Here is a 109064-nt window from a genome sequence, read left to right as displayed (position 1 = left end):
GCTTAACCGGCAAGGATTCAATTCGCCGGTACCGCCTCGGCCTGCTGGTCCGCGTCAGTCAGCGTTTGCAGAAACGCGACAATGGCGTCGATCTCGGGGTCGGTCAGCGCCGGTCTGTCGCCGGGCTTCCTGCCGAAGGGCGGATCCTGGTTGAGATTGGGCCAGTAAGCCTTTGGCAGATCGTCATATTCGCGCACCGTGCCATCGGCGTACTTGGGGTACCAGCGGCCGGGATCGCTGTCGCGGCTGGCATAGAAGGCGACCGCATCGCGCAGCGTGTGGAAGTATCCATTGTGGAAGAAGCTTTTTCTCAGCGCGACGTTGCGCAGCGTCGGCGTCTTGAACAGGCCGCAATAGTCCGCCCGGCCGTGGAAATCGGTGCGCAGCGGTCCGCACAGGCCAAGATCGAAATAAGCGGGGTCGGCATTGGCCGATATGGCCGGGTTGCGCGGCACGGCGACGGCGATCAGGCCATAGTCGGTGAACTGCGGCGGCTCGCCGTCATTGGCGGGTTGGCTCAGATGGCAGCTGGCGCAATTGCCCTTGGTCTCGTCCTCGAACAGGGCGCGGCCGCGCAGTTCCTGCGCCGTGAGCCGCGCCTTGCCGGCGAGAAAGACATCGTAGCGGCTGGAGTAGGGATAGAAGTCGGCGGCACTCTGCTCGAAGGTGCCGAGCGCCTCGGCGGCGGCGTCGAAGGCGTCGTCCGGGTGGTCGAAAACCTGGTCGCCGAAAGCGGCCTTGAATGCACCGGCATAGGCGGCCTTGCGCAGGGCAGCCGTGACGGCGGCGGCGTCCTTGTTGGCCATCTCGAACGGTGACAGCAGCGGGATCTTGGCCTGATCCTTGCCGCGATCGACGCGGCCGTCCCAGGTCAGGCCTCCGGTCGGGCCGTTGTCGACGCTCTCGTCGCCTTCGTCCTCGGAATCATGAAAATGCTCGGTGAAGGCGGGCGCCGCCTGCAGGTAGCGAAGCGAAGGTACGGCGCGCAGCCCCGGCTGGTCCAGCTTCGGTCCACCCATCTCGACCGGTGCCGCCGAGGCAGGGCCGAAGGCATGATGCGGGTCATGACAGGACGAGCAGGCCTGTTTGCCCGAGGCAGACAACGACGGGTCGAAGAACATCTTACGGCCGAGCGCTGTCAGGGCCTGCGCCCTGGCGAAGGCATCGGCTCGCGACATCGGCCCGGGATGGACGCTGCCGGTCCCGGCGCGGCCAATGCTTGCCGAGGAAATCGCGGCGATGCCGAGCATCGATGCGGCGATAATGATCCTCTTCCATTGTCCTGCCGCCATGTCGTCCGGTCCGCCTTTTCGCCCGGGACTTAAGGCCGCACTGCTACGGATTCATGACCGGTCTGCCCGCTCACGCAACCGTGTTCGCAGGCGAGGCAAATGTCACAAAGGTGACAAGGCACCGATCTAACGTTTTCATCCATGGCTCGTCGAGCGACCATGCATTGCCCCTCCAGCCATCCCCCAAGCCACGAGGCAACCCAATGACGACGTTGAAGTTCCTTACCTCGCTATGCCTCGCCGGTACGGCGCTGGCCTCCGTTCCGGTCGTCGCTTCCGCGGCACCCCCCAACTACGACAAGATCGACACCGTCGTCGTCATTTATGCCGAGAATCGCAGCTTCGATAATCTCTATGGCGGCTTTCCCGGCGCCAACGGCCTGGCCAATCTCTCGGCCGACCAGGTGCGCCAGCTCGACCGCGACGGCAAGCCGCTCGCCGAACTGCCGCCGGCCTGGGGCGGCCTGACCGCCAAGGGGGTGACGCCGCCGGTGACCGAGGAGCAGTCGGCGCACCTGGCCAATGCCAGCTTCGCCATCGACGATCCCAAGGGCTTCAACGAACAGACCTCGGTGATCACGCGCGATCTCTGGCACCGTTTCTACCAGGAGCAGATGCAGATCGATGGCGGCCGCAACGACAAGTTCGTCGCCTGGGCCGATTCAGGCAGCCTGGTGATGGGCCATTATGACGGCTCCGGTTTGCCGATGTGGGCGGTGGCGAAGAAATACGTGCTGGCCGACAATTTCTTCCAGGGCGCCTTCGGCGGCTCCTTCCTCAATCATTTCATGCTCGCTTGCGCCTGTGTGCCGGTCTATCCCAATGCAGACACCAGTCCGGTGAAGGGGCAGATCGCCGTCGTCGAGGCCGATGGCACGACGCTGAAGGTCGCCGACAACTCGCCGGCCTCGGCGCTTGGCGGCGCGCCGAAGTTCGTCAATGACGGCGCCATCACGCCCGACTTCCATGCCGTCAACACCATGCAGCCGCCCTATCAGCCGAGCAGCAACAAGCCGGCCGCGGGCGGCGATCCGGCCTTGGCCGATCCGTCCGCGGCGAGCACGCTGCCGCCACAGCACGACATCACCATCGGCGACCTGCTGTCGCTGAAGGGCGTCGGCTGGGCCTGGTATGCCGGCGCCTGGCAGGCAACGCTCGACGGCAAGAACGCGACGCCGGTGCCGAACTTCCAGTTCCACCACCAGCCGTTCAACTACTTCGCGGCCTATGCGCCTGGCACCGCCGCACGGGCCGAGCATCTGCGGGATGGCGGCATGGACGGCGCTGCCTTCATCAGGGACATAGACGACGGCAAGCTGCCGGCCGTCACCTTCTACAAGCCGCAGGGCAACCTCAACGAACATGGCGGCTACGCCGATGTGGCGAGCGGCGACCAGCATCTGGCCGATGTCGTCTCGCATCTCGAGAAAAGCCCGCAATGGAGCCACATGCTGGTGGTCGTCACCTACGACGAGAATGGCGGCTTCTGGGACCATGTCGCGCCGCCGAAGGCCGACCGCTGGGGGCCGGGCAACCGCATCCCCGCCTTCATCATCTCGCCCTATGCGAAGATGGGTACCGTCGACCACACGCAATACGACACGACATCGATTCTGCGCTTCATCACGGCGCGCTACGACCTGCCGGTGCTTTCCGGCATCGTCGCCCGAGACAAGGCGCTGCGCAACAACGACCAGCCGCCGATGGGGGATCTCTCCGCCGCGCTCGACCTTAGCCGGTAGGGGCGGGCGGGTCTTTGGCACGATGTGTTTCTAGCCGCCATTCACCAGGGCGAGAATGAGCTTCTGGAGATTGCCGCCCTGGCCGAATTCGACGCGATCGAAATCGCGGCTGGCCTGCCGCTGCGCCTGCGACAGTTCGGACAGCCGCTTGGTCATCTCGACCCGGATCTTGCTGCATTTGGGATCGTCGGCAACGCTGAGGCCGACGGTCGCCGCCTCGATCTTGCGCACCATGTCGACGATGGTCTCGCCATGCACCTTCTCGTGGGCGCTGACGCCGGCGATGAAAACCTCCCAGTTCTTCTGGATGGCTGGCGGCAGCGGCGCGGATGGGCTGGGCAAGGTGTAGGTGATGATGAGCTTCGGCCTCGCCGACACCAGCACGCAGGCTTCGGCTCGTGCCTGATAATCCCTGGTCCAGGTCAGCTTGAAATTGGTGTGGGCGATGGCACGGACAACGCCGAGCTTGGGGCCGTTCTCGCCGATCGATTGATAGAGTTCCGGCCCGGACTGGCCTGATATGGCGTAGGTCTCGACCTTTTCGGCCGGCTTCCACTCGGCACGGGCGACGAGCGGCAAGGCCAGCACGGCGGCCAGCGACAGGCATAGACGAACACAGGCGCTCAACACTGCTCTCCGCGAAATCAGGACCGGACGGCATTGCCGCAACAGGCAATGCCACCGAATGGCTTTTCCTATAGGATGTCGACAGGTGCGGCCGCAATTGTGGAGGGGGAAGTCATGAGAGCGAAATATCTTGTCGTCGCCGGTGCGGCGGCGGCGCTGCAGGCCGCGCAGCCGGCGTTCGCCGCGTCGTGCAGCAGCTGGAGCGCCAAGATGGAGGAAGACGAGGGCGGCAAGGTGCTGACCGCTTCGGTCTGCGGCGGGCCGAAAGGCGATGCGCATCTGATGCTGACCTGTTTCGACACGCCGGTGCTGAGCTACGACCTCGGTGCCAGCGGCCAGCAACTGGAGCCCGGCATCAGCGGCTCGTTCGACTTCAAGGCCGACGGCAAGACGGTGACGAAAACGCTGCAGCTGGAGGCCATGTACAACTATTTCACGGTGGACCTGGCCCGGGCCGATCCGCTGCTCGACCTGCTGCGTTCGAAGGGCGCGGTGAGCGTCAGCGCCGCCAAATACGGCCAGGGCAGCTTTCCGCTGAAGGGCTCGAGCGCGGCAATCGGCAAGGTGCTGGCGCAGTGCGGCAAGGCCAAGCCTGCCGGTGACGGGGATTGATTGGCGGGCCTTTGCAGCGCCGCCAACGCCTCGTGTGACGCGGCATCTACCGCCTCGTCTCGCCATGCGCCGCGACATGGTGGATATCGGACCGGCTGATGCCGATATCCTTGAGCATGAAGTCCGGCATCGCCTCCAGGAGACGCCGGTCGCGACGGTGGCGCCAGCGGCGCAGCAGGCGCGCCAGCAAGATTGAGGCAAAACGCCATTGGCGGGCGCGCCTCGGGACGCTCTCGGTTTGGGTCATGGCTTCCTCGAAAATCCAACGCGAAGGGCTTGCCGGCGCGGCGCCGGCAAGCCCTGACGACCTCAGTCGCCCATCTTCATCGCGTCGCACGACACGTTCGGGTTCATGTCGGCGAAGGTGCCGGTCGGGTTCTTCTTCCAGGCCCAGACATGCAGTTCATAGAACGGGCCGAGACCATAGCGGTTGGGGGCGCTGTTGAAGTTGAACAGCTGCCCTTCCAGCGAGGCCGGGCCTTTCGACGTGATGTATTCGACCGCCACCAGCTTGAGCTTTCCGTCGGCCATCGGCTCGTACATGACGGCCTCGGGCTTGGCGAGGTCGACCGCATCGTCCTTGAGATAGCCGGCGTTGACATAGTGGATGCCCATCGCGCCGCCGGTGATGCCGCTGGCGCAAGGGATCGGTGCATAGCCCTCGGCCGTGGCCATCGCCACGTTCTCGAAGCGGCCATTGCTGGCGCGCACCTTTCGCGCCAGGATATTGGTGTCGCCGGCGTCATTGGTGTTGGCGTCATGGGCATGAACCACCGTCGCCGCGATTGCGAGGGCGGACAGGAGGAACGGGGCGGCAAGGCGCCTGCTCCAAGGCAAGAATGTCATGGTAACTCCCTAAGTCTGTCATCGCGCACCGGCTGTTCGGCCCGTGCGCTTCGATTGTGGGACAGGCGCGTGGTCCGCCCGGATGGCTGGTCAGGCTTCGGCGGTCCGCGGACCGATGAAGGCGGCGATCTCGGTCACCTTGTTGGCGGGAAAGCCGCCCTCGCGGGCATGCCGCTCGATCACGTCGGCGCTTTCGGCCTCATGAATGCAGTAGATCTTGTCGCCGGCGACATAGGAGGTGAGCCATTTGTAGGGCACGCCGAGCCCGGCCACGACCTCGTTGGACTTGGCCGAGATCTCCTTGAGCTCCTTGGCGCTCAATCTGTCGGCGCCAGCGATTTCGCGTTCGATGATGAAAGTTGGCATTGTCGGTCTCCGTTGTGATTGACGGCCCGATAAAACCGATCGACGTTGGACCCGGTGTGCCGCTCGCCAAGGAAACAGCGCGGGACTGGTCACACGCTTCGTCCCACGGCGGTGGCGCATGTCCCGTACGAGGATGGGCAAGCGCACATGGTGGGACAATTGGGTGGTACGATCAGGCTTCTTGGCGAACCCGCCATTCTCGATGCGGATGGGCGGAGCCAGCCGGTGCGTGGTCATCAGGCCTGGGCGCTGCTCGCCCGCGTGCTTCTGGCGCGCACGCCGCTCGACCGGCGCGCACTCGCGGTCGAGCTGTTTCCCGAAACCGTCGATCCGCTGGGTTCGTTGCGCTGGTGCCTGGCCTCGCTGCGCAAGGCGCTCAACACATCCGACTGTCTGAACGGTGACCCGATCGAGGGTGGCTTCGCCGATGATATCGACATCGACGTGCTGCGGCTCGACCGCGACGATTTCGATATCGAGGCCGCCGGCCCGCTGCTCGGCGCGTTGGAGCCGCGCTGCAGTCCGGAATTCGCAACCTGGCTGCTGGTGGAGCGCGCGCGCATCGCGGGCATCGTCGAAGCCCGCATCCGGCAGGAAAGCATCCGCGCCATGTCGGTCGAGGATCATGGCCGTGCCACGCGGTTGGCCGAACTTGGCGTGCGGCGCAACCCCTATGATGAAAGCGCGCATATATTGCTGGTGAAGAGCCTGGCGCTGGCCGGCCGCTACCAGGCGGCGCTCGATCATGTCGAGGCGACCGAAGCGGTGTTCATGGCCGAGCTCGGTGAAAAGCCGTCCGCCGCGTTGCGCAGTGCCGCACGCCGCACCATCTCGTCGCCGCCCAGCGGCATCTCGCGCCAGGCCTTCGTCACCTCGCTCATGCAGTCGGGCCTGGCCGCGCTTTCGGCGGGTGCCGTGGATGCCGGCATCGATTGTCTGCGCCGCGCTGTTCGCGACGCGGAGAAACACAAGGACGCGCAACTGACGGCGCGCGCCATGTTCGAACTTGGCACGGCGCTTGTGCATTCGGTCAAGGGCTATGATGACGAAGGCTCGGTGCTGCTGCGCCAGAGTACGGAACTGGCGCGCCAGGCGGGCAACGCGGCGATCGCCTCGGCGGGGTTTCGCGAACTCGGCTATGTCGAGGCGCTGGCGGGGCGGCGCCCGTCGGCCGCGACCTATCTGGCGCAGGCGCTGGAACTGGCCCTTGGGGGCGAGAATCTTGCCGGCATCCATGGCGTCATCGGTTTCAACCTGGTCGACTGGGGTCGGCTCGGCGAGGGGCTCGACCACTACGCACTGTCGCTGGAGCATGCGCGCTCGGCCGGCAACCGCCGCCGCGAGATCTGGTCGCTGGGGCTTGGCGGCTGGGGTCTGCTCGCCGCTGACCGGCTGGAGGAGGCCGATCGCTGGCTGGAAGACTGTCTGGCGCTGGTCGAGGAACAACGCTGGATGTCGTTTCGGCCCTGGCCGGTGGCGGTGCTCAGCGAAGCCCGCACGCGCCGGCAGGCGCGCCCCGATGATCTGCGCCCCAGGCTGGAGGAAGCCTTCGCGCTGAGCTGCCAGATGAACGATCCCTGCTGGGAAGGGGCCGTCGCCCGCGCGCTCGCGCTGACCTACGCGGCGGAAGGGGCGTTCGTGCCGGCCGTGGAGTGGTTGGGCGAGGCGCGCCGGCGCTGCATGCGCGACAGCGACAGCTATGCCGGGCTGCAGGTGGAGATCCTGGCGAGCCAGGTGGACGTCAATCTGAAGCTGGACCGGCCCGAGATGGCCGACGCCATCGCGCGCGAATGGCTGGCGCTGGCGGCGCGCACGCATCGCGACGCGCATGTCGCCCGCGCCGCCGCGTTTATCGCGCGGCGCGGCTGAACCTGCAGCCATCTCGGCTGCAAGATGACTTTATAGGCGCTCGCGACCTTCCGCCGGTTCCGGGCCGGCAGCGACTGGCGTATACCGGAAGTCGCTCAGGCTCTATTCAAATTGCCGGGGAGGGCTGATATAGGTCAGTCAGGTTGACCTATATCCATTTGTCGCGGGAGGCGCGCTTTGACCTTGATGAATCTGTTGGCTTCGCGCTCGTCGCGCATGAAGGCGTCCGAAATCCGCGAGCTGCTGAAGCTGCTCGACCAGCCCGACATCATTTCGTTCGCCGGCGGCATTCCCGATCCGGCGCTGTTTCCGACCGAGGAGATCCGCGATGCCTATGCTTCGGTGCTGGGCGGCGGCGAGGCGGGGGCGGCGCTGCAGTACCAGGTCTCGGAAGGCTATCTGCCGTTGCGGCGCTGGTTGGCCGGGCAGATGGGCAAGCTCGGCATCGCCTGCGACGAGGCCAACATCTTCATCACCTCCGGGTCGCAGCAGGCGCTGGATTATCTTGGCAAGCTGTTCCTGTCGCCGGGCGATACCGCATTGGTGACATGGCCGACCTATCTCGGCGCCCTGCAGGCCTTCAACGCCTACGAGCCGCGCTACGACCGGCTGCGGCCCGAAGGCGGCAACATGACGCCCGATGCCTATCGCGCGGCGGCCGCCGCGAATGGCGGCAAGGTCAAGTTCGCCTATCTGGTGCCGGATTTCGCCAACCCGACCGGCGAGACCCTGAACCGCCAGCAGCGCGAGGCGGTGCTCGACCTCGCCGGCGAACTCGACATCGCCGTCATCGAGGATGCCGCCTATCGCGCCCTGCGCTATGACGGCGAGGGCGTGCCACCGATCCTGGCGCTCGATTGCGCCCGCTCCGGTGGCATCGACAAGGCGCGCACGCTCTATTGCGGCTCGTTCTCGAAAATCCTGTCGCCTGGCATGCGCGTCGGCTGGGTGTGCGCGCCGCGCCACGTGGTCGAGAAGCTGGTGCTGATGAAGCAGGCCTCCGACCTGCACAGCCCGTCGATCAACCAGGTGGTAATGCACCGCGTGGCCGAGGCCGTGTTCGACCGCCAGGTGGAAAAACTCATCGGCGCCTATCGCGAGCGCCGCGACGGCCTGCTGGCGGCACTCGAGGCCAACATGCCGAAAGGCGTGAACTGGAGCCGCCCGGAAGGCGGCATGTTCGTCTGGGTGACGCTGCCCGAGGGGTCCGATGCCACGGCGCTTCTGGCACGGTCGGTGAAGGAGGCGCGCGTCGCCTTCGTGCCCGGCAACGCCTTCTATGCCGACGGCAGCGGGCGCAACACGCTGCGGCTGTCGTTCACGCTGGCCGACCGCCGCGCGGTGAGCGAGGGCATCCCCCGGCTGGCGGCCATCCTGAAGAGCTAAAACCCGGCCACCTTCCTTCGCCGATGCGGTCGTGAGAATGTGCTGTCACGATCCGTTGCGGGCTCCGAGGCTTGGGCCAGGATAGCCCCGAATGGTCCCGCTGGGAGGTAGACCATGACAAAAGTGCGTGCCGTTTCGCTTGCGGTCCTTGCCGCACTTTCCGCAATGTTGGGGTTAGCCGGCAATCTGGATGCCGAGGATGCACCTCCGACAATCGTCACCCTCGGCGACAGCTACATCAACAGCTATGGAGTAGCAGCCACTGAGACCTTTGCGGCCAGGCTGAAGTCTGAGCTGAACGCTGCCGGGCACCCAGTGACAATTGTAGAGGTGGGGTACATGGCGACCAGCAAACGCGGTCTCGCTTGGCTGGCGGAATCCAAGGACGGCCTTGACCTGCAGGCGAGCCCTGCAAACCACGTTGTCATCGTTGAATTGGGTCAGAACGATTGCGCGCGTATCGACCTGGATCACACGCGAGCGAACCTCGACCAGATTCTGGGTCTTCTCGCCCAGAAGCGCGTTCCAGTGCTTGTGGTTGGAACCGCGGCCTATGGCTATTGCTCGTCCAACCTTTCTGCCGGGCATGGGGCTGACTATGCAGAATCGTTTTCAAAGATGTTCTCCGAGCTAGCGACCAAGCATGGAGACCTGCTGTACGCCGACTTCAAGGAGGGCGTGACCGGGCATCCGGAGTTGTTGCAAGCGGACAACGATCACCCAAATGCAGCGGGTGATGCGATCATCGTTAGAAAGATGCTCCCCATGGTTGAGGCGCTGCTCGCGCGGGTGCAGCTGCGTTGAACACCCGTCTGATGAGCGAACGGCGTCCATGCCCGGAAGTCGGCATCCTATGCCGTCACGTTCACCATGTGGCGGAGCTTCGACAGCCTGGCGCGAGCCAGCTTTCGCAGTGATTTCTGGAACCCTTCCCCGGCGGTTTCAACGATGAAGACCAATGTCTTGAAGTCCAGCATGAACTCGTCGATCGCCGCCGTGACCTCTTGCGACCTGCCATGGAACCGGCGCAGCAGAGCGTTTGCTTCGTCGATGCTGTCGACACCGGCGCTGTCGACCAGCGCTTCGAGCCTTTGAAAACAGTCCATCGAAGTCCTCCCAGCCGCGCACAAAACCCGGTTGGCGGCGGAAGGTTCCGGCTTCGAGGGATCCCGCGAAAGAAATCGCCTCCACCGCTTGCATTCCGTGGCCGCGACGGCCCGTTGGCAATCTTTTTGTTCGGGTGGAACCTCTGCGGTCAATAAAAGGTTCTCACCATGTCTGATCCCCCGTCAGACATCTGAAAGCTCACTTTCAGCTTTCCAAAGGCCCGCTGGATCCCCCCTCCTGGCGGGCTTTTTGTTTGAAAGATGGTGCGAGGCCATGGATTAGACTTGCGGTAGCGGCTTGGCGGTTAGCAAGTTCCCGCATTGACGGCGTCCTGTCCGAACCTAAATTCGGAGCCTTGCGAGGAGGAATTTGCATGGAAACCCAGGAACTGCATCGCGGCCGTCTCATCGATCATATCCATCTGGTGGTCAGGGATCTTCCTGCCAGCCGGCGTTTCTACGAGGCGGTCTTGCGGGCGCTCGATGTTCCGATCGGTGGTGTCGGCGAGGACTATTTCTGGGCCGATGAACTGTTCGTCTCCAGTGCCGACAGCCCCGCGGCCCTGGGAAAACTCACCGGCCGCCACCATCTGGCGTTCCAGGCCAAGGACCGCGCCATGGTCGATGCCTTCTACAAGGCCGGGCTCGCCGGCGGCGGCAAGGACAATGGCGCGCCGGGCGAGCGCCCCTATCATCCCGGCTACTATGCCGCCTTCCTGCTCGACCCGGACGGCAACAACATCGAGGCCGTCCATCACGGGCCAGCCACGCGTAGCGCGGCCTCGGTGAAGATCACGTTCTGAAGCAGCCACCCGCCACGCGGCCGGTTGCGGCGTCATATCCATTTGGTAGCCTTTGGCTTAAGCCGCACTACCACATTTGAGCATGGTGCAACGCGTCGGTTGATGCATTAAAACTTTATCTGTCTTGGATTCTGCCGGTGCCTCATCCTGTTCGCGCCGGTGGCGACGCAATGCTTGCGCCGTGATACCCACCCGATGGCAGTGCCATTCGCCTGGTGCGGAATCCGTCAACAATCCCATTCGACTAACGCCAAGCTGGCAGGAGATACGGATTCATGAAGCATTTTCAAACGTCGATCCCACAGGCGCGAAGAAAGAGCAAAGCGGAACTTCAGGCCGCGGTCGAACGCCTCGCACCGTTTCATCACGCCATCGACTTGCCTTATGGCCTGAGCACCTACGTACAGACCGCGTCTCGTCAAGACCGCGAGCGCACGAGGATGCAAACACTCCTCGATCATGCATGGCCAAGCATTCTCACGGCCTGCGGAGGTTCATTGGCAGGCAAAAGAGTTCTCGACGTAGCATGCAACTGCGGTGGTTTTTCCGTGCACGCCGCAAGGGGCGGTGCCGATTACGTGCTTGGGATCGACATTGAGCCTCACTACATCGAGCAGGCAAATCTGGTAAAAGAGGCCGTGGATCTAGATAATTTGGATTTTCAGCGGCTTGACCTGATGGATCTTGATCGGTCGAAGCACGGTATGTTCGATCTGGTCCTGTTCTTCGGGATTTTATACCACCTGGAAAACCCTGTTTTGAGCCTGAAGCGCATATCAGCAGTGGCTGACCACGTTTTGGCGGTCGATACAACGCTCATGAAGGTGCCGATCATAAATCGAATACTGGACCGTTGGCCGATGTGGCATATGCGCGTGGTGGCGGGGGTCGATTCCAATGCAAGCAACATCACGACTTCCCGCTGGCGTCCGGCGGAATTTTGTCAGTTTTCCCCCAATTCCCGAGCCGTCATCAACCTCCTGGAATATTCTGGATTTGCCAATGTCGAACGTCTCAAACCAAAAGTGAGCGGGCTGGAAAAGCGCTATTATAACGGGCGACGGGCGACATTCATTGCCGTGAAGAAGCAGCGATACGCCGGGAATGCCAATCCGAGACTTGTAAGAGATCCATAGGCGAAACTGCGTGACATGGCCGATTTCTGCCGAGATCTGACAGCCTGAAGAGCCGCAAATGTTCCTGCCGCGCGCCGCGCCGCAGCAAGACTTCCGGAACCATTTCAGCGCAAACTAATTGAATCGCGGTTTTGCGAGTCAGTTCATGCGTTTGAAGTTCATCCCACCGTTGACGCCGATCCTTGTCGAGCAGCCTCGCGAAGGCGACGACTGGATTCATGAAGTCAAGTTCGACGGCTACCGCTCGCAGCTGACCATCGACGAAGACGGTATCAGGATCTGCGGTTGCAAGGGCCACGACTGGACGTCGAAATATCGCGACCCGGTGAAAGAGGCCGCCAATCTCGGCGCCGAAAACGCCATCGTCGACGGCGAGATCATCGTGCTCAACGAAGCCGGCCTGTCTGACTTCGGAGAACCGCGCATGGCGATCACTTCAGGACTTGCGGGTGGAAAGAGCCATGAACCCCATTGATCCTCCAATAGAGCGACGCTCACACCCACGTGGAATTGTCCTGAAGGATGCGACCATCATTACCGATGACGCGAGGATCAGCTGCTCCGTCAGAAATCAGCACCTTCACGGTGCGGAACTGAAGGTGGATCCCAGCGTGACAATTCCCGATCGCTTCGTCCTTCACGTGCCCGCGGATGAGGCCAGCTATCGTGCCGTGGTGCGGTGGAGAAAGAACGGACGGCTTGGCGTGCAATTCTATGGTGCCGACAATGGCCGCGCCTGAGAAGGACCAGCAGCGCATCACATAGGCCTGGATGTATGGTGCGCAGGCGCGCGCGTATGGCGAGGGCTTATCTGCCGGCCACAAATGCCATCCGGCGTGCAGATGGCGCAGGTGGTCGCGCTCTGAGGTAGGAGCGTGACAACACGACGGACGTCATGCCCGCTGCTGGCTTTTCACCAATTTCGTATGCTCGTATACGAGATTGGATTGAGCCCCCGAGGAGTCGCATGAAGCCCCTGACTGAAACCGTGCCGTTTTTCAGCCAGTGGGAAACTTCAGACATGACGCTGGACGTGCTCGCCGAAGGCGCCGGAATCGCTCTCAGGCGCGATCCGCTGTGGCGGGGTTCAGGCGCCGAAACGCTCGACGAATACGCGGTCTGGGCCGCCAACATCTGCGGCATGGCGTGCCTGAAGATGATCCTGGCGACGCGCGGCGAGACCGTTCCGACCATCGAACTCGCCAGGCAATGCACCAGATATGGCGGCTACGTCGTCAATGAAGGATCGATCAAGGGGCTGATCTACGCGCCCTTCGTCCGCTTCGTGAAGGAGGCCTTTGGCCTTCAGGCCGAGGTGATGACCAATGTCGCGGCATCGGACATACCGGCGATCCTTTCGCGGTCGCGCTTCTTCATCGCTTCGGTCAGCAGCTGGATCCGCTGGCCCGAGCGCGAGCCGCCGTCGAAGGGCGGACATCTGGTGCTGGTCACTTCCGCCTCGGACGAGGCTTTTCGCTTCCACAATCCATCCGGCCATATCCGCGCCACACAGGCAAACGCAGTGTTGGCGCCAGCCGATTTCGACCGTTTCTTTGCCAATCGCGGCATTGCGGTCGCCATTTGATTTTTTGAGGGATTTTCGATGAAGGACAAGACAAGGGTAGCCATCCTCTATGGCGGGCGCTCGGCCGAACACGACGTGTCGTGCCTTTCGGCCGCCAATGTGCTGAAGGCGATCGACCGGACGCGCTACGAGATCGTGCCGATCGCCATTTCCCGAAGCGGCAGATGGCTGCTGCAACAGTCGTCGGTGGCAGCCGGCGACGGGGCAGGGGCTCCGGTGTCCGAGGATGGTGTAGAGGTCGCCCTGCTGCCCGGCGGCAAGGGCAGGCTGGTGGCCGCGCCGCATGGTGGCAAACAGCCTGATCTGCCGCCGGTCGATGTCGTCTTTCCCGTGCTGCACGGGCCGTTCGGCGAGGACGGCTCGGTGCAGGGCTATGCGGAAGTCGCCGATGTCGCCTATGTCGGCTGCGGCATCCTGGCTTCGGCCGCCGCCATGGACAAGGATGTCGCCAAGCGGCTGCTGCGCGAGGCCGGGCTTGCCGTCGCCCGCTCCGTCACCTTGCACCGAAACGACACGCATTCCTTCCAGGAGATTGCAGGCGTGCTTGGCCTGCCGTTCTTCGCCAAGCCGGCGCGCCAGGGTTCGTCCTTCGGGGTGAGCAAGGTGAACGACCGGGACGGTTTCGAGGACGCTGTCGCAACGGCTTTCCGCTATGACGGCAAGGCGCTGATCGAGGAGTTCGTCGACGGCCGCGAGATCGAGTGCTCGGTGCTGCAGCGGGCCGACGGCTCGCTGACGGTGTCGCTGCCCGGCGAGATCATTCCAGCCGGCAAGCATGGCTTCTACACCTACGAGGCCAAGTATCTCGATGCCGATGGCGCGGTGGTGAAGGTGCCGGCCGATGTCCCGGCCGCGGTTGCCGACAAGGCGATGGCGATGGCGCGGCAAGCTTTCCTGGCGCTCGGCTGCGAAGCCATGGCGCGCGTCGACTTCTTCCTGCGCGCCGATGGCAGCCTGCTGGTCAACGAGGTCAACACGCTGCCCGGCTTCACCGACATCTCGATGTACGCCAAGGCGCTGGCGGCTATCGGCATCGGCTACAGCGAGGTCATCGACGTGCTGATCGAGCACGCGCTGGCAAGACACGCAGCGCGCTGAGCCGCCTTATCCAACGTCACGCCGAGGTTGCCGTCAGCCCCGGAACGTCAATCCCGATGAGCCGCAAACTCATTTTTCTCCATTACCCTCGGACGGCGGGAACATACCGACCTGCCCGGCATTGAAGGTAACCAGCGGTCCCTCGGCAAAGGTTGCAAGCCGGCTCGATATGCCCGACCATGGCCGCCGGCAGGGGGAGACATCAAGTGGCGGTCAATCGTCGAAACGGGACGGCGTCTCCGGCGCATGGGCTGGAGGAGATTCTTTCGGCCGCCGCGCCCCACCCGCGAACGTCATTGCCCACTGTGGCGACCATCGTCACGACGGTGGCGGCGCTGTATTTTGGGCGCGAGGTCTTCCTGCCGATCGCGATCGCGCTGCTGCTGACCTTCGCGCTCGCGCCCCTTGTGTCGGCGCTCAAACGGATCGGCATTCCCCGGATCGCCGCTGTCATCGCCAGCGTGCTGGGCGCTTTCGCGGCACTCGCCCTGTTCAGCTTCATTGTCGCCACGCAAGTCAGCGAACTGGCGCAGAACATCCCGGTCTACCAGACCAACATCCTGGCCAAGATCCGTTCGCTGAAGGAAACCGGGGTCGGGGGAGGGATCATCGCCAGATTGAGCCGCGTGGTCGAGCGTGTCGGCCAGGAGATCGACCGGCAGGAGGCTTCGCAGCCGGCCGCGACCCCGGACAAGCCGTCGCGCGAGCCGGTGCCCGTCGAGATCATCGCGCGCGAAAGGCCGCTCGAGGTCCTGCAGAACATAGTCGGTCCGCTGATCAGCCCGCTCGGATCGGCCGGGCTGATCATCGTCGTCGTCATATTCATGCTGCTCGAGCGGGAGGATTTGCGCGACCGTTTCATCCGGCTTGTCGGCTACGGCGACCTCCACCGCACCACCGAGGCGCTTCAGGATGCCGGCAAGCGGGTGGGCCGCTACCTGCTCATGCAATTGGTCGTCAACATCGTCTACGCCATCCCGATCGCGATCGGGCTATGGGTCCTCGGCATTCCAAATGCGCTGCTGTGGGGGCTGCTGGCACTGGCGCTGCGTTTCGTTCCCTATATCGGCCCGGCCATAGGCATGCTTTTGCCGCTGCTCCTGGCGCTGGCCGTGGCACCCGGCTGGTCGCTCGTGCTGTGGACGGCCGCCCTGTTCGTGGTGATGGAGCTGGTCACCGGCAACGTCGTCGAACCCTGGCTTTACGGTTCGCGAACCGGGCTGTCACCGCTGGCGATCATCGTTGCGGCCATCTTCTGGACATGGCTCTGGGGGCCGCTCGGACTGGTCCTGTCGACACCGCTCACCGTCTGCCTGGTGGTGCTGGGCAGGCACGTGCCGCAGTTTGAATTCCTCGACGTGCTGTTCGGCAACGAGCCCGTGCTCGAACCCCATGCGCGCCTCTACCAGCGACTGCTGGCCGGTGATCCGGAGGAAGCCACCGACCATGCCGAGGAGATGCTGGAGGAGAAGTATCTGGTCGAATTCTACGACAAGGTCGCCATTCCGGCGCTTCTGCTGGGCGAGCGGGACCGTGTGCGCGGCGTCATGGGCGATCTGCAAAGACGGCAGGTAGCGGCCAGTGCCATGACGCTGGTGGCCAACCTCGACGACAACGCGCAGGAGGAAGCGGACGAGGAGGAGAGTCCGCTCGTGGCCGGGGAGGTGGGCGACGACGGCAAGGCCGTCGGCGAGGACGAGGCCGACCTGCCCGATGGCACTGGTATGTCGGTGCTCTGCGCCGGCGGGCGTGGCGAGCTCGACGATGCCGCCGCCGCTATGCTGGCGCAGGTGCTGGAAGTCCAGGGCGCGACTGTGTCGAGGGCCGGTTTTGCCGACATGGAACCCGCGAGCATTCGCCGCCTCGAGCTCGAAACCATCGACACCGTCGTGGTCGGCTTCCTGAACCGGGATTCCGTCAAGCATGCCCGTTTTCTGGTCCGCCGGCTGAAGCGTGCGAAGGCGGGGCTGCGGGTGGGGATCGTGTTCTGGTCGGAGACAGGTAACGGGGACAAGGAAACAGCCGCTAGGCTGGCCCATGACATCAACGCGGATTTTGTAGCGAATGGCATGGTGGACGCCGTAGTAGGCGCGCTATCGAACGAGCCACCCGTTGCGCTCAAGCTCATCGCCAAGCGCCGCATGCGACGGCAGCGGGCCGCCCCCAAAAAAGCGCCTGCCGCTGCCGCGCGCTAGCGCGCGCCTGCCGATCGATCGTCGCGATGGTTGACCCGACTACACGCAATAGGGCGGCGGATTTTCCGCCGCCCTATTTTACCGATCACGAATGATGGACATGCCCTTCGGCATCGACTTCTCCAACCGTGAGGCTCTGGAAGCCCGGCATGAGCTGCCATATGGCTGCGAGCCCGATGATCAGATAGGCCATGCGGGCCAGGGTGGCGCCGCCGAGGGCCGTGCCGATTATGTCATAGCCCGTTACACCCATGGACAGCCAGTTGAGACCGCCAAGGATGATGAGGGCGAGGGTGACGAGGTTCATGATGCGCATAAACGCCTCCTGAATGTTGCCTGACAAAACGCCTGCCAAAAACGCCTGTCGTAAAAAAACGCCTGTCGTTTCAGGCGGTTCCGTCGATCACGACATTGTGAACGGCGCAGACATGCCGTGAACGCAGGCTCACTTGATCAAGCCTATTCGACCAGGATATGCGCCTCGCGCGCGGCCTCGACAAATGCCTCCCTGGCGGTATCGGGGGCGACGTCGCCGCTTGTCGCACGGCGGCAGGCGCGCAGCGCGGACTGATGTTTCTGGCTGCCGGTGTCGCGCCAATGTGTCGTGAGCAATTCAATGGCCTGCTGTGTATTGGACAGATGGCGGATGGAACCGGTGACGCCGACCGAAACCACCACGGGTTTGGAGAACCATGCGGTTTGCATTGGAACCTCGACTGCGTTGCAGTCCTAGAATGCGCCTCGCAGCAGAAGGTTTCATGCCTGCCGATCACTGTGGCGTGAGGACGCCGACGTCCGTCAGAAGCGAAGGCGATCGTTCGAAGCCGACTGGGAAGACGGCATATCAGGCCGCTTCGACCTCCTTGCGCACTCACTCACATATTGGAGGCGACATCGCGGGCGGATTTCGGTTTGGGCTTGTGGACTGGACGCTGCCTTGTCGTCCGTTCGGCGAGGCGGGGAGCGGCTTTGACCGTCTTCACGTCGACCGTCTTCACGTCGACGGGCGCTTGTGCCTTGCGGCGCTTTAGCCAGTTCGAAGACATTTCGACAAGGAGACTGCGCAGGCCTTTCACGACGTCCTCCGCTTTCAAGACGACATGGTAATTTCCGAAGACCAGGCTTGTTCCACGCCGGCAGACACCAAGCGTTCGCCCGGGCGTGCCGGCTTCGTCGCTTGACTATTGAATCGAGGTTGGTTGAGGGAAATCGAGCGGGCCGGTTGCATGCTCGTCACCATCCTCGACGAGGCCATCTCCGAGCGGAGGAAAGTCGCTGCCCAGGCCGTCGAATTCGATTGCCGCGCCAATGAGTTGTGCCGCCTGCAGGACCAGGTGTTCGATGTCCTCGAGGGCGACATTCTCGGCCAGATTCCTGACCCTGACCTGCTCCGCCACCGTGGTGATGTTGACGATGCCCGCTGTCTTGAACGCCCTGTGGACCGTCGAAGTCACGTCATCGCGCAGGAGCGCCGAGTAATCATATCGCATCGAAACCTCCCAGGGGGAATGGTTTTCTTTTCAGATTCCACCTTGCGTCCGGCACTGCGTGGTGGCAAGTAACAATATAAATATTGTTCAAATAAATCAACTAGTTAGCATAGTTATCAAAATGCGAGGGCGACGCTTGATGCCTATCCTGTGCGTGATGCGTTCTTCACGCGTCGCAGGGTCTTGACGCATTATGAGGAATTCCCTAATTTTGAGCTGAATGAGTTAGATACTAACTCAACGTATTCTTGGTCTTGAGCGAGGAAGCGCGCATGGCTGAATTGGAACGCCCGGAACGACTGCAGATCATGCTGACTTCGGATGAACTGGCGGCTCTGGAAAACTGGCGCTTCGACAGGCGCATGCCGAGCCGCTCGGCCGCGGTCAGGGAGTTGTTGCGGCGCGGCCTTGCCTCGGACGGCTTCCTGACGGCGGAGCAGGGGCTCAAGTCGCAGGACTATGGAATCCTGCCCACCGACGGCGCGGAATAGTTGCAATTTCGCTGTCGGCGGAGCTCTGCGACTTAGTGGCGCTTCATTTCGTAGAGCAGTAGTTGCTCCATTGTTCGCTGTACCGGAGCGACAGGCTCGCTGGGGAGGGTTGGGGTTGCCCCGGCGAGCTACACCCTCGTCGATTATGGTGTTGGCCTCGATTGCCAGCCTGCTTTATTTCGCCTCGCGCGGCCTGACGTGCAGGGGGCGGCTTTCAATTTTCCATGAAGGCGTCGGGAAGCACGTCGGCTTCTATCGCCGCGCTGATGAAGGCAATACGTACCTGTTTTGGACTGCATCGGCCGACGCGTTGCTCGATGAGGGCCGACAGCGCGGCGAGAAATTTGGGGCCGTTGGAGGGCCAGTTGCCGTCGGTCAGAATGTCATTCATTTCGAAGAGATTTCGAACGACGCGAACGCCGTGAATGCCTTTGATTGGCACTCCGCCGAATTGTTGGGTCATGCTTGACAACGGATCGCAGGAAGATGCGTTCCTTCGATCGACGGCAGGTAGCATTCGCCAACAATTCGGCCCGAGCGCCCAGGCCAAGTGATCTTTTGCCGTGCCCTCAAGGCCAATCAGTTCGATGGTTCGAATGTTGTCAGAGGGGCGGTTAACCCGCTGGATTCATCCCTTGCGATGACGATGAGTCAGTTCTTGACAGCCATAATCCCGCTTATCATATTTTTTTGCGCCCACGGCTGCGTCAAGCCGGGGCAGTTCGTCTCAAAAACTCGTTCAACGGATGGAGGAGTCTATGAACGGCAGGATTTTCGAGCGGCCCGTTCTGGTCAAGAACGGGCAGTTTGTCGTCGAGGAAATTGGAAGTCTGGCCGACGCATTCGAGTTCCTGGAACGGTGGCCCGAGAGCCGGCGGGGACCGATCTATCAGACCGCGCTTCGGGCCTGTCAGCGCGCCCATGACGGTCACGTGTCGCTTTCCGTGGCCCGCGACGCGTTCGCCGGGTTTGCCAGATCGGTCAAAATCCTCGAGCCCGTTTCCACCGCGTTACCCTGGATGACTGGGGCAAAATCGGGTCGCGGTGGGGTGCCGGCATAGTCCGCGAGCGGAGGGCCAAAAGGACGATGGGGCCACTTCCCCGCTGTGGGACGGCGGCCAGGACGCATTGCCGTTCCGAGCATTCGAATGGCAAACGGCGTATCGATGGTGTTGCCCCATCACCATCGATATGCCGGGCTGACTGGCGGTCATGGACATTATGTCGTTGCCATTGCCACAGCGGCATTTGCCGAGGCGAGCTGCCTTCATCAATCCAGGTGATTTCCCGACGCGGCCTGCGTTAGAATATCACCTTACCGAATGGAGACCCGTCGTGGCCAAGGCTGACAAGCACCCTTTCAATGTGAACGCCTTCCTCAATACGGTGGACGGCGGAAGGACCGTGGCGACGTATCAAAAGAATGAGACTGTCTATTCGCAGGGCGACCCGGCGGATTCCGTCTTCTACGTCCAGAAAGGCAAGGTCAAGGTCTGCATCGTATCAGAGCAGGGCAAGGAAGCGATCGTCGCTCTCCACGAGAGCGGAGACTTCTTCGGCGAAGGCTGCTTGTCCGGCCAGCCGTTACGGTTGGCTACAGTCTCCGCGATGGTGGACAGCGTCGTCACGCGGATTGATAAAGCATCCATCACGCGGGTGCTCCGTGAGGAGCCGAAGTTCTCTGAGATGTTCATATCATACCTGCTGGCGAGGAACGCCCGCGTCGAAGAGGACTTGGTGGACCAGCTTTTCAATTCGAGCGAGAAGCGTCTGGCGAGGTTGCTGCTTCTGATGGCAAATTTTGGCAAGGAGGGAGACCCGCAAACTGTCATAGCCAAGGTAAGCCAGGAGACGCTCGCCGAGATGGTCGGCACCACCAGGTCGCGTGTGAGCACCTTCATGAACAAGTTCCGCAAGCTCGGGTTCATCGAATACAATGGAGATTTGAAGGTTCATAACTCTCTGCTGAACGTGGTCCTGCACGACAATCCTCACCTCAGGGGCAGGGACCTTTGAGGCACCTGTTCCGTATGGAACAGTCGAGCCATTTGCCCCTGTGTTAGATTTTGAGTTGGTCCAACCCTCCGGACCGGACCTGCAGCCCTAAGACCGTCTTGAAGCAACGACATGACTGCCGGGGTAATTGACGGACCCCCCGGTCGTGTTCTTCGGCAAGATGGGTACGGCGTTGTCGGTGAACACGGCGCGTCCGTCCCAGCCCCCGCCCAACGCGGACGCGCCGGCACCCTTTGTTGCCCCGGCAGCGGCATGGGGTCTTTGTCAGAGGAGGCTCAGATCAATCAGTGCGCCAAGGCTCGGAAGATCCAGAAATGACTAAGATCAGGACGGGCTTGGCTCATATTGCCGAGCGTGAAGTGACGTGGAAGCCAATCCTGAGCGCTCCGTTCGATTGCGACTTGAAAGTCGCCGTCCTTGACGAGGGAGAGCACGCGCTCGCGTTTCCCTGCATTAAAGCGCGCGAAGGTTGGAAGGACGCCGTAACCGGCATCGTCCTGGACATTCATCCGACCCATTGGTGTGAGTGGCCTACTGATCTGTAGGGCAATGTGCCTCACAGCGGGCCAGTATGTTTTGGTACCGCAATCGCACTAGCTTTGCTCCGCAAGGGCTAGCGCCCCCTGCAAGTCCCTGTCATCCCGGGGACGGCCCGCCGCTTCTGGAACTCGCGCCAGCGTGTCCGGTTAGGAGCTTCTCCAGTAGCGGAGAAAATGGCCGGCGCCAGTTGGGATCGGGGGTGGGCTTTGGGGGACGCCGGCCAAGCGGACATCGGGTCCGCCGCAATCGCAATATGCGCGAGCCGGCGAGATGCGGTTATGGTGTGATCGCGGAATGCCTGCTTTGCCGGACCATTCGGGCCGACTGCGACCGCCGATCAACGCCGCGCGGACTACGCCACTCTCACCAACATTCGGAGCTCATGCAAAATGTACGCACCGGAGCTCGCCGTATCCGGTGACCCCCAACCAGAGGACTGTCCTGACCGAAAACTGATCCCGCCGTCCCGGCCCGCCGCCGCTGGTGGCGGGCCTTCTATTGCCTCGCTTGAATCCGCTCCAGGCATTTACCGGGAATGTTTGGCCACGTCGCCTTGGCGCATTCCATATCGGTAACCGCTACAGGTTCGCTGGCCTGAACGTTGGCAGCTTGTGTAGCCGTAGACGCGAAAAGCACCGTCTGCGTTATGAGGGCCGAGAAGGCGGCAACCTGGATCAGCACGGCGGCAAAGGCGATCTTCTTGAGCATGCAAGAAAACGCGCGACCGCGCCGCCAGTTCCCTGGTGGCCTAGGATTCTGGGTAGGCTTGTCCTTGGCCCCCTGACTCACTGTGGCGGGCTTTCCGTGTGGTAAGTCCCGCAACAGCCCTGGCAGATATGTTGATGCCCTCACCAAGGGAGAGATCGATGGTTTCGGCTATTGCAAGTCAGCATCGGCAGGTACCGGAAACCCAGTTGAAAGCGGCAAAGCCGGAAACGGGCGAAGGATTTGCGCCGGGCAAGAGCGCCGACAGCGTTGGACATCGCGCCAAGGCAATGGTTGCCGAAACGGGCGACACCGATCCTGACGCGCAAGGTAATGCCGCATCGAAGATCGCGAGAATGGACATCACTGTATTGACGCCGCCACCCGAAGAAACACCCGCGGGGTAAGATCAGGCCGGGGCTGCCATTTGCTGGGCTGATCGTCATTTATTCCGGGCGGCTTCTCGATGCGGAAATACGATGTGGAGTTGCCGCGGTTGCGACCTGCGCCCTCGAGTGTGGAAGCGTACTCAGGATAATGGCTCGGAAAATGTAACCGGCCGTCGCCGCTCCGGCCTGACCCGAAACCAAATTTCTGGCACCCGTCGCTTCGTGATTCTGTCGCTGAAGTCGCCGCCCGTTTGATCGCCAATGTTCAGGACAACGCTGCCTTTGTCTGGTTCCCGCTCATGGGCTCGAACCACGATTCACGCCTTCAAAGGGCGCTGTCCTACCATTAGACGAAGCGGGAAAAGCTGGCAGACGCACCACCCCTAGCCGGTTCGCGCGTCGGGATCAACGCGTGCCATCTTCCGGCGGCAACATCAGTCCGGGAAGTTGGCGACCGGTTCCTCGCAGCGGTAGACCGGGCAGTGACCGTCAAGTGTCGGGACATAGGCCTGCATCGGCACCTCCGGCCAGTCGCATTCGTTGCCGAACTGCCTGACATAGCGGTCATAGGTGTTGGGACCGGTGGTCAGCACCACGGCGCGATGGCTCTGGATCAGTTGCCGAAGCTGCTCGCAACCCATCGTGCGCGTGTCGGGCCTGGCATTGGCAAGACCTGTCGCGGCCAGCATGATGGCTGCTGTCACAGGAACAATCTGGCGGATGGGCATGGCGATTACCTCGAACGGGCGTGTCCCCGGAAACTCGCATCCCGGCCAGCGGTTCCGCAACAGCCAGGAAGCGCTGTTTTTGCGGCGCAACCAAATGGCACGTCGCGCATTGCTGGGGATGGACATCAGAAAACCCTACGAGACGCCGAAATGGTGGCCTGGCGGCGACGAGCGCGAAGCCATGTGCTGTTCCTTCTGCGGTGGCCGAGACCACAGATACGAGCAATGTCCGCAACGAGACGCTGCGATCGATCCATCATCCGACACCGCGGGCGACGCCATTTCCAGGCCCACCCGGTTCTGAAGTTGAATCCGGGTTTGTCAGTGCGCAATGTTGCTCCCCCATTGCAACCAAAGTGTCCCGCCCGCATTGCAGGGGATGGGTGAAAATCCATCACGCAAGCCTGAAATACGCTTGAGAGGGCGACGGCAAGGCGCGAGGCGGCCGGGCGTGACCGAGGGAAGTCGGGGGCAATGACGGAATTGGCAAGCGTGAATGGCCCGATCGAAGCCACCGCCGACGCAAGGCTGGCGGCGATCGTCGATTCCTCCTTTGACGCCATCATCAGCAAGGATCTGAACAGCGTCATCACCAGCTGGAACGGCGCGGCGCAGCGGATGTTTGGCTACTCTGCCGAGGAGGCTGTCGGCCGATCGGTGCTCATGCTCATTCCCGATCACCTCAGGGATGAAGAGGCCGACATCATCGGCCGTGTCCGCAAAGGCGAACTCGTGGCCAGCTACGAAACGATCCGGCGCCGCAAGGACGGCGGGACCATCGCCGTGTCGCTGACCATCTCACCGATCAGAAATGGATCGGGCGAGATCATCGGCGCTTCGAAGATCGCGCGCGACATCACGGCCACCAAGGAGAGCGAACGCCGCATCAGGCTGCTGTTGCGGGAGGTGAATCATCGCGTCAAGAACCAGTTCGCGGTGATCCTCTCGATGGTCAGGGAGACAAGCAAGCGCTCGACCGATCCGCGTGAGTTCGAAGCGCTTGTCCGCTCCCGCATCATGGCACTGTCGCGTTCGCACGATCTGCTGGTGAACTCGGAATGGGCAGGCGCCAGCCTCTTCGACCTCATCCAGGAACACCTCAAGCCGTTCTGCCACGAGGAACAGGTATCGCTGTCCGGACCGCTTCTGACCCTGCAGCCGAACGCCGTGCAAAATCTCGGCATGGCATTTCATGAGCTCGGGACCAACTCATCCAAATATGGCGCGCTGGCGGGGGAGGCCGGAAGGATCGACATCACCTGGCAGATCGTCACCGGCGTTTCGGGCAAGCGGGAAATCCATCTCGTGTGGGACGAAACCTCGCCGGTCCCTGCCGATGATCGGCAAGACGACAGCACGCGCAAGGGTTTCGGCACCGTCGTCCTGCAGCGGGTTTCGCCACAATCGCTGAACGGTTCGGCGGTGCTGGAACGTCGCCCTGGCCATCTCAGCTGGTCGCTGACGGCACCGCTCGAATCGATCATCGTTGCGCAACTCGGCGACGAAATGCCTGTCGACGACAGAGATCCGTCCTTCAGCCCTTGAAGGGCTGGCATCGGCCAGGCGACGGCGGGGGAGAAATCCATCGGAGGCGTGATCCGATTTCCGCGCGGGCGGAAATGGCCAACCTTTTTCGTCGGCAGGCGTTGTTCCTGTGAAGGCAGGGCCGCCGCGGGCGGCCGTGACAGGAAAGGAGGCCTGGATGAGACGTCTCGCCATCGTGCCGTTCAGCCTGGTGCTGGCATTGGCCGCGCCAGCCGCGGCCCAGACGGATCCGCAGCAGGACAGCCAGTCGCCGCAGGCGGACAAATGCCGGGCCCCAGAGCAAGGCAACAAACAGCAGCCTGCAGGCGGCGATCTGACGGAGACGCTCAGTGATTGCGGCGGCGTCCTGAAACCGCCTGCCACCGGTGACCAGGGGATGACGGCTCCGGCTCCGGACCAAGGCAAGACGCCGGTGATCAAGCCAGGCGAGGTGCCGGCTCAGCCGCCCGCGCAGTAGAAGTCGGTTTCTTCGACCGCGTCGTCAGGCGGGAACCTTCGCACCGAACGAAACGTTTCTGTCACGAGTTGAATTTGAAAGGACGGATCGTGAGAGATATCGCCGGTACCGCAACATTGCTTGCGTCCATCGCCATCGTGATCGTGGTGGTGCTGCTGGCGCCGAAGGGCTTCGGGCTCGAGACCACCCACCCGATTGTACAGGGCGATCCGCTAGAACAGTAGTCAGGGCCGATTCACCGCGAAAAAGCAGGCGAGGCACTGTGCCCCGCCTGCTTTTTTCATGGCTTTCCGGAGAGCAATTCCAGGAAAAGTGTGAAACGGTTTTGCCGGGAATAGCGCACAGCGCCTTCCCTTGGGAATTGCGTCAGACAAAGAGATGGAGCGGCTCTGCGTTTCCGTGAAACGATGACCGCTCTAGCGAACCAGCACGCCCGCATGATTGCAGAGGGCTACGAAAGCTTCCTGGGCCTGTGCGGCACCTGCCTTTCCAGCGCGGATTCAACCTGTTCGCGCGCCGCCTGATAGAAGGGGCCACGCTTGGCATGGGGCCAATCGATCAGGATTTCGCTGGCATCCTTCAGCGTGGTGACGTCGCGGATCGTCTCCGAGCCATGTGGCTTGATCCGCAATGGCGGCGATAGCATCAGTTCAGCCATCTCTTGTTTTCCCGCTAGTGGAGGAGCCGCGCTTCCCGCGCGGCGTCGATCATCGCCCGCATCGCCTTTTCCGGCGGCGTCCAGCCATCCAATGCATCGCGACAGCTGCGCAACGCCGCCCGGTACCGCCGGCCCTGGCCCGCCGGCCAGTCGCCGAGGCACTCCAGGCCTTCCCAGGCGCTACGCACGACGCGCTCCCGCTCGGGGGCGAATTTCAACCTGATGGGCTTTGGGAACATCTTGTCGTTCAAGCTTAAGTCTCCGGGACTGTGAAGCGTCGAATAACGTACGCAACAGGGGAGGGTTCCGTGCTCGAAAATCAAATTTCAGTCGTGCGCCGCGGCGTCTCGAAGGCCTCGCGCGGCCAGACTGAAAAGGCTGACAAAAGGCCTGTTCCGGGCGGCGCGCCGCTGACCGTCGACCGTACGCCGCCGCGCTATCGGTTGCCGGTCCCGCGCATGATGTCGCGGGGGACTGGTTCGGACTGACGGCTCGCGGCTGCTCGAACGCCGAGACAGGCGCCCACCCCGATCGCATCGGGATGGGGCAGGCTCTATCCCCGAGCGGCCATATAGGCGTCGAGCTTCTTTCTCGATGGCCCATAGCGCTTGATGATGGTCTGCGCTTCGCTCGGCGGAATGCCATATTTCCTGGCGAAGGCAGCAACCTCGTAAGGCTCCTCGCTGGAAACCAGCTTGCGGTCCTGCTTTGTCTTGGTTTTGTCGTCAGCCATTCCAGGCCTCGCTTTCTGTTGCCGGAGAAACGCGTGCGCGCAGTGGTTGGCGCGCCATTTCGCGATCAACAGAGCATAACACACATCGGCGTCGCGGGTTCCACGGGCATTACAAAAATGCCCGCCGGGAAGGGGCCTCTCTTCAGCCGGCTTTGTTCAAGCCGACCGCTGCATCGGATCGATATCGGAAAGGTGGCCGCCGTCACAGTCGGCGCAGGGCGCGCTTACGCCGGGGCAGCCGCGCTGCTGGGTACCGGCGGGACAGCAATGGCCGTTGGAACTCGTCCAGCGCGGACATTGAAAGACCTGGCCCGCGCCGCCGCAGCCGCTGCACTCCAGCACCGTCGACCGGACGATATGGAATCTTGCCCCAAACCTGACGCTCGCGCCCAACTCTCAACCCACCCAACAAGCTGCATCGACACAGCTTTGCATTAGTTCCAGCTTAACAATACCATGATGCTGGTTACGAACAAGTTTCGCGATCATTAATTGTTCGTGAAGGCCGCCGGGCGGTGGCGGGAACCTCAGGCGGGCTTCAGCCGCATCGCGGCAAGATACATGAGCGCCGATGCGGCTTGCCCGCGGTCCCAGCCAGCGGCCTCGGCCTTGTCGAGCACTGCGTCGAGGTGGGGGACAAGCATGTCCCTGCATTCCTGTTCATAGGCGGTGGTCATCGCCGGATGTCGCGGCGCGCCGATGGTCAATGCCTTGGCCATGTCCGATTCCTCCTCTCTGAGCGGTGCGTTACTATACCATCAGCCGGCAAACCGAAATCGGCCTTTGCCGGCATTGTGCATGGATTCAAGGCGTTAGCTTCCTGGACATTGCGATGGGCCGGAGCAAAAGGCCGGGACACTCGACATCACGGCAATCTTGGCGTCATGATTTCAGGCAAGTCCGGAATCGGACAGGGATAATGGGGGTGGGCAATGACCGACACGCAAGGCAATTCGAACCGTCTCCAGCAGCATGTCGTCGCCGGTTCGCGTCCGATCGGCAGCGGCATCGTCGCGCTGGCCATCGTGCTGGCGCTGATCGCCGCCGTCATGGGTTCCTGGTACACGATCGACCAGGGCGACCGTGGCGTGCTTCTGACCAATGGCGCGTTGAGCTCGGTCGTCGATCCCGGCCTGCATTTCAAATTGCCGTGGCTGCAGCGCGTCGAGAAGATCAGCCTGCGCCAGCAAGTCATCAAATGGGGCTGCGAGAACCAGAGCGACTGCGGCAACCTGCCGGCGATGCAGGCCTATTCGCGCGACCAGCAGCCGGCCAACATGCGCGTCACCGTCAACTTCCACGTGCCGGCCGCCGAGGTCAGCAACGTCTACATCAATTACGGGTCGATCGAGGCGCTGGCCGACCGCGTCATCGCCCGCAAGGCGCCGCAGGAAATCAAGACGGTGTTCGGCCAGTATGACGCGGTGTCGGTGATCCAGAACCGCGCCAAGTTCAACAAGGATGTCGCCGATGCCATTTCGGCGGTGACCGACGGCCCGGTGATGATCGACAGCGTGCAGGTCGAGAACATCGACTTTTCCGACGCCTATGAACAGGCGGTCGAGGCGAGGATGACGGCGCAGGTGGAAGTGCAGAAGCAGGAGCAGAACCTGCAGCAGGAAAAGATCAAGGCCGACATCGCGGTGACGCAGGCCAAGGGCCGCGCCGACAGCGTCAAGGCGGAAGCCGAGGCCAGCGCCTACAAGACCAGGATCGAAGGCGAGGCGACGGCCGAGGCGATCAAGGCGCGCGCCGCCGCCCTTGCCAACAATCCGCTGCTGGTCGAACTGACCAAGGCCGAGAAGTGGGACGGGCAGTTGCCGAAATCGATGATCCCGGGCTCGACGGTGCCGTTCCTCGATCTCGGCACGCCGGCGCCGGCGGCGAACTGAGGGCGGAGCGCCAACGTTCCAGGGTACGATCCGGGCTCTCCTGCCCGGAAAGCATCATGCCTTGGGTTCAAAAAGCTCGACCACATTGCCGGACGGGTCTTCGCACAGAATCTGGCGGCCGCCCGGGCCGTCGACGATCTCGTTGCGGAACGGCACGCCGGCCTCGCGCATGCGGGCGGCGTGCGCCGGCAAGTCCTGAACCTCGAGGACGATGCGGTTCCATCCGCCGGGCTCCGGCGTGCGGCCATCCGGCATCGGTCTCGCGGCCGACGCCGTGGGGCCCGCGAGCCAGAATGTGAGGTCGCCGCGCTTCAGGATGGCCATCGCCGGACCGAACTGCTGCTGCAACGCGAAACCCAGATGCTTCGTGTAAAATGCTATGGACAACTCGACATCGCGGACGAGATACCGGACCGTCGCCATCCGCTGGCTCCCTCACAACAGATCAAGCACCCCCTGCAGGAAATAGCGTTCAGGGCGGGTCGCGGCAAGGTTCGAGTGCCATCGCAGTGAGCCGGTCCATCGTGCCGCAGATGTCCGGCAAAAAGTTTCAGGCCGGGTGTCGGACTTGCCGCGGGTCATCCGTCCTTGGGTCGAAATCCATTGCAACCCTGGAGAGACAGCATGTCGGACATCACTCAATCGCCGTGGCAGACCGCGGCCCTTCTCGTCGCCCGGCTGATCTTCGCCGCCGTCTTCCTCATGGCGGTGACCTTCAAGTTCATGGGCATGGAAGCGACCGCGGGCTACATCGCCGCCGCCGGCTTTCCGTTCCCGCTGTTGCTCGCCTGGTGCGCGGCGATCCTGGAAGTCGCGCTCGTGCTGTGCTTCCTGAGCGGCGCCTTCTTCACGCAGGCGGCGCTGGTCGCGGCGGCCTATGTGCAGTTCCTCGGCTTCGCCTTCCACGGACCGAGCCACTGGGCCGGAAACCAGGCGGAGTTCGGCTTCTTCGTCGACCATTTTTCCTTCCTGGCCGGCCTTCTGTTCGCCGCCGTGCACGGGCCGGGCAGGGTGCTGGCAATGAACCTGGGATGGCCGGGCCGGGCGTGAGAGGGGCCTGGCGAGAGCGGGTTTGGGCCTCACATCTGGTCGTTGTATGGTTCCTTTATCTGGCCGACCATGCGGGCAAGTTTCGAAAAGGAGGGGATGTCCGCCTCCGGCTGGCATTGATTGGCGAGTTCCAGCAGCCGGATCGGAAAGTTGACGGCGTCACGGCTCGACGCCGACATGCCGCCTGATCGCTCCTGGCTGGTTTCGCTGGCTTCGGCCTTGCGCAGGGCGATGTCGATCTCCTCCGATGTCAGCACCCCCTTGCGAACCAGCACGTGGTTGATCGATGCGACGGCCATGAGCAGGCCTTCGAGTTGCAGATTGGCGACATTCATGACGATTGCTCCCGTGGCTAGGTTGGAAACGCGCGAGCGGCGTTTCCGATCCGGAGGATGGCGCGGGACTTCGGCTGGGATGGCCGAGCCGGGGCATGGGCGAGGGCGGCCTATTCCCGCGTCCAGTGCTCGCCATACTCGCGCCACAGCGCCTTCGCTTCCAGGCTGCCGAGGCGCGGGATCGACGGATCGCCAGGGCTGATGGCGACGGCGCTGATATCATAGTTGGGAAAGGCATTGGCGACGAAGCGGATCGCTTCGCCGAGCGAGCGCACGCGGATGATCGGATCGGCCTGGCCCTGGCCGGTGCTGCGCACACCGGAAACCGTGGCTGGCGCGTGCCGCATCCTGAAAACGGATGCCATGGTTGGTCTGTCCATCGTCCTCTCCCACAAGGCGACGCGAATCATTCCATGAGCTCTGGCTGATGATTCCACAATTGCCGGCTCATGACCAGACGGTCGAAAAGTCGATCCTCGGGGCTCGATTTGTGTCGATCGAGTTGTCCGGTGAGGGCAATTGTGCTATTGTTTTAGATATGGTGCTGATTTGCGCCAATGATCTCTGAACCCGCCGCGAAGGCGGGTTTTTGTTTTCCCGCCACCCTTCAGCGATGCCGGTCACCTCTTGGCCGGAAAAATGGAGAAGGAATTTTTTCCTAAAAAATCGTTGACTGGGTGAGGGCAGCCATGCTACATATTTGTCCATGGTGCTGATTTGCGCCAACGACCCGCCGCCGAGGCGGGTTTTGTGTTTCTGGCACTTGCAGTGGTCACATCTGGGGTGTGGTGCCTGACGCGTCTCTTTCGGAAATCCTTACCCGGTTGATTACCTCGAAGCTCGGTTCGCTGGCGGATAGAACATCCACGCAAGCCCAGCCGGTGACGAAGCGATAGTGGTTCGCCGGTGACCGTGTCGATCGCCAGGTTTCGGACTGCGTGCTCTCGAAGACTGCGCCTTCCACCCGATAGGCGAAGTGGTTCGCGACAAGTCCTTCCTTGGGCGTGCTCTCATGCTCGGTGCTGAGCGCCATTTCATCAAGGATGCGTACGATCACCTCGTCTCGAAATTGCACGCGCAGCATATGATCGTCGTCATCGGGGATGAGGAAGTCCGCGACCACCGCCTCATTCGTCCAGCGCAATTGCAGCAGGTCGCTCCGATTGCAGTCGAAATCGAGATGAACATCCAGCGGACAATATCGAGGCAAATCAGGCTCGCTTTCTGCCGGCCTCTTGTAATCGGCCGAGCGCTGAAAGTTCTTTGAACAACCGTATTGAAGCCTTCAAGAGAAGACCATGCCCCACCGCTACGCCACCATCATCATCGACGATGACGGCCGCGAGATCGTCAGCGCCATTGGCGAGTTCGAGGGGGCGGCGCCACGGACGCGTCTGGGGCGCGTCGAGCAGGTGGCGTCCGGCGTGCTGATCGGCATGGTGCGGGACGCGGCTGGTGGCTTCTCTTTCCCGCAAGCAGGGACCGGTGGCCTCGCCATGGCGCGCCTCAGGGCCGGCGCGGCGAAGCCTGCCCGGGTGGCGAAGCCTGCCCAGGCGGCGAAGCCTGCCGGGACGACAAGGCCGAAGCGCGCCAGGAAGGCCAGGAAGAAATCCGCCCGCTCGAAGAAACCGGCCAGATCGATGCCGAAGGCTGGCATCTCCGCCAGCGATGCCGGCGCCATGGGGCAAGCCGATGGCTGACGATGCCGCCGGGCCAAGGCGCGGCAAGGCGAAACGCTTGCTGGCATCACCAGTAGCCCAACCTGCGTCTCCGACACCCGCCGGTCCTGAAATTCCAGTTGTCGCGAAAGCAGGGCGCATCGCTGCCTGCCTGCCTGCTAGTCGCCTTACCCCGCGTGGCACCGCTTCGCTACCGCCTTGCACGGGATCGTCTGACCATGACCATCGTCAACCAAACTTCAATCATCACAACCTGCCCGCGAGGGCGGAGAGGAATCCCCATGGCCCGCACCTTTGCGGAGGCGCTCGCCCAGCTGTGCCCGAACGCCTCGAAGACGATCATCGCCGGCATTGTCGACAACCTTCATCTGCTCGACCAGGGGCCGGCATCAACACGCCGATCCGCGTGCGCCACTTCTTCGCGCGCGTCTGCGTCGAGACTAGCGGCCTTCACATGCTCGAGGAGAACCTGAACTATTCGGCGCGGCGCGCGCATGAGGTGTGGCCGAGCCGGTTTCCGACGGGCGCCTCCGCCAGGCCCTTTGCCAACAATCCGGTGAAACTCGCCGAAAAAGTCTATGGCGGCCGGCTTGGAAATATCGGGGCCGGCGACGGGTGGAAATATCGCGGTTCCGGGCTGCTTCAGAACACCGGTCGCGAGAATTTCGAGGAGGTCGAGGCCGCGACTGGGCTGCCTGTGGTCGCAAACCCGGATCTGCTGCGGGGCTTCCCCGGCGCCCTGCTGGCGGCCACGATCTACTGGAGCAAGCGCAACATCAATGCGCTGGCCGACGGGAACGATGTCGCCGGTGTGTGCAAGGCAGTGAACGGCGGCGCGATTGGGCTCTCCGACCAGAAGGCGTGGCCAAGGCGGCTAAGGTCTGGCCGGACAGTGCGGGGATCGCTTTTCCCGCCGCTCCCCCGCCCGCCATTCCGGTGGTCGTTCACGACCCTGCCGCGCCCGCAATGCCTTCACAGCCCGCCCCGATACCCCCGGGCGCGCCGGGTCCGTCTGCCGAAACGGGAATTCCCGTTTCGCCTGCCGGCGAAGCTCCGGCGGTCCGGCCCGCGGCTTCGGCAAAACCGAAATCATCCGGCGGCAAGGCGGCTATCGCGGCTGGCGTCTTCGCCCTCATCGTCACGGCGCTTGCGGCCTTCTGGCGCCACGTCACCGAGCTTTTATGGAGCATCTTCTGATGAAATGGTTCAACACCAACGCGCTGCACAATGTCCTCAACACGCTGATCGCGATCATCTGCGGTGGCGCCCTGGTCGGCTTCGACTGGACGATGTTCGGCCTGACCGATCGCACCGCGCTTCAGATCAGCGGCGCCATCGCTCTTGCAAAGATCATCATCAACGCGCTGCGCGATGGCCCGGGCGGCATGGTCGCGCCACCAGCCGGGGAGAAGTGAGATGTCGCTCGTACCGATCGCAACCGCGCTCATCGAGCAGCTTTGGCCATATCTTCTCGCGGGCCTCATGGCGATCGCCGGTCTCTGGACCGCCTACGCCAAGGGCAAGGCCAGCCAGAAAGCCAGGCAGGTGGCCGCGGATGCGGCGGCCCGCACCGAAGCCCAGAAGATCGATGATGCCGTCGCCGGCAGGGCGCCGGATGACAACCGGGCGAGGCTGGGCAAATGGGCAAAGTCATAGCGATTTTACTCATGCTGGCCGGCTGCACCACGGTTGGCGGGTCGTTCTGCGCGGTCGAGCATCCCATTCGGCCGGCAAGGGAAGAGGTGGCGACGCTTTCCGACGCGTCGGTGGCGGCGATCCTGGCTCACAATGAAAGGGGCCAGAAGCTTTGCGGATGGAGGCCATGATGCACGATTTCTTCGACCTGCTCGGCATCAAGGGACCTGTCGTCGCAGCCGGACTTGCGGGCGGGGTTCTGCGCGCGCTATCGCGGCACCGGTACAAGCTGCGGGAAATGGTGGCCTCGCCGATCTGCGGCGCGCTGGCGGCGGCGTATCTGACCTTGCCGGTCGTGTCCTATTTCAAGGCGAGTGGCCTGCCGATGCCTGATCCGGCCGACGACACGACCACGCTTGCCGCTGCCTTCCTGATCGGCGTATCGGCGATGTGGATCTCGGATATTCTGTTCGAGTTCGTGGTGAGAAGGTTCAAGCCGTCTGCTGAAGAGTGATCCAGGATGATCCTTGAAGCGGCTGGACCGGGCAGCGCATGCCATCTTGCGTGTTCAGTTGCATGGAATAGGGTGTTTTGCCGGGAGTTTGGCCGTGACCAAGCATGTTTCGATTGCCGCGCTTTAAAGCGACCGTCTCCTGCTTGATCCCGACGTAGCCGACCAGACTCCAAGACAACCAATAGCCCGCCCGGTCCGCCTGGCGGGCTATTTTGCGTTTCGGCCCGAGCAGTCCTGGCCATCCGCTCAACGAGCCTTGCGTCAGCGATCCGGCCTGGCAAGCCTCAAGCCAGGATGTTGACCGCGCGGGCGGCGACCAGCGCGATGGTCAGCAGCGAGATCATGGCCTCCGCCATCATCAGCAGCTTGGCGCGCTGGGAGAGCGGCAAGGTATCGGTGGGCGAAAACGCCGTCGCGTTGGTGAAGGCAAGGAAGGCATAGTCGACGAAACCTGGCAGCCAGTCGCGAAGCTCACGGTCGTTCAGTGTCATCTGCGCAAACAGGAAATCGGCCTGGGCGAGCTTGACGAGGCCGCAGGTCGGCGGTCCGCCGCGGTCGGTGCTCCAGAACCACAAGGCGAAGACGATGACGTTGGTCACCCAGATGTTGAGCGCGTCGACCAAGAGCGTCGTGCCGCTGCTGCCGGCATGGCCCTCCAGCAAGGCACGCACCAGCAGGACCAGCGAACCGCAATTCATGATGCTGATGACGGCTGTCATGGTCAGTGCCGTTCTGCGGATCATGACGCGAAACTGGCCGATCGCATGCCACTCGTGATCCTCGACCGCCTTTCTGGTGGCAGCCTGGGTCCAGGCCGTTGCCACCGACAAGGGCAGCAACAGGGCGGCTTCCAGTGCCGGCGCCAGCCAGCGTGGCCCGAATGACAGGTTGTTGATGAACAGAAGCTGCAGGCAGATGATGATGAGGACGGCGGCACGCGCCATCCAGAAATCGAGCGCTCGGTAGTGAATGACGGCATGGTGGTGGCGCATTGTAATCCTGGCGAAACTTTGAAGGTTTGGAGGGCGGCGGGCTGATCCGCTCAGAGGCAGGTGACGTCCGCCGCCATCTCGCCCGGCACGTGGCTGGGATGACAGGCGTCGTGGGTCAGAAATGAACCGCCCTGATGCGTGGCTTGTTCCGCAGGCTCGACATTTTCGAGAGGCTGCCTGGTGGCGTCTTCCATCGCTGTTCTGCTTTGTATTCGAAGTGAGGTCAGCATCGGAGCGACAAACTCCGCCTCAATCTTGGTTTTGCAATGGTCATATAAGTATACATTTTCGTAAGTTTCGATTTCTGGGCTGTTCGGAAAATGGTCCGGTGTGATTTACACACCGCATGGCGAGAATCGATGAATCCATGGACAGCTGGCTGACGGTCGGCCTGCCTGCTGCGAGTGGCCGGCACCCGTCGTCGATCTGGTCGAGCCTGATCCGTTATCCGGAAGTCGTTCTCGCGCTTTTGTGCCTGACCCAGATCCTGTGCTGGACTGTGGCGCCGGCACTTGTCGACACCGCGCCGCCTGGCGATGTCGTCGAGGGTTTCATGTGGGGACGCGAATGGGTGCTGTTGACCTACAAGCACCCGCAGCTTCCAGCATGGTTGCTCGAGGCCAGCCATCTTCTGACCGGGTCGTTCCGCTGGCCGCAATATCTGCTTTCGCAGCTCGTCGTTTCGGCAACCTTCATCTTCGTCTATCTGCTGGCCCGCGACATGCTTGGGCGAACCCGCGCTCTGGCCGCCGTGCTTTTGATGCCGTCGATCTATTTCTTCGGCTGGCCCACCCCGCAGTTTAATCACGACTACGCGCAGATGCCTTTCTGGGCCGCCATCTCATGGCTTTTGTGGCGTGCAACCCGCGACACTGGCTCCAGATGGTGGTGGATTGTGCTGGGACTGGTGTCCGGGGTCGGGCTCTACGCCAAGTTTTCCACCGGTCTGCTGTTGCTGTTCGGCGCGATCTGGCTGTTGTCGGACACGCGGGCACGCGGTCGGCTCGCCACGCCTTGGCCATGGCTCGGGCTCGCCGTGTTCCTTGCCGTCGCGGCGCCGTTGGCCGTCCAACTCTACCGCATCGACTTCCTGCCGCTGACCTATGTCGCCGGTCGCGATGACTGGGTGATGGCCCACCGCGCCCGTCTCTACTACATCGGCGTGCAGTTGGCCGGGCTGACAGGCTTCCTTGCCGTTCTCGCCATATCCGGGCTGTTGCGGCGCGAACCGCCGCACGAGGTCGTGTCAGTGCGCGAGGCGCCAGTCGAGCCGAGGGCGTTCACCTATCTCTTGTGGATGGGGCTTGGACCGGCCATTCTCGTCATGGTGGCCTCGCTGTTCACGGGAGCGGGGGAGGCGTGGGGCGCGCCGATGTACAATCTTGTCGGCATCGTGGCCATTGCCTGGCTTGGCAATCGGCTCGGCATCTCCGAGATGCGCAGGCTCGCGATCTGTGCGCTCGTGTGCGTCATCGGCGTATCCGGGGCCTATGCGACGATCCGATCGACAAGCTGCAATGTCCTCGGACACATGCAACCCGTTTGCTGGCCCGCGCAATTGGTGTCCGATGAAGCGGAAACTGTCTGGCACGAGGCCAGCAAAGGTCGGCTGGGCATCGTCGGCGGTGACACAGGGCTGGCCATGCTTGCCGGGCTGAATGCCTATGACGAGCCCTCGATCTTTACCGGCCTCGACATGCGGTTTGCGCCATGGATCACGCCAAAACGGCTGCAGGACCAGGGCATGCTGCTGATCTGGCAGGGCAGCCAAACGCCGCCGCGCCGGCTCATGCCATGGATCAAGGCACTTCCGGTCAAGACCGTCATGCTCGGCTGGTCACGCCAGGCGCCGCCCGTGGCAATGAACTTTGTCGTCATTCCCCCGGGAACGCACGATCTGCCAAGTGATCCGCCGGCCCCGCCTGAGGATCAGGACAATTGACCGCTGCCCGCCGCGTCGGACGTTGGCCACTGGACGAAGCCGGCGACAATGCCCATTTATGGAGAAATCCAATTCATTTTTGCGCAATTCCGGACGGAAAACCGCTACACGCTTTTCCTGGAATTGCCTTGAGAGGAGACGTGATATGGCGACTTCGACCGAACGCGCAGTGCTTGCCGGCGGCTGCTTCTGGGGCATGCAGGATTTGATACGGCGCTATCCCGGCGTCATCTCCACCCGTGTCGGCTACAGTGGCGGCGATGTGGCCAACGCAACCTACCGCAACCACGGCACCCATGCCGAAGCCATCGAGATCAATTTCGATCCGGCCACGATAAGCTATCGCACATTGCTGGAGCGGTTTTTCCAGATCCACGACCCGACGACGCGCAACCGCCAGGGCAACGATGTCGGGATGAGCTATCGCTCGGCGATCTACTACACCAGCGACGAACAGAAGCGCGTTGCCGAAGACACCATCGCCGATGTCGATGCCTCTGGTCTGTGGCCGGGCAAGGTCGTGACCGAAGTCGCGCCGGCCGGTCCCTTCTGGGAAGCCGAACCCGAGCATCAAGACTATCTGGAGAAATACCCCAACGGCTACACCTGCCATTTCGTCCGACCGGGCTGGAAGCTGCCGGTTCGTGAGAAGGCCGTTTCGTAAGGCTCACGGGATCGGGGTCAAGGCCCCGATCTTCGCCTCGCCGTCTATCGCGGATCAAGCCTGTTGCGTCGGGTAGAGCGTCAGGATGTTGACGTTGACTCTTGGCGGCTGCGACACCGCGTAAAGCATCGCGGCAGCGATGTCCTCGCTCTCCAGTTGCTCCATGTCGCCCAGCCGGTGCTCGACCGCCAACCGCACATCGTCGCGCATGTTGGCGGTGAACTCGGTCCTCACCGCGCCCGGTTCGATCACGGTAACCCGGATGCCGTCCCTGCCGATTTCGCGGCGCAGCGATTCCGCCATGGCGCTCACCGCGTGCTTGGTGCCGGAATAGACCACCGAAGGGTGGATGTAGCGGCCGGTGCCGGACGAGACGATGACGATGTGGCCTGATCCCTGCCGCTTCATCGCCGGCAGTGCCGCGTTGATCGTGTAGAGCAGACCCAGGATGTTGATGTCGACCATCTGCCGGTACTCACGAGTGGTGGTGTTCTGGAAGGGGGCAGCGACCCCGACGCCAGCGACGTTGAACAGCATGTCCAGCCGACCGTGGCTTTCCAGCACTCGCCGGACCATGGCGGTGGCTTGTGCCTCGTCGGTAATGTCGGCCTCGATGGCGAGCGCCTCGCCACCGGCATCGCTGATGCGCATGGCCAGGTCATCAAGCCGCTGCCGGCGCCGCGCCGCGATGGCCACGGTGGCTCCTTCTGCCGCCAGCGCCAGCGCGGTCGCCGCGCCGATGCCTGAGGACGCGCCGGCCACCAGAGCGATTTTTCCGTTGAGTTTCCGCATGTTCGTGGCTCCTGCTCAGAAGGAGATTCAGATGATGCCGGACCGATCCTGATTGGATGCCGTTCGAGGCGTCTCCGCAAACTAGGTGACAGACGTCGTGCCGATAATGCGATAGGATTCGACAGCACTCATTGGAGAATCTGGCATAATGCGTGGCAGCGACTATGCTGAACTGAAGGCCTTTGCCACTGTTGTCACGCATGGCAGCTTTGCCCGCGCCGCCGAAGAACTCAGGATTTCGGCATCAACGCTCAGCCAGACGATCCGTCAGCTCGAAGCGCGGCTTGGCCTGCGGCTGCTCAACCGCACCACCCGCAGCCTGTCGCTGACCGACGCCGGCGCGCGCCTGCTAGCGCGCTTCGCGCCGGCCATGGCCGAGATGGAAGCGGCGGTCGACGATGCCGTTGCCTTGCGCGACACGCCGGCCGGCGTTTTGCGCGTCCATATGCCGAGCGTTGCCGCTGCCACCTATCTGGAGCCTGTGCTCGGCCACTTCCACGAGGCATGGCCGGACATCGTTCTCGACGTGACGATCGACGATGCCGCCATCGACATTGTCGAGGCTGGCTATGATGTCGGCGCGAGACTCGGCGAATTCCTCGAAGCCGACATGGTCGCCGTGGCGCTTGGCGGCAAGCAGCGCCAACTCGCCGTGGCCTCGCCGGACTACATCGCCCGCCACGGATCACCGTCGGCACCGGCGGATTTGCTCCAGCATCGCTGCATCAACTGGCGCCGGCCGGGCAGCAGTGGCCCCTACAAATGGGAGTTCGCCAGGGAAGGCCAATGGCTCTCGGTCGCGGTCAACGGTCCGCTTGTCGTTTCCAGCCGTGACATGGCGATTGCCGCCGCGGTGCAGGGGGTCGGCATTGCCTTCTGGGCGGAAGATCTGGTTCGCCCGCTGATCGAGGCCGGCAAACTGGTGCCGCTGCTGGACGACTGGTGCGCGACTTTTCCTGGCTGGTTCCTCTGCTACCAGAAGCAGCGCCAAACGCCGCCGGCCGTGCGCGCCTTCGTCGATTTCCTGCGGCATGCCGATGCCGGCCGCCAAACTCTGCCTGGTGGTTGACAGTTTGCTGCGCCGCTGGCCAACTGCGGATGTTGATTTGATTTCAGTTTGCTTTCGGGGGTGGACATGAAGAAGATCTACGAAAAGCCAGTGCTGGTGAAACGCGAACGACTTTCGGTCGTCACCGCCGCGGGGGCGCTTTCACCCAAACCGGCCGGCTGACAGGCGCGGCTCGGTTCGTGAGGTCGGCCTGGATCGCCGCTCGCAGAATGGTGGCGAGGAAGGCACTGTCTGACCGGACGTTGGAAGATGAATTCGACTGACCCCGCCGGTCGTGAGGGGCCGATCAGCGCCGTTTTCATCCTGGACATCTCTGCTTACACCGGGCCGCTGCTTGCCGGCTGGGTGGAGGCGGGAAACCACATCGGCGCGATCGTCGTGCCTGGCTTCCGACGCCGGCCCACCGGCTTCAGCATCGGCAATTTCCGTCGAAGGCTGAAACGCAAGCTCCTGCTCCGGCGCTATCTCGGCAACGCCCGGGTGAAGCTGATTGAATTCGGCCGGCCTTACGACTGGGGCGAGCTTGACCGGCAACTGTCTGAAGCCACAGCCGATGTGCTGATCTGCTATGCTTTCCCGGCCCTGATCCCCCACGACCTGCTTGGCCGCTTTCCCAAAGGCGGGCTCAACCTTCACCCGGCGCTGCTGCCCAACTACCGTGGCCCGCACCCTTTCCACCGTCTGGCCGTGGACGGTCAGCATGCTGTTCACGGCGGCGTGACGCTGCACAGGATGTCCGCCCATTTCGACGACGGCGACATCCTCGGACAGGTGCCTTTTTCCGAAGCGGACTGGATGTCGAGACAGAGCCTGGTCGATGCAGCGGCGGCCGCGATGCGGATGCTGGTGAGCGAGGCGGCGCCGGCCTACTGCAAGGGCGCCTTGTCAGGGGTGCCGCAGCCAGCCGGCGACTTCGTCTGGGCGCGGCTAGAGCCCGCCCATTTGATGATCTCGCAGGCCATGTCGATCGAGCATGTTGCGCGGCTGTGGCATGTGCTGGGTCTGCATCCGGGCATCTTTCTCGTGATCGCGGGCCGCAAGGTCAGGTTGGCATTGCAGATCCGCAGGCTGGGTCCTCCCACCGGAGAGGCGCCGGTCAAGCGATGGGGGACGGTGGAGTTCGATCTTGCCGATGGCAGGGTTCTGTATCTCACCTATGGCCGCCTGCTCAAACGGCTCCTGAAAGTGCGAAGTATGTTCGCACGCGCTCCAGTCACGGAAACGCGCCCGGTAATGCGACTTTTCGGCAAAGTGAAAAGCAAGCCCGGGCAGAGATGATCGTCCGCCGCAGGCCTGTAGCCTATTTGCCACAATCGCTGTCGGCGAGGTGGTGTCCGGCGGACTGCCGTCGGCGCCTGGCGCAATGCTTTTGGCGCGGTGCGCAAAAAAACGGCTTTCGCTTCAGCTCGAATGGTGCTTTAACGCGGCCATCCACAGGGGTGCTCCGTACGGTCGGGGCTGAGACGGGGGGCGGCAAGCCCACAGACCCTAGAAGCTGATCTGGGTAATACCAGCGGAGCGAGGCGGGCGATGTTTTCAGGCGCACAGATTTCCCTATATCCCATGGCCGACGATTTCGTCGGTGTCATCCTTGGCGCGCTCGGGGCGCTCGATCCCTACCGCGACAGGCTAAGGATCGAGACCGACGATATCTCGACCTTGCTGGTTGGGCCGCCCGAAGTCCTGTTCCCGGCTCTGCGCGACCTGTTCGTGGCGGCGGTTCGCAGCGGCAAGCATTGCGTGCTGTCGGCGGCCATTTCGCGCGGCTGCCCGGGCGAGCCCGACGATCCGATCTGCCGCTCCGACGCGTTTGGCGGACCTGTCGGACCGCTCGGCCCGCGCAAGGAGGCTGCCATCCGCACGGTGCGTGAAACCGCTGTCATCGGCCAGCCGGCGGCAGCGCAGTTCTCGCTCTATGTGATGGGTACCGACGATCACATGGACGAGATTTATGGCTGCATCGACTTCCTGAAGCAGTCCGGCGTCTATGAGCGCTCCAAGAATTTCTGCACCAAATTGCGCGGCGATGCCGGCGCGATCTTTTCGGCGCTGAACGAGGCCTTCTGCCGCTTCGGGCCAGGCGCCGGCCACGTAACCCTCGACGTCACGGTCTCAGCCAACAGCCCCACCGCTGGCTGAGCCTGCCCGCGCTTGTGCGCGAGCGCCCGTCCAAGGACATCTCCCGTGGTCTCATCGTCGTCCAACTACCCGCGTCAACTCGCGGGCCTCTTCGCCAAGGCAGCGCCGGCGGTGATCTCGGTCGGGCTGCTCCTGCTGGCGTGGGAGCTTTGCGCCCGTTATTCCGGCATCAAGCCGACGATACTGCCGGCGCCGTCGCGCGTCTTCGCGCAGGCGATGCTCAATCGCGAAGCGCTGGTCGACAATGCCATTCCCACCATCCGCGCCACGCTATTCGGCTTTGCCTGTTCGCTCAGCGCCGCCTTCGCGCTGTCGATGCTGGTCGACTTTTTCCAACCGCTGCGGCGCGCGCTGTTTCCCGTGTTCGTCATCAGCCAGACCCTGCCGCTGGTCGCCATCGCGCCGCTGGTGGTGCTGTGGTTCGGCTTCGGGCTGATGCCCAAGGTCCTGCTGGTAGCGCTGGTCACCTTCTTTCCGATGCTGGTGGCTCTGGTGCAGGGCTACGAGGCGACTGAGGCCGAGATCGGCCAGGTGCTGCGCGCCATGGGAGCAGGGCGCTGGCGCGCCTTCGTGCTGGCGCGGCTGCCTTCGGCGCTGCCCTATTTCTTCGCCGGCTTGAGGATCTCCATCACCTACGCCGTGGTTGGCGCCATCTTCGCCGAATATGCCGGTGCCGCGAAGGGGCTGGGCATCTACATGCTCAATGCCAAGAACAATTTCCGCCCCGATCTGGTGCTGGCCGCCGTCGGCGTCAGCGCCGCGGTCACGCTTGTCCTGTTTGGACTGACAGTGCTGCTGCAGCACCTGGCCATGCCCTGGGAACGGGCCGACAGGCAAGCTCAGGGGAAGGGGGCAGGGCGATGAGCCGGCTCGAACTGCGGCATGTGCGCAAGGCGTTCGGCGGGCTCGAGGTGCTCGCCGACATTTCGCTTCGCGTCGGCGCCGGTGAATTCGTTTCCATCCTTGGTCCCTCGGGCGCGGGCAAGTCGACGCTGTTCCAGCTCCTGACCGGCGCGCAGCACGGCGGCGGCGAGATGTTCTTCGACGGCGCGCCGCTCGACGACCACGGCGGGCATTTCGCCTTCATGCCGCAACGCGATGCGCTGATGCCGTGGCGGCGTATCCTCGACAACGTGACGCTCGGGCTCGAAGTACAAGGCGTCAGGCGAAAGGCGGCGCGGGCGCGTGTCGCACCGCTCTTTGCCGAGTTCGGTCTTGCCGGCTTCGAGCGGCATTTTCCGGCGCAGCTTTCGGGCGGCATGCGCCAGCGGGCGGCTCTGCTGCGCACAGTGGTGCAGGAGCGCGACATGCTGCTGCTCGACGAGCCGTTCGGCGCGCTCGACGCACTGACTCGCACCGCCATGCAGCGCTGGCTGGAGCAGATGTGGCGCCACCACCGCTGGACAGCACTGCTGATCACCCACGACGTGCGTGAAGCCGTGTTCCTGTCCGACCGCATCTATGTGCTGTCGGCGCGCCCGGCCCACATCGTCCGTGAAATCAAGGTGCCACTGCCGCGCCCGCGCAGCCTTGGCGGCGATACCGCGCGGCAAGCAAGCGTCGAAGCCGAGATCCTCGACATCATTCTCAACCCCGAGCCCAACCCGCAACCACCCAAAGGATACGATCATGACTGACTTGACGCGCCGCCAGGCCCTGTTGCTGGCCCTTGCCACCAGTCTTCCGCTTGTTGCCGGGGCGGGCCGGGCTCAAGCGCAATCGGCGGCGCGAAAAGTCACCGTCGCCCTCGACTGGACGGTCAACACCAACCACATCGGGCTGTTTGTCGCCCGCGACAAGGGGTTCTATCGCGAGGCCGGCCTCGAGGTCGATATCCTGCCCTACAGCGACACCGGTGCCGGCACGCTCGTCGCCAACCGCGTCGCCGATTTCGGCATCAACGGCACCATCAGCCTCTTCACCCAGAAAACCGCCGGGGCCGACTTGAAGGCCGTCTATGCCGTGGTGCAATCCGAAACCGGCCGAGTGGTCTTCAATGCCGCGCGCGGCGAGATCAAAAGCCCGAGGGACCTTGACGGCTTGACCTATGGCGGCTTCGGCAGCGCCTGGGAAAACGCGCTGATCGGCACCATCATCCGCCACGACGGCGGCAAGGGCAGTTTCGAGACGGTGACGCTCGGCACCTCGGCCTATGAAGCGCTGGCCAACGGCTCGGTCGATTTCACGCTCGAGGTCGCGACCTGGGAGGGTGTCGAAGCCGAGCTCAAAGGCATCAAGCAGCGCAGCTTCGTCTATGCCGACCATGGTGTGCCCGACGAGCACACGACGCTGATCTCGTCGAGCGAAGCCTATCTCCAGGCCAACCCGAAAGTCGCGGCCGGCTTCGTCCTGGCGACGCGGCGCGGCTACCAGTTCGCCGCCGATCATCCCGATGAGGCTGCCGCATTGTTGATCGCGGCCAACAAGGATGCCTTGACCAATCCGGCGCTGATCAGCGCTTCGCTGAAGGCACTGATTGATGGACACTTCTTGCGCAGCCAAAGCGGCGCCATCGGCACCATGGATCCGGCCAAGATGGAAGCAATCGGCGACTATCTGTTCGCCGCCGGTATTTTACGCGATGCCGATGGCGGCGTTGTCAAGCAACGTCCGGATTTTGCGGGGTATTTCAGCAACGCGTATCTGGGGTAGGGCGGGATTCTTGAACCCAAAGTCTCGGCACATCGTCAGGCGTCGACGGACGATGACGGTGAGGGCCGCAATCGGGGCTGGACGAGTTTTGGATCGCGAAGCTGCAAGGCAAGAACGTCGGTGGCGGAACCAACCCGGCAATCCGAGCAATCCCAGCCATCCGGATCTGCCGAGTGTCGTCGCCGACATGTCGGACAGGCAGGGATGAAGACGCTGCGTCGACGTGTTGAGTGTCGCGTGAATCAGTGTATCTTCCGTCTTCCGCTGCCAACAGGTGGCGCGGAACGCTAACGCGCTGAAAGCGTTCATTCCCAGCAACATGCGCATGGCGCGATGTTGAGACCGGCGCGTCAGCGCCTACAGGAGCGGGAAAGCCCATGAGCTTAGGCACCATACTAATCATCATTCTTATCATTGCGCTGCTCGGCGGGTTCAGTGGCCTCGGCGGCGGTCCGTTCTACGGAACCGGATATTATGGCGGCGGCGGGCTTGGACTGGTGCTGCTGATCATCATCGTGCTTGTCGTGCTCGGACGCATCTAGCCGTTCCGACCGGTCATCGCCGGGCTCGCAATCTCGTGACTGCGTCAACAGCGCGGCGCACCGGATTGTGATGAGTTCAGGTCGGCTTGTGATCCGGCGTTCCGCAAGAATCTCCTATGGTGATTGCGGTCCACACCCCCCGTGGAAACAAGAGGAGAGGGTCCCACCCCTTGTCCTCCTCCAAGGCCCGCTCCGGTTTTGCCGTAGCGGGCTTTTGCTTTTGCGGTCGAGGGAACCGGCTTGCGCTGGTACCGTTGAGTTGTGGAAGGCTGATAATGCCCCTGACGCTCCGGACAACACTCTGCGAAATTCGCGATGATCTTCACGCCCTGCGACGGATGGTGGCGGCTCGCGGTCATATCGAGACCATCCAGGGAATCGATGCGCTGATCGGGGTGGCGGAGGCAGAGACCATCAAGGCCATCCGCCGTATTGATCGCCCTGCCTGAACAGCAAGAAGGGTCGGATGAACGCCAGGGAAGATGACGTGCAAATTTGCCTGGTCGCTGCTGGCAACGCGCGGCAGTTGGCGGGGGCCGGATGCGCTGAAGCCCCGATGGTTTCGGGCAGCCATCCCTTCAACCAGATCAGCCCTCGGGAGGCGTGCATCGGGGTGGTGGTTTCAAGCCGCCCGCGGCACCCGTGAGGTAAACGTCGCCCGGGTCACCGACACGCTTGTGCCGTCGGTATCGCTAATGACTTCCACCTTGGCTTCCAGTTGTTTCACCAGCGCCTCTATGATGGCCGTTCCAAGCCCGGTGGCCGGTATGTCGTTGGCGATCTTGCCGACGCCATTGTCCGAAACCGTCAGTTTCCAGTCACTGCCCGCGGTCTCGAACGTTACCTGGATACGGGCGTCGGTCTTCTCCTTGGGGAAGGCATATTTAATGGCGTTCAGAACGAGTTCGGTGACGATCAGGCCGAGGCTGACGGCGCGCTGCGAATCGATCCTGCCGCTTTCGGCAATAACGGTAACGTCGATCGGCTGGACTTCCCCAATCATCGATGAGGCAAGGCTGCCGCACAGTTTCGAAAGGTAGGAGCCAACGTCGATCTCGTCGATGCCGGCCGATGTGTGAAGATGGCGCTGCACTTCGGCCACGGACAGAACCCGTTGGTGGGCGTCCTTGAGATGCTGGCGCGTCTCTTCCGACGTGACCGAGCGCGCCTTCAGCAACAGGATGCTGGCAATGATCTGCAGGCTGTTGGCAACCCGGTGCTCCATTTCGCGCAGCAGCACGTCTTTCTGGTGGAGCAGATCTTCGGTGCGCTTGAGCAGTTCCTCCTTCTCTTTCTCGATCACCCGACGGGCGGTAATATCGTTGAAGGCGAGAAGGATGGTGATGGCTGAACTATGGTCGTAAAGCACCTTGCGGGCATTGAGCAGCATAGTGCGGCGGCCGATCCGCGGGAAATCATGCTCGACCTCGAAACCGTCCATGGCGGTTTTCTCGGGAATGATCGTCTCCAGCAACAGGCGAAGGGCGGGAATATCCCATTGACCGTCGCCGAGCGCGTAGAGCAGCGAGCCCTGGGTCTGCGCGGGGTCGACTTCGAATGTATTGTAGAAGGAGCGGCTGGCCGCCAGCACGCGAAACTGCTCGTCGAGGACGAGAAACGGCTCGGTGATCGTGTTGACGATCGCCTGCGCCAGCGTCTGCGCGTCTTCGATATTCGCGATGGGTTGAAACATGGGCACAAAGCCAAACGAGCGGCGTTTTGCCTCTCCAAGCATGGACATATACCTTTACCCGCCCGTTGTCGCGAATTGAATCCGCCTGGCGCGGTGACGTGATATCCACATTGCATTGAAAATAGGCGGGCACTTGGCCCGCCTATTTTGGCTGTCTTGATCCGGGCATGCGCCCAAATCGAAATGCGTCAGTTCGCGCCGCCGAGCTGCTTGGTCATCTTGCAGAAATTGTCATGGGACTTGGCGATAGCCTCGTCGCCACATTCCTTCATCATGCCTGCACGGTCTTCTTCCTTCATGGCCATCCAGGCGGCCTTGAATTCCGCCTCGGACTTCATGGTCTTCATGCCGGCGTCGGTGAAGAAGGGCGCCATCTTTGCCGGATCGTCGAGCGCGGATGTTCCGGTGCTGCCGCCGGCAAGCGCTGAACCAGTCATCATCGCAAGCGCCATCGCGCCCATCGTGAGCATCTTGAAATTCATCTGGATATTCCTCTCTGTGGAGGTCATTGGGATAAACGACCTGCAGATAAACGGTATCGAGAGAAAACAGTTCCTTCAGATGAGCAAATATCAAAACGACATTTTATTTTTCTGGCCTTGTCTGGAGTGCCGCCCAGCCAATTGGATTTGCAGCGATATTTCTGGCCCAGCCGCCGATATTGAGCGTGGGCCAAACTCCTAGCGCCAACCGATTACTCCATGTCCGGTACGTCGCCAAAGACAAACAGCGTGTTCGGCGGGCCATATTCGCCCATCGTCGGGTCGGCCTCGCGGCTCCAGGCGATGACGCCGGCATGTTTTGCCGCCAGAGCCCTGGCTGTGCGTATCGCACGGTCCTCGCTCTGCTGGTCGACAGGGCCGAAGGCCGCAAACAATTCGCCATCCTCGCCACGATTGAACGCGACCACGACGATCAGCTTGGGACTTTTCTGGCTATTGGAATCGGACATCTTGCACCTTCCTTCCGGAACCTATCACAATAGCGGAAATTAGGTCGGCACGTTCGATTTCGGGAGGTGAGGTGGTGCGGGACCAGCGTTTCGACGAGCCGGTCAGGATTGCGCTTGGCCGCTCTGGGAACACGATCTTCAACGTGGAGAGGGTCGCTCAAGCCGCCGACATCCTGATGAACCGGTGGCCGGTTGCGACAGGGCAAAGACACATGGTCGCTCGCAAGGCCTGCCTGGCCGTGCTTGAAGGAAAGAAAGAGGCTTCGGTGGCGCGGGCGGCGTTCATCAATGCCGCGATCGAGGCGGACATCCTCGTCGAGCCCCGTGAGGTGTCGATGCCTGCGCCAGTCCGATCAAGCTGATTCAGGATTTGCCTCTATCCTCCTGATCGGTCGTGATTCTTTCGGTGACCAGGGTGGGGCTTTCGGGGTCGTGCCGTCTCGCCGCATAACCCACTTTGCCCGCATTTCCGCAATGTTCGCTGCTCGTTTGGCCTGCCCTCGGCATCCCGTTGACACGAGATCCATGTCGCTATATTGAACAGGACTATACAGGTTCACTGAACAGGTACCCATATGAAACGGCGTGCGGTTCAACTGTCTCCCGGCACGGGCAAGCCCGAGCAGATCGCCACCGTTCTGGAGCATGAAATCCGCTCCGGTGTTCTCGGTTTCGGCGACCGCCTGCAAAGCGAGAACGAGCTCGTCCAGCGCTTTTCCGTCAGCCGCAACACCGTGCGCAAAGGCCTCGAGGAACTGTCGAGCCGTGGGCTGATCACCACCAAGGTCGGCATCGGCTCCTTCGTCACCTTCGACGGCAAGCCAGTCGATGACGCGGTCGGCTGGTCGCGGGCGCTGGCCAATGCGGGCGCCAATGCCGAGACGCGCACGCTGCGACTGGAGGTCATCGAGGACGCTGATCTGGCATCCCTGCTTGGCATCGAAAGCCCTTTCTTCATCGCCGTCGACCGGGTGCGCACCAATGCCAGCGATGGCCACGCGATCTCCATCGAGCGCAGCCGCCTGCCACTGTCACCCGAACTGGAAGACGTGCCGTTGCGCGGCCTGCGCGAAGGCTCGCTGCACCAGACGCTGCGCGGTGCCGGGCTCATTCCCGACCATGGCGAGGAATGGGTCGGCATCGAAATGCTCAACGCCGAGGACGCGGCCATCCTCGGCTGCCCGCAAGGCACGCCGTTCCTGCGCGGCCGCCGGCTGACGCGTGCCGCCGACGACCGGCCGATCGAATATGTCACCAGCCTGCTCAATCCCGCGCATTTCGCGCTGCATATGAGGTTCTGAGCGATGCCGGACAATCTCGCGCTTGATCGCGCCATGGGCGCGCTTGTCGGCGGAGCGCTGGGAGACGCGCTCGGCATGCCGACGCAGCTTTTGTCGCCAGCCCGGATTGCCGAACTCTACGGCCATGTCGAGGATTTCGTCGCACCCTTCGCCGATCATCCGGTGTCGAAGGGGCTACTGGCCGGCACCATCACCGACGACACCGAACAGGCGCTGCTGCTCGGCCGCATCCTTATCGAATCCGGCGACCGTTTCGACCACACGCGCTGGGTCAACGCGCTGCTCGACTGGGAGCGTGAGGTGAAGGCGCGCGGCAGCTACGATCTGCTGGGTCCTTCGACCAAGCGCGCCATCGACGCCATCAACAATGGCGTGCCGGCCGAGGAAGCGGGGCGCAGCGGCGACACCAATGGCGCGGCGATGCGCATCGCGCCGGTCGGCATCATGACGCTGCTGGAGCCGCTCGATGCATTCGTCGCCAAGGTGGCGGAGACCTGCCGGGCGACACACAACACCTCGATCGCGATTGCGTCGGCCGCCGCCGTCGCGGCCGCCGTCAGCCGCGGTGTTGCCGGCGGTGATTGGCGCGCCGCATCCGACAGCGCCGTCGCGGCGGCGAGGCGAGGGGCGACGCTCGGTCACTGGGTCACCGGTGGTGACATCGCCGCGCGTATCGTCTGGGCGCAGGATATCGTGCGCGGCAAGGCGACGAGGGATGCGATCCGGCTGATCACTGACCTGGTCGGCACCGGCGTCGCCAGCCAGGAATCCGTTCCGGCTGCCTTCGCCGTGCTGGAAGTCGCCGGCGGCGACCCATGGCAAGCGGCGGTCATCAGCGCCAATCTCGGCGGCGACACCGACACGATCGGCGCCATCGCGGCCGGCATGGCGGGCGCCTGCGCGGGCTTTTCCCGGCTGCCGCAGCAGCATATCGCGCGGCTAAAGGGCATCGACATGGCTGAGGTTCGCGCGCTCGCCGCCGACCTCGTGGCGGCAAGGGTGGCGAAGGCCGGGTCCGGCAAGGACGCGGCGGCATGAGCGGGCGTCTCGTCCATATCGGCAGCGCGGTGGTGGATTATGTCTACCGCATCGATGCCTTGCCGGCGCCCGGCATGGAAAAGACCGCATCGAGCTTCGCCCAGGTCGCCGGTGGCGGCTTCAACATGATGGTCGCGGCGGCCCGCACCGACATGAAAGTGGTGTTCGGCGGCCAGCTCGGCAGAGGGCCGAACGGAGATTTCCTGCGTGCCGCCTTCGCCGCCGAAGGCATCGAGACGCTGACGCCGCCATCGCCCGTCATGGACAGCGGTAATTGCGTCGCCATGATCTCGAGTGACGCCGAGCGCACCTTCGTCTCGTGGCCCGGCGCGGAAAGCATTCTCAGCCTCGCCATGATGGCGCCTGTATCGGTCGCGCCGGGAGACTGGGTGTTCACCTCCGGCTACACGCTGAGCTATCCCAAGAGCCGCGACGCGCTGACCGACTGGATCGAGGCGCTGCCGTCCGAAATCCCTTTCGTCTTTGACCCGACGCCGATCGTATCGGACATTCCACGCCCGATCCTGTCGCGGGTGCTCGCCCGAACGACATGGCTGAGCTGCAACACGGCGGAGGCGGCCGAGATCGCCGGTCCGGGCGATGTCGAGGCCGTCGCCGCACGGCTGCTGGCCGACCACTGTCCGAAGGCAGCGGGCGTCATCATCCGCGCCGGTGCGAAGGGCTGCCATGTGCGGCTGGCCGACGGCACCGCGCAAACCTTTGCCGGTTTCGAGGTTGAAGCCGTCGACACCAACGGCGCCGGCGACACCCATATCGGCGCCTTCGTCAGTGCGTTGGCGCGTGGCGTGCCGCCGTTCGAGGCGGCGCGCTACGCCAATGCGGCGGCGGCTATTTCGGTCACCCGCCACGGCGGGTCATCGGCGCCGACCGACCACGAGATCCAGACATTCCTGAGCCATGCCGACGGTCCGTCGACCGGCTGAGCAAGCCAGAACCAGAAGGCCCATCAGACAGCCTGACAAGCCCGGGAAGCGGGCAAACCAAAGAGAGGAACGAACATGCGCATGCCTGATTTGACTGCCCTGTTGACGGCGACCGCCGTCTTCACCTCAGCACTCGCCTTCGCAGCCAAGGCCGACGAAGTGCATGTGCTCAACTGGAAGGGCTACGGTGCCGACGAACCATGGGCCATCGCCGCCTTCGAGAAGGCGACGGGTCACAAGGTCGTCAACGACTTCTTCAATTCCGAACAGGAAATGCTGACCAAGATCCGGACCAATCCCGGCCTCTATGACGTCGTCATGATCAACGCGGCCTTCAACGACCAGGCGATGGCCGAGAAATTGATCCAGCCGATCGATACCTCCAAGCTGCCGAACTACGCCGACATCAGCAAGGACAAGGCGGGATCGCCGATGCTCGACCATGACGGCAAGGTCTATGGCGTGCCGTGGGTCTGGGGCCTGACCGCACTTGCCATCAACGAAAAGTCCTTCGACAAGCCGCCGACCAGCATCGCCGAAATGTGGGATCCAGCCCACAAGGGCCGCGTGGTCATCCGCGACGACGCCGTCGAGGCGGTCCAGTTCGGTGCTATCGCCACCGGCCAGAACATCAACGACATCAAGGATATGGACGCGGTCAAGACGAAGCTCACCTCGCTGATGCCGCAGATCAAGACCTTCTGGAGCTCGGAGAACGACTGGAACCAGATGGTCGCCTCCAACCAGATCGACATCGGCACCTACTGGAGCGGCTCCGCCGACCGCGCCAAGACCCACTTCAAGCTGCCGGTCTCGCTGGTCATCCCACAGGAAGGCGCCGTCGCCTGGCTCGACGCTTTTTCCATTCCGGCAGGCTCCAAGAATGTCGCCGGCGCCGAGGCTTTCATCAACTACATGATCGACCCGAAATTCTATGTCGAATGGGTCACCAAGGTCGGTGCTCCGGTGTCGGCCAACACCAAGGCGGTGGAAGCACTGCCCGAGGATGCCTTCAACCGCAAGGTGATGGGTGATCCAGAGGTGGCCAAGCGCATCCAGTTCCAGGCGCCGATAACCGACGCGCAGCGCGAGGCCTATCTGGCGCTGTGGCAGCAGCTCAAGGTCGACGTGAAGTAAAGCCGACGTCCGGGCCAGCCGGCGGTTCGCGCCGGCTGGTTCTTCCAGTCCTGGGGAGGAGGGTATCATGGCAGCGCAGGGTGCGATCGCGTCGCGCGGCGGGCTGAGATCGGCACTGCCGCTGCTTGCGCCAGCCTATCTCTGGCTGACGGTGGCAATCTTCCTGCCATTGTCGGCCATGGTGTTCTTCTCCTTCATGACCGAGCTGCCGCTGTCGGGAAAGCCGTGGGCCTTCACGCTCGGCAACTACGCCGCCTTCTTCTCGCAGGGCCTCTATCTGACGCTGCTCTTGGCCTCGCTGCGGCTTGGCCTCGAAGTGACTTTGTGGTGCATCCTCATCGGCTATCCCGCCGCTTACGTGCTCGCCAAGGTCCTGAAGGGCCGTAGCCGCGAGGCGATCTTCCTGCTCGTCATCCTGCCGTTCTGGTCGAACGGGCTGGTGCGCATCTTCTCCTGGGCGATGGTGCTACGCGAAGGCGGTATTCTCGACACGGCGCTTAACGCGGTGCTGCCGTTCAAGATCAACATCGACCTCATGTATTCCTATCCGGCCGTCATCATCGGGCTGGTGCACTCCTACGTGCCCTATATGGTGCTGACCTGTTATCTCACTCTGCAGGCGATCGACGACTCGCTGATCGAGGCAGGGCGCTCGCTCGGCGCCTCGCGGCTGCAGGTGCTGAAGCGGGTGATCATCCCGCTGTCGATGCCGGGGCTGGTGGCGGGCGCGGCGCTCATCTTCGTGCCGGTCGTCGGCTCGTTCATGGAACCGCGCATCCTTGGCGGGCGCACCGGCACCTTCTACGGCACGGTCATCGAGGACCAGTTTGTCGCGGTGTTCAACTGGCCGCTCGGTGCTGCCCTTTCCTTCATCCTGCTGGCCGTCGTGCTGGTCATCCTGGCGCTGGCGGCGCCGGTGCTGCGGAGGGCTGCCTGATGATGACGACACGCATCCTGGAATGGCTTGGCCGCCTCTACATCTGGCTGTTGCTTGCCTTCCTCTATCTGCCGATCATCATCATGGCGCTGATGTCGTTCAACGTCTCGCCTTTCTACCAGCTGCCGTTCGAATGGACGACGGAGTGGTACGCCTCGCTGTGGCAGAACGACCAGCTGATCTTGGCGACCTGGAACAGCATCGAGATCGCCGTCATCACCACCATCATCTGCGTGGTGTTGGGATCTGCGGCGTCGCTGGCGCTCTACCGCCATGAATTCCGTGGCAAGAAATTCCTGCAGGCGCTGCTGTTTCCGCCGATCGCCATTCCGTGGCTGATCACCGGCACGGCGATGCTGATCTTCTTCTTCGGCGTCGGCATCGGGCGCGGGCTGTTTGCCATCCTGCTCGGCCATGTCGCGCTGGCGCTGCCCTATGTCATCGTCGTCGTTTCGGCCCGGCTGCAGACCTTCGCGCCGGAGCTTGAAGAGGCGGCGCGCTCGCTCGGCGCCAACCAGTGGCAGGTGACGAACCGCGTCACGCTGCCGTGGATCATGCCCGGCGTCATCGCCGGCGGGCTGTTTGCGTTTGCCGTGTCGTTCGACCAGTTCGTCGTCTCCTATTTCCTGGCGACGCCGGGCCAGACGACGCTGCCGGTCGAAATCTACGCCGCGATCCGCAAGGGCTTCACGCCCGAGATCAATGCGGTCTCGACGATCATCATCGTCGTGTCGATGGCGCTGATGCTGCTCACGGCGCGCTTCTTCAAATTCGGCGGAGAGAAATAATGGCCGGCGTGCAGGTATCGAATGTCTCCCGCAGCTTTGGCGCGCACAAGGCGCTGGACGACGTCTCCATCGATTTCGCCGATGGCGGCTTCTATGCGCTGCTCGGGCCGTCGGGCAGCGGCAAGACCACGCTGCTGCGCCAGATCGCCGGTTTCGATTTTCCCGACTCCGGTCGTATTTCCATCGGCGGCGAGAGTGTCGAGCGGGTGCCGGTCGAAAAGCGGCGCATCGGCATGGTGTTCCAGAATTATGCACTGTTTCCCAATATGAGCGTCGCCGATAATGTCGCCTTCGGTCTGTCGGTGCGCGGCGAGGCCAAGGCGGTGATTGCGACGGAGGTGCAGCGCGCGCTCGACCTCGTGCAATTGGGCAAGCTCGGCGGCCGGCGTCCGCACCAACTCTCCGGCGGCCAGCGCCAGCGTGTTGCCTTGGCCCGCGCCATCGTCACCAAGCCCCGCGTGCTGTTGCTCGACGAGCCGCTCGGCGCGCTCGACAAGGCGCTGCGCGTCGACATGCAGATCGAATTGAAACGCATCCAGCGCGAGATCGGCATCACCACCATCTTCGTCACCCACGACCAGGAAGAGGCGCTGACGATGAGCGACCGCATCGGCATCCTGCGCGATGGTAGGTTGGTGCAGGAAGGGCCGCCGGAGGAGATCTACGACCGGCCAAAGAGCGAATTCGCCGCCACCTTCCTTGGCGACGCCAACATCTTTCGCGGCGACACGACGGGCAACGGCATTCGCCTGCCGGACGGCACCGCGATTGCCGCTGGAGCGGGTGCCAAGCTTGCCGCCGGCGCCAAAGCGAGCTGTGCCGTGCGCCCCGAACGCATCCGCATCGCCACCGATGCCGGGGCTCCGGATACGGCCAACGCCAACATGCTGAAGGGGCAAGTGTCGAAGCGCATCTTCGCCGGCAACAACAGCACCTATTTTGTCGAGCGTGCCGGCCAGACGCTGAAGGTGATCGTGCAGAATACCGGCGCTGACAGGCTGGCGGAGGGGCAGGACGTGGTGCTGCGCTGGTCGCCGGAGAGTACCGTGCTGATCGCGGCGGGCTGATGCTCACGCCGGCTCTTGCCAGACTGTTCGCAATCAGGGACAGCATAACCGGGCACAAGCCGGAGCATACCGATGATCTTGGAACTGAGTGCGCGCGACCGATCCATGCTCGACGGCGAGCAAGGCTCGTCGGCTGCCGCCGCGATGAAGATCCTGGTCGCGTTTTCCAATGCGGTTGGGGCAGGCAGCCTGCTCGATATTTCCGGCTCCCACATCGATGGTTGCCTCTACCATGGCAAGGCGGGGCTTGATTTCGTCGAACGGCTGGTCGAGGGCGGCGGTCGTGTCCAGGTGCCGACGACGCTCAATGTCGGCTCGTTCGACCTCATCCATCCCGGCATGGTGAAGATGCCGGCGGCGGAAGAGGCGCCGGCGCGGCGGCTGATGACGGCGCATATGGAGCTCGGCTGCCAGGCGACCTTCACCTGCGCGCCTTACCAGACGCGGTTTCGGCCAGCATTTGGCGAGCAGATCGCCTGGGGTGAATCCAACGCCATCGTCTTTGCCAATTCCGTGATCGGCGCGCGCACCAACCGCTATGGCGATTTCATCGATCTGTGCTGCGCCATGACCGGGCGGGCGCCGGCCTGGGGGCTGCATCTGAGCGAAAACCGGCGTGGGCGGATCCTGTTCGAGCTGGCCGTTCCCGACCCGGAACCGAGCGACAGCCTGTTCGTCGGCGTCGGGCTGATCATTGGGCAAGCCAGTGGCGACCGCATTCCGGTGATCTCAGGCCTGCCTCTGCCGCGCGACGAGGACCAGTTGAAGGCGCTGGGAGCGGCGGCGGCAACGACCGGCGCGGTGGCGCTGTTCCATGCGGTCGGCATCACGCCCGAGGCGAGAACGCTCGATGAAGCGTTTGATGGCCACGCTCCGGAGGAAACGATCCGCATCACCCGCGCCGACATCAACCATGCGCTGTCCAGGCTGTCGACCGTGCCGGATGGCGCGCCGTTGGCGGCCGTGTCGCTCGGCACGCCGCATTTCTCGCATGAGGAATGGATGCGCCTGTTGCCGATGCTGCGCGCGGTGGCGCCGGGCAGGGGCATCCCGATCTATATCAACACCGGGCGCGCGACGCTGACGCGGCTGCAGGAGGAGGGCGCACTGGTCGGCATGGAAGCATTCGGCCTCATCCCCGTCGCCGACACCTGCACCTATGTCACCTCGATCCTCGAGCGTCTCGACGGGGTGGTGATGACCAATTCAGGCAAATGGGCGCACTACGCACCAGGCAATATCGGCGTGTCCGTCGCCTTCGCCGAGATGAAGGATTGCATCCGCTCCGCGGCAGTCGGGCATGTCGTGCGGAGCGCCTCATGATGCAGCCGGTGCAAACAAAGTCCGTCGAACGGACCGGCACTTTCCAACTGGCCGGCGAAGCCGCAGGGCAGGCGCTGGTGTTTTCGCAGGCGCTCAGCTTCTGGGGCGGCATTGATGCGGAGACCGGCGACGTCATCGATCATTCGCATCCAGGCCTTGGCCAGAATGTCGCCGGCAGCATCCTGGTCATGCCGAGTGGGCGCGGTTCGTCGTCCTCATCCTCGGTTCTGGCCGAGGCGATCCGCAGGGGCACCGCGCCGGCAGGCATCCTGATGGAACGGCCGGACCCGATCCTGGCTGTGGGCGCCATCGTCGCCGAGTTCCTCTACGACATCCGCATGCCGCTGGTGGTGTGCGATATTGCCGGAATTGTTTCCGGCAACAGGATTGCCATCACTATTGAGGCGGATGGCCGGGCGATCGTCAGGGTTCAAACGGAAAACGTGCCGCTCAAATCTCCGGAATGTTCTCCTTGAAGATCACCTGCAGCCTTGGCTGGTGCAATTCATAGGGCAGCCCCCTGACCGCATGGGTCAAGGTGTTGAGTGCCTCGCGCGCCTCGACGCGCGGATTCTGGTCGATGACCGCGTCGAGCGTGCCGTCGAGCAGAAGGTCCTTGGTGCCTTCAGTCACCTCATGGCCGAGGAAAACCATGGACTGGGCGCGGCCGCGCTCCTTGAGCGCGCGGGCGATGCCGGTGTTGCCGGCGCCGACATTGTAGATCGCGGCAAGATCCGGGTGACGTTCCAGAAGGGCGGACGCCTCCGAATAGGCCTTCTCGCGGTCGTCGAGCATTTCGCGCATCTCGACGATCTGCAGATTGGGCGATTCCTCGGTCAGGATATGGCGGAACCCCATCTCGCGTTCTTCGTGGCCGCGATAGGAAAGCGAGCCGGCGAACAGCGCCACCTTGCCCGGACGCCCTGATCCCATGAAGCGGTTGAGCAGATAGCCGGCGAGGCGGCCGGCGGCGCGGTTGTCGATGCCGATATAGGCGACCCTCGGCACATGCAGGATGTCGGAGGCGATGGTCACCACCTTGATATCGTTGGCCGACAATGAGCGGATCGCCTCGCGCACCGTTGGATGATCGAGCGCGATGACGCCGACGCCTTGCGTCTGTCCGCGCAGGTCCTGCAGCAAACGGGCGAGCCGATCGGGATTGAAGCCCTCTATGGTGGCGATGTGCACATCGAGGTCGGGGCGCGCTAGGGCCTGCGCCTCGATCTGGCGGTGCAGCATCTTGATGAAGGAATTGGTTCCGGCGGGCAGCGCGAAATCGAGCCGGATGATGTCGCCTGGCAAGGGCCGTGGCGCTCCCCCGTTCGGGCCCTCGGCGATGTAGCCAAGCCGCTGCGCCATTTCGAGCACGATTTCACGCGTGCGCGCCCGCACGCCGGGGCGGTTGTTGAGCACACGGTCGACCGTGGCGGGCGAGACACCAGCTTCCCGGGCTATGTCAGTCAGGGTGGACCGCACCGTCTTTCATCTCCTGCATGTGTCAGGTCGTCTGGCGACGGCTTTCGTGCCATCCGCGATTCTGATGGGAAATGATGTATCCGGCCTTGGCCGATGTGCAAGCTGCCGGGCTAAATCAATTCGTCCGACAGGAATGAGCGGGGTTTGGAAGGGGAGTTTCCCATCAAATCGAGGCATCAGGAGTGGTGTGTGGACCCCGGTACGATGCATTTCCTCGCCTTCTTGCAATATTGTGAGGTGTTTTGATTATTTATGATGTTGACAGCCTTACCGTGCTGCCGTCAATATCCCTCATAGGGTCGTGGAGGAAACGTGGCCCTGAGGGAGGAGTTCCAATGTCCAATTTGATCCGCATGTCGCGGCGCCGCTTGTTGGCGTCCGGAGGAAAGGCGGCCGTCATCATGGCTGCCGCAGGCATTGCACCGAAATTCATTCGTCCCAGCCGCGCCTACGCGGCGGACGCGCTGGCGCCAGGCATGATCGGCGGCCCGACGGGCTTCGACGGAGCCGAGCGCTACCAGTATGGCGCCGACACACCGGAAGGCCGCGCCATCGAGGCCGCCAAGGCGTTGAAGGGCGCCGGCAAGGCACCAGCCAAGATCGTGCTCGGTCTCTCGGATGGTTCGATCGGCCAGCTGACGCAGCCTTTTCCGGCCGGCGCGCCGTCGATCAAGGATCTGTGGGAAAAGGAGACCGGCATTCCGATCGAAATCGTCGGCCTGCCGAACGGCCAGGAATTCACCAAGACGATGCAGGACATCTCCACCAAGGGTGGGGCCTACGACATCTACTCGACCGAATGGAACCGCCTCGGCGACCTCGCCGAGACCGGCGGCATCGCCAAGCTCGACGACTTTGTCGCGCAATACAAGCCGGAGTGGGACGATCCCAAGACCGGCTATGTCGACGGCGCCAAGGGCGTGTCGCTGCTCAACAAGTATCGCGGCTCGAACTATGGCGTGTCGCTGGATGGCGACTTCCAGACCTGGGTCTACCGCACCGACCTGTTCGGCGACGAAGCCGAGAAGAAGGGCTTCAAGGACAAGCACGGCTACGACCTGGCGCCGCCGAAAACCTGGAAGCAGCACGGCGACATCGCCGCCTTCTTCCAGCGCCCGGACAAGGGCCTGTTCGGCTCCACCGACCTGCGCAACCAGGGCTGGGGCTACACCAACTGGTATCAGCGCTACGTTTCCATGGCTTCGCCCAACCAGTTCCTGTTCGGCGACGACGGCAAGCCGCTGATCAATTCCGAGCACGGCATCGCCGCGACCGACGAATATGTCGCGTCGCTCGCGCACCATTCGCCGGACGCGATCTCGTGGGGCTGGCCGGAGCAGTATGGCAATTTCGCCAAGGGCGGGGCGGCGATGACCTGCGCCTTCTCCAACCTGCCGAAGTTCCTCGACAATGCCGGCAACAAGGATTCAGCCGTCACCGGCAAGATCGGCTCGATGCTGCCGCCCGGCCGCGAGATCGACGGCAAGCTGATCAGCCGTTCCGTGCTGTGGTTCTCGCTGACCGGCATGGTCTCGTCGCAGTCGAAAAACCAGGAGGTCGCCTATCTCCTGCTGCAATGGCTGGGCTCCGCCCGCATCTACGCCTGGATGAGCGCCAACCCCGGCGGTTATCTGGATCCATTCCGGCTCTCGGATTTCTCCGACCCGCTGGTGCGCCAGACCTACCATGCCTACCACATGGACATTGTGCGCGAGACGGTCGCCCGCACGGTGCCGACCATCAACTATCCGGGCGCCACCGCCTTCCACAATGCGCTCGACGAAAACCTCATGGCCTCGCTGACCAAGGCCAAGACATCAGCGCAGGCCATGGCCGACACCGAGACCGAGTGGAAGAAGATCGCCCGGCGCATTGGCGAGGACAAGCTGCTCGAAGCCATCAAGACCAACAAGGAGGCCTGGCCGACCGTTCTCGATCCGATCAGCTGATCCGTCTCCCTGGATCAGAGCCGGAGGGGAGGAGCACCTGCTCTTCCCCTCCGCAACCGACGCCACCAGCAAAAGCAGCCAGATGAAGCGTTCCGTCCCCTTCGAGATATTCCGCTACGCCGCGATCCTCGCGGCGATGGCGGTGACGCTGGTGCCGATCCTGTGGATGGTGTCGATGGCCTTCAAGCCGATCGCGGAATGGTCGGCGACGGGTGCCGACCTGACATGGTGGCCGAAGAACCCGACGCTCAGCAATTTCCGCTTCGTCTTCGGTGAGTCCACCAACAGCCTGATCGTCGCGCTCGACCGTACCGCGCTGAAGCCGATCCTCTCATCGCTGCTGTCGGCGGTATTCGGCACGGTGATCGCGATGTCGGCGGGAACGGCCGCGGCTTACGGGCTGTCGCGCTTCGGCTCCGGCCAGAACCTGCCGCTGGCGCTGATCCAGCTCAGGCTGTTTCCGCCGATGGCGGTCATGATCCCGGTGATGATCATGTGGTCGTTCCTCAATTTCACCGACAGTTGGTGGGGGCTGTCGCTCATCTACGGTATCGTCACCCTGCCTTTCGCCTTCTGGCTGATGAAGACCTTCTTCGACGACATGCCGCGCGAGATCGAGGAGGCGGCCCTGGTCGAGGGCTGTTCGCGGCTGCGCGTCTTCACCCGCATCACACTGCCGATGATGCGGGCGCCGCTGGCCAGCGCCGCGCTCTTCGTCTTCATCCTCAACTGGTCGGACTATCTGATCGCGCTGCTGTTGACGACGCGCGAATGGGTGACGATCCCCGTCTACATGGCCTCGCTGTCGTCCTCGATGACCGGACAGCTCTACGGCGCCAAGGCAGCGCTCGGCCTGATCGCCGCCGTGCCGCCTGTCATCATGGGCATCGCCATCCAGCGCCATCTGGTGCGCGGGCTGACCTTCGGGGCGCTCAAGCAATGAGCGTGGTGACCGCGACGACTTCGGAGGAGGCGATGGGAACCGTCCGGGCAAGACCTGCATCGCGCGACGAGGGGGCAAGGCTCGGCTTTCGCCTGACGCTGCCGGCGCAGGTCCTCGTCCTGTTCATCTCGGCCTTCCCGCTGTTGATGCAGCTCTACATCAGCGTCACCGACTGGTCGCCGCTGTCGGGCCTCGGCTGGTGGAACGCCTGGTCGCTGTGGAACAGTTTTGCCAACTACACCGACCTTGCCGCCGATGCGCGCTTCTGGAGCGCGCTGAAGCGCACGGCCATCGTCATGATCGTCTGCGTGCCGGCGGAATTCCTGCTTGGCCTGGCGCTGGCGACGCTGTTTGCAGACGATTTTCCGGGCAAGCGGATATTCTACTCGATCCTGCTGATGCCGATGATGGTGGTGCCGGCGGTGGCCGGATACATGTTCTTCATGCTGTTCCAGTCGGGCGGCCCGGTGAACGACATCCTGTCGTCGCTCACCGGTTCTCCCGTCACCATCGCCTGGCTGTCGGATCCGACGCTGGCGCTGATCGCCGTCATGGTCGCCGACATCTGGCAATGGACACCGCTGATGTTCCTCATCCTGCTTGCCGGCTTGGTCGGCGTGCCGGAGGACCAGATCAAGGCGGCGACGCTGCTCGGCGCCAATCCCTGGCAACGCTTCGTCACCATCGTGCTGCCGAAGATGAAGACAATCATCATCATCGCGCTGGCGATCAGGGTGATCGAGAACTTCAAGATCTTCGACACGCTTTACATCATGACCGGCGGCGGCCCCGGCGTCGCCACCGAGACCATCTCCGTCTACATCTACAAGGTCACCACGCAGGACCTGATCTGGGGCTATGTGGCGGCGATCGCGCTGGCCATACTGATCGTGCTGTCCATCGTCGCCGTGTTCGCGATGAAACGCATGGCGCGGGCAGGGCAGGTGCCGGCATGAGCGCGATCCACCTGCAGAACCTGGTCAAGAAATTCGGCGACTTCACCGCGCTGAAGACGATGGACCTGGCCATCGCCGACGGCGAGTTCATGGCGCTGCTCGGGCCTTCGGGCTGCGGCAAGTCGACGACGATGAACATGATCGCCGGCATGGAGGAGCCGACCGGCGGCAGGATCCTGTTTGGCGAACGAAACATGGCCGGCGTGCCGATGGGTCGGCGCGGCGTCGGCTTCGTCTTCCAGAACTATGCCATCTTCACCCATATGACGGTGCGCCAGAACCTCGCCTACGGACCGAGGATGCGCGGCGCGGCGAAAGCCGAGATCGACCGCCGCGTCGGCGCGATCGCCGAAATGCTTCAGCTGACGCCGCTGCTCGACCGCAAGGCCGACCGGCTGTCGGTCAACATCTTGCAGCGCGTGGCGATCGGCCGTTCGGCGATCATGGAGCCGGCGATCTTCCTGCTCGATGAACCGCTCTCCAATGTCGATGCCGCCTTCCGGGCTGTCATGCGCACCGAGCTGAAACAGTTGCAGCGCCAGTTCCGCCAGACCATGGTCTACGTCACCCACGACCAGCTCGAGGCGATGACCATGGCCGATCGCATCGCGGTCATGGACCATGGCGTACTGCAACAGGTCGGCACGCCGCTCGAGGTCTACAACGATCCGGCCAATGTCTTCGTCGCGCGCTTCATCGGCGCGCCCGGCATGAATCTTCTCAAGGGCAGGCCGGCGGAGAGCGACCGGGGGCTGGTCGTCGATCTCGGACCCCTGGGCGTCACGCCGCCGCTGCCGGGCGAACTCGCGGCCGCACTGCGTGGCGCGCGCGGCGACGTGCTTTACGGATTTCGGCCGGAACAGGCCTCGCTGGTGCAAGATGGGCAGGGCCTCGCGATGCAGGTCAGCTTCGTCGAACGGATCGGTGCACGCACCATCGTTCATCTCGGCCAGGGCGAGGCTGCTGTGAAGACGGTGTTCGACAATGACGTCGGACTGGCGATCGGCGACATCGCCGTCGTCGCGCCCGCCGCGCCGTCGGTGCGTATCTTCGATGCCGCTACCGGCTTGGCCATCAAGGCGGAGGTCTGAGATGTTTGCCCAGTTGTCTCCAGGCGGGCGCTGCCCCTCACCCTTACCCTCTCCCCGTGAAGAACGGGGAGAGGGGGGCGTCGGCGTTGCAGCCATCTCCCTTCTCCCCGTCAGTATACGGGGAGAAGGTCCCGGCAGGGGGATGAGGGGCAGCGCCCCGGCCGACAGTCCGTTCGCAACCAGCGGAGCGGGCTGAAACCATGGCTGACATCGTCTTTCGCAATGTGACCAAGCGCTACGGCGGCACGCTCGCCGTCGACGACGCCTCGTTCACGGTCAACGACAACGAGTTCTTCTGCTTCTTCGGGCCGCCGCTGTCGGGCAAGTCGACAATCCTGCGCCTGGTGCTCGGGCTGGAGACGCCGGATACCGGAGACATCCTGATCGGCGGCAAGCTGGTCAACACGGTGTCGCCGGCCGAGCGCAACGTCGCCATGGTGTTCCAGAACCTGGCGCTGTTCCCGCATATGAGCGCACTCGACAATGTGCGCTTCCCCCTGGTCGAACGCGGGGTCGCCGAGGCCGCGATCGGCAAGCGGGTCGCCGATGTCGCGGCGAAGCTGCATATAGGCCACATCCTGCACAAGCCGCCGGCGCAGCTTTCGGGCGGCGAGCGGCAGCGCGTGGCGATCGCGCGTGCGCTGGTGCGCGATCCCAATGCGTATCTGATGGACGATCCGATCTCGGCGCTCGACGCCAGGCTGCGCGAGGAGACGCGGGTCGAGTTGAAGCGCATCCAGCGCGAACTCGGCAAGACGCTGATCTATGTCACGCATGACCAGGAAGAGGCGATGTCGGTCGCCGACCGCATCGCCATCCTGGAGCATGGCAGGATCAGGCAGATCGGATCTCCGGCCGAGATCTACGACCGCCCGGCCAGCACCTATGTGGCGCGGCTGCTTGGCTCGCCGATGATGAACATATTGAAATCGGCGCGCAGCGAGGGCGGCGTCGAGGCCGCCGAAGGCACGATCCGCATTGCCGACAAGACGGCTCCCGCTGATGCCGTCGAGATCGGGCTCAGGCCGGAAGATATCAAGGTTCGACCTTGGATGGATGGAAGGAGGGCTGACGGGGTGTCAGGCCGCCCGGCGCGGGTGTTCGAGGTCGAGCCGCTCGGTGGCTACACCGTGGTGACCCTCGAAGCCGGGCAGGCACGGCTGAAGGCGCTGTTGCGCGGCCAGCCCGACATCAGGCCCGATGCAATGGTGGCGATATCCTGCGAGCCGGCCAGAGTGCATTATTTCGGACAGAGCGGGGGAGCGCTGGCACGATGATTGCGGCCGCGAGGAAAGAGTTTCGGGAGGATAAGATGGCAGGCAAAGGCTTCGAGCCGGACGTGACGGTCCGCACAAAGGAATACAGGATCGGCTGCGTCGGCGCCGGCATGATCATGGCCGAGTGCCATCTCGCTGCCTACAAGGAAGCGGGGTTCCCGGTGGTGGCGATTGCCTCGCGCACCAGGGCGAATGCACAGAAGGTGGCCACGCGCTGGGGCATCCCGATCGTGCACGACACGCCGGAACGGCTGATCGAGGACACCAATGTCGAGATCATCGACCTTGCCTTTCCGCCCGATCAGCAGCCGGCGCTGATCCGCCATGCGCTGAAGCAGAAGCACATCAAGGCTGTCCTGGCGCAGAAGCCATTGGCGCTGTCGGTCGAGGAAGCGGTCAAGCTACGTGACGAGGCGGCGAAGGCCGGCAAGATCCTCTCCGTCAATCAGAACATGCGCTACGACCAGTCGATGCGCGTGCTGAAGCAGATCATCGACAGCGGTGCGCTTGGCGACATTGTCTTCGCGCAGATCGACATGCACGCCATCCCGCACTGGCAGGCCTTCCTCGAGGATTACGACCGGCTGACGCTCGCCAATATGAGCGTGCACCATCTCGACGTGCTGCGTTTCCTGTTCGGCGACCCGGATGAAATCACGACGCTGACGCGCAAGGATCCGCGCACGAAATTCGACCATTCCGACGGCATCACCGTCTCGACGCTGCGCTTCCCGTCCGGCGTGCTCGCCGTGTCGCTGGAGGATGTGTGGTCCGGCCCGCGCCAGGACGGCTACAAGGACGACCAGCATATCAATTGGCGCGTCGACGGCACCAAGGGCGTCGCCAAGGGCACGATCGGCTGGCCGACAGGTTCCGCCTCGACGCTGACCTACGCCTCGACCGAGACCACCGACGGCAAATGGGTGACGCCCAGCTGGGACACGATGTGGTTCCCGCATGCCTTCATTGGCGTGATGGAGCAGCTCCAGCACGCGGTGAAGACCGGCACGCCGCCGGCGCTGTCGGTCGCCGACAACGTCAAGACCATGGCGCTCGTGGAGGCGGGTTACCGCTCGATCGAGGAGGGCCGCACGGTCAGGCTTTCTGAAATCTCGACAAACTGAATCAACTGAATCGCTTACAGGGAGGAATTCACACCATGATGCAGGCAGGTATTTTCACGGGCTATTTCCCGTACGGTCTCGAAGAGACGGCGAAGAAGATCCGCGGGCTCGGTTTCAACACGGTGCAGCTCGACCTGCACTTCAAGGATGTCGACCTGTCGGCCGGCCAGATCACCAAGGAAAAGGCGAAGAAGGTTCGCGACGTCTTCCGTGACAACAACCTGCCGGTCTGCTGCGTGTCGGGCTACACCAACATCATTCATCCCGACAAGGCCGAGCGCGACAAGCGCGTCGGCTATCTGAAGGAAATCATCCGTAACGCCCGCCATTTCGGCTCGCCTTACGTGATCTCGGAGACCGGCACCTACAACACCGAATCCGACTGGGTGCATCACCCCAAGAACAAGACCGAGGAAGGGTTCGAGGAATGCCGCAAGGTGATCGCCGACCTCGCCCAGACCGCCTATGACCACGGCGCGGTGTTCCTGCTCGAGACCTATGTCAACAACGTCGTCGGTTCGGTCGAGGAGACGGTGAAGATGTTCGCGCAGGTCGACCATCCTGGCCTCGGCCTGTTGATGGATCCGACCAACTATTTCGAGACGCACAACATCGACAAGATGGACCAGATCCTCAACCAGGTGTTCGACACGCTGACCGACAAGATCAAGATTGCACACGCCAAGGACGTCAAGCGCTCGGGCGGCGACAAGTCCGAGAAGCACGCCGATATCGGCGACGAGGACGCGCTGGAAAGCCACACTTTCCGCGGCGTTGGTGAAATCGAATTGCCGGCGCCTGGCCTCGGCTCGCTGAACTACGACCTTTATCTCAAGCGGCTCTCGGAGAAGCATCCGAACATCCCGGTCATCATCGAGCATCTCTCGGAAGACGACGTGCCGCGCGCCAAGAAGTTCCTCGACGGGAAGTTCCGCGCCAACGGCCTGTGATGGCCGGTTGCGGCGCCGGCTGAAGGGACGACAGTGCAGTGAATGAAGCGGCCGTCACATGGTAGAGCTCTACGGCAAGACGCTTTCGCGCCGGCAGGTCCGGGAACGCTCCGGCATGCTGTCGCAATTCGCCGGCGTGCGGCTGATGACACTCGGCGACGGGGTGGAGCGCGGCATCCGGATGCTGGAGTTCCGCACCGGTTCGGGCCTGCGCTTCACCGCGCTGGCCGACCGTGCGCTCGACATCGCCGATTGCGATTTCAAGGGCCAGGCGATCGGCTGGCATTCGCCGAGCGGCTTTCGTCATCCGGGCCTGCACGACTATGAAGGGGAAGGGGGGCTGGCCTGGGCGCGCTCCTTTTCCGGCCTGCTTGTCACCTGCGGCCTCGACCACATACTGGGCCGGGAAGAAGTGCCGGCCGACAGCTACAACTACCCTGGCAGGAAGACCGTGGTTCATTCCCTGCATGGCCGCGTTGGCACCATTCCCGCACGGCTGACGGGCTATGGCGAGACCTGGGACGGCGACCGCTGCGTGCTGTGGGCCGAAGGCATCGTTCAGCAGTCGGCCGTGTTCGGCGAAGACCTGCATCTCATCCGCCGTATCGAGGCCGATGTCGGCGGCAACGAGATCCGGCTCTTCGACCGTGTCGTCAATCACGGCTTCAGCCGCACGCCGCATATGTATTTCTACCACGTCAATGTCAGCCATCCCCTGCTTGACGAGGGTTCGCGCTATCTGGCGCCGATCCGGGACGTTGTCTGGGCCGGCCATGATGGCGAGTGTTACCGGGCGCAAAAGGTCGGTTACCGCACCGTGCCGGCGCCGCAGCTGGGTTTCAGCGAACAGGTCTGGCAGCATGAGATGACGGCCGATGGCAATGGCGAGGTGCCGGTCGCGCTGGTCAACGATCGCATCGGCCTTGGCTTCGAAGTGGTGACGCGCAAGGACCAACTGCCTTGCGCCTATCAATGGCAGAATTTCCAGGCGGGGCAGTATGCGTTGGGCATCGAACCTTCGACGCACCATGTGCTGGGCAATCTCGCCGCGCGCGAACGCGACGAGATGATCTGGCTGGAGCATGGCGAAGGCCGCTCCTATGATGCGGTGTTCCGCGTTCTCGACGGCGCGAGCGAAATCGCCGCCTGCGAGCGGCGGATCGCGGCGATCGCGACGCAGCCGCAAGAGGACTACCCTGCGCCGTCGGGCAATTTTCCGACCTTGAGGAGCAGGCCGTGATGTCGATGACGAGCCCATGCCGCGGCAAATGGCAGGTTGTGGATCAGCCTGCCCGATTTACTATCCGGAGGCCATGATGACGAAGCGCGACTACAGCCTGGTCGGTGAAAGCACGCGGATCGCGATCGAAACCGGGCTGGCCTCGGCGGAATGGTATCACACCGATGTCCCGCGCAAGGCGATGAAGGAGCTGATGCGGCGTTCCGACGGCCCGGCGATCCGCGACACGCTGATCTGGATCGTCGCCATATTGGCTTCCGCCGCCGGAATCGTCTGGTTCTGGGGCACGTGGTGGGTCGTGCCGTTCCTGTTCGTCTACGGCGTGCTCTACGGCTCCTCGAGCGACTCGCGCTGGCACGAATGCAGCCACGGCACCGCTTTCCGCACACGCTGGATGAACGACGTGGTCTACCAGATCGCCAGCTTCATGCTGATGCGCAATCCCGTGCAATGGCGCTGGAGCCATGCCCGCCACCACACCGATACGATCATCGTCGGCCGCGACGCCGAGATCGCCGTCATGCGTCCGCCAGACCTCCTGAAGGCGGCACTGGCCTTCACCGGCATCCTCGATTTCCGCTATTCACTGCCGATCTTGGTGCGCCAGGCGTTCGGCAGACTGTCGGACGACGAGAAGAGCTATATTCCCGAGATGGAGCAGGGCAAGGCGGTTGTCGCGGCCCGTTGGCACATCGCCATCTACATCGCGACGATTGCGCTGGCGCTCTACACGCGCTCGTGGCTGCCGCTGGTGCTGATTGGCCTGCCACGCCTTTACGGCACCTGGCACATGGTGACGACCGGCCTGCTGCAGCATATCGGGCTCGCCGACAATGTCGTCGACCACCGGCTTAACACGCGCACCGTCTACATGAACCCGATCAGCCGGTTCATCTACTGGAACATGAACTATCACGTAGAGCACCACATGTTCCCGATGGTGCCATATCACGCGCTGCCCAGGTTGCACGAACTGATCAAGCACGATCTGCCGCAGCCCAACCCGTCGATGTGGCATGCCTATCGAGAGGTCTGGCCGATCCTGCTCAGGCAGCTGAAATACGAGGATTATTACCTCAAGCGAGAATTGCCGCCGACGGCCAGGCCCTATCGCGGCGAATTCCACAAGGTCGATATGTCGGCGGCCGCCGAATAGTTTGACGGGCCGCACAGGCTGGACCACGAGGAGACGTAAATGGCCGACTGGGTAGAGGCGTGCGCCGTGGGCGACGTCGACGAAGAGGACGTCATCCGCTTTGACCACGGCGGACGAACCTTCGCCATCTATCGCAGCCCGGATGACGAGTTCTTCGCCACCGACGGATATTGCACGCATGAGAAGGCGCATCTGGCCGACGGGCTGGTGATGGACGACATCATCGAATGCCCCAAGCACAATGGCCGCTTCAACTACAAGACAGGTGCCGCCAAAGGCGCGCCGGTGTGCGTCAATCTCAAGACCTACCCAGTGAAGATCGAAGCTGGCAAGGTCATGGTCGATATCGGCTGACCGGCCGCAGCGCGTAACAGAGGGGACCCTTTCGATGAGCCGAAAAAGACCGACGGTGGCGGATTTGCGCGCCATGAAGGGCAAACGCCAGCTGACCATGCTGCGCGTGCTGACGATGGATGAGGCCGAGGCCGCCGAGCGGGCAGGGATCGACATCGTCTCGGTGCCGCCCGAACTGGTGCTCAACCCTGAGTACCGTGATGCCGCGCCCAGCCTGTTCACCATGCCAGGGGACAATTTCTTCGAGATCGGCACATCAGACGATTTCGTGCGCTGGGCCTTTCGGCTCTACAAGGCGAGCGCCGACGCGGTCTATTGCAGCGCCGGCTATGCCACGATCAAGCGGATGGCGGACGACGCCATCCCGGTTATCGGCCATGTCGGGCTGATCCCGTCGCGCGCCACCTGGACCGGTGGCTTCAAGGCGGTCGGCAAGACCGCCGACACCGCCATGCAGGTCTTCGATGCGGTAAAGCAACTGGAGGCCGCCGGCGCCATCGGCGCCGAGATCGAAGTGGTGCCGGTGGAGGTGGCGAAAGCGATCTCGGAGCGCACCTCGCTGATCATGCTGTCGATGGGAGCGGGCACCGGCTGCGACGCGCAATATCTGTTCGCCGACGACATCCTCGGCCAGAACCGCGGCCACATGCCACGCCATTCCAAGGTCTACCGCAATTTCGCGGCCGAATACGACCGCCTGCAAGCGGAACGCATCGCCGCTTTTTCCGAATATGTCGCCGAAGTCAACAGCGGCGCCTATCCCGAGGACAGGCACATTGTGCACATGGACCCGGCCGAGCTCAGCCTGTTCATCAAAAGGGTAGACGGGAAGAGCTGAACGACGCGGTCTTTTATCCGGTCGTTGGAGCGCCTCGCCATGTTCCATTGGCGAGCATGGTGCGGAGCACCTCGGCGTCGGCCCCCAGCGGCCGGTCGTCTTTCAGCATCGATACATGCGCGCGCACCGCCGCATAGATCGGGCCAGTGCCTGGTGCCAGTGTCAACCCTTCACGCAGGTCGACGGCCTGGGCGGCTGCCATCAATTCGAAGGCGATCAGCCGCTGCCACAGCGCGATCATCCCAGCGCATTTCGCAACGGCGAGGGGTGACTGGGTCGCGTGGTCCTCGACGCCTTCCGAGACGGGCAGAAAGTCGAGCATCACCGGATTGGCCTTGTGGCGGATGGCGGCGAGGACCGATGTCACCGTCTTCTGCAACGGCACGAAGCCGGCCGAGGTACCGCCGACCGGCGACAGATACTTCGGCAGGCCGTTGCGGCCCGACCCGGTGAGCTGGATGAAGCGGGCGGCACTTGCGGCGGCGCATTGAGCGACCGCCAGGCCGAGCGTCTCGAAGGCGAGCGACAGCGCGGCAGTGTGGAAATTGCCGGTCGACAGCACCAGCTCGTCGTCACCCAGCACCAGCGGGTTATCGGCGGCGGCATTGAGCTCGATCTCGACGGCCTGTCTCGCCTGACCGATCGCCTCGATCAACGCGCCATGGATCGACGGCATGCAGCGGATCGACAGCGGATCCTGCAAGGTGGTCGGTGCCGGCGCCTCGTCGCGGGCGAGAAGATCGTGCAGCACCTTGGCCGCTTCCTGCTGGCCGGCCGCCGGGCGCGCCATATGCAGCCGCGGATCGAGGATGGTGCGGTTGGCGCCGATGCCTTCCATCGTCAGCGCGCCGGCCTGCTGCTGCTGGGCCAGGGCGGACAGCGCATCCGTCACCGCAAGCGCGCCGCTGCCGGCGGACACCGAGGAAGCGTTGATCAGCGACAGCCCGTCCTTGGGCGCCAGGGTGACCGGGGCGAGGCGGGCCATCATCAGCGCCTTGGCGGCCGGCATGCGCCGGCCCTGATAGTCGGCTTCGCCTTCGCCGATCAGCAGGCGCGCAAGGGACGTCATCAGTACCAGGTCGCCGGCGCCGATCGAACCGAGCGACGGCATCACCGGATGGACGCCGGCATTGAGCGCGTCGACCAGGGCGACAAACACGGCAGGCGAAAGGCCGGAGCCGCCGACGGAAAGCATCGCTACCCGGGCAAACATGGTTGCCCGCGCGGCCTCGACCGGCAACGCTTCGCCGACCGCGCCGCTGCGTCCCTCCAGCAACTGGCGCTGGAAGGCGCTGGCGTCGCCCTCTACTGAGGTGCCGAGATTGGCGCCAAGCCCGGTGTTCAGGCCATAGATCTGCTGGCCGGACGCGGCGGCCTGGTCGAGCACTTTTCGCGCCTTCCCCAGTCTGCCGATGACATCGGGCGCGATCTCCACCTTGCGTGCCGCGCGCGCTACGGCGGCGACATCGCCAACGCCGACCCTGGCTCCGGTCAGGACGAGCGCGCTCATGCGAAGCGCAGCCTCTGGCCGATGCCTTGCGCCTGCGCCTTGGCCAGCATCGCCTTGCCGAGGGCGATGTCGGACAGCGACAGGCCGCGATGCCAGAACAGGATCGTCTCGCCGTCATTCTCTCGACCGACCTTGAGCCCGGCGGCGATCTGGCCGAGTTCGGCATGCAGCGTCTTCTCGCTCAGCCGCCCGGTCTCGACATGGGCACGCAGCGAGCCGAACTTGCCGCCCTTGCACTGGCCCCAGTCGTCGACAACCATCTTCTGCATGATGTCGGTCAGCGACAGTTCCACCGCGCTCATCGTGCCATAGGGCACGACCAGCGCGCCGGGCTTGATCCATTCGGTCTTCAACAAGGGTTGCGGCTCCGGCAGCCGCGAGGCCTCGACAACGATATCGGCGCCCTCGATGCAACTCTTCCAGTCGGCCACCGCGGTCACTGTCTTGCCGAGATCGGCCGACAGCTTGGCAGCAAAACTGTCGCGGCTTTCCGGGCGGCGCGAGTGGACCCGGATCTCGTCGAAGTCGAAGAGATGGTCGAGCAGCCGCACGTTCCAGTAGGCGGTGCCGCGCGCGCCGATATGGGCCAGTACCTTCGAATTCTTGCGCGCCAGATGTTTGGCGCCGATGGCGGTGACTGCGCCGGTGCGCATGTCGGTGATGACGGTGGCGTCGAGGATGGCGCGCGGCGTGCCGGTGCGCGGATCGAACAGATTGAGGATACCGAATTCCGAAGGCAGCCCATGCAGGTAGTTGTCGACATAGTCGCCGACGATCTTGACGCCAGCCGTGTCGAGCGGCGCGACGTAGCCGCGCAAGACATTGAAATGACCGTGAAAGGATGGATCCGGTTCGAGATGGACGCGCGGCTCGATCACCGTCTGGCCCTTGCCCTGCGCCCCCAGGCCAGCCTCGACGGCGGCAATGATTTCACCATCGGTCATGGCAAGCGCATCGATGTCGAGGGCATTGAGGTAGTCGATATAAATGGGCTTCATTTTACGCGCAAACTTTCCTCGGTCGCTCCGCTCATCCCATAGCAGGCCGCGGCGTGACACGAAAGTTTGTTGCGCCATCTCTGGACGCGGCCGGCCGAATGCTGTTCAAACCGGTTCCGTCATGACTGCCATTCCCGAGACCGAAGCCTTGCCCGAAACGGGCACGAATGCGCGGCGCGTGGCGCTGATCGTCGCCATCGCCTTCTTCATGCAGTTGCTGGATTCGACGATCATCTCGACCTCGCTGCCGCAGATGGGCGCCTCCTTCGGTGTGCCGGCGGTGGCGATGAGCATCGGCATCACCGTCTACATGCTGACCATGGCGGTGTTCGTGCCGCTATCGGGCTGGCTCGCCGACCGGTTCGGCGCGCGCAACATCTTCCTTGTGGCGATCGCGCTGTTCACGCTGGCCTCGCTCGCCTGCGGCTTCTCGCGGAACCTGACCGAGTTCGTCGCTGCCCGCGCCGTGCAAGGCCTGGGCAGCGCATTGATGACGCCGGTCGGCCGTATTCTGGTACTGCGCAACGCCTCGAAGTCGGAACTGCTCAACGCCACGGCGCTGATCACATGGCCGGCGTTGTTCGCACCCGTGGTCGGACCGGTGCTCGGCGGCTTCATCACCACCGCGCTGTCCTGGCACTGGAATTTCTTCATCAACATCCCGCTGGGGGCGGTTGGGCTGGCGCTGGTCGCCCGCTTCATTCCGGGTGACCGCGAAGCCGACCCCAAGCCACTCGACTGGCCCGGCTTCGTGCTGACTTCGGCGGGGCTCGCCTCGATGCTCTACGGTCTCGAACGCATCGCGCATCCGGAGGATGGCGTCCTGCCGACGGTGCTGCTGATCGCCGCCGGCGTCGTCATCGGCTGGCTGGCGGTACGCCACCTCTTGCGCGCCCGGCATCCGCTGCTCGACCTGTCGTCGTTCAAGGTGCTGACCTTCGCCATCTCGACGCTGTCGGCAGGCACCATCTTCCGGGTGGCGATCAACGCCACGCCGTTCCTGTTGCCGCTGCTGTTCCAGGTCGGCTTCGGTCTCAGCCCGATCGACGCCGGCATGATGATCCTTGCCTATTTCCTCGGCAATCTCGGCATGAAAACAGTGACGACGCCGACGTTGCGGCGCTTCGGCTTTCGGTCGGTGCTGGTCATCAACGGCTTGATCGCCTCCGCATCGATCATGGCTTGCGCAGCGATCTCGCCGCAGACGCCGCAAGCGATGGTGATCGTGTTGATGCTGCTCGCCGGCCTGTCGCGCTCGATGCAGTTCACCGCGCTCAACACACTGGCCTTCGCCGATGTCGCGGCATCCCAGCGCAGTTCTGCGGCGACCTTGTCCAGCATGCTGCAGCAGATGGCGATGCTGTTCGGCGTCGCGGTGGCGGCGGCAATCCTCAACCTGTCGCAGATCGCCAGGGACCGGACGGCGCTCGACCTCCTCGATTTTCGAATCGCGTTCCTGGTGATCGGTTCCATCGGGCTGGTGGCGTCGTTCCGTTTTCTCGCTTTGCCGCAGGCTGCGGGCGCCGAGGTTTCCGGCCACGCACCGGGGAATTGAAATCGATTTTTTTCGCCTGATGCGGAGATAAATTCCGCCTTGTCCTTTCGCCTTGATGCGAAGCTTTCGCAAGCCGTCGCAACGACGCAATCAATTGCCAAAAACGCAGGAGTTTCCGGGCATTGCGCCAGTTTTGGCTATCGATGCGTCCACTCGATGAATATCGCCTTGGACGAGGCTTGCGGGCGCGGATTCATTTGACGAACCGGCGCTGAGCCGATTAGCTTTTGTTCTTCGGGATGGCAGCGCTGCCATCGGGGCGAAAGCAGACATGAACACGCTAGGCTGGCCGAATCTCAGGAGCCTGAATCAGGAAGGCATCGTCTTTGCCATCGCGGTGGTGCTGTTCGTTGCCGCGGCAATAGGCCTGCCGGGCTTCATCGATCCCAACAATCTCGTCGCCATTGTCCGCTCGGTGTCGGTGCTGGGCATTCTGGCGCTTGGCATGGCGGTCGTCATCATCGGCCGCGGCATCGACCTTTCCGCCGTTGCGATCATGGCGATGTCGGTCGCCTGGTATCTGCAGCTGCTCAACACCGGGACCTCGGATGGGCTGGCCTTTGCCTATGTGCTGGCCGGCGTGTTGGCCATCGGCCTGCTCAACGGCTTTCTCGTCGCCTATGCCGACGTGCCGGCGATCTTCGTGACGCTGGCCACCGGCTCCTTCGTCTTCGGCTATGTGCGCTCGCAACTGATCACCCAGGATGCAGTGCCGGTGCCTCAGGGGCACTGGGTCGAGTTGCTCGGCGGCCTGCGCTTCCTCGACATTCCCATCGAGGTCTTCGTCTTTGCAGGCCTGGCCTTCCTGTTCTTCCTGTTCCTGCGCTACACCAAATGGGGCCGCTACATCTATTTCGCCGGCGACAATCCGACCGCTGCGCGCAATATCGGCATTCCGGTGCGGCCGATGCTGGTGCTGCGCTATGTGCTCTCAGCCTTCGTCGCGCTGATTGCCGGCCTGCTGACGGCGGCCAGCCTGCATTCGATCAACACCCGCGTCGTCAATTCGACGCTGCTCTACGACATCGTGCTGGTGGCGGTGATCGGTGGCATCGGCCTGTCCGGTGGGCGGGGCGGGGTGCGCAACGTGCTGGTGGGGGCGGCGCTGATCGGCATCCTGCTCAACGCCATGACCATCATCGACATTCCGCTGCTTTACCAGAACCTGATCAAGGCGGCGATCCTGCTGGGGGCGATCATCGTCGACGGCATCATCAATCCACGTGACGAGCAGACCGCCCAGCAGGGCGATATCTAGACCAGACGCGGACGGTAGGGGCCGGCCGTGAACAACAACAGCAAAACAGAGGATGTGACATGAAACTGATCAGAACACTCATGGCCGCCGCCACGGCGCTTGCCGTTACCGCCTTCGTGGCGCCAACCTTCGCGGCCGACGATCCAGGCCCGGCCGCCTATGCACAGGCGCTCAAGGGCAAGCGCGTGATGCTGGTGCCGCTGGCGATGGGCTTCGACCTGGCGCAGGGCTGGGCGCATTACCTGAAGAAGGAGGTCGAGGCGTGGGGCGGCACTTTCGAAACGCGCGATCCGAACTGGGTCGTCGATGCCGGCGCGCAGGCGATCACCGACGCGATCTCCTCGGACACCCGGCCTGATGTGCTGATCATCCATGCGCCGGACCTCAACTCCTATTCCAAGCTGATGAAGAAGGCGCAGGCCGCCGGCACCTATGTGCTGTTGGTCGACAATCCCGCCAACTTCCCGGCCGACGCCTTTGTCGGCAGCGACTGGGACCGGCTTGGCCAGCTCGAGGCCGAAGCGGCGATCAAGGGCTGCGGCGAGAACTCGTCGAAGAAGATCGGCCTGGTGCAGGGCGACCAGGCGAACTCGTCGAGCCTCTACCAGTATGCCGGCATCATGAAGGTGCTGGACAAGCATCCCGACTTCAAGGTGGTGGCCAAGCCCGACTCCAACTGGGACGCGACGACCTCGCGCAACGTGACGACGACGATGCTGCAGCAGAACCCGGACATCTGCTCGATCATCGACTTCTGGGATGGTGACGCCACCGGCGCGTCCGCCGCGATCCGCGACGCCAAGCTCGACGGCAAGGTGTTCCTGGTCACCACCGGCGGCGGCGAGAAGGCGGCCGACTGCGACAAGCTGCAGGACGGCACCTATGGCGCGGTGGTGATGACTGATCTTGCCCGCCAGTCGGGCGACATGAACGCGATCATCAAGTTCCTGCTGCAGAGCGGCCAGCCGGCCGGCACCTCGCACACCTACATCTACACGCTGGAGAAGGCGACGACCAAGGCCGACCTCAAGCCAGACAGCTGCTGGGACCTGAAGGCGCTGCAGGCAGAAGCGGCGGCGAAGTAAGCCGCGCCTTTTCGACTGAAATAAACGAGGTGGCCGGAACAATCTGGCCACCTCGTTCCCTCATGGAATAGCAGCCGCCGATGTCCTTTCGCGAACGCCTCCAGTCCTGGCGCTACAATCTCGTGCCCGACCACCTCGTCGGCGAGATCCTGACCAAACGCTGGACCGACAACGCCATTCCGTTCCTGGCGCTGGTGGTGACATTGGCGACCTTCGGCTCGGTCATTCCGGGCTTCTTCAAGCTGACCTCGCTGCAGGAATCGACCCGTCAGCTCGGCGAGTTCTCGATGGTCGTCACCGGGATGACGGTGGTGATGCTGGGCGGCGGCATCGACCTGTCGGTCGGTTCGATCTTCGCGCTGTCCTGCTTTTCCGCCGTCTATGTCTTCTTCATCCTCGAACAGTCGATCTGGCTGGCGCTGGCCGCGTCGATCGCCACCGGCCTCGTCTTCGGCGCCATCAACGGCTATCTCGTCGGGTACCTGCGGCTGCGCGCCTTCCTCACCACGCTGGTCACCTTCATCTTCGGGCGGGCGCTGTTCGATATCCTCGTCACCACCTACGCCGCCGACGTGCAGCTCTCGACCGCCACATCGGATGTGCTCGATTTCATCGGCGACAGCACCTTCTGGGGGCTCTCCGTCTCCGTGTGGCTGGCGATCATCCTGGCCATCGTCACCCACATCGCGCTGACGCGCTCGCGGCCCGGCTGGCATGTTCTGGCGGTCGGCGGCTCCAGGCGCTCGGCCCACAATGCCGGCATCCGCGTGCGGCGCACGGTGTTCATGACCTATGTCTTTTCCGGCTTCTGCGCTTCGATCGGCGGCTTCCTCATAGCCTGCCGACTGAGCGGGGCAGGGCCCGGCACCGGCCTCAACCTCGAGATCATGGCGCTGACCGCGGCGGTGGTCGGCGGCGTCAGCCTCGGCGGCGGGCGCGGTTCGGTGATCAAGGGCCTGATGGGCGCCATCATCGTGCTGACCATGACTAACGGGCTCATCCGGCTTGGCTACGGCACCGGCACCAACCAGATGGTGCTGGGCATCATGCTGGCCGTGGCGGTGACCATCGACATCCGCTGGCTGAAGAACCGCCACAAGGTGCTGAACGAGGTCTATGTCGCGCCTGTCTACCTCAAGATGGGCGCGACACAGTCGGCCGCGCCCGGCTCCGGCACGCCCTACGAACTCGACAACAGGTTGTCGGCAGCCGACCACATCGGGCTTGGTGAACTGGAAGGGCCTGAAGACGTCATCCTCGACCGCGACGACAATCTCTATTGCGGCACGCGGCATGGCGAGATCGTCCGCTTCTTCGCGCCGGATTATGTCAGGTCGGAAGTCTTTGCCCATATTGGCGGCTTTCCGCTTGGCCTGGCCTTCGACAAGGCAGGCAATCTGATCAGCTGCGTCGGCGCCATGGGACTCTATTCCGTATCCCCGGATCGCGAGGTGAAACGGCTGTCGGCCGAGACGTCGCGCTCGTGGACTTCGATCGTCGACGATGCGCGGCTGCGTGACCCCAATGATTGCGACATCGCCCCCGATGGCCGCATCTATTTTACGGACTCCACGAAGCGCTATGATGCGCATGATTGGGCGCTGGACTCGATCGAGAACCGCGCCACTGGCCGCCTGCTGGTCTATGACCCGAAGGACGGTTCGACGAAGACGCTGCTCGATGGCTATCGCTACACCAACGGGGTTTGCATGGCGCATGACGGCAAGTCGCTGTTCTTCGCCGAAAGCTGGGCCTGCCGGGTGCATCGCTACTGGCTGGAAGGGCCAAAGGCCGGCACCGCCGAATGCGTCATCCGCGACATGCCGGGTTACCCCGACAACATCAACCGGGCGTCCGACGGCAACTACTGGATGGCGTGGCTCGGTATGCGCACGCCGAGCTTTGACCTGTCGCTGCGCCACCCCGACATGCGCAAGCGCATGACGCGCCGGCTGCCGCAGGACGAATGGCTGTTCCCCAACATCAACACCGGCGGCGTGGTGAAGTTCAACGAGAAGGGCGGTATCGTCGAGGCGATGGGCGACCTCCCAGGCGGTGCGCATCCGATGGTCACCTCGATGCGCGAACACAAGGGATATCTGTTCGTCGGCGGCATCCTCAACAACCGCATCGGCCGCTACAGGATTTCGGGCGCCGACCCGAACTGGACCAGCCCCGCTTCCTATTGGGGGGCAAGACCATGATCCTCGATCCGATCCTGGATATCTTTCGCGGCAGGGCCGTTACCATCCCGCCGCTCGACGGTGCCTTCCGTCCCAACACGCGGCTGGATGATGCGCCGGCATTCGCCGAACTGTCCGAGCCGGACAATCTGCTGGTCTCCGGTGACAGGCTGATCGCCTCCAGCGGCAACGCCATCTATTCTATTGGTGTCGGCGCCGCGCCCGTCGTGGTCGAGACCTTTCCATCTCCCGTCAGGGCGCTGGCGCTGTCACCATCGGGCGAACTGACGGTCGGGCTCGAAAGCGGCAAGCTGCTGATTGCCGGCAAGGAGGTTGCGCTGTCGGCTGATGTGCGCTGCATCACGGCACTTGCCTACGCTAACGATGGTACGCTGTGGCTGGCCAACGGCTCGGCCGAGCATGCGCCGTCGCAATGGGCCGCCGACTTGATGAAGAAGGGCGCGTCCGGTTCGCTGTGGAGGCGGGACGCGGCGAGCGGTGCATTCCGCAAAGTCGCCGGTGATATTGCCTTTCCCTACGGCTTGCATCCCATCGGCAAGGATGTGCTGGTCAGCGAGAGCTGGCGCCATCAGCTTGTGCGGTTCGATGGCGAGACCGGCAACCGCTCGAGAGTGCTGGCGCATCTGCCCGGCTATCCCGCGCGCCTTTCCCCATCCCCCGATGGCGGGGCTTGGCTGACCTTGTTCGCGCCGCGCAACCGGCTGATCGAATTCGTGCTGCAGGAAACGCATTACCGGCAGGACATGCTCGAACAGGTGCCGCCGGCCTACTGGATCGCGCCGGCGCTGGCTTCCAGCCGCAGCTTCCTCGAACCGCTGCAATGCGGCGGCATCCGCACCATGGGCATCCACAAGCCGTGGTCGCCGAGCCGCTCCTACGGGTTGGTGGTCAGGCTCGACCGGGAGATGCAGCCGCAGTTCAGCCTGCACAGCCGCGCCAACGGCACGCGCCACGGCATCTGCAGCGTCGCCGAGAAAGACGGCCGGCTGTTCATTGCCTCCAGGGGCGGCGACTGCGTGCTGGCGATCGACCTCGCGTCGGGAGGTTTTTGATGGAACCGATCGTCCGCCTGGAGAATGTCACCAAGACCTATCGCGGCGTGCCCGCGGTGAAGAATGTCAGCTTCGAATTGCGCAAGGGCGAGATCCACGCACTGCTCGGCGAGAACGGCGCCGGCAAATCGACGCTGACCAAGATCATCGCCGGCGTGGTCGATGCCACCTCCGGCAAGATGTTCCATAAAGGCGCCGAGATCGCTTACGCCTCGCCGCATGCCGCCCTCGAGGCCGGCATTGCCATGGTGTTCCAGGAAACCAGCCTGGTGCCGTCGATGACCGTGGCGCAGAACCTTTATCTCGGTACTGAAAAATTCCTCAACCGGCTGCGCGGCACGTATATTTCAGCACAGCAGTTCCTGCAGTCGCTGAATTTTCCGGTCGATCCGAACGCAATGGTGGCGACGCTGGGCGCGGCCAAGCGGCAGATGGTCGAGATAGCGCGCGCCGTGCACCACAATGCCGAGATCATCATCTTCGACGAGCCGACGGCGACACTGACGCCCGAGGAGAAGCGCCACTTCTTCGCGCTGATCCGGCGGCTGAAGGCGAGCGGCGTTTCCATCGTCTTCATCAGCCACGCGCTGGAAGAAGCTCTGATGATTGCCGATCGTATCACCATCCTGCGCGACGGCGAGCTGGTGATCACCGACGACACGTCGGCCTTCGACCGCGACAGGATTGTCGCCGCCATGGTCGGGCGCACCTTGTCGGGGCAGATCTACCGGCAGCGCGATGAGGCGAAGCTGCGCAAGGCCGGCAAGAAGGTGCTGTCGGTGCAGGACATCTCGATGAGCAATGTCGTGCGCAACAATTCCTTCTCGATCTTCGAGGGCCAGATCACCGGCGTGTTCGGCCTGATCGGCTCGGGTCGAACCGAGACGTTCAAGATCGTCTCCGGCATCTACAAGCGCGATTTCCTGCGCGGTGGCGCCATCGAGCTGGACGACAGGCCGGTACGCTATCTCGTGCCGAGCGAGGCGGTGGCCGACGGCATCGTCTATGTCACCGAGGACCGCAAGAGCGAAGGCATCTTCGAGACGATGGGCATCGCAGAGAACCTGTTCGGCGGGCTGCTGGCGGCGGGCCGCGAAAAGGCCTGGGTGATCAACGCGCAGGAGATGCGCGCCCTTTCGGACGAATGGACCAAGACGCTCAACATCAAGGCGATCAACGACAATGCGCGCGTCGTCGAGCTTTCCGGCGGCAACCAGCAGAAGGTGGTGATCGGCAAGGGGCTGGTGCAGCAGCCGCGCATCGTCATCTTCGACGAGCCGACGCGCGGCGTCGATGTCGGCGCGATCGCCGAGATCCACCAGATCATCAACCGGCTGGCCGATGAGGGCCTCGCCGTCGTCGTCATCTCGTCCTACCTGCCGGAGATCATGAACCTGTCCGACCGCATCCTGGTCTGCCGCCAGGGCCGCATCGTCGAGGAGTTTTCGCCGGCGGAGGCGACCGAGGAGAAGATTATGTATGCGGCCGTTCACTAGAAGATTCAGGTGAGGCCGGCCTGCAAATGGCGGCTTCCTGCGCTTCCGGTGCTCACGTACGAAAAGTACGCTCCGCTCCGGTTCTCGGAAGCCACCATTTTCGACTCGGCCTGACCTGAATCTCCACGCCAGCGCTAGAAAAGTGAATCGGACGAGTGGATTGGCCGCGATTGCTCAAGACCCGATTCAATTCACACGACGATCAAACAAAGGAAAAACGCCATGGCCGCCACAAGACTTCTCAGCGACGCCGAAGTAGAAAAAATCCCGGCGGTGAAGGCGGTGTTCGACGACATCCGTGCGACGCGCAAATCCGATTTCGTCAACAATTTCTGGCGCGGGCTGGCCAATGATCCCCCGGCGCTGAAGCGGATCTGGGAACAGCTGAAGGTGGTGATGGTCGCCGACAGCGCCATCGACCCGCTGACCAAGGAGATGATCTACATCGCGGTGTCGACCGCCAATGGCTGTTCCTATTGTGTCCACTCGCACACGGCGGCGGCCCGCGCCAAGGGCATGACCGACGCGCAGCATGGCGAGCTGGTGTCGATCATTGGCCTGGCGGGGCAAACCAACCATCTGGTCACTGCAATGCAGATCCCGGTTGATCCGCAGTTCGAGGTGAAGTGAGGCGCCTATTCTTCTCCCCCTGTGGGAGAAGGTGGCCTCGCGAAGCGAGGTCGGATGAGGGGTGTTGGAAGGATCGCGACATTGAAGAACTAAGCGCTTAAAATCCCTCGATTTTTTCACGTCGTGTTTCCTCCAGCACCCCTCATCCGTCTCGGCGCTGCGCGCCGATCCACCTTCTCCCACAGGGGGAGAAGGGAAGTGCGCGCTCCTATACCGGCCTGTAAATGCGCTCAGCCGTGTTCCAGAAAATATCAGCCTCCGCCGCCGCGCCATGCCTGGCCACCGCATCCCGGTGCGCCTTGATCAGCTCGGCGTGGCTGGTCCACAATTTCTCGATCGGGAAGTTCGAGCCGAACATCAGGTGGTCGCTGCCCAGGATGTCGATCGCATTGTCGACGATGTAGCCAATTAGCGCCGGGTCGTTGCGATGGACGAAGGTGCCGAGGCCGGACAGCTTGGCGTAGAAATTGGGCGCGGCCGAAAGGGTGCGCAGGCCGGCTTTCCAGGCTTCGGTGGTTTCCGGCTCCATGCCGGTCAGCATGCCTGCGTGGGTAAGGATGAAATTGGTCTGTGGGTTCTCGCCGACCAGCGTCAGCCCGTCCTTCATCTGCGCTGGGAAAAGCTGCAGGTCGAAGGACAGGTCGTAGTCCTTCAGGCGCGCTATATTGGCGCGTACCTTCGGGTCGATGACCTGGTCGGCCGAAGCGGCGAAGCGGAAGGCCGGCGTCTCGTGCCAGTGCAGTTGCATGCGCACGCCGCGCAGCAACGGATATTTCTTCAGCCTGTCGACCTGCGGCCTGATATCGTCGACGGTCATGTCGGTATAGCCGACAATGGCATGCGGCCAGCCGGTCTCGTCGGCGGTCTTCTGCAGGAAGGCGACCTCCTTCTCGAAATCCTCCTTGGCCCAGTTGGTCTGGACATAGACGGCCTTCTCGACGCCGGCGCCCTGCTGATCGGCCAGAAACTCCTCGATCGGGTAGTCGCGACGGATCGGCTCGTAAGGGCCGAAGATGCGCGGCACCATCGGTCCGACCAGCCAGGGCTGGTCCTGCTGGCGCCAGATGTGGAAATGCGCGTCGATGGCTTTCTGCATCATGAAACCCTCTTCCAGATTACCGCCGCCGCTGGAGCTGGGCGGGCAAGCGACAGGATGAAATCGGTGAGACCGGCGAGCGACGAGCCGTCGACGAGATCGTCGAGCACCGGCAGGATGGCGCGAAGTGCCGCCGTTGCCGGCCGGAAGCGTGGGTCGCCAGCCAACGGTGTCGCCAACGAGAGCCGGAAGGCGCGGGCGCTCAGCCGGCGCATCGCCGTCTCCAGCTCGGCATGGTCGCCGCGCTCCAGCGCGTCGGACAGGATGACGACGGCAGCGCCGCGCGCGAAGGCCGAGAAGCGCGGCACCGAGAGGAAGGCCAGTAGGGTTGGCCCCATTCTGGTGCCGCCGTCCCAATCGTCGACCAGGGCCGCCGCACGCGCCAGCGCCTGGTCGCGGTCGCGGATGCGCAGCGCTGACGTGATGCGGGTCAGCCGTGTGCCGAAGGTGAAGATCTCGACGCGATCCCCACCTTGCACAGCGGCATGGGCGAGCTTGAGATAGTCCGCAGTGTGCAGCTTCATCGAGCCGGAGACGTCGATGAGCATCAGCAGCTTGCGCGGCACGGTCTGGCGGCGGCGCAGCAGCGGCGAGGGGACGTCGCCATCGGCGCTGACGATTTCCCTCAGCGACCGGCGCAGGTCGAGCTTGCCGCGCGCGTGGGTGCGCACGGTGCGGAAGGAGCGGCGGGCGGGCAGGGCGGAAGCGAGCTTGCGTTGAAAACCGGTCAGCCTGTCGTCGTCGCGCTGGAAATCGCGCATGCTCAACTGTTCGGCGCCGGAGGACAGTTCACCGCCTTCCTGCTGGCTGACCTCCTCGATCTCTTCCTGATCCGAGCCGCCATCATCCTTGATGCGGGTTTCCTCGTCGGCGTCGCCTTCGATCACGGCCGATGTGTCGCCGTAGAAATGGCTTTGGAAATGCGCCTCGAATTCGTCGCGGCGGTCGGGTGGCGGTGCGAGCGTAGCAAGGGCGGCTTCGCGGATATCGGCCATCGAGCGCGGCCCAAGCAATGTCACCGCCTGCATGAAACCGGAGACCTGCTCGGGCGCGACGGCGAAGCCAAATCGGCGCAGCAGCCGCCCGAAATCGAGGAAGGGCCCGGCGGCGTGGGGCAGGGCGCTCACGCCAGCGCCTCCTCGACGATCTGGCTAAGCTCCGGCGCGATGTAGGAGAGGTCTTCCTCATCCTTGATCAGCACGCCAATGGCGCGGCGGAACGCTTCCGGCCACGGGCTACCGCCCTTTTCCAGGATGGTGGCGGCATTCGCCCATTCGACCGCTTCGGCGATGCCGGGCGGCTTGGCGAGCGGGCGTGCGCGGATGGTCCGCACGGCTGCCGCCACCGCGCGTGCGGTGGCTTGTGCGACATCGCCGGCGCGCAGCATGATGATGGCGGCCTCGCGCTCGGCGTCGGGATAGCCGATCCAGTGATAGACGCAGCGGCGGCGCAGCGCCTCGGCCAGTTCCCGGGTGCGGTTCGAGGTCAGGATGACGATCGGCTGCGCGGCTGCGCGGATCGTGCCGCGCTCGGGAATGCTGATCTGGAAATCGGACAGGAATTCCAGCAGCAGCGCCTCGAATTCATGGTCGGAACGGTCGATCTCGTCGACCAGCAGTACGCGCTGCTCCGGCGCCCTCAGCACCTGCAGCAGCGGCCGGGCGATCAGGAAACGGTCGTCATAGATGTCGATTTCCTTGTCGCCGGCATGGCGGATGGCGAGCAGCTGGCGCTGGTAGTTCCATTCGTAGAGCGCGTGCGCGGCATCGATGCCTTCGTAGCATTGCAGCCGCACCAGGTCGCGGCCGAGCAGACTGGCGATCGCCTTGGCCGCTTCCGTCTTGCCGACGCCGGGCGCGCCTTCGAGCAGCAGCGGCTTGCCCAGCCGGATGGCCAGGAAGATGGCGGTGGCCAGGCTCTCATCTGCCAGATAGCGCGAGGCGGCGAGGTGTTGCGCCACCGCCTCCGGCGAGGTCGCGACAGTGTCGGCGTTCACCTCGGTCATTGTCAGCACTCAATTCGGTGCTTGCGCCTTGAGCGCGCGCAGGATGCGTTCCGGTGTGATCGGCAGCGTGTCGATGCGCACGCCGACAGCGTCGAAGACGGCATTGGCGACCGCTGGAATCTGCGGATTGGCGCACATTTCGCCCGGTCCCTTGGCGCCGTAAGGTCCGTCGGCCGAAGGCCGTTCCAGCACGATGATCTCGGTTTCGGCAAGATCGCCTGGACCCGGCATCAAATACTGGTTGAAGTCAGTGCCGCCATGGTCGCGGTTGGGGTAGTAAGGCTCGGTCGTCTCGTAGAGCGCGTGGCTGATGCCCATCCACGAGCCGCCGACGAGCTGCTGCTCGACCATTTTCGGGTTCAGCGCGCGGCCGATCTCGAAAATGTTCTTCACTGTCAGTACGGTGACTTCGCCAGTCTCGTCATCGACCTCGACCTCGGCCACGGTGCAGGCGTGGGCATAGCAGGTCGACGGCTTCATCGCGCCGGTCTCCTTCTCCGGATAGGAACGCGGGATCAGGAACATGCCGCGGCCGGAGATCGAGCGGCCGCGCTTGAAATGCGCCGACAGCGCGACATCGAAGATCGAGATCGATTTCTGCGGGGCGCCCTTGACCAGGATGTTGCCCTGGCCGTCGGTCTCGAGGTCGGAGGCGTTAACCTCCAGTTCCTCGGCCGCCACTTCCAGCATCACCTGGCGCGCTTCCCTGGCGGCCTGGATGACGGCGTTGCCGGCGCGGTGGGTGCCGCGCGAGGCAAACGTGCCCATGCAGTGCGGGCCGGTGTCGGTGTCGGCGGTGTCGACGACGACGCGGTCGGTCGGCACGCCGATTGTCTCGGCGCAGATCTGCGCCATGATCTGCTTCATGCCCTGGCCGAGATCGACCGATGACAGCGTCACCATGAAATTGCCGGTCGGTGTCGAATGGACCAGCGCCTGGGTTGGATCGCCGCCGAGGTTCATGCCGGTCGGATAGTTGATCGCGGCGACGCCGCGTCCGCGCCTGATCGCCATCTCAAGCTCCCTTCGCGTAGGAGGACATCGCCATGTACTTCTCCGCCACCGGCCAGTTGGCGGCGCGCGAGGCTTCCTGCATGCATTCGATCAGCGCCGCCCCCTCCGTCGGCTGGCGATGCGCCTTCATGTCACCGTCGCGATAGGCGTTGATGAAGCGGAATTCGAGCGGGTCCATGCCGATCAGCCGCGCCAGCTTGTCCATCTGCACTTCCAGCGCGAAGTCGCCGATGGTGACGCCGAAGCCACGCATCGCGGAGGAGGGCGTGCGGTTGGTGTAGACGCAATAGGTGTCGATCCAGACATTGGGGATCGTGTAGGGGCCGGGGTAATGCCCGGCGCCTTTCTGGGCGCCATAGGGCGAGTGGCGCGAATAGGCGCCGGCATCGGTATAGCCGGTGACTTTGCGTGCGACGATGCGGCCGTCCTTCATGACGCCGTCCTTGATGACCACCTTTTCTGCGGCGCGCGGCGAGGAGATCTGCATCTCCTCTTCGCGGCTATAGATGAAGGAGACCGGCCGGCCAGTCAGCTTGGCGCCGAGAATGGCGATCGGCTCGACGATGACGTCGACCTTGCCGCCAAAGCCGCCGCCGACGGTGCCGCCGACGAAATGCAGTTTGTTGCCGGGCATCTGCAGGATGATCGAGGCATTGTCGAGGGTGAAGAACATCGCCTGCGTGTTGGTGTAGCAGGTGAAGCGGTCATTGCCCTCGGGCGCGACCACGCAGCCGGTGGTCTCGGTCGGTGCATGCTCGATCGGCGAGGACTGGTAACTTTGCTCCAGCACACAATCGGCGCCGGCAAAGCCGGCCTCGACATCGCCGAAGCGCACCTTGCGGCACTCGCCGCTGTCATAGAGATAGTAGTTCTGGCCGTGGTATTCGTTGACCAGCGGCGCGCCGGGCTTCAGCGCCTCCTCCATGTCGAAGACGGCCGGCAGCACCTCATAGTCGACCTTGACCTTGGCAGCGGCCTCTTGGGCGGCGCGCTCGGTCTCGGCCAGCACAGCCACAACGGCCTCGCCCTTCCAGCGCACCTTGCCGTCGGCCAGCACCGTCTCGTCCTCCGGCCCGATCTGGATCAGGATCAGGATGGTGTAGACATTGTGCGGCACGTCCCTGGCGGTCAGCACCTTGACCACGCCCGGATGTTTCTCGGCCTCCGACGTGTCGATCGAGCGGATGCGGGCATGGTGATGCGGGCTGCGCACCATCTTCAGGTGCAGCATGCCGGGGAAATTGCGGTCGGCGAAAAAGGCGGTCTTGCCGGTGACGTGGCCGGGGGAATCCGAACGCGGCCGTGGCTGGCCGATCTCGTGCAGATCGTCCTTGCGCATATCGGCGAAGTAGTTCTTGCGCAGTTCCATGGTTGCTTCCCTCACGCCGCGTTCTGCGAATTGGCGCGGGCCGCAAGCAGCACCGCCTGGATGATCGACTCGTAGCCGGTGCAGCGGCAGATGTTGCCCGAAAGCGCCTCGACCACCTCGTCGCGGCTGGGATTGGGCGTGTGGTCGAGCAGCACCTTGGCAGCCATGATCGTGCCCGGCGTGCAGAAACCGCATTGCGTGGCGAAAGTGTCGAGGAAGGCGCGCTGCACGGGATGCAGGACGCCACCTTCCGAAAGCCCCGATGTCGTGGTGATCGCTGCGCCATTGCAGGTCTCGGCCAGCGTCAGGCAGGAGAGCCTGAGTTCCCCGTCGATGATGACGGAGCAGGCGCCGCAGGTGCCCTGATGGCAGCCGCCTTTCGGCGAGGTGTCGCCGATCTTGTCGCGCAAGGCGTTGAGCAGCGTCGTGCCGCTGTCGATGAATTCGGCCTTTTCAGAACCGTTGAGCGTGAATTGAACCGGGACCTTTGCCATGTTTCCTCCTTGCGCGCCTGCCCGAACAATCGGACAGACGCGCGCCCCCCGACAGGTGATTAGCTGAGCAACAGCCGGCGCAGATGGACCGGCAGGACTTCCGCGCGATACCAGGCGCTGGCGATCGGATCGGTGATCGGCGAGGTGCCTTCACCGGCGGCGGCCAGCGCCGGTGCGATGCCGTCCTGGTCAAGCCTCCTGCCGAGCAGTGCCTTCTCCGCCGCCTTGGCGCGTATTGGCCGGTCGGCCATGCAGCCAAGCGCGATCCGCGCCGAGGACACGGTGCCGTCACCAGCCTGTTCGAGCATGGCGGCGATGCTGAGCACCGAGATGCCTTTCGGCTTGACCCGCGACACCTTCAGGAAGCGAAAATCGCCAGCCTTCGGAACGGTGAAGCCGACCGAGGTGACGATGGCGCGGCTGCCATCCCGATTGGCCAGGAAGGTCTCGATCGGCGTTTCGCCATCGTCGGTGCTGACCGTGGCGCCAAGCGCCAGCAGGGCAACGGCGAAATCGCCATAGGGTGCCGGTGCGAACAGGTTGCCGCCGACGGTCGCCATGTTGCGGATCGCCGGGCCACCGACGGCACGGGCGGCCCTGGCAAGGGTGCCGAGGTCCGGATGACGGGCGATCGCCGCCATCGTCACCGAAGCGCCGATGCGGACCTTGCCGCCGGTAACCTCTATGGCCGAGAGGGCCGGGTCGGTCGACCTGATCAAGCCGGAGACCGAAATATCGCCTTCATTGGCCGCGCGGACCACGAGTGTACCCCCGCCGAAATAGCAGGTGCCCTGGGCCTTCAGCGCCACGTTGGCGTCTTTCACGGTTGCAAAAGTCTGCAGCGCCAGCGCCATGGCCCGCTCCCTCAGCTCTGCCCGGCGAAATGGCTCTTCAGGGCGTTGAAGCCGCCCTGGAAGACATTGACACCCATGCCCTCGGCCAGCTTGTCGGCTTCCTCGGGTGCCGCGTCGAAGCTGGCGGTCCATTCGGCATAGGTGCGGTCACCATCGGTCACGCGCCGCAGTTGCAGTGTCGCCTTGTGGTTGGTCAGCGGCTGCGGCGTCTCGAGGATGGAATAGCTGACGAGAAAATTCGGATCGGAGAAGTCGAGCAGCTTTTCACGGATGCGGGCGCCGCTGGCGAGCTGGAAGTTGCGCACGCAGCCGATCGTGCTGGCGTCCTTGCCGTCCTCGATATGGCTTTCGACCATGCGCGGATGCCAGCTCGGCAGTCCGTTGAAGTCGCGTATGCGCGCCCAGACCTTTTCGACCGGCGCGTCGATGACGCTGGAGATGGTGACTTTCGCCATATGGATGTTCCCTTGCAATGCGACAGTTGGGCAAGGGTAGGACGGCCATCTCAGGGGCGCTTATCAATGCGTCTTGAGTGCATATCAATCAGTCTGAAAAACGGGGTGGTCTCGAGAAGCGGCGTGGCTGGCTAGGCGATCGCCCGCGCCGCCTCGCGGTAAAGCGTCGGCGGCACGCCGACATGGTCGCGGAAGAAGCGCGAGAAATTGCCCTGGGTCGTGAAGCCGAGATTGCAGGCGACCGAGATCAGCGGCTCCTGCGACCATTGCAACTGCCGCACCGCTTCTTCCATGCGCAGCGTGTTCCAGTAGACATTGGGCGTCAGGTTTGTCTGTTCCTTGAACAGGGCGAAGAAGTGCGGCCGCGACAGGCCGACGCTGCGCGCCACCTCGTCGAAGCAGATGCGCTCGCAGACATTGGCCCTCATCAGCTGGATTGCCTTGCGGACGCGGAAATCCTGCATGGTGTTTATGCGGATGCGCGCCTCTTGCGGCGCCGAGGCGTCGGCTGCATCGAGCACGCTGTCGATGAAGCGTTCAATCTCATAGTTGGCGACATCGTCGACGCTTTCATTGTCGCTGAGATGGTCGAGCAGGTTGGCGGCGGCCTGGTGTAGCCACGGCTCGAGGTTGATTGCCGCCTGTGAAAACAACGGCGCGGATGAAGGCAGGTCGCGGCGGCGGCGAGCCCAGTCCGGATCGATGTAGAAGGCGAGGAACAGGCCCGGCGTGCCGTTCTGCGACAGGACGTGGCTGTGCGGCTGGAAGGAGTTGATGCCGGCGGCGATGCAAGGTCCGAGCCGTACCGTCTCGCGGCCGACGGTCATCTCGCCGGCGGTGCCTTCGAGCCAGATAATCAGATGTGCCTCGCCATGGGCATGGGTGACGAAGTCGCTTGCGACATTCAGGACAGAAACATGTCCGAACCGGCCCCAGTAGAGCCTGATCGCTTCCGTCATGGGTATATCCTCCCGCAGACGACTGGCCTCCCTTCGCCTGCAGTGGGGATTGTGCGGCCGAGTTCGGGCGCGCGTCAAGGCGGGGTCGCCATGCGGACACCCGCAGCGGGCCATGACAGAGGATTTTCAGACTGAGCGATAGGTACCAGAACGAATAGCGCCCACGAGCGAATTCCCCCTCAAACCGAGGCCGTCATGCCGCCATCGACATAGAGTGTGTGCCCGTTGACGAAGGACGATGCATCGGAGGCCAGGAACACGGCGGCGCCGATCAGCTCGTCGACATTGCCCCAACGCCCGGCCGGCGTGCGCTTTTCCAGCCAGGCGGAAAACTCCGGATTGTCAACCAGCGCCTGGTTCATCTCGGTGCGGAAATAGCCGGGCGCGATGGCATTGATCTGCAGGCCATGTTTCGCCCAGTCGGTGCACATGCCCCTGGTCAGGTTGCGGATCGCGCCCTTGGTTGCGGTGTAGGGCGCGATGTTCGGCCGGGCCAGTTCGCTCTGCACAGAGCCGATGTTGATGATCTTGCCCTTGCCGCGCGGGATCATGTGGCGGGCGACGGCCTTGCCGGCATGGAAAGCGCCCGACACATTGGTCTTGAACAGCCGCTCCCATTGCTCCTCGGGAAAGTCCTCGAGCGGAGCACGGAACTGTATGCCGGCATTGTTGACGAGGATGTCGATGGCGCCGATCTCGGCCTCGATGCGGGCGACGTCCGCGTTCACTGCCTGAAAGTCGGTGACATCGAAGACCGAGGCATGCGCCTTGGAGCCGGTATCACGCAGCTTTTCGACGGCGCTATCGATCCTGGCACGGTCGCGGCCGTTGAGCACCACGCTCGCCCCGTGTTCGGCGAGGCCGCGCGCCAAGGCGAAGCCTATGCCCTGGCCGGAGCCGGTCACAAGCGCCAACCGGCCCTCGAGACTGAACAGGGAGTTTGCCATGGACCGTTTCGGCCTAGTCGCTGCGGCGGAAATTGCGGATGCGGTCGAACAGCACCGCCAGCAGAATGGCGCCGCCGATGAACACGCCTTGCCAGAAGGCGTTGATGCCGAGCAGGCCGAGGCTGTTGCGGATTACTTCGATGAGGGCCGCACCGACGATGGCGCCGAAGGCGGTACCGACGCCGCCGGCAAGGTTGGCGCCGCCGATGACGGTGGCGGCAATCACCTGCAGCTCCATGCCGGTGCCGATGTTGGTGGTGACGGCGCCGAGCCAGCCGGTTTCGATGACGCCGGCGATGCCCGCCGACAGCGCCGAGATCATGTAGACCGCAACCTTGATCTGGCGCACCGGCACGCCGGTCAGCGTCGCCGCATGCTCGTTACCGCCGATGGCGAAGATGTGCCGGCCGAACTTGGTCCAGCGCAGGATGAAGCCGGTGATCAGCGCCAGAACGATGGTGTAGAGCACCGGATTGGCGATGCCGAACACCCAGGCGCCGCCGCCCAGCGACAACAGCTTGGCGTGGTCCGGTCCGAACTGGAAGACGACTGTGTTGTTGGAAGCGACCATGGCCAGGCTGCGGGCGATCGACAGCATGCCGAGCGTCACCACGAACGGTGGAAAGCCGAGATAGGCGATCATAATGCCGTTGAAGGCGCCGATGGCGAGCGCGGTGGCGATCGAGGCCAGGATGCCGACCTCGATCGAGTAGCCGGCATGCATGGTGACGGCCAGCACCATCGACGACAGGCACAGCACCGAACCGACCGACAGGTCGATGCCGCCGGTGATGATGACGAAGGTCATGCCGAGCGCGACGATGGCGACGAAGGTGACGTTGCGGGTGATGTTGTAGAGGTTCTTCGAGGTGGCGAAGGCGTCGGTGGCGAACGACAGGAACAGGCAGGCGAGGATGACCGCAATCACCACCCAGAAGGTCTGGCTGGCAAACATCCGTGCCGGCAAGGATTGCTGTTTGTGTTCGATCGGCTGGTCAATTGTCAGTGCCATCGTCGACCTTCATGTGCTGTGCGTGGTGAAAACGTCTGAAATCAAACCTGTTCGATGGCGCCGGTGATCAGCCCGGTGACTTCCTCGGGCGAGCTCGACGCGATCGTCTTGTCGGCGACCTTGCGGCCGCGCCGCATGACGATGACGCGATCGGCGACGGTGAAGACGTCGGGCATGCGGTGGCTGATCAGCACGACGGCGATGCCCTGGTCGCGCAGATGGCGGATCAGGTTCAGCACTTCCGCTACCTGCCGCACCGAGATCGCCGCCGTCGGCTCGTCCATCAGCACGATCTTGGCTTGCGACAGCATGGTACGGGCGATCGCCACCGCCTGGCGCTGACCACCGGACATCTGCTTGACGAGGTCGCGTGGGCGAGTTTCGGACTTCAATTCGGCGAAGATCTGGCCGGCGCGCTTGTACATCGCGGCATAGTCGAGAATGCGGAACGGGCCAACGCCCTTGCGCAGTTCGCGGCCGAGATAGACATTCGCCGCCGCCGTCAGGTTGTTGCACAGAGCGAGGTCCTGGTGGACGATCTCGATGCCGTGCTGGCGCGCCTCGACCGGCTTGTGCAGGATCAGGTCCTTGCCGTCCATCTGCATGGCGCCATGGCTCGGGCGGAAATTGCCGGCAATCATCTTGACCAGCGTCGACTTGCCGGCGCCGTTGTCGCCCATCAGGCCGACCACCTGGCCGGGCTCGATCGACAGCGACACGTCGTTGACCGCCTGGATGGCGCCAAAATGCTTCGATATATTGGTGAGTTCGAGAACCGCCACCAGCCTGCTGCCTCCCCGTGTTTTTAGACCCGCTGCTGTTCCCGGCGTGGATGCCGGCGCTGCTTTGGCCATCGCTCTCCCCAGCTCCTCCCGGAAACAGCGTTAGGGTTCTTTTACGCAAAAGCCGGCGCGCGTCAATCAAATGTCGGACGAATCAAGGTCGGATTATTTCAAAAATCCGTTTTGTAGGACAAATAGCATTGACGTTGGCGGCGAGCCGATATTAGCTAAGCATCGGAGGAGATTATGCCGATCCCTTTGGGTGGTTCGCCCGGTGGAATCGGCGAAGATTTATCGGTCGAGGTTCCGGCTGCACCCATGTGGTTGATCCGGTCTGAAGCCGCATCTGGAAATGCTTATCGATCTGCCTTGGCGACACGAGTGCTCGCGAAACGAACCTCTGTCATCACGCGTCGGGTCGATTTGTGTGGCGGGCACGCCGTGTCCGTCTGTTTCAAGGGAGGACTGACATGAGGAAATCACTTTTGCTTGCCGCCGCCGCCATGATGGCGCTTGGCGCCGGGCCGGCTTTAGCCAAGAAACAGCTCGTCATTGTGGTGAAAGGTCTCGACAATCCGTTCTTCGAAGCCATCCACCAGGGTTGCGAGAAGTGGAACAAGGAAAACGCCAGCTCGGAATATGAGTGCTTCTATACCGGTCCCGCGTCGACTTCCGACGAAGCCGGCGAGGCGCAGATCGTCCAGGACATGCTGAGCAAGGCCGACACCGTGGCGATGGCAATTTCGCCGTCCAACGCACCGCTGATCGCGCAGACGATCAAGACCGCCAATCCGACGATCCCGATCATGACGGTCGATGCCGACCTCAGCAAGGAAGATGCCGCGCTGCGCAAGACCTATCTCGGCACCGACAACTATCTGATGGGCAAGAAGATCGGCGAATACATCAAGAAGGCCAAGCCGAATGGCGGCACGATCTGCACCATCGAGGGCAATCCGGCGGCCGACAACATCCTGCGCCGCGCGCAAGGCATGCGCGACGCTCTGACGGGCAAGGAAGGCCTCGCGGCACTTGCCGGCGAAGGTGGCTGGACCGAAGTCGCCGGCTGCCCGGTGTTCACCAATGACGACGGCGCCAAGGGCGTGCAGGCGATGACCGATATCCTCGCCGCAAATCCCAAGCTCGATGCGTTCGGCATCATGGGCGGCTGGCCGCTGTTCGGCGCGCCGCAGCCCTACCGCGATCTGATCGGGCCGCTGAAGGACAAGCTGGCCAGCAACGACTTCGTCATCGGCGCCGCCGACACGATCGGCGACGAGGTGGCGATCGCCAAGGACGGCCTTGTCACCGCTTTGGTCGGCCAGCGGCCGTTCGAAATGGGCTACAAGGCACCGTCGGTGATGATTGATCTCATCGAAGGCAAGGCCGTCGCCGATCCGGTGTTCACCGGTCTCGACGAATGCACCAAGGATACGGTCGACACCTGCATCCAGAAGTAGGTTCTCGATTTCGGGGCGCCCGGCAACGGGCGCTCCGTCAACTCTCGAAACGGGACGCCGTGCTCGGAGCACCAGGCTCCGGCCTTGGCGCGCCCATGGTTTGGATTTTTCGGCAACGAGATCGGCGCGCCGCGCAGGTTCGGACCATTCCGGACGACAGACGGCCGACGTATTGGAACGTGGATGCCGGACGAAAAGTCAAAGAAGCGGGCCAGCCGGACCAGGGCGCAAACCAGTCGCCATCCGGCGTCCGTGCGCAGTGCCGGTGCGGCGCATGTGCCTGGAGCGAGCGTCCACGCCTCGCTGGCCAGCGAGATTGGCCTGAGGATCGTGCGTGGCGACTACCCGCCCGGCACGATCCTGCCCAACGAGGCCAAATGGGCGCAGACCTTCAATGTCAGCCGGTCAGCGGTGCGCGAAGCCATCAAGATGCTGATGGCCAAGAGCCTTTTGGCGTCACGGCCCAAGATCGGCAGCTGGGTCGAACCGAAAGAGCGCTGGAACCTGCTCGATCGCGACGTGCTGGCCTGGTACGCGACCGCGCCCGACCGTGAGGCTTTCCTGCGCACAGTGCAGGAGTTCCGCCACATCATCGAACCGGAAGCATCGGCCTTCGCCGCCCTGCGGCACAGCGACGAGCAGATGGCCGAGATCAGCCTGGCCTGCCGCGAGATGGGCGAGGCAGCGAGCCTGCCGGAGCGTATCCGCGCCGACACGCGCTTCCACCTCGCCATCCTGCGCGCCTCCGGCAACGACCTTCTGGTGCCTCTCGGCGTGCTGATCGAATCGGCGCTCGACCATCTGTTCGCATTCACGACACAACAGGTCGGCGATCAGCGCCAGGCACAGAAGCTGCATGAGGCGATCGAGAAGAACATCCGCCTGCGGCGCCCGGCAGCCGCGCGCAGCGCCGTGCACAAGCTGCTGGCCAACACCGACGACGGCATCGGACGGTCGAGGCGGTGATTGGCGCCCGCGCTTGAAGATCCCTTAAATCGTCTGTTTCTTGCCGTCCTTGGTCGGCATCAGGTCGATGCCGTTGACCTTGGCGATGTGCGTGGCCAGCATCGGCACGAACTGCTCGGCCGGACCGGTGGCATGGGCGCCGGCGAAGGAATTCTTGGTGGCATTGCCGAGCGGGTTGGCGATGCCGGCCGCACCGGCCATCGATTCGAGATAGGTCAGGTCCTTGAAGGCGTTGGCGATGGAGAATTTGTGGGCGTCGCGGTCGCCCTCCAGCGTCCAGCGCATGAAGGTCTGATAGAAGCCGCAATCCATTCGGCCGTTGCGGATGACGCTGTCAAAGCGCGGCGGCGAGATGCCGACCTTCTGCGCCAGCGCCAGCGCCTCGGAATAGATCGCGGCGTAGCCCAGCGAAATGAAGTTGTTGAGCAGCTTCATGCGGTGGCCGTCGCCGGTGTCGCCGATATGGACGATGCGTCCGGCCCAGGTTTCGAGCACCGGCTTCAGCCGCGCAAAGACCGCGTCCGGCGCGCCGACCATGGCATCGAGCGTGCCTTCCCAGGCTTCCTTCGGCGTGCGGCTCAGCGGTGCATCGACATAGTCGATGCCGAGCGCCTTGAGCTCAGCGGCAATCGCCACCGTCGAGACCGGATCGGAGGTCGAGCAGTCGACGACGACCGAGCCTTTCTTCAAGCCCTCCTTGAGGCCGCCGGGACCGCGAATGATGGCCTCGACCTCACGGGAACCCGTGACGCAGATGAAGACTATGTCGGATGCCGCCGCCACGTCGCGCGAGGTGGCCGCTTCCACGGCGCCCCGGCCAAGCAAGTCTTCCGCGGGCTTGCGGTTCTTGCGGCCGAGAAAGGTCAGGCTGTAGCCCTTGTCGACGATGTTCTTGGCGATCCCGTGTCCCATCAGGCCAAGGCCGATGAAGCCGATCTTTTCGCTCGCGGCGGTCGTGTTCATGTCGTGTCGTCCTGTTTGCAATGATTGATATTCAGCGCTGCCATTTTCGCAGGCGAGGCGGGTTTTTGCCGCAGGCGGTGGCAGGTGATTGCGGAATGCCTTATTGTCTGACAATACACATAAATCGCAGAGGATGTGGAGAGCAAAATGGCGAAGCGGATCATGTTCACCGGCGGCAGCGGCAAGGCGGGGCGACATGTCGTGCAATATCTGGTCGAGCAGGGCTGCCAGGTGCTCAACATCGACACCAAGCCGCTCGACAATCCCAAGGTGCGCACGCTGATCACCGACATCACCGACAGCGGCCAGGTGTTCAACGCGCTGTCGAGCTATATGGGCCTGCATGAGTTCGACCCGTCGTTGCGCGCCCAGCCGGTCGATGCCGTGGTGCATTTCGCCGCCATCCCGCGCATCATGATTACACCCGACAATGAAGTGTTCCGCATCAACGCGCTCGGCACCTACAATGTCATCGAGGCGGCGGTGAAGCTCGGCATCCGCAAGATCATCATCGCCTCCAGCGAGACGACCTATGGCCTGGTGTTCGCCAACGAGCCGCGCGGCCCCAAATATTTCCCGCTCGACGAGGAGTATGACGTCGACCCGATGGACAGCTACGCGCTGTCCAAGATCGTCAACGAGAAGACGGCCCGTGCCTTCGCGCAGCGCAATGGCACCGACATCTATGCCTTGCGTATCGGCAACGTCATCGAACCGCATGAATATTCGCTGTTTCCGAAATGGTTCGCCGATCCGGGTTTCCGCAAGCGGATCGCGTGGAGCTATGTCGATGCGCGTGACCTTGGCCAGATCACGCTGCGCGCCATTGAGAAGGACGGGCTCGGCTTCCAGGTGTTCAATGCTGCCAATGACGACACCTCGTCGGACCTGCCGACGGCCGAACTCTTGCAGCGGTTCTATCCTGGCGTGCCGGTCAAGGGCGAACTTGGCGAATACGAGACCCTGCTGTCGAACCGCAAGGCGCGCGACATGCTCGGCTTCCGCCCGGAGCATAGCTGGCGCAAATACGTCAAGACCGCCTGAGCGCGGCAGCAAATCGGGGTTGAATTGTGCACAGCGGCCGGCTTTGCGGCCCAACCCGCTTGCCGCGCTTGACAGCCTGCTCAAACCGGACTTTCTGGTGCCCATGCGGGACGCGAAGCCGAACAAGGAAAAATCGCCGTCTAAAGCGGCAGCCGCCGAGCGCCAGGCCGGCGTTCGCCGGCCCGACGCGGCGCGCATTCCGGGCGCCAGCGTGCACACGTCGCTGGCCAGCGAAATTGGCCTGAGGATCGTGCGCGGCGACTATCCGCCCGGCACCATCCTGCCCAATGAAGCCAAATGGTCGGAGACCTTCAGCGTCAGCCGGTCGGCGGTGCGCGAGGCGATCAAGATGCTGATGGCCAAGAGCCTTTTGGCCTCGCGCCCCAAGATCGGCAGCTGGGTCGAGCCGAAGGAGCGCTGGAATCTCCTCGATCGAGATGTGCTCGCCTGGTACGCGACCTCGCCGGACCGCGAAGTGTTCCTGAAGACCGTGCAGGAGTTTCGCCACATCATCGAGCCGGAAGCGACCGCGTTTGCCGCCATGCGGCGGACCGACGAGCAGATGGCCGAGATCAGCCAGGCCTGCCGCGAGATGGGCGAGGCGACAAGCCTGCAGGAGCGCACCCGCGCCGACACCCGGTTCCATCTGGCGATCCTGCGCGCCTCCGGCAACGATCTTCTGGTGCCGCTCGGCGTGCTGATCGAATCCGCCTTCGATCATCTGTTCGCATTCACCACCCGGGCCGTGGACGATCTCAATCATGCGCAGAAGCTGCATGAAGCGATCGAAAGGAACATCCGGCTGCAGCGCCCGGACGCGGCGCGCAACGCGGTGCGCAAGCTGCTCGCCAACACCGACGGCGTCATCCGATCCAGGTAAGTCGATAGCCAGCCCCCAGAAGCGGTGCGGTTCCTCGACGAAGGCTTCGTCATAGCCGGCGCGCAGATCCCTTGTCGATGGCGTGTGACGGACGGGATTGATGCCCATCCGGACTGTGATGTCGCCAGCCTCTTGCAGCCTCGGTACGAGACCCTGCCTTCAGGGTGGAACAAAGGGTGGCGCTGGCGACTAACCTTCCTTGTCACGCCCAAAGGCGACGCGCAGTTCGTCCTTGGCGTCCTCGAGCACCTGCTTGCGCCTGGCGGGCAGGTTCTTGCCGGCGCGGTTGATGTAGAAATTCAGCATCGACATCGCGGACTGGAACGGTTCGGCCTTGCGCCGGTGGCTGTGTTCGGCGGATCGCTTGAGAGAGGCGGCGATCTTCCTGGCGTCGTCGGATTCAAAGATGTGATCCTCGAGATCCATCGCGTCGCTATGTTCGGTCACCTCGGCCGACCATTTCTTCTTCGCAGTCATGGCAGGACTCCCTTGCAGGGTGGCTTGCCAGAAAACTCCGCACATTGGCGTCGGTTCCCCGTGGGAAGTCTGGAGCCACGGATTTGCCCGCTGTGGCGCTGCTGCGCGCGGCGAATGCGCCGATAGTGGTGCAAACGGCAGCCGGTTTTCGAGACCGCCGACAGGAAACGCCTTGACCCGACCCGATACCAGCCGGCAGAGCCCCGGCATCGACAGCACCTATGCCTGGATGCGGCTTGCCATCTCGATGCTGCTGGCGACGATCGGCGCCGTCGGGATGTGGGCGGTGGTCGTGGTTCTGCCCGCCGTGCAGGCCGAGTTCGGCGTTGATCGCGCCGCGGCCTCCATGCCCTACACCGCGACCATGGTCGGCTTTGCCGCCGGCAACGTGCTGATCGGCCGCGCCATCGACCGTATGGGCTACTGGATCCCGGCGCTGTTCTCCTCGGTCGCGCTCGCCGCTGGCCTTCTGCTCGCGGCGCTGTCGACCTCGATCCTGCAGTTCACCCTTGCCCAGGGGGTGCTGATCGGTGTCGGCACCTCGGTGATCTTCGGCCCGCTTATCGCCGATATCTCGCACTGGTTCAACCGCCGGCGCGGTGTCGCGGTGACGGCGGCGGCGGCCGGCAATTACCTTGCCGGAGCGATCTGGCCGACCATCATGCCGACGCTGATGAAGGCGGAAGGCTGGCGCATCACCTATGCGGCCATCGGCATCTTCTGCCTGGTGACCATGGTGCCGCTGGTGCTGATGCTGCGGCGCGGCGCTCCGGCGGCGGCCGCTGCCGGTTCGCCGGGAAGCCGGCCGGTGCAGCCGATCTCGCTGTCGCCGGCGGCCTTGCAGGTGCTGCTGGTCGTCGCCGGCCTCGGCTGCTGCGTGGCGATGTCGATGCCGCAGGTGCACATCGTCGCCTATTGCATGGATCTCGGCTACGGCGTGGCGCACGGCGCCGACATGCTGTCGATCATGATGGCAGGCGGCGTCGTCAGTCGGTTGGCGTCCGGCTTCATTGCCGACCGCATCGGCGGCGTGAAGACACTGCTGATCGGTTCGGTGCTGCAATGCCTGTCGTTGCTGTTCTACATTCCCTTCGACGGGCTCGCCTCGCTCTATGTCGTGTCGCTGGTGTTCGGCCTGTCGCAAGGCGGCATCGTGCCTTGTTACGCGATTATCGTGCGCGACTACATGCCGGCCAAAGAAGCCGGCCAGCGTATCGGCATCGTCATGATGGCCACCATCTTCGGCATGGCGATCGGCGGCTGGATGTCGGGCTGGATCTACGACCTGACCGGCTCCTATGCCGCGGCCTTCCTCAATGGTATCGCCTGGAACATGCTGAATCTGCTGGCGATCGGGCTGCTGGTGTGGAAGGCAAGGCGCAGCGCCACCGTGATGGCCTGAGGCGTCTCTCCACCATATCGCCAGGGAACCGCGCGGCTTGACAACCACCCAAGGCTGCGCGACCCCAGAAGCCGGGTGGGTGCGGCAACAGGCCGGTTTGGCATGGCGACAGTGGCAAAGACGCTGAACTTGGTTTCGCGAGTGCGTGGCGGCAGGGGCCTGCCGCGTGGAGCGCGTCCTTGATCAAGCCGCGCTCACGCCGCGGCGGCGGCCGCCCCACGATTGCCGATGTGGCGCGCAGGGCCGGCGTCGGCGCCATAACCGTGTCGCGCGCCTTGCGCGAGCCGGAGCGTGTCTCGGAAGAACTGCGCCGTCAGATCCAGGCCGCCGTCGACGAACTCGGCTATGTGCCGGACCCGAATGCGCGGGCGCTGGCCTCGGCGCGCGCCGAGGTGTTCGGCGTGCTGGTGCCGTCGCTCACCAACAACGTCTTTGCCGAGGTGGTGCGCGGCATCTATGACAGCCTGTCGGACAGCCCGTTCCGCATCCAGCTTGGCAACACCCATTATTCCGGCCTCGAGGAAGAGCGGCTGCTGCAGGTGTTCGCGCCACAACGACCGGCAGCGCTGATCGTGGCCGGCATCGACCAGACGCCAACCTCGCGGAAATTGCTGGAAAATGCCGGCTGCCCGGTGGTTCAGGTCATGGAGACCGGGCCCGATCCGGTCGACATGATGGTTGGCTTCTCGCATCTCGACGGTGGCAGGACGGCCACCGAACACTTGCTCGAAGTTGGCTACCGCCGGATCGGCTTCATCGGCGCGCGCATGGACCCGCGCTCGCAGCGGCGCCTGGCAGGCTATCGCGCGGCGATGGAGGCCGCCGGCCTGTTCGATCCACGCCTTGTCACCACCACGCCGGTGCCGTCCAGTGTGTCGCTCGGGCGCGAAATGTTCCGCGACGCGCTGGCCAAGGTGCCGACGCTCGACGCGGTGTTCTGCAACAATGACGACATTGCGCTCGGCGTGCTGTTCGAATGCCATCGCGCCTCGATCGGCGTGCCGAAGACGATCGGCATCGTCGGCTTCAACGACCTCGACATGATGCAGGTGGCGTTCCCCTCGATCACCAGCATCCGCACTCACCGCTATGAGATCGGCAGGCGCGCGGTCGCCATGGCGCTGGCGGCGATCGCCGGCAACAGGCCGGAACAACGGGTCGTCGACCTTGGCTTCGAGCTCAAGCGCCGCGAGAGCTCCGCTCGTTGAAATACACAGAAGCGACTGTGCGAATGCCGGTTTACAGGCCAATTTGGTAGCGCTACCATTCGGGTTGAGCAGGCGTGAAAAGTGGCGGGTAGCGCCTGTTTATTATACATAAGTAACAACTAATTCTTGTTTATTATGTATAATATGATAGTTTTCGCCATGCTGGCGACGACGAGGGGAGGGACCGGGTCGGCCATCACCGGCGACCAAAACGTGCTCGGCAAGGCAGGAGGTGCCGGCCCATCGCGCGAGACTTCGCAAAGCGAAACAACAATCAGAACTGCAACTGGGAGGAATATCGATGATCAAGTCACTGGTTGGTGGCATCGTTGCCGCCACTGCATTCGTCATGTTGAGCTCGTCGGCGATCGCCGCGGGCCCGGAAATCGTCAAGGGCCCGGCCGCCGAGCCGGATTGCTTCGCACCGTGGGCAGCCGACACGCAGTTCTTCAAGTTTCCCAAGAAGGACGGCCCGTATCGCATCGCGCTTGCCAACGGCTATATCGCCAATACCTGGCGTATCCAGATGGTGCAGACCGCCAAGGCCTATGCGGCACAGAAGGACGTTGCCGCGAAGCTGAAGGAATTCAAGGTCGTATCGACCGGCGAAGATGTGCCGGCGCAGATCTCCGCAATCAACAACTTCATCGATTCCGGCTTTGACGCGATCGTCGTCAATGCACAGAACCCGACCGCGTTCGGGCCGGTCATCAAGCGCGCCAAGGAAGCCGGCGTCGTGCTGGTCGCCTTCGACAACATCCTCGACACCAAGGACGCCATCAACGTCAACGTCGACCAGAAGGGCCTTGGCGAATTGTGGGGCAAGTGGCTGGTCTCGCATGTGCCGAACGGCGGCAAGGTGCTCGAGGTACGCGGCGTTGCCGGCACGTCCGTCGATACGGATCGTCACGCCGGCATCCATGAGGTCTTCGACGCGTCCGGCAAGAAGTGGGACGTCACCGAGGTCGTCGGCAAGTGGGACGATGGCGTGGCCCAGAAAGCGACGGCCGACGCGATTGCCACCAACGGGCCCTTCGACGGCATCACCGGGCAGGGTGGCGATACCGGCATCGTGCAGGCGATGATCGATGCCAAGCATCCGTTCGTTCCGTTCGGCGGCGAGACCGAAAACGGCTTCCGCAAATTTTGTGCCGCGCATGCCGGCGACGGATTGAAGTGCTCTTCGGCCGGCACCGGCCCGGCCCAGGTGGCGGTTGCCATCAAGACAGCGATTGCCGCGCTCGAAGGCAATGTCGTGCCGCAATCGGTGAAGCTGCCGCTCGCCATTGTCGAGGACCCGAACTTCAAGGAAGGCCAGGATTTCTTCCCCGACCAGTCCGACAATTTCTTCGTCGGCAACTCCTTCCCGACCTGCGGCATCAATTTCACCGCGCAGGAGATCATGGGTCAGACCAAGGAAAACAAATAGTCTGACCAGCCGATGCCGCGGGAGAAGACCCGCGGCATCGGCTGCCTGATGTCAATCGCAAATGCCTGGGAGGGCTGATGGACGGCGCGGTTCCGCTCTTGCGCATGGAAGGCATATCCAAGCGCTATGGAGGCGTGCGGGCGCTGGAGAAGGCCGATCTGTCGGTCACGGCCGGCAGCATCCATGCCATCCTCGGCGAGAACGGCGCCGGCAAATCGACCCTGATCAAGGCCATGGCTGGTGTCGTGGCGCCCGACGAGGGCCGTATGATGCTGGACGGCCGCGAGGTGAGCTTCGCTTCACCCGGTGCGGCGAACAAGGCCGGCATCGTCTGCATCTTCCAGGAGCTGTCGCTGGTTCCCGAACTCAGCGTCGCCGACAACATCGTCATTTCCGACCCGCCGAAACGCTTCGGCATGATCGACCGCAAGGCGCAGCGCCGCATCGCGGAAGAGGCGCTGGCGCGCGCGGGAGCGGCCGACATCCATCCGCTGGCGCTGGTCAAGGACCTGCCGCTGTCGCGCCGGCAGATGGTCGAGATCGCCAAGGCGCTGGCACGCAAGCCCCGCATCCTCATTCTCGACGAGGCGACGTCGGCGCTGACGGCGGCGGACGTCTCGAAGATCTTCGCGGTGCTCAAGCGGCTGCGCTCGGAAGGGCTGGCGCTGCTCTACATTTCGCACCGCATGAACGAGATCGCCGAACTGGCCGACCAGTGCACGGTGTTTCGCAACGGCCGCAACGTCGCCAGCTATCCGGCGGGCTCGAAGAGCGACAATGAAGTGGTCGAGCTGATGATCGGCCGCGAATACAGTCATATTTTTCCGCCCAAGCCGGCGGCGGCACCTACCACCGCCGCGCCGGTTCTCGAAGCCCGCAAACTCTCCTGGGCCGACCGGCTGCACGACATCTCGCTGACCGTCAGGGCCGGCGAGGTGGTCGGCCTCGGTGGCCTCGACGGCCAGGGCCAGCGTGAGTTGCTGCTGGCCTTCTTCGGCGTGCTGCGCGGCCTGTCAGGCCAGATCCTCATCGATGGCAAGCCGGTCACCATCGCCAGCCCCGCGGCCGCGCGGGAAGATAGCATCGGCATGGCGCTCATTCCCGAGGACCGCAAGACCGAAGGCCTGATGCTGCCGATGACGGTGCGCGAGAACCTGTCCTTCGCGGCGCTCGACAGGCTGTCGAAAGCCGGCATCATCGACCGCGCCGCCGAGCAGCGGCTGATCGACGACATGGTCGGCCTGCTTGCGATCAAGACGGCGGGCCTCGACATTCCGGTCGGTGCGCTGTCGGGCGGCAACCAGCAGAAGGTGGTGATCGCCAAATGGCTGATGCGGCAGCCGCGCATCATCCTGCTCAACGATCCAACGCGCGGCATCGACGTCGGCACCAAACAGGAGCTCTACCTGCTGATGCGCAAGCTCGCCGACGCCGGTGCCGCGATCCTGTTCTATTCGACCGACTATGACGAGCTGATCGGTTGCTGCGACCGTGTGCTGGTGCTTTATGATGGGGCGGTCAAGCGCGAACTGGTCGGCGCCGAGATCACCGAGCGGGCGCTGATCGCCAGCGCGCTCAACATCCATGATGCGGAGATCCCGGTGACCCAGGGAGCGGACGCGTGAAGGATTGGCGCTATTGGCTGGCCGAACAGCGCGGGACGTTGCTGGCGCTCGGCATCTTCATAGCCATGTTCGCCATCTACACCTCGAACCATCCGGCGGGCTTTAACGCCAATGTCGTGCAGACGGCGGCGAACAAGGGCGTGCTGCTTGCCTTCGTCGCCATGGCGCAGACGCTGGTGGTGATCACCGCCGGCATCGACTTGTCCGTCGGCATGATCTTCCTTTTGACCAACTGCCTGGCTTCCTGGCTGGTGGTGGGCACGCCGATGCAGACGACGCTCGGCGTCATCGCCGTGCTGGCGGTGGGCCTGCTCTGCGGCGCCATCAACGGCGCCATCGTCATCTATGGGCGGCTGCAGCCGATCGTCGCCACCATTGCCACCGGGGCCGTCTATTACGGCATCGGCCTGTTGCTGCGGCCATTCCCCGGCGGTTCCGTCAATGAGAACCTGGCCGATGCGCTGACGGGCCGCGTGTTCGATGTGGTGCCGGCGAGCCTTGTTGCCCTGCTTGCCATCGTGCTGGTGATCTGGGTGCCATTCAGCCGCTCGGTATTGGGCCGGGCCGCATATGCGGCGGGATCATCGGAAACCGCGGCCTACATGTCCGGCGTGCCGATCCGGCGCGGCAAGTTCGCCGCCTACACGCTGGCCGGATTGCTGGCGGCGATCGGCGGGCTGTTCCTGACCTTCTTCACCTATACGGGCGATGCGGCCTATGCCAGCGGCAACGCCTACACGCTGTTCTCGATCGCCGCCGTGGTGCTCGGCGGCGTCTCGCTTTTCGGCGGCAAGGGCAGCGCCATCGGCGCGATCTTCGGCGCGCTCGCCTTCCGCACCATCGGCGACCTCTTGTTCGTCTTCGATTTCGATCCGCTCTGGCAGCCTTTGTTCCAGGGGGTTATCCTTTTGGTCGCGGTCAGCCTCGGCGCCTTCGCCCTCTTCAGGGTCCGCAACCGGCTGGAGTGGTTCCTGTGAGCGAAACGACCCTCGGCGGTATTGCCGGACGCATGCCGAAATTCATCCGCCGCGCCGATCCGGCCGTCGTCACCGCCTTTGCCTGCATCGTGCTGCTGCTATTTCTCGGCAGCCTCTATTCGCGCAGCTTCCTGTCGCCCGAGTATCTGCTGCAGCAGCTCAAGGTGGCGTCGTTCCTCGGTGTCATCGCCACCGGCATGATGCTGGTCATCCTGCTCGGCCAGATCGACCTGTCGGTGCCGTGGTCGGTGGCAGCGGGTGCCATGATGGCCTGCGCGGCCGCTGCCTATGGTCCGGCCGGCGTGGCGCTGGCGATCCCGTTCGGCATCTTCTGCGGCGTGCTGATCGGCGTCGTCAACGGCATCGGCGTCGCCTATCTGCGCATCCCCTCGATGATCATCACGCTGGCCACCAATGCCGTCGCGCAAGGGCTTATGGTGGTCTACACCGGCGGCTTCTCGCCGCAGGATTCGGCGACGGGCGCCATGCGCTATCTGGCGACCGGCTTTGCCATTCCAGGCGTGCCCAACGCAGTCATCATCTGGGCGCTGATCGGCGCGGCGATGGTATTCGTGCTGACCCGCACCAGCTTCGGCCGCACTGTCTACGGCATCGGCAACCGCGAGCGTGCCGCTTATCTGTCGGGCATCGACACGCGGCGTGTGGTGATGATCGCCTTCGCCGTCTCCGGCGGCCTGTCGGCCTTTGGCGGCGTGCTGCTGGCCGGCTATGCCTCCAAGGCGGCGCAATCGATGGGAGACGCCTATCTCTTGCCGTCGATCGCGGCTGTCGTGCTTGGCGGCACCTCGATCCTCGGCGGGCGCGGCTCCTATCTCGGCACCGTTGCCGGGGTCATCCTGATCACGCTGCTGCAGTCCATTCTTTCAGTCATGCAGATGCCGGAGGCAGGGCGGCAGATCATCTATGGCGTCGTCATCGTCGCCATGCTGTTGCTCTACGGCCGCGCGCCAGCAAGCCGCTGACGGTGGACGAAAAGGCAGCACAGGCGCCGACGGGCGCTTCCGGTTCGGTGCCTCCGGCCATCGTGGTGATGGGTGTCGCCGGCTGCGGCAAGTCAGCCGTCGGCTCCGCGCTGGCGGCCGCGCTGGGCGCCGTGTTCGTCGAGGGCGACAGGCTGCATCCACCTGAAAACGTCGCCCGCATGGCAAGCGGCGAGCCGCTCACCGATCAATTGCGCGAAGGCTGGCTCGACGCGATCGGCGAGCGCATCGCGACGCTGGTGGGGCAGGGACAAGGGGTGGTTGCCGCCTGCTCGGCGCTGAAGCGCAGCTATCGCATGCGCCTGAGCGGCGTCCGGCAGGATATCGTCTACCTCTATCTGGAGATCGACCCCGCCACCGCGCGGCGGCGTGTCGGCAACCGCAAGGGCCATTTCATGCCGGCGAGCCTTGTCGACAGCCAGTTCGCCATCCTCGAACCGCCGGCGGTGGATGAGCGGGCATTGACGCTCGACGCGACGCGCCCGGTCGGCGAACTCGTCGCTGACGCGGTCCGTCGGATACGCCGGTCATGAGCCTTCATCATCAGTGCCGAGGCCGGTCCTGGCGCTCGGTCAGCCGCTGGTGGCGGGACCACGACATCATCTGCTCGGGGTAAAGCTTCAGGGCCTCGAGCAGGCGCTCGCGCTTGAGCAGGATATAACGTGCCTGCAACGCGATGCTCTTGGCACCGTCCCTGGCCATGCTCGCGGCCGAGACGGTCGATGGCGCCGGCACCAGCTCCTGGCTCAGGACGGCCCGGTATTCGCGGAAGGGAACCACTTCGAAGGTCGACATGGCAAACAGCGCCGTCTTGCCCCTGGCGGCGAAATTCGCCGGTGCCGAGGCGAGATACGTCCAGCCGCTCTCGCCCATGGCGACCTCGGCGAAGGTCGAGCCGGCATGGATGGTGTTGGTCATCATCACCACACCATTCTCCTTCAGGATCTCATGGATGCGGATCGTGACCTGATAGGTGCCGTCGCGGTCAAAGACGATCCGACTTTTGAGGAACCGGTTCTCGACATTGACCAGCGGCGGGTTCAGGAAGCGCAGGCCGAATGCCGTTTCGGAAAGACCGTGCGTGTTGACGCTCACCTGATGCGCTTCGACACCGGCTTCGTGCAGGGCGCGCTTGCCGATCATGGTCTGGGCGGTGAACTGATCGCACCAGAGGATGGCGCCGTGGCCGCGCAGCAAAGCTGACCGCAGCCCGTCGAGCCCCTCCAGGCGGATCGTCGGCGACCAGCGGCCAGCGACCAGATGCGCGGCCAGCTGCAGGTGGCGGCGATGGCGTGCCGCGAGCAACGCCTCGAACAGCTTGCGCGGATCGATGCCGTCGCCAAGCACCGCGCGTGTGGCGGCGGCATAGTCCGCAAATTCCTTGAGCACATGGCGTTTCAGGCGAAACCTCGACACCCGGTCGCAGACCGGTGCCCACCAGCGCACCGGCAGCGCCGCCGCCACCATGATATAGAAGACCGACAGCAGGCTTTCGCGAAGATCCCTGTTCGAGAAACGGCGAAGCCTGCCAGGGTGGACCAGCTTGCGGCTGAAGAAGCGGACATCCTCGGCATGGTCGGGGACGAAGACGTCGGCGATGATTTCAGTACGGAAGGTGGCTGCCGATGGCAGCTTGCGGTTGCGGGATTTTGCGAACCACGACAGCCTCATCGGTCCATCCTGTTCTTCGAAACCCGCTGTACCGCGTCGGCATGGGCCGCGCAACCTCGCGGCGGAGAACGTCGCGCGGTGGTCTAGATTTGCGACGTCAGCTCGACCGGGAAATCGTCATTGTCGGCATCGCGCATGGCGGCGAGGCTGCGATTGTCCAGCACTTCGGCGATCGCCTGGCGCACCTCCAGCATCATGTGCCGGACCTGGCAGGTCGCCTCGTCGCAGTCCTCGCAGCGCTGATATTGCGTACGGCTGGCGCATGGGATCGGCGCCAGTGGCCCGTCAAGCACGCGCACGACATGGCCGATCTTGATTTCGGAGGCTGGCCGGGCGAGGCGATAGCCGCCTTCCTTGCCCTTGCGGCTCTGCACGAAGCCAGCGTTGCGCAACTCGCCAAGGATGGCATCCAGGAATTTCTTCGGGATGTTGTTGGCGACAGCGATGTCATTGACGAATGCGAGTTGGCCGGCTGGCAGGCCAGACAGATGCACGAGGGCCTTGAGGCCGTATTTGCCTTTTTTCGTCAGCATGCCCGAGTCAACCCATAAAGCCCCAACCACTCGCCTCTGGCGACTGTTTGTGTGCAAATGATGACGCTTTGATCACACGATGATGTTTCGCCAAAACAAGCCGTCCGATGGCACGTTAGGCACAAACGCGTTGATTCTTTGTAACGTTTTGCACAGATAACGCCGATATTCCGCCGGAAACCGGGTTTGCGGCGGATGGAACGAAAAAGCCGGCAAAGCGCCAGCTTCCTCGCTGATCTCGGATGTTGCTGATGTCAGCGGCTGCCGTAGGTCTGGTCGAGCAGGCCGCCGGCGGCGAAATGCTCCTTCTGGATCTTGTCCCAGCCGCCGAAGACGTCTTCCACCGTTAGCAGGCGGACATCGGGAAACTGGGCCTTGTATTTGGCGGCGACGGCTGCGTCACGGACCCGGTTGCCGTTCTGGGCGAGGATGTCCTGGCCTTCAGGCGTGTAAAGGAAGTCGAGATAGGTCTTGGCGAGATCGCGGGTGCCGTGCTCGTCGGCGACCTTGTCGACGATCGCCATCGGGAATTCGGCCAGCAAGCTGACCGAAGGCGTGACCTGCTCGAACTTGTCATCGCCATATTCCTTGCGGATGCCGCGTGTCTCCGACTCGAAGGTGATCAGCACGTCGCCGATTTCGCGCTGCACGAAGGTGGTGGTCGCGGCGCGGCCGCCGGTGTCGAAGATCGGCACGTTGTTGAACAGCTTGGTGATGAATTCCTTCACCTTGGCGTCGTCGCCCTTGAAGGCTTCCTTGGCATAGGCGGTTGCCGCCAGATAGGTGTAGCGCGCATTGCCCGAGGTTTTCGGGTTGGGGAAGATCACCTGCACGTCGTCGCGCACGAGATCGTTCCAGTCCTTGATGTGCTTAGGGTTGCCGGCGCGGACCAGGAAGGACGGCAGCGAATAGAAGGGCGAGGCGTTGTCGGGGAAGTCCTTCTGCCAGTCGGCGGAGACGAGACCCTTCTTGACCAGGAAATCGATGTCGATGACCTGGTTGAAGGTGACGACATCGGCGCCAAGGCCCTCGGCGATGGCGCGTGCCTGCGCCGAGGTGCCGGCATGCGACTGGTCGACGGTGACGCCCGGATGCCCTGCTATGAAGGCCTTGTTGACCCGAACGAACAGTTCGCGGCCGACTTCATAGGAAGCGTTGAGCAGTTTATCGGCCGACCAGGCTTGGGAGGATGCGAGGAACAGGCCGGCAGCGGCTGCAACGCCAAGGAAAAATCGCTTCATGAAAACGGGCTCCGGATGCAATGCGTTTGTGGTTCGAAGATAGCCGTGATGCATGGTGCGCGACGAGGCACACCCTGCGGCTCCGTGGCTGCACCCCGAGAAAAGATATCGCTGGAACAGCCGGTTGTTAGGATTTCCTTCCAAGGAGAGTCATTCTGGGCACCTTGGCAGCGGCGCCGACGCCCCTTGCGCGCACAATCCTTCTAGAAGCGATGGACCGGCCCGAGAGATCAAGCCGTCCGGAAGAGCTTCCAACGCCCGGGTCGGAAGGCGACGCGGCTTTTCTGTGCGGCGGGATGGTCGACGGGGAGTTCGATCTCGACCCGCTGGCGGTCGCCGCCGATTTCGAGCTCGACGCGCCTGGTGCCGGCGACGCGGCGGCTGGCGGCCACCGTGCCGACGATGCAGCCGCTGCAGCCATCCAGCAGGTCGACATCGTGCGGGCGGAAGTACAGCGTCGCCTCGCCCGGGGGCTCGTTGGGCGCGGCAAGCCCGATCGGCCGGTCGGCGATCCAGACCTCGCCATTGTCGACCTTGACCGGAAGCGAGCTCGATTCCCCGAT

Annotated in this window: 126 protein-coding genes, 1 tRNA gene and 1 riboswitch; of the genes, 78 read left to right on the top strand and 49 right to left on the bottom strand. The window is 63.6% G+C overall.

Going from position 1 to position 109064, the window contains the following annotated elements:
• Positions 1-17: 17 nt before the first annotated feature.
• Positions 18-1250: a cytochrome-c peroxidase gene (locus tag BLS48_RS20800; RefSeq protein ID WP_244529738.1), complete on the bottom strand. Its 1233-nt coding sequence runs from the start codon at positions 1248-1250 to the stop codon at positions 18-20.
• A gap of 245 nt (positions 1251-1495) precedes the next feature.
• Between BLS48_RS20800 and BLS48_RS20795 the strand changes: the two genes are divergently transcribed.
• On the top strand, positions 1496-3034 hold the full coding sequence (locus BLS48_RS20795; protein WP_091581389.1) for an acid phosphatase: 1539 nt from the start codon (positions 1496-1498) through the stop codon (positions 3032-3034).
• A 30-nt stretch (positions 3035-3064) separates the two neighbouring features.
• Here BLS48_RS20795 and BLS48_RS20790 read toward each other — a convergent pair whose 3' ends face one another.
• The gene (locus tag BLS48_RS20790) at positions 3065-3661 is read right to left on the bottom strand and encodes a DUF922 domain-containing Zn-dependent protease (RefSeq protein ID WP_091581386.1); all 597 of its coding nucleotides are present in this window, start codon (positions 3659-3661) and stop codon (positions 3065-3067) included.
• A 114-nt stretch (positions 3662-3775) separates the two neighbouring features.
• On the opposite strand from BLS48_RS20790, the gene BLS48_RS20785 reads away from it, so the two are divergent.
• On the top strand, positions 3776-4273 hold the full coding sequence (locus BLS48_RS20785; RefSeq protein ID WP_244529724.1) for a hypothetical protein: 498 nt from the start codon (positions 3776-3778) through the stop codon (positions 4271-4273).
• Positions 4274-4319: 46 nt separating this feature from the next.
• Here the strand turns inward: BLS48_RS20785 and BLS48_RS20780 are convergent, their stop codons facing one another.
• The 3 genes from BLS48_RS20780 to BLS48_RS20770 form a co-directional block, all read right to left on the bottom strand.
• Positions 4320-4520 carry a YjiS-like domain-containing protein gene (locus BLS48_RS20780; RefSeq protein ID WP_091581383.1) on the bottom strand — a complete coding sequence of 67 codons (201 nt, stop codon included), beginning with the start codon at positions 4518-4520 and terminating at the stop codon, positions 4320-4322.
• 62 nt (positions 4521-4582) lie between these two features.
• Positions 4583-5119 (bottom strand): hypothetical protein, encoded by a 537-nt coding sequence (locus BLS48_RS20775; RefSeq protein ID WP_091581381.1) that lies wholly within the window; start codon positions 5117-5119, stop codon positions 4583-4585.
• 90 nt (positions 5120-5209) lie between these two features.
• Positions 5210-5485 carry a DUF4242 domain-containing protein gene (locus BLS48_RS20770; RefSeq protein ID WP_091581378.1) on the bottom strand — a complete coding sequence of 92 codons (276 nt, stop codon included), beginning with the start codon at positions 5483-5485 and terminating at the stop codon, positions 5210-5212.
• Positions 5486-5632: 147 nt separating this feature from the next.
• On the opposite strand from BLS48_RS20770, the gene BLS48_RS20765 reads away from it, so the two are divergent.
• The 3 genes from BLS48_RS20765 (at position 5633) to BLS48_RS20755 (ending at position 9544) form a co-directional block, all read left to right on the top strand.
• Complete coding sequence (locus BLS48_RS20765; protein ID WP_091581376.1) at positions 5633-7354, top strand: AfsR/SARP family transcriptional regulator; 1722 nt, start codon at positions 5633-5635, stop codon at positions 7352-7354.
• Between the two features lie 186 nt (positions 7355-7540).
• The gene (locus tag BLS48_RS20760) at positions 7541-8740 is read left to right on the top strand and encodes an aminotransferase-like domain-containing protein (RefSeq protein ID WP_167365177.1); all 1200 of its coding nucleotides are present in this window, start codon (positions 7541-7543) and stop codon (positions 8738-8740) included.
• A gap of 114 nt (positions 8741-8854) precedes the next feature.
• Complete coding sequence (locus BLS48_RS20755; protein ID WP_091581370.1) at positions 8855-9544, top strand: GDSL-type esterase/lipase family protein; 690 nt, start codon at positions 8855-8857, stop codon at positions 9542-9544.
• A 47-nt stretch (positions 9545-9591) separates the two neighbouring features.
• Here the strand turns inward: BLS48_RS20755 and BLS48_RS20750 are convergent, their stop codons facing one another.
• The gene (locus BLS48_RS20750; RefSeq protein WP_091581367.1) at positions 9592-9846 is read right to left on the bottom strand and encodes a hypothetical protein; all 255 of its coding nucleotides are present in this window, start codon (positions 9844-9846) and stop codon (positions 9592-9594) included.
• Positions 9847-10220: 374 nt separating this feature from the next.
• Here BLS48_RS20750 and BLS48_RS20745 point away from each other — a divergent pair, with 374 nt between their 5' ends.
• The 7 genes from BLS48_RS20745 (at position 10221) to BLS48_RS20715 (ending at position 16663) form a co-directional block, all read left to right on the top strand.
• Positions 10221-10649 carry a VOC family protein gene (locus tag BLS48_RS20745; protein WP_091581365.1) on the top strand — a complete coding sequence of 143 codons (429 nt, stop codon included), beginning with the start codon at positions 10221-10223 and terminating at the stop codon, positions 10647-10649.
• A gap of 275 nt (positions 10650-10924) precedes the next feature.
• Positions 10925-11785: a class I SAM-dependent methyltransferase gene (locus BLS48_RS20740; RefSeq protein WP_091581362.1), complete on the top strand. Its 861-nt coding sequence runs from the start codon at positions 10925-10927 to the stop codon at positions 11783-11785.
• 145 nt (positions 11786-11930) lie between these two features.
• Positions 11931-12260, top strand: coding sequence for an ATP-dependent DNA ligase (locus BLS48_RS20735; protein ID WP_091581359.1), 330 nt, complete (start codon positions 11931-11933; stop codon positions 12258-12260).
• Complete coding sequence (locus BLS48_RS20730; RefSeq protein WP_091581357.1) at positions 12247-12525, top strand: PilZ domain-containing protein; 279 nt, start codon at positions 12247-12249, stop codon at positions 12523-12525. The genes BLS48_RS20735 and BLS48_RS20730 overlap by 14 nt, the downstream gene beginning before the upstream one ends.
• A 227-nt stretch (positions 12526-12752) precedes the next feature.
• Positions 12753-13370, top strand: a complete 618-nt coding sequence (locus BLS48_RS20725; protein WP_091581354.1) for a C39 family peptidase — start codon at positions 12753-12755, stop codon at positions 13368-13370.
• A gap of 18 nt (positions 13371-13388) precedes the next feature.
• The gene (locus BLS48_RS20720; protein ID WP_091581352.1) at positions 13389-14468 is read left to right on the top strand and encodes a D-alanine--D-alanine ligase family protein; all 1080 of its coding nucleotides are present in this window, start codon (positions 13389-13391) and stop codon (positions 14466-14468) included.
• Between the two features lie 206 nt (positions 14469-14674).
• On the top strand, positions 14675-16663 hold the full coding sequence (locus BLS48_RS20715) for an AI-2E family transporter (RefSeq protein ID WP_167365172.1): 1989 nt from the start codon (positions 14675-14677) through the stop codon (positions 16661-16663).
• 85 nt (positions 16664-16748) lie between these two features.
• Here BLS48_RS20715 and BLS48_RS20710 read toward each other — a convergent pair whose 3' ends face one another.
• The 4 genes from BLS48_RS20710 to BLS48_RS20695 form a co-directional block, all read right to left on the bottom strand.
• On the bottom strand, positions 16749-16979 hold the full coding sequence (locus BLS48_RS20710) for a DUF378 domain-containing protein (RefSeq protein WP_091581350.1): 231 nt from the start codon (positions 16977-16979) through the stop codon (positions 16749-16751).
• A gap of 143 nt (positions 16980-17122) precedes the next feature.
• Positions 17123-17368 carry a DUF982 domain-containing protein gene (locus tag BLS48_RS20705; protein ID WP_091581347.1) on the bottom strand — a complete coding sequence of 82 codons (246 nt, stop codon included), beginning with the start codon at positions 17366-17368 and terminating at the stop codon, positions 17123-17125.
• Positions 17369-17538: 170 nt separating this feature from the next.
• Complete coding sequence (locus BLS48_RS20700; RefSeq protein ID WP_167365171.1) at positions 17539-17739, bottom strand: hypothetical protein; 201 nt, start codon at positions 17737-17739, stop codon at positions 17539-17541.
• 105 nt (positions 17740-17844) lie between these two features.
• On the bottom strand, positions 17845-18153 hold the full coding sequence (locus tag BLS48_RS20695) for a hypothetical protein (protein ID WP_091581345.1): 309 nt from the start codon (positions 18151-18153) through the stop codon (positions 17845-17847).
• 272 nt (positions 18154-18425) lie between these two features.
• Between BLS48_RS20695 and BLS48_RS20690 the strand changes: the two genes are divergently transcribed.
• Positions 18426-18644, top strand: a complete 219-nt coding sequence (locus BLS48_RS20690; RefSeq protein ID WP_091581642.1) for a ribbon-helix-helix protein, CopG family — start codon at positions 18426-18428, stop codon at positions 18642-18644.
• Positions 18645-18858: 214 nt separating this feature from the next.
• Here the strand turns inward: BLS48_RS20690 and BLS48_RS20685 are convergent, their stop codons facing one another.
• Positions 18859-19107 carry a DUF982 domain-containing protein gene (locus tag BLS48_RS20685; protein WP_167365170.1) on the bottom strand — a complete coding sequence of 83 codons (249 nt, stop codon included), beginning with the start codon at positions 19105-19107 and terminating at the stop codon, positions 18859-18861.
• Between the two features lie 295 nt (positions 19108-19402).
• On the opposite strand from BLS48_RS20685, the gene BLS48_RS20680 reads away from it, so the two are divergent.
• The 3 genes from BLS48_RS20680 to BLS48_RS20670 all read left to right on the top strand — a co-directional run bounded on the left by BLS48_RS20680 (position 19403) and on the right by BLS48_RS20670 (position 21205).
• Positions 19403-19705 (top strand): DUF982 domain-containing protein, encoded by a 303-nt coding sequence (locus BLS48_RS20680; protein ID WP_091581639.1) that lies wholly within the window; start codon positions 19403-19405, stop codon positions 19703-19705.
• A gap of 274 nt (positions 19706-19979) precedes the next feature.
• Entirely contained in the window at positions 19980-20660 is a 681-nt protein-coding gene (locus BLS48_RS20675) for a Crp/Fnr family transcriptional regulator (RefSeq protein ID WP_244529722.1), read from the top strand.
• Between the two features lie 314 nt (positions 20661-20974).
• Positions 20975-21205, top strand: coding sequence for a hypothetical protein (locus BLS48_RS20670; protein ID WP_091581340.1), 231 nt, complete (start codon positions 20975-20977; stop codon positions 21203-21205).
• 490 nt (positions 21206-21695) lie between these two features.
• On the opposite strand, the gene BLS48_RS20665 is transcribed toward BLS48_RS20670, so the two are convergent.
• On the bottom strand, positions 21696-21908 hold the full coding sequence (locus BLS48_RS20665; protein WP_091581337.1) for a hypothetical protein: 213 nt from the start codon (positions 21906-21908) through the stop codon (positions 21696-21698).
• A 158-nt stretch (positions 21909-22066) separates the two neighbouring features.
• On the opposite strand from BLS48_RS20665, the gene BLS48_RS20660 reads away from it, so the two are divergent.
• Positions 22067-22312 carry a hypothetical protein gene (locus tag BLS48_RS20660; RefSeq protein WP_091581334.1) on the top strand — a complete coding sequence of 82 codons (246 nt, stop codon included), beginning with the start codon at positions 22067-22069 and terminating at the stop codon, positions 22310-22312.
• Between the two features lie 269 nt (positions 22313-22581).
• Here the strand turns inward: BLS48_RS20660 and BLS48_RS20655 are convergent.
• Both BLS48_RS20655 and BLS48_RS20650 read right to left on the bottom strand, forming a co-directional pair.
• A tRNA-Gln gene (locus tag BLS48_RS20655) sits at positions 22582-22655 on the bottom strand.
• Between the two features lie 73 nt (positions 22656-22728).
• Positions 22729-23022: a hypothetical protein gene (locus tag BLS48_RS20650; RefSeq protein WP_091581634.1), complete on the bottom strand. Its 294-nt coding sequence runs from the start codon at positions 23020-23022 to the stop codon at positions 22729-22731.
• Here BLS48_RS20650 and BLS48_RS35030 point away from each other — a divergent pair.
• The 4 genes from BLS48_RS35030 to BLS48_RS36590 all read left to right on the top strand — a co-directional run bounded on the left by BLS48_RS35030 (position 23015) and on the right by BLS48_RS36590 (position 25248).
• Positions 23015-23326: a hypothetical protein gene (locus tag BLS48_RS35030; RefSeq protein WP_143019449.1), complete on the top strand. Its 312-nt coding sequence runs from the start codon at positions 23015-23017 to the stop codon at positions 23324-23326. The two genes, BLS48_RS20650 and BLS48_RS35030, sit on opposite strands and share 8 nt — an antisense overlap.
• 170 nt (positions 23327-23496) lie before the next feature.
• Entirely contained in the window at positions 23497-24567 is a 1071-nt protein-coding gene (locus tag BLS48_RS20645) for a sensor histidine kinase (RefSeq protein WP_091581331.1), read from the top strand.
• A 157-nt stretch (positions 24568-24724) separates the two neighbouring features.
• Positions 24725-25024 (top strand): hypothetical protein, encoded by a 300-nt coding sequence (locus BLS48_RS20640; protein ID WP_091581630.1) that lies wholly within the window; start codon positions 24725-24727, stop codon positions 25022-25024.
• An 89-nt stretch (positions 25025-25113) separates the two neighbouring features.
• Positions 25114-25248: a hypothetical protein gene (locus BLS48_RS36590; protein ID WP_280142535.1), complete on the top strand. Its 135-nt coding sequence runs from the start codon at positions 25114-25116 to the stop codon at positions 25246-25248.
• A 227-nt stretch (positions 25249-25475) separates the two neighbouring features.
• Here BLS48_RS36590 and BLS48_RS20635 read toward each other — a convergent pair whose 3' ends face one another.
• Positions 25476-25682 carry a DUF982 domain-containing protein gene (locus BLS48_RS20635; RefSeq protein ID WP_244529721.1) on the bottom strand — a complete coding sequence of 69 codons (207 nt, stop codon included), beginning with the start codon at positions 25680-25682 and terminating at the stop codon, positions 25476-25478.
• Positions 25683-25696: 14 nt separating this feature from the next.
• The gene (locus BLS48_RS20630) at positions 25697-25933 is read right to left on the bottom strand and encodes a DUF982 domain-containing protein (RefSeq protein WP_091581329.1); all 237 of its coding nucleotides are present in this window, start codon (positions 25931-25933) and stop codon (positions 25697-25699) included.
• A gap of 57 nt (positions 25934-25990) precedes the next feature.
• Between BLS48_RS20630 and BLS48_RS20625 the strand changes: the two genes are divergently transcribed.
• Positions 25991-26170, top strand: coding sequence for a hypothetical protein (locus BLS48_RS20625; protein ID WP_091581326.1), 180 nt, complete (start codon positions 25991-25993; stop codon positions 26168-26170).
• A 65-nt stretch (positions 26171-26235) separates the two neighbouring features.
• On the opposite strand, the gene BLS48_RS20620 is transcribed toward BLS48_RS20625, so the two are convergent.
• Together BLS48_RS20620 and BLS48_RS20615 are read right to left on the bottom strand one after the other, a co-directional pair.
• A complete protein-coding gene (locus BLS48_RS20620; RefSeq protein WP_091581323.1) occupies positions 26236-26415 on the bottom strand; it encodes a DUF3606 domain-containing protein in 180 nt (59 codons plus the stop codon).
• A 527-nt stretch (positions 26416-26942) separates the two neighbouring features.
• The gene (locus tag BLS48_RS20615) at positions 26943-27134 is read right to left on the bottom strand and encodes a hypothetical protein (protein ID WP_091581321.1); all 192 of its coding nucleotides are present in this window, start codon (positions 27132-27134) and stop codon (positions 26943-26945) included.
• A gap of 213 nt (positions 27135-27347) precedes the next feature.
• Here BLS48_RS20615 and BLS48_RS20610 point away from each other — a divergent pair, with 213 nt between their 5' ends.
• Complete coding sequence (locus BLS48_RS20610; protein ID WP_091581318.1) at positions 27348-28307, top strand: prohibitin family protein; 960 nt, start codon at positions 27348-27350, stop codon at positions 28305-28307.
• Positions 28308-28361: 54 nt separating this feature from the next.
• On the opposite strand, the gene BLS48_RS20605 is transcribed toward BLS48_RS20610, so the two are convergent.
• A complete protein-coding gene (locus BLS48_RS20605) occupies positions 28362-28730 on the bottom strand; it encodes a VOC family protein (RefSeq protein ID WP_091581315.1) in 369 nt (122 codons plus the stop codon).
• 201 nt (positions 28731-28931) lie between these two features.
• Here BLS48_RS20605 and BLS48_RS20600 point away from each other — a divergent pair, with 201 nt between their 5' ends.
• Positions 28932-29357, top strand: a complete 426-nt coding sequence (locus BLS48_RS20600) for a DoxX family protein (RefSeq protein WP_091581313.1) — start codon at positions 28932-28934, stop codon at positions 29355-29357.
• Between the two features lie 29 nt (positions 29358-29386).
• On the opposite strand, the gene BLS48_RS20595 is transcribed toward BLS48_RS20600, so the two are convergent.
• The 3 genes from BLS48_RS20595 to BLS48_RS20585 all read right to left on the bottom strand — a co-directional run bounded on the left by BLS48_RS20595 (position 29387) and on the right by BLS48_RS20585 (position 30836).
• The gene (locus BLS48_RS20595; RefSeq protein WP_091581310.1) at positions 29387-29692 is read right to left on the bottom strand and encodes a hypothetical protein; all 306 of its coding nucleotides are present in this window, start codon (positions 29690-29692) and stop codon (positions 29387-29389) included.
• A gap of 110 nt (positions 29693-29802) precedes the next feature.
• Complete coding sequence (locus BLS48_RS20590) at positions 29803-30072, bottom strand: hypothetical protein (protein WP_091581626.1); 270 nt, start codon at positions 30070-30072, stop codon at positions 29803-29805.
• Between the two features lie 392 nt (positions 30073-30464).
• A complete protein-coding gene (locus tag BLS48_RS20585; RefSeq protein ID WP_244529719.1) occupies positions 30465-30836 on the bottom strand; it encodes a hypothetical protein in 372 nt (123 codons plus the stop codon).
• A gap of 154 nt (positions 30837-30990) precedes the next feature.
• Here BLS48_RS20585 and BLS48_RS20580 point away from each other — a divergent pair, with 154 nt between their 5' ends.
• The 4 genes from BLS48_RS20580 to BLS48_RS20555 all read left to right on the top strand — a co-directional run bounded on the left by BLS48_RS20580 (position 30991) and on the right by BLS48_RS20555 (position 33520).
• Positions 30991-31392, top strand: coding sequence for a hypothetical protein (locus tag BLS48_RS20580; RefSeq protein ID WP_091581305.1), 402 nt, complete (start codon positions 30991-30993; stop codon positions 31390-31392).
• A 1175-nt stretch (positions 31393-32567) separates the two neighbouring features.
• The gene (locus BLS48_RS20570; protein WP_091581623.1) at positions 32568-32786 is read left to right on the top strand and encodes a hypothetical protein; all 219 of its coding nucleotides are present in this window, start codon (positions 32568-32570) and stop codon (positions 32784-32786) included.
• A 1-nt stretch (position 32787) separates the two neighbouring features.
• Positions 32788-33027, top strand: a complete 240-nt coding sequence (locus tag BLS48_RS20565; RefSeq protein WP_091581299.1) for a hypothetical protein — start codon at positions 32788-32790, stop codon at positions 33025-33027.
• Positions 33028-33196: 169 nt separating this feature from the next.
• Positions 33197-33520: a hypothetical protein gene (locus BLS48_RS20555; protein WP_091581620.1), complete on the top strand. Its 324-nt coding sequence runs from the start codon at positions 33197-33199 to the stop codon at positions 33518-33520.
• 284 nt (positions 33521-33804) lie between these two features.
• On the opposite strand, the gene BLS48_RS20550 is transcribed toward BLS48_RS20555, so the two are convergent.
• Positions 33805-34512 carry a hypothetical protein gene (locus tag BLS48_RS20550; protein ID WP_091581295.1) on the bottom strand — a complete coding sequence of 236 codons (708 nt, stop codon included), beginning with the start codon at positions 34510-34512 and terminating at the stop codon, positions 33805-33807.
• Positions 34513-34562: 50 nt separating this feature from the next.
• Positions 34563-34706 (bottom strand): hypothetical protein, encoded by a 144-nt coding sequence (locus BLS48_RS35715; protein ID WP_167365169.1) that lies wholly within the window; start codon positions 34704-34706, stop codon positions 34563-34565.
• Between the two features lie 173 nt (positions 34707-34879).
• Here BLS48_RS35715 and BLS48_RS20545 point away from each other — a divergent pair, with 173 nt between their 5' ends.
• Positions 34880-36454, top strand: coding sequence for a glycosyltransferase family 39 protein (locus BLS48_RS20545; protein WP_244529717.1), 1575 nt, complete (start codon positions 34880-34882; stop codon positions 36452-36454).
• Positions 36455-36599: 145 nt separating this feature from the next.
• Positions 36600-37118, top strand: coding sequence for a peptide-methionine (S)-S-oxide reductase MsrA (gene msrA, locus BLS48_RS20540; protein ID WP_091581290.1), 519 nt, complete (start codon positions 36600-36602; stop codon positions 37116-37118).
• 54 nt (positions 37119-37172) lie between these two features.
• Here msrA and BLS48_RS20535 read toward each other — a convergent pair whose 3' ends face one another.
• Positions 37173-37910 (bottom strand): SDR family oxidoreductase, encoded by a 738-nt coding sequence (locus BLS48_RS20535; RefSeq protein WP_091581287.1) that lies wholly within the window; start codon positions 37908-37910, stop codon positions 37173-37175.
• Between the two features lie 148 nt (positions 37911-38058).
• On the opposite strand from BLS48_RS20535, the gene BLS48_RS20530 reads away from it, so the two are divergent.
• The 9 genes from BLS48_RS20530 (at position 38059) to BLS48_RS35710 (ending at position 44761) form a co-directional block, all read left to right on the top strand.
• Positions 38059-38979: a LysR family transcriptional regulator gene (locus tag BLS48_RS20530; RefSeq protein WP_091581284.1), complete on the top strand. Its 921-nt coding sequence runs from the start codon at positions 38059-38061 to the stop codon at positions 38977-38979.
• 66 nt (positions 38980-39045) lie between these two features.
• Positions 39046-39141: a hypothetical protein gene (locus tag BLS48_RS20525; protein ID WP_091581282.1), complete on the top strand. Its 96-nt coding sequence runs from the start codon at positions 39046-39048 to the stop codon at positions 39139-39141.
• Between the two features lie 87 nt (positions 39142-39228).
• Entirely contained in the window at positions 39229-40257 is a 1029-nt protein-coding gene (locus tag BLS48_RS20520; RefSeq protein ID WP_091581279.1) for a formyltransferase family protein, read from the top strand.
• A gap of 147 nt (positions 40258-40404) precedes the next feature.
• Positions 40405-40519, top strand: a riboswitch (TPP riboswitch).
• A complete protein-coding gene (locus BLS48_RS20515) occupies positions 40510-41118 on the top strand; it encodes a YkoF family thiamine/hydroxymethylpyrimidine-binding protein (RefSeq protein ID WP_091581617.1) in 609 nt (202 codons plus the stop codon). (Overlaps the previous riboswitch by 10 nt.)
• Before the next feature lie 45 nt (positions 41119-41163).
• Positions 41164-41982: an ABC transporter permease gene (locus BLS48_RS20510; RefSeq protein ID WP_167365168.1), complete on the top strand. Its 819-nt coding sequence runs from the start codon at positions 41164-41166 to the stop codon at positions 41980-41982.
• A complete protein-coding gene (locus tag BLS48_RS20505; RefSeq protein ID WP_091581276.1) occupies positions 41979-42755 on the top strand; it encodes an ABC transporter ATP-binding protein in 777 nt (258 codons plus the stop codon). The genes BLS48_RS20510 and BLS48_RS20505 overlap by 4 nt, the downstream gene beginning before the upstream one ends.
• A complete protein-coding gene (locus tag BLS48_RS20500; RefSeq protein WP_091581274.1) occupies positions 42748-43770 on the top strand; it encodes an ABC transporter substrate-binding protein in 1023 nt (340 codons plus the stop codon). The genes BLS48_RS20505 and BLS48_RS20500 overlap by 8 nt, the downstream gene beginning before the upstream one ends.
• 377 nt (positions 43771-44147) lie before the next feature.
• Complete coding sequence (locus BLS48_RS20495; protein WP_091581271.1) at positions 44148-44312, top strand: DUF3309 family protein; 165 nt, start codon at positions 44148-44150, stop codon at positions 44310-44312.
• A gap of 275 nt (positions 44313-44587) precedes the next feature.
• Positions 44588-44761: a hypothetical protein gene (locus BLS48_RS35710; RefSeq protein ID WP_167365167.1), complete on the top strand. Its 174-nt coding sequence runs from the start codon at positions 44588-44590 to the stop codon at positions 44759-44761.
• A gap of 173 nt (positions 44762-44934) precedes the next feature.
• On the opposite strand, the gene BLS48_RS20490 is transcribed toward BLS48_RS35710, so the two are convergent.
• From BLS48_RS20490 to BLS48_RS20480, 3 genes are all read right to left on the bottom strand, one after another.
• Complete coding sequence (locus BLS48_RS20490) at positions 44935-46005, bottom strand: sensor histidine kinase (protein ID WP_091581612.1); 1071 nt, start codon at positions 46003-46005, stop codon at positions 44935-44937.
• A 188-nt stretch (positions 46006-46193) separates the two neighbouring features.
• The gene (locus BLS48_RS20485) at positions 46194-46487 is read right to left on the bottom strand and encodes a hypothetical protein (protein ID WP_091581268.1); all 294 of its coding nucleotides are present in this window, start codon (positions 46485-46487) and stop codon (positions 46194-46196) included.
• A gap of 212 nt (positions 46488-46699) precedes the next feature.
• Positions 46700-46957, bottom strand: coding sequence for a hypothetical protein (locus BLS48_RS20480; protein ID WP_091581265.1), 258 nt, complete (start codon positions 46955-46957; stop codon positions 46700-46702).
• Positions 46958-47031: 74 nt separating this feature from the next.
• On the opposite strand from BLS48_RS20480, the gene BLS48_RS20475 reads away from it, so the two are divergent.
• The 10 genes from BLS48_RS20475 (at position 47032) to BLS48_RS20430 (ending at position 55968) form a co-directional block, all read left to right on the top strand.
• The gene (locus BLS48_RS20475; RefSeq protein WP_091581609.1) at positions 47032-47319 is read left to right on the top strand and encodes a DUF982 domain-containing protein; all 288 of its coding nucleotides are present in this window, start codon (positions 47032-47034) and stop codon (positions 47317-47319) included.
• Positions 47320-47532: 213 nt separating this feature from the next.
• Positions 47533-48258, top strand: a complete 726-nt coding sequence (locus BLS48_RS20470; RefSeq protein WP_091581262.1) for a GntR family transcriptional regulator — start codon at positions 47533-47535, stop codon at positions 48256-48258.
• 3 nt (positions 48259-48261) lie between these two features.
• On the top strand, positions 48262-49296 hold the full coding sequence (locus BLS48_RS20465; RefSeq protein WP_091581259.1) for an ADP-ribosylglycohydrolase family protein: 1035 nt from the start codon (positions 48262-48264) through the stop codon (positions 49294-49296).
• On the top strand, positions 49293-50240 hold the full coding sequence (locus BLS48_RS20460) for a PfkB family carbohydrate kinase (RefSeq protein WP_091581257.1): 948 nt from the start codon (positions 49293-49295) through the stop codon (positions 50238-50240). Before BLS48_RS20465 ends, BLS48_RS20460 begins: the two co-directional genes overlap by 4 nt.
• Positions 50241-50315: 75 nt before the next feature.
• Positions 50316-51377 (top strand): ABC transporter substrate-binding protein, encoded by a 1062-nt coding sequence (locus BLS48_RS20455; RefSeq protein WP_091581254.1) that lies wholly within the window; start codon positions 50316-50318, stop codon positions 51375-51377.
• A 67-nt stretch (positions 51378-51444) separates the two neighbouring features.
• A complete protein-coding gene (locus tag BLS48_RS20450; protein ID WP_091581252.1) occupies positions 51445-52314 on the top strand; it encodes an ABC transporter permease in 870 nt (289 codons plus the stop codon).
• Positions 52314-53102 (top strand): ABC transporter permease, encoded by a 789-nt coding sequence (locus BLS48_RS20445; RefSeq protein ID WP_091581249.1) that lies wholly within the window; start codon positions 52314-52316, stop codon positions 53100-53102. Before BLS48_RS20450 ends, BLS48_RS20445 begins: the two co-directional genes overlap by 1 nt.
• The gene (locus BLS48_RS20440) at positions 53102-54169 is read left to right on the top strand and encodes an ABC transporter ATP-binding protein (protein ID WP_091581246.1); all 1068 of its coding nucleotides are present in this window, start codon (positions 53102-53104) and stop codon (positions 54167-54169) included. Before BLS48_RS20445 ends, BLS48_RS20440 begins: the two co-directional genes overlap by 1 nt.
• Before the next feature lie 72 nt (positions 54170-54241).
• Positions 54242-55492, top strand: coding sequence for an aconitase X (locus BLS48_RS20435; protein WP_091581244.1), 1251 nt, complete (start codon positions 54242-54244; stop codon positions 55490-55492).
• Complete coding sequence (locus tag BLS48_RS20430; RefSeq protein ID WP_091581241.1) at positions 55489-55968, top strand: aconitase X swivel domain-containing protein; 480 nt, start codon at positions 55489-55491, stop codon at positions 55966-55968. The genes BLS48_RS20435 and BLS48_RS20430 overlap by 4 nt, the downstream gene beginning before the upstream one ends.
• Here the strand turns inward: BLS48_RS20430 and BLS48_RS20425 are convergent.
• Positions 55943-56971, bottom strand: a complete 1029-nt coding sequence (locus tag BLS48_RS20425; RefSeq protein WP_091581238.1) for a LacI family DNA-binding transcriptional regulator — start codon at positions 56969-56971, stop codon at positions 55943-55945. The genes BLS48_RS20430 and BLS48_RS20425 overlap by 26 nt on opposite strands.
• Positions 56972-57306: 335 nt before the next feature.
• Here BLS48_RS20425 and BLS48_RS20420 point away from each other — a divergent pair, with 335 nt between their 5' ends.
• The 11 genes from BLS48_RS20420 (at position 57307) to BLS48_RS20370 (ending at position 68849) form a co-directional block, all read left to right on the top strand.
• Positions 57307-58920, top strand: a complete 1614-nt coding sequence (locus BLS48_RS20420) for an ABC transporter substrate-binding protein (RefSeq protein ID WP_091581236.1) — start codon at positions 57307-57309, stop codon at positions 58918-58920.
• An 82-nt stretch (positions 58921-59002) separates the two neighbouring features.
• On the top strand, positions 59003-59863 hold the full coding sequence (locus tag BLS48_RS20415) for a carbohydrate ABC transporter permease (protein ID WP_091581233.1): 861 nt from the start codon (positions 59003-59005) through the stop codon (positions 59861-59863).
• Positions 59860-60819 carry a carbohydrate ABC transporter permease gene (locus tag BLS48_RS20410; protein ID WP_091581230.1) on the top strand — a complete coding sequence of 320 codons (960 nt, stop codon included), beginning with the start codon at positions 59860-59862 and terminating at the stop codon, positions 60817-60819. Before BLS48_RS20415 ends, BLS48_RS20410 begins: the two co-directional genes overlap by 4 nt.
• Entirely contained in the window at positions 60816-61910 is a 1095-nt protein-coding gene (locus BLS48_RS20405) for an ABC transporter ATP-binding protein (protein ID WP_091581227.1), read from the top strand. Before BLS48_RS20410 ends, BLS48_RS20405 begins: the two co-directional genes overlap by 4 nt.
• A 200-nt stretch (positions 61911-62110) precedes the next feature.
• A complete protein-coding gene (locus BLS48_RS20400; RefSeq protein WP_091581225.1) occupies positions 62111-63187 on the top strand; it encodes an ABC transporter ATP-binding protein in 1077 nt (358 codons plus the stop codon).
• 35 nt (positions 63188-63222) lie between these two features.
• Positions 63223-64311, top strand: coding sequence for a Gfo/Idh/MocA family protein (locus tag BLS48_RS20395; RefSeq protein ID WP_091581222.1), 1089 nt, complete (start codon positions 63223-63225; stop codon positions 64309-64311).
• Between the two features lie 35 nt (positions 64312-64346).
• Positions 64347-65261: a sugar phosphate isomerase/epimerase family protein gene (locus BLS48_RS20390; RefSeq protein ID WP_091581220.1), complete on the top strand. Its 915-nt coding sequence runs from the start codon at positions 64347-64349 to the stop codon at positions 65259-65261.
• Between the two features lie 58 nt (positions 65262-65319).
• On the top strand, positions 65320-66501 hold the full coding sequence (locus tag BLS48_RS20385) for an aldose 1-epimerase family protein (protein WP_091581218.1): 1182 nt from the start codon (positions 65320-65322) through the stop codon (positions 66499-66501).
• A 73-nt stretch (positions 66502-66574) separates the two neighbouring features.
• Positions 66575-67657 (top strand): fatty acid desaturase family protein, encoded by a 1083-nt coding sequence (locus tag BLS48_RS20380; protein ID WP_091581215.1) that lies wholly within the window; start codon positions 66575-66577, stop codon positions 67655-67657.
• Between the two features lie 39 nt (positions 67658-67696).
• Positions 67697-68011, top strand: coding sequence for a MocE family 2Fe-2S type ferredoxin (locus BLS48_RS20375; RefSeq protein WP_091581213.1), 315 nt, complete (start codon positions 67697-67699; stop codon positions 68009-68011).
• A gap of 34 nt (positions 68012-68045) precedes the next feature.
• A complete protein-coding gene (locus BLS48_RS20370; RefSeq protein ID WP_091581210.1) occupies positions 68046-68849 on the top strand; it encodes a 3-methyl-2-oxobutanoate hydroxymethyltransferase in 804 nt (267 codons plus the stop codon).
• Between the two features lie 13 nt (positions 68850-68862).
• On the opposite strand, the gene BLS48_RS20365 is transcribed toward BLS48_RS20370, so the two are convergent.
• Entirely contained in the window at positions 68863-70359 is a 1497-nt protein-coding gene (locus tag BLS48_RS20365) for an HAL/PAL/TAL family ammonia-lyase (RefSeq protein WP_091581207.1), read from the bottom strand.
• Positions 70356-71357 carry an ornithine cyclodeaminase family protein gene (locus BLS48_RS20360; protein ID WP_091581205.1) on the bottom strand — a complete coding sequence of 334 codons (1002 nt, stop codon included), beginning with the start codon at positions 71355-71357 and terminating at the stop codon, positions 70356-70358. The genes BLS48_RS20365 and BLS48_RS20360 overlap by 4 nt, the downstream gene beginning before the upstream one ends.
• A 121-nt stretch (positions 71358-71478) precedes the next feature.
• Here BLS48_RS20360 and BLS48_RS20355 point away from each other — a divergent pair, with 121 nt between their 5' ends.
• From BLS48_RS20355 to BLS48_RS20325, 7 genes are all read left to right on the top strand, one after another.
• Positions 71479-72912, top strand: coding sequence for a DHA2 family efflux MFS transporter permease subunit (locus tag BLS48_RS20355; protein WP_091581202.1), 1434 nt, complete (start codon positions 71479-71481; stop codon positions 72910-72912).
• Positions 72913-73183: 271 nt separating this feature from the next.
• A complete protein-coding gene (locus BLS48_RS20350; RefSeq protein ID WP_091581199.1) occupies positions 73184-74170 on the top strand; it encodes an ABC transporter permease in 987 nt (328 codons plus the stop codon).
• Between the two features lie 59 nt (positions 74171-74229).
• Positions 74230-75255 (top strand): sugar ABC transporter substrate-binding protein, encoded by a 1026-nt coding sequence (locus BLS48_RS20345; RefSeq protein WP_091581196.1) that lies wholly within the window; start codon positions 74230-74232, stop codon positions 75253-75255.
• 80 nt (positions 75256-75335) lie between these two features.
• Positions 75336-77459, top strand: a complete 2124-nt coding sequence (locus tag BLS48_RS20340; RefSeq protein WP_091581193.1) for an ABC transporter permease — start codon at positions 75336-75338, stop codon at positions 77457-77459.
• Positions 77456-78511: an SMP-30/gluconolactonase/LRE family protein gene (locus BLS48_RS20335; RefSeq protein WP_091581190.1), complete on the top strand. Its 1056-nt coding sequence runs from the start codon at positions 77456-77458 to the stop codon at positions 78509-78511. The genes BLS48_RS20340 and BLS48_RS20335 overlap by 4 nt, the downstream gene beginning before the upstream one ends.
• Positions 78511-80007, top strand: a complete 1497-nt coding sequence (locus BLS48_RS20330; RefSeq protein WP_091581188.1) for a sugar ABC transporter ATP-binding protein — start codon at positions 78511-78513, stop codon at positions 80005-80007. Before BLS48_RS20335 ends, BLS48_RS20330 begins: the two co-directional genes overlap by 1 nt.
• Before the next feature lie 222 nt (positions 80008-80229).
• A complete protein-coding gene (locus tag BLS48_RS20325) occupies positions 80230-80637 on the top strand; it encodes a carboxymuconolactone decarboxylase family protein (RefSeq protein WP_091581186.1) in 408 nt (135 codons plus the stop codon).
• Positions 80638-80845: 208 nt separating this feature from the next.
• Here the strand turns inward: BLS48_RS20325 and BLS48_RS20320 are convergent, their stop codons facing one another.
• The 12 genes from BLS48_RS20320 to BLS48_RS20265 all read right to left on the bottom strand — a co-directional run bounded on the left by BLS48_RS20320 (position 80846) and on the right by BLS48_RS20265 (position 91624).
• On the bottom strand, positions 80846-81733 hold the full coding sequence (locus BLS48_RS20320) for an amidohydrolase family protein (protein WP_167365176.1): 888 nt from the start codon (positions 81731-81733) through the stop codon (positions 80846-80848).
• Positions 81733-82851, bottom strand: a complete 1119-nt coding sequence (locus BLS48_RS20315; RefSeq protein WP_244529736.1) for a vWA domain-containing protein — start codon at positions 82849-82851, stop codon at positions 81733-81735. The genes BLS48_RS20320 and BLS48_RS20315 overlap by 1 nt, the downstream gene beginning before the upstream one ends.
• 5 nt (positions 82852-82856) lie before the next feature.
• Positions 82857-83738: an AAA family ATPase gene (locus BLS48_RS20310; protein WP_091581608.1), complete on the bottom strand. Its 882-nt coding sequence runs from the start codon at positions 83736-83738 to the stop codon at positions 82857-82859.
• Positions 83739-83747: 9 nt separating this feature from the next.
• Complete coding sequence (locus tag BLS48_RS36585; protein WP_091581178.1) at positions 83748-84752, bottom strand: xanthine dehydrogenase family protein molybdopterin-binding subunit; 1005 nt, start codon at positions 84750-84752, stop codon at positions 83748-83750.
• 1 nt (position 84753) lies between these two features.
• Complete coding sequence (locus tag BLS48_RS36580) at positions 84754-86121, bottom strand: xanthine dehydrogenase family protein molybdopterin-binding subunit (RefSeq protein WP_091581176.1); 1368 nt, start codon at positions 86119-86121, stop codon at positions 84754-84756.
• 11 nt (positions 86122-86132) lie between these two features.
• Positions 86133-86615 carry a (2Fe-2S)-binding protein gene (locus BLS48_RS20295; protein ID WP_091581173.1) on the bottom strand — a complete coding sequence of 161 codons (483 nt, stop codon included), beginning with the start codon at positions 86613-86615 and terminating at the stop codon, positions 86133-86135.
• A 59-nt stretch (positions 86616-86674) separates the two neighbouring features.
• Positions 86675-87469: an FAD binding domain-containing protein gene (locus BLS48_RS20290; RefSeq protein ID WP_091581171.1), complete on the bottom strand. Its 795-nt coding sequence runs from the start codon at positions 87467-87469 to the stop codon at positions 86675-86677.
• Positions 87470-87480: 11 nt separating this feature from the next.
• Entirely contained in the window at positions 87481-87924 is a 444-nt protein-coding gene (locus BLS48_RS20285; RefSeq protein ID WP_091581168.1) for an SRPBCC family protein, read from the bottom strand.
• 131 nt (positions 87925-88055) lie between these two features.
• The gene (locus BLS48_RS20280; protein ID WP_091581165.1) at positions 88056-88883 is read right to left on the bottom strand and encodes an AraC family transcriptional regulator; all 828 of its coding nucleotides are present in this window, start codon (positions 88881-88883) and stop codon (positions 88056-88058) included.
• 179 nt (positions 88884-89062) lie between these two features.
• The gene (locus BLS48_RS20275) at positions 89063-89830 is read right to left on the bottom strand and encodes an SDR family oxidoreductase (protein WP_091581162.1); all 768 of its coding nucleotides are present in this window, start codon (positions 89828-89830) and stop codon (positions 89063-89065) included.
• Between the two features lie 13 nt (positions 89831-89843).
• Positions 89844-90842, bottom strand: coding sequence for an ABC transporter permease (locus tag BLS48_RS20270; protein WP_091581159.1), 999 nt, complete (start codon positions 90840-90842; stop codon positions 89844-89846).
• A 41-nt stretch (positions 90843-90883) separates the two neighbouring features.
• Positions 90884-91624 (bottom strand): ATP-binding cassette domain-containing protein, encoded by a 741-nt coding sequence (locus BLS48_RS20265; protein WP_091581155.1) that lies wholly within the window; start codon positions 91622-91624, stop codon positions 90884-90886.
• A gap of 470 nt (positions 91625-92094) precedes the next feature.
• On the opposite strand from BLS48_RS20265, the gene BLS48_RS20260 reads away from it, so the two are divergent.
• Positions 92095-93084, top strand: a complete 990-nt coding sequence (locus BLS48_RS20260; RefSeq protein WP_091581151.1) for a sugar-binding protein — start codon at positions 92095-92097, stop codon at positions 93082-93084.
• A 183-nt stretch (positions 93085-93267) separates the two neighbouring features.
• Positions 93268-94050 (top strand): FadR/GntR family transcriptional regulator, encoded by a 783-nt coding sequence (locus BLS48_RS20255; RefSeq protein WP_091581148.1) that lies wholly within the window; start codon positions 93268-93270, stop codon positions 94048-94050.
• A gap of 24 nt (positions 94051-94074) precedes the next feature.
• Here BLS48_RS20255 and BLS48_RS20250 read toward each other — a convergent pair whose 3' ends face one another.
• Positions 94075-95013 carry an NAD(P)-dependent oxidoreductase gene (locus BLS48_RS20250; protein ID WP_091581145.1) on the bottom strand — a complete coding sequence of 313 codons (939 nt, stop codon included), beginning with the start codon at positions 95011-95013 and terminating at the stop codon, positions 94075-94077.
• A gap of 147 nt (positions 95014-95160) precedes the next feature.
• On the opposite strand from BLS48_RS20250, the gene BLS48_RS20245 reads away from it, so the two are divergent.
• Positions 95161-96057 carry an NAD-dependent epimerase/dehydratase family protein gene (locus BLS48_RS20245; RefSeq protein ID WP_091581143.1) on the top strand — a complete coding sequence of 299 codons (897 nt, stop codon included), beginning with the start codon at positions 95161-95163 and terminating at the stop codon, positions 96055-96057.
• Between the two features lie 103 nt (positions 96058-96160).
• Positions 96161-96937, top strand: coding sequence for a FadR/GntR family transcriptional regulator (locus BLS48_RS20240; protein WP_091581605.1), 777 nt, complete (start codon positions 96161-96163; stop codon positions 96935-96937).
• 189 nt (positions 96938-97126) lie between these two features.
• Here BLS48_RS20240 and BLS48_RS20235 read toward each other — a convergent pair whose 3' ends face one another.
• On the bottom strand, positions 97127-97414 hold the full coding sequence (locus BLS48_RS20235; RefSeq protein WP_167365166.1) for a DUF3175 domain-containing protein: 288 nt from the start codon (positions 97412-97414) through the stop codon (positions 97127-97129).
• A gap of 172 nt (positions 97415-97586) precedes the next feature.
• Between BLS48_RS20235 and BLS48_RS20230 the strand changes: the two genes are divergently transcribed.
• From BLS48_RS20230 to BLS48_RS20200, 7 genes are all read left to right on the top strand, one after another.
• Positions 97587-98816 (top strand): MFS transporter, encoded by a 1230-nt coding sequence (locus BLS48_RS20230; protein ID WP_091581138.1) that lies wholly within the window; start codon positions 97587-97589, stop codon positions 98814-98816.
• 179 nt (positions 98817-98995) lie between these two features.
• Entirely contained in the window at positions 98996-100024 is a 1029-nt protein-coding gene (gntR, locus tag BLS48_RS20225; RefSeq protein WP_091581136.1) for an HTH-type transcriptional regulator GntR, read from the top strand.
• Between the two features lie 301 nt (positions 100025-100325).
• A complete protein-coding gene (locus tag BLS48_RS20220) occupies positions 100326-101453 on the top strand; it encodes a sugar ABC transporter substrate-binding protein (protein ID WP_091581133.1) in 1128 nt (375 codons plus the stop codon).
• Between the two features lie 77 nt (positions 101454-101530).
• A complete protein-coding gene (locus BLS48_RS20215; protein ID WP_091581131.1) occupies positions 101531-103078 on the top strand; it encodes a sugar ABC transporter ATP-binding protein in 1548 nt (515 codons plus the stop codon).
• A complete protein-coding gene (locus tag BLS48_RS20210; protein WP_091581128.1) occupies positions 103075-104055 on the top strand; it encodes an ABC transporter permease in 981 nt (326 codons plus the stop codon). The genes BLS48_RS20215 and BLS48_RS20210 overlap by 4 nt, the downstream gene beginning before the upstream one ends.
• Positions 104052-105038, top strand: a complete 987-nt coding sequence (locus BLS48_RS20205; RefSeq protein WP_091581126.1) for an ABC transporter permease — start codon at positions 104052-104054, stop codon at positions 105036-105038. Before BLS48_RS20210 ends, BLS48_RS20205 begins: the two co-directional genes overlap by 4 nt.
• 2 nt (positions 105039-105040) lie before the next feature.
• The gene (locus BLS48_RS20200) at positions 105041-105589 is read left to right on the top strand and encodes a gluconokinase (RefSeq protein ID WP_091581123.1); all 549 of its coding nucleotides are present in this window, start codon (positions 105041-105043) and stop codon (positions 105587-105589) included.
• A gap of 10 nt (positions 105590-105599) precedes the next feature.
• Here BLS48_RS20200 and BLS48_RS20195 read toward each other — a convergent pair whose 3' ends face one another.
• From BLS48_RS20195 to BLS48_RS20180, 4 genes are all read right to left on the bottom strand, one after another.
• Positions 105600-106727 (bottom strand): hypothetical protein, encoded by a 1128-nt coding sequence (locus tag BLS48_RS20195; RefSeq protein ID WP_091581121.1) that lies wholly within the window; start codon positions 106725-106727, stop codon positions 105600-105602.
• Between the two features lie 83 nt (positions 106728-106810).
• On the bottom strand, positions 106811-107260 hold the full coding sequence (locus tag BLS48_RS20190) for an RrF2 family transcriptional regulator (RefSeq protein ID WP_013530871.1): 450 nt from the start codon (positions 107258-107260) through the stop codon (positions 106811-106813).
• Between the two features lie 254 nt (positions 107261-107514).
• A complete protein-coding gene (locus BLS48_RS20185) occupies positions 107515-108501 on the bottom strand; it encodes a sulfate ABC transporter substrate-binding protein (RefSeq protein WP_091581118.1) in 987 nt (328 codons plus the stop codon).
• Between the two features lie 230 nt (positions 108502-108731).
• Positions 108732-109064: TOBE-like domain-containing protein (locus tag BLS48_RS20180; RefSeq protein WP_208604648.1), on the bottom strand; the 333-nt coding region annotated here is incomplete at its 5' end.

It is taken from the genome of Mesorhizobium qingshengii (assembly GCF_900103325.1).
GTDB classification, from domain to species: domain Bacteria; phylum Pseudomonadota; class Alphaproteobacteria; order Rhizobiales; family Rhizobiaceae; genus Mesorhizobium; species Mesorhizobium qingshengii.
This window is presented reverse-complemented; position numbering and strand designations above follow the sequence as displayed.

Coding starts and splice junctions, on each gene's coding strand:
- BLS48_RS20800 (WP_244529738.1), bottom strand. CDS start 1,250: ATGCTCGGCATCGCCGCGATTTCCTCGGCAAGCATTGGCCGCGCCGGG.
- BLS48_RS20795 (WP_091581389.1), top strand. CDS start 1,496: ATGACGACGTTGAAGTTCCTTACCTCGCTATGCCTCGCCGGTACGGCG.
- BLS48_RS20785 (WP_244529724.1), top strand. CDS start 3,776: ATGAGAGCGAAATATCTTGTCGTCGCCGGTGCGGCGGCGGCGCTGCAG.
- BLS48_RS20780 (WP_091581383.1), bottom strand. CDS start 4,520: ATGACCCAAACCGAGAGCGTCCCGAGGCGCGCCCGCCAATGGCGTTTT.
- BLS48_RS20775 (WP_091581381.1), bottom strand. CDS start 5,119: ATGACATTCTTGCCTTGGAGCAGGCGCCTTGCCGCCCCGTTCCTCCTG.
- BLS48_RS20770 (WP_091581378.1), bottom strand. CDS start 5,485: ATGCCAACTTTCATCATCGAACGCGAAATCGCTGGCGCCGACAGATTG.
- BLS48_RS20765 (WP_091581376.1), top strand. CDS start 5,633: ATGGTGGGACAATTGGGTGGTACGATCAGGCTTCTTGGCGAACCCGCC.
- BLS48_RS20760 (WP_167365177.1), top strand. CDS start 7,541: ATGAATCTGTTGGCTTCGCGCTCGTCGCGCATGAAGGCGTCCGAAATC.
- BLS48_RS20755 (WP_091581370.1), top strand. CDS start 8,855: ATGACAAAAGTGCGTGCCGTTTCGCTTGCGGTCCTTGCCGCACTTTCC.
- BLS48_RS20750 (WP_091581367.1), bottom strand. CDS start 9,846: ATGGACTGTTTTCAAAGGCTCGAAGCGCTGGTCGACAGCGCCGGTGTC.
- BLS48_RS20745 (WP_091581365.1), top strand. CDS start 10,221: ATGGAAACCCAGGAACTGCATCGCGGCCGTCTCATCGATCATATCCAT.
- BLS48_RS20740 (WP_091581362.1), top strand. CDS start 10,925: ATGAAGCATTTTCAAACGTCGATCCCACAGGCGCGAAGAAAGAGCAAA.
- BLS48_RS20735 (WP_091581359.1), top strand. CDS start 11,931: ATGCGTTTGAAGTTCATCCCACCGTTGACGCCGATCCTTGTCGAGCAG.
- BLS48_RS20730 (WP_091581357.1), top strand. CDS start 12,247: ATGAACCCCATTGATCCTCCAATAGAGCGACGCTCACACCCACGTGGA.
- BLS48_RS20725 (WP_091581354.1), top strand. CDS start 12,753: ATGAAGCCCCTGACTGAAACCGTGCCGTTTTTCAGCCAGTGGGAAACT.
- BLS48_RS20720 (WP_091581352.1), top strand. CDS start 13,389: ATGAAGGACAAGACAAGGGTAGCCATCCTCTATGGCGGGCGCTCGGCC.
- BLS48_RS20710 (WP_091581350.1), bottom strand. CDS start 16,979: ATGCGCATCATGAACCTCGTCACCCTCGCCCTCATCATCCTTGGCGGT.
- BLS48_RS20705 (WP_091581347.1), bottom strand. CDS start 17,368: ATGCAAACCGCATGGTTCTCCAAACCCGTGGTGGTTTCGGTCGGCGTC.
- BLS48_RS20695 (WP_091581345.1), bottom strand. CDS start 18,153: ATGCGATATGATTACTCGGCGCTCCTGCGCGATGACGTGACTTCGACG.
- BLS48_RS20690 (WP_091581642.1), top strand. CDS start 18,426: ATGGCTGAATTGGAACGCCCGGAACGACTGCAGATCATGCTGACTTCG.
- BLS48_RS20685 (WP_167365170.1), bottom strand. CDS start 19,107: ATGACCCAACAATTCGGCGGAGTGCCAATCAAAGGCATTCACGGCGTT.
- BLS48_RS20680 (WP_091581639.1), top strand. CDS start 19,403: ATGAACGGCAGGATTTTCGAGCGGCCCGTTCTGGTCAAGAACGGGCAG.
- BLS48_RS20670 (WP_091581340.1), top strand. CDS start 20,975: ATGACTAAGATCAGGACGGGCTTGGCTCATATTGCCGAGCGTGAAGTG.
- BLS48_RS20665 (WP_091581337.1), bottom strand. CDS start 21,908: ATGCTCAAGAAGATCGCCTTTGCCGCCGTGCTGATCCAGGTTGCCGCC.
- BLS48_RS20660 (WP_091581334.1), top strand. CDS start 22,067: ATGGTTTCGGCTATTGCAAGTCAGCATCGGCAGGTACCGGAAACCCAG.
- BLS48_RS35030 (WP_143019449.1), top strand. CDS start 23,015: ATGGGCATGGCGATTACCTCGAACGGGCGTGTCCCCGGAAACTCGCAT.
- BLS48_RS20650 (WP_091581634.1), bottom strand. CDS start 23,022: ATGCCCATCCGCCAGATTGTTCCTGTGACAGCAGCCATCATGCTGGCC.
- BLS48_RS20645 (WP_091581331.1), top strand. CDS start 23,497: ATGACGGAATTGGCAAGCGTGAATGGCCCGATCGAAGCCACCGCCGAC.
- BLS48_RS20640 (WP_091581630.1), top strand. CDS start 24,725: ATGAGACGTCTCGCCATCGTGCCGTTCAGCCTGGTGCTGGCATTGGCC.
- BLS48_RS20635 (WP_244529721.1), bottom strand. CDS start 25,682: ATGGCTGAACTGATGCTATCGCCGCCATTGCGGATCAAGCCACATGGC.
- BLS48_RS20620 (WP_091581323.1), bottom strand. CDS start 26,415: ATGGCTGACGACAAAACCAAGACAAAGCAGGACCGCAAGCTGGTTTCC.
- BLS48_RS20615 (WP_091581321.1), bottom strand. CDS start 27,134: ATGGCCAAGGCATTGACCATCGGCGCGCCGCGACATCCGGCGATGACC.
- BLS48_RS20610 (WP_091581318.1), top strand. CDS start 27,348: ATGACCGACACGCAAGGCAATTCGAACCGTCTCCAGCAGCATGTCGTC.
- BLS48_RS20605 (WP_091581315.1), bottom strand. CDS start 28,730: ATGGCGACGGTCCGGTATCTCGTCCGCGATGTCGAGTTGTCCATAGCA.
- BLS48_RS20600 (WP_091581313.1), top strand. CDS start 28,932: ATGTCGGACATCACTCAATCGCCGTGGCAGACCGCGGCCCTTCTCGTC.
- BLS48_RS20595 (WP_091581310.1), bottom strand. CDS start 29,692: ATGAATGTCGCCAATCTGCAACTCGAAGGCCTGCTCATGGCCGTCGCA.
- BLS48_RS20590 (WP_091581626.1), bottom strand. CDS start 30,072: ATGGACAGACCAACCATGGCATCCGTTTTCAGGATGCGGCACGCGCCA.
- BLS48_RS20580 (WP_091581305.1), top strand. CDS start 30,991: ATGCCCCACCGCTACGCCACCATCATCATCGACGATGACGGCCGCGAG.
- BLS48_RS20570 (WP_091581623.1), top strand. CDS start 32,568: ATGAAATGGTTCAACACCAACGCGCTGCACAATGTCCTCAACACGCTG.
- BLS48_RS20565 (WP_091581299.1), top strand. CDS start 32,788: ATGTCGCTCGTACCGATCGCAACCGCGCTCATCGAGCAGCTTTGGCCA.
- BLS48_RS20555 (WP_091581620.1), top strand. CDS start 33,197: ATGCACGATTTCTTCGACCTGCTCGGCATCAAGGGACCTGTCGTCGCA.
- BLS48_RS20550 (WP_091581295.1), bottom strand. CDS start 34,512: ATGCGCCACCACCATGCCGTCATTCACTACCGAGCGCTCGATTTCTGG.
- BLS48_RS35715 (WP_167365169.1), bottom strand. CDS start 34,706: ATGGAAGACGCCACCAGGCAGCCTCTCGAAAATGTCGAGCCTGCGGAA.
- BLS48_RS20545 (WP_244529717.1), top strand. CDS start 34,880: ATGGACAGCTGGCTGACGGTCGGCCTGCCTGCTGCGAGTGGCCGGCAC.
- msrA (WP_091581290.1), top strand. CDS start 36,600: ATGGCGACTTCGACCGAACGCGCAGTGCTTGCCGGCGGCTGCTTCTGG.
- BLS48_RS20535 (WP_091581287.1), bottom strand. CDS start 37,910: ATGCGGAAACTCAACGGAAAAATCGCTCTGGTGGCCGGCGCGTCCTCA.
- BLS48_RS20530 (WP_091581284.1), top strand. CDS start 38,059: ATGCGTGGCAGCGACTATGCTGAACTGAAGGCCTTTGCCACTGTTGTC.
- BLS48_RS20525 (WP_091581282.1), top strand. CDS start 39,046: ATGAAGAAGATCTACGAAAAGCCAGTGCTGGTGAAACGCGAACGACTT.
- BLS48_RS20520 (WP_091581279.1), top strand. CDS start 39,229: ATGAATTCGACTGACCCCGCCGGTCGTGAGGGGCCGATCAGCGCCGTT.
- BLS48_RS20515 (WP_091581617.1), top strand. CDS start 40,510: ATGTTTTCAGGCGCACAGATTTCCCTATATCCCATGGCCGACGATTTC.
- BLS48_RS20505 (WP_091581276.1), top strand. CDS start 41,979: ATGAGCCGGCTCGAACTGCGGCATGTGCGCAAGGCGTTCGGCGGGCTC.
- BLS48_RS20500 (WP_091581274.1), top strand. CDS start 42,748: ATGACTGACTTGACGCGCCGCCAGGCCCTGTTGCTGGCCCTTGCCACC.
- BLS48_RS20495 (WP_091581271.1), top strand. CDS start 44,148: ATGAGCTTAGGCACCATACTAATCATCATTCTTATCATTGCGCTGCTC.
- BLS48_RS35710 (WP_167365167.1), top strand. CDS start 44,588: ATGCCCCTGACGCTCCGGACAACACTCTGCGAAATTCGCGATGATCTT.
- BLS48_RS20490 (WP_091581612.1), bottom strand. CDS start 46,005: ATGTTTCAACCCATCGCGAATATCGAAGACGCGCAGACGCTGGCGCAG.
- BLS48_RS20485 (WP_091581268.1), bottom strand. CDS start 46,487: ATGAATTTCAAGATGCTCACGATGGGCGCGATGGCGCTTGCGATGATG.
- BLS48_RS20480 (WP_091581265.1), bottom strand. CDS start 46,957: ATGTCCGATTCCAATAGCCAGAAAAGTCCCAAGCTGATCGTCGTGGTC.
- BLS48_RS20470 (WP_091581262.1), top strand. CDS start 47,533: ATGAAACGGCGTGCGGTTCAACTGTCTCCCGGCACGGGCAAGCCCGAG.
- BLS48_RS20465 (WP_091581259.1), top strand. CDS start 48,262: ATGCCGGACAATCTCGCGCTTGATCGCGCCATGGGCGCGCTTGTCGGC.
- BLS48_RS20460 (WP_091581257.1), top strand. CDS start 49,293: ATGAGCGGGCGTCTCGTCCATATCGGCAGCGCGGTGGTGGATTATGTC.
- BLS48_RS20455 (WP_091581254.1), top strand. CDS start 50,316: ATGCGCATGCCTGATTTGACTGCCCTGTTGACGGCGACCGCCGTCTTC.
- BLS48_RS20450 (WP_091581252.1), top strand. CDS start 51,445: ATGGCAGCGCAGGGTGCGATCGCGTCGCGCGGCGGGCTGAGATCGGCA.
- BLS48_RS20445 (WP_091581249.1), top strand. CDS start 52,314: ATGATGACGACACGCATCCTGGAATGGCTTGGCCGCCTCTACATCTGG.
- BLS48_RS20440 (WP_091581246.1), top strand. CDS start 53,102: ATGGCCGGCGTGCAGGTATCGAATGTCTCCCGCAGCTTTGGCGCGCAC.
- BLS48_RS20435 (WP_091581244.1), top strand. CDS start 54,242: ATGATCTTGGAACTGAGTGCGCGCGACCGATCCATGCTCGACGGCGAG.
- BLS48_RS20430 (WP_091581241.1), top strand. CDS start 55,489: ATGATGCAGCCGGTGCAAACAAAGTCCGTCGAACGGACCGGCACTTTC.
- BLS48_RS20420 (WP_091581236.1), top strand. CDS start 57,307: ATGTCCAATTTGATCCGCATGTCGCGGCGCCGCTTGTTGGCGTCCGGA.
- BLS48_RS20415 (WP_091581233.1), top strand. CDS start 59,003: ATGAAGCGTTCCGTCCCCTTCGAGATATTCCGCTACGCCGCGATCCTC.
- BLS48_RS20410 (WP_091581230.1), top strand. CDS start 59,860: ATGAGCGTGGTGACCGCGACGACTTCGGAGGAGGCGATGGGAACCGTC.
- BLS48_RS20405 (WP_091581227.1), top strand. CDS start 60,816: ATGAGCGCGATCCACCTGCAGAACCTGGTCAAGAAATTCGGCGACTTC.
- BLS48_RS20400 (WP_091581225.1), top strand. CDS start 62,111: ATGGCTGACATCGTCTTTCGCAATGTGACCAAGCGCTACGGCGGCACG.
- BLS48_RS20395 (WP_091581222.1), top strand. CDS start 63,223: ATGGCAGGCAAAGGCTTCGAGCCGGACGTGACGGTCCGCACAAAGGAA.
- BLS48_RS20390 (WP_091581220.1), top strand. CDS start 64,347: ATGATGCAGGCAGGTATTTTCACGGGCTATTTCCCGTACGGTCTCGAA.
- BLS48_RS20385 (WP_091581218.1), top strand. CDS start 65,320: ATGGTAGAGCTCTACGGCAAGACGCTTTCGCGCCGGCAGGTCCGGGAA.
- BLS48_RS20380 (WP_091581215.1), top strand. CDS start 66,575: ATGATGACGAAGCGCGACTACAGCCTGGTCGGTGAAAGCACGCGGATC.
- BLS48_RS20375 (WP_091581213.1), top strand. CDS start 67,697: ATGGCCGACTGGGTAGAGGCGTGCGCCGTGGGCGACGTCGACGAAGAG.
- BLS48_RS20370 (WP_091581210.1), top strand. CDS start 68,046: ATGAGCCGAAAAAGACCGACGGTGGCGGATTTGCGCGCCATGAAGGGC.
- BLS48_RS20365 (WP_091581207.1), bottom strand. CDS start 70,359: ATGAGCGCGCTCGTCCTGACCGGAGCCAGGGTCGGCGTTGGCGATGTC.
- BLS48_RS20360 (WP_091581205.1), bottom strand. CDS start 71,357: ATGAAGCCCATTTATATCGACTACCTCAATGCCCTCGACATCGATGCG.
- BLS48_RS20355 (WP_091581202.1), top strand. CDS start 71,479: ATGACTGCCATTCCCGAGACCGAAGCCTTGCCCGAAACGGGCACGAAT.
- BLS48_RS20350 (WP_091581199.1), top strand. CDS start 73,184: ATGAACACGCTAGGCTGGCCGAATCTCAGGAGCCTGAATCAGGAAGGC.
- BLS48_RS20345 (WP_091581196.1), top strand. CDS start 74,230: ATGAAACTGATCAGAACACTCATGGCCGCCGCCACGGCGCTTGCCGTT.
- BLS48_RS20340 (WP_091581193.1), top strand. CDS start 75,336: ATGTCCTTTCGCGAACGCCTCCAGTCCTGGCGCTACAATCTCGTGCCC.
- BLS48_RS20335 (WP_091581190.1), top strand. CDS start 77,456: ATGATCCTCGATCCGATCCTGGATATCTTTCGCGGCAGGGCCGTTACC.
- BLS48_RS20330 (WP_091581188.1), top strand. CDS start 78,511: ATGGAACCGATCGTCCGCCTGGAGAATGTCACCAAGACCTATCGCGGC.
- BLS48_RS20325 (WP_091581186.1), top strand. CDS start 80,230: ATGGCCGCCACAAGACTTCTCAGCGACGCCGAAGTAGAAAAAATCCCG.
- BLS48_RS20320 (WP_167365176.1), bottom strand. CDS start 81,733: ATGCAGAAAGCCATCGACGCGCATTTCCACATCTGGCGCCAGCAGGAC.
- BLS48_RS20310 (WP_091581608.1), bottom strand. CDS start 83,738: ATGACCGAGGTGAACGCCGACACTGTCGCGACCTCGCCGGAGGCGGTG.
- BLS48_RS36585 (WP_091581178.1), bottom strand. CDS start 84,752: ATGGCGATCAGGCGCGGACGCGGCGTCGCCGCGATCAACTATCCGACC.
- BLS48_RS36580 (WP_091581176.1), bottom strand. CDS start 86,121: ATGGAACTGCGCAAGAACTACTTCGCCGATATGCGCAAGGACGATCTG.
- BLS48_RS20295 (WP_091581173.1), bottom strand. CDS start 86,615: ATGGCAAAGGTCCCGGTTCAATTCACGCTCAACGGTTCTGAAAAGGCC.
- BLS48_RS20290 (WP_091581171.1), bottom strand. CDS start 87,469: ATGGCGCTGGCGCTGCAGACTTTTGCAACCGTGAAAGACGCCAACGTG.
- BLS48_RS20285 (WP_091581168.1), bottom strand. CDS start 87,924: ATGGCGAAAGTCACCATCTCCAGCGTCATCGACGCGCCGGTCGAAAAG.
- BLS48_RS20280 (WP_091581165.1), bottom strand. CDS start 88,883: ATGACGGAAGCGATCAGGCTCTACTGGGGCCGGTTCGGACATGTTTCT.
- BLS48_RS20275 (WP_091581162.1), bottom strand. CDS start 89,830: ATGGCAAACTCCCTGTTCAGTCTCGAGGGCCGGTTGGCGCTTGTGACC.
- BLS48_RS20270 (WP_091581159.1), bottom strand. CDS start 90,842: ATGGCACTGACAATTGACCAGCCGATCGAACACAAACAGCAATCCTTG.
- BLS48_RS20260 (WP_091581151.1), top strand. CDS start 92,095: ATGAGGAAATCACTTTTGCTTGCCGCCGCCGCCATGATGGCGCTTGGC.
- BLS48_RS20255 (WP_091581148.1), top strand. CDS start 93,268: ATGCCGGACGAAAAGTCAAAGAAGCGGGCCAGCCGGACCAGGGCGCAA.
- BLS48_RS20250 (WP_091581145.1), bottom strand. CDS start 95,013: ATGAACACGACCGCCGCGAGCGAAAAGATCGGCTTCATCGGCCTTGGC.
- BLS48_RS20245 (WP_091581143.1), top strand. CDS start 95,161: ATGGCGAAGCGGATCATGTTCACCGGCGGCAGCGGCAAGGCGGGGCGA.
- BLS48_RS20240 (WP_091581605.1), top strand. CDS start 96,161: ATGCGGGACGCGAAGCCGAACAAGGAAAAATCGCCGTCTAAAGCGGCA.
- BLS48_RS20235 (WP_167365166.1), bottom strand. CDS start 97,414: ATGACTGCGAAGAAGAAATGGTCGGCCGAGGTGACCGAACATAGCGAC.
- BLS48_RS20220 (WP_091581133.1), top strand. CDS start 100,326: ATGATCAAGTCACTGGTTGGTGGCATCGTTGCCGCCACTGCATTCGTC.
- BLS48_RS20215 (WP_091581131.1), top strand. CDS start 101,531: ATGGACGGCGCGGTTCCGCTCTTGCGCATGGAAGGCATATCCAAGCGC.
- BLS48_RS20195 (WP_091581121.1), bottom strand. CDS start 106,727: ATGAGGCTGTCGTGGTTCGCAAAATCCCGCAACCGCAAGCTGCCATCG.
- BLS48_RS20190 (WP_013530871.1), bottom strand. CDS start 107,260: ATGCTGACGAAAAAAGGCAAATACGGCCTCAAGGCCCTCGTGCATCTG.
- BLS48_RS20185 (WP_091581118.1), bottom strand. CDS start 108,501: ATGAAGCGATTTTTCCTTGGCGTTGCAGCCGCTGCCGGCCTGTTCCTC.